Source organism: Stenotrophomonas sp. Steno-Z1, from assembly GCF_056393175.1.
On sequence record NZ_JBWJPB010000004.1, the window covers coordinates 227,381 to 342,723 of the forward strand.

Sequence of the window (115,343 nt, forward strand, 5' to 3'; positions counted from 1 at the left end):
GGGTGAAGCCGGCCGGTGCACCGACCAGCGACAGCGACACGCTGGCGGCGGCGGGCGGGGTGACGCCGTTGAGCACGTCGTTGCCGAGCACGCTGGGCGTGCTGGCCCCGGGTGCGATCGCACCGAAGCTGTCGTCGGCGGGCACCAGCAGGCCATTGTTGATGTTCAACGTCGCGGTCGCGGTGCCGCACACGGCGCTGTTCGGCGCCGGCAGGCAGGCCTGGTAGACGAAGCTGGCCGGACTGGTGGTGCCGGCCGGCGGCGCATAGGTGAAGCTGCCGTCGGCAGCGAAGGTCACGCCTGCCGGCGGCGTGCCCTGCAGCGTGTAGAGCGCACCGATCGGCATGTTGTCGTTGCCGGACACGTTGCCGCTGAGCGTCTGCCCGGCCTGCACGGTGAAGGCATCGTTGGCCGGCGCCGGGGCGACCACCAGCGCGATGCTGGCGGTGGCGCAGTTGGTCGACGCGGCCGCTTCGCAGATCTGGTAGGTGAGCGTGGTGGCACCGGCCGCCGTGCCAGCCGCGACGGTGACCGTGCCATCAGCGGCGATCGCGATGCCGGTCGGTGCGCCGACCAGCGACAGCTGCACCTCGGCGGGCAGTGGCGTGGCGCCGTTGAGGGTGTCGTTGGCCAGCACGGACGGCGACGCGGCACCCGGCGCGAGCGGCGTGGCGAAGCTGTCGTCGACCGCGACCAGGGTGCCGCTGTTGACGTTGATCGTCGCGGTCGCGGTGGCGCATGCCGCCGCATCCGGGGCGGGCAGGCAGACCCGATAATCGAAGGTGATGGCCCCGGTGAAGCCGGCCGGTGGCGTGTAGCTGAAGGTACCGTCGGCCGCCAGCGCGAGGTTGGCCGGCGGGAGATTGAGCACCGTGAACTGTGCCCCCGCCGGCGCGTTGTCGTTGCTGGCCACCGAGCCGCTCAGTGCCTGCCCGGCCGGCGTGGACAGCGCATCGTCCAGCGCGGACGGCGCGACCACCAGGCGGACCGTGGCGATGGCGCAGTTGCCCGGCGCCGCCGCTTCACACAGCTGGTAGGTCAGGTTCTTCACCCCCGCAGGGGTGCCCGGCGCAACCGTCACCGCGCCTTCGTCGGTGATCGCCAGCCCGGCCGGCGCCCCTACCAGCGTCAACTGCACATCGGCCACGGCCGGCGGCGTCGCCGCGTTGAGCGCATCGTTGGCCAGCACCGATGTGGTGCTGCCGCCGGTGACCGGGTTGATCGGGGTCGTGCTGAAATCATCGTTGTTGGCGGCCAGCGTGCCCACACTGATGGTGATGCTGGCGCTGGCGGTGGCACACAGGGCCGCGTTCGGCGCGGGCAGGCACACCTGGTAGGTGAAGGCCACCGGCGTGGCGACGCCGACCGGCGGCACGTAGCTGAAGCTGCCCGACGGGGTGAACGACAGCCCGGCCGGCACGCTGCCGGTGACGCTGAACACCGCGCCCGCCGGCACGTTGTCGTTGTCGCCCACGTTGCCGTTGAGCGCCTGCCCTGCCGCCGTTGAATAGGCGTCATTGCTGGCCGAGGGAGTCACCACCAGGCGGATGGTCGCGCTGGCGCAGTTGCTGGGCAGCACCGCTTCGCAGATCTGGTAGGTGAGCACCGTCGCGCCGCCGGCGGCACCGGCAGGCACCTGCAGCAGGCCGTTGGCATCGAGCGTGTAGCCGGCCGGCGCACCGACCAGGCTGAGCAGCACGCTGCCGGCGGCCGGCGGCGTGCTGCCGTTGAGACTGTCGTTGAGCAGCACGCTGGTGGCACTGCCGCCGCCGGGCGCAAGCGGCGTGGCACTGAAGTCGTCGTCCAGCGCCACCAGGGTGCCGGCGTTGACGTTGAGGGTGGCGGTGGCGGTGCTGCATTGGGCGCCGTCCGGTGCGGGCAGGCAGACCTGGTAGGTGAAGGCGACCGGGCCGGTGAACCCGACCGGCGGGGTGTAGAGGAAGCTGCCATCGGGCCCGAACTGCAGACCGGTCGGCGCCGCTGCGGTCAGCGTGAACACCGCGCCGGCCGGCGCGTTGTCGTTGCTGCCGACATTGCCGGCCAGCAACTGCCCGGCCGGCGTGGAGAACACATCGGCGGTCGCCAGCGGAGCGACCAGCAGTTGGACCTGGGCCGAATCGCAGTTGCCGGGCAGCGCCGCTTCGCACAACTGGTAGGTGAGCGTCACCGCACCGGCCGGCACGCCACTGCCGATGGTCAGGGTGCCATCGGCAAGCAGGGTGTAGCCCGCCGGTGCACCGACCAGGCTCAGCAGCACATCGGCCGAGGCCGGCGGCACCGTGCCGTTGAGGCTGTCGTTGCCCAGCACCGACGCGGTGCTGCCGCCGGTGGCGGGATTGATCGGGGTGCCGCGGAAGTCGTCATCGTTGCCGACCAGCGTGCCGGCGTTGACGTTGACGGTGACCGTGGCACCCGCGCAGACGGCGGTGTCCGGTGCCGGCAGGCACGCCTGGTACGCGAACGTCACCGGCCCCTGCGAACCTGCCGGCGGCGTGTAGGTGAAGCTGCCATCCGGAGTGAACACCAGCCCGGCCGGGGCGGCGCCACTCAGGCTGAAGCCCGCATTGGCCGGCACGTTGTCGTTGGCGGCCACGCTACCGCTCACGGCCACGCCAACGGCCGTGCTGACCGTGTCATTGACCGCCACCGGCGCCAGCAGCAGCTGCACCGCTGCGGTATCGCAGTTGCCGGGCAATGCCGCTTCGCACAGCTGGTAGGTGAAGCCCACCGCGCCCGCCGCTGCACCACCGGGGATCGACAGCGTGCCGTTGCCGTTGATCACGTAGCCGGCCGGCGCACCGATCAGGCTCAGGATCACCTGGGCCGGCGCCGGCGGGATCGCGCCATTGATGGTGTCGTTGCCGAGCACGCTGTTGGTGGTGCCGCCCGTGGCGGGATTGAGGATCGCGCTGCGGAAATCATCGTCGTTGGCGACCAGGGTGCCTGCATTGACGTTGAGCGTGACCGTGGCGGCATCGCACACGATGGCCAACGGCGCGGCCAGGCAGGCCTGGTAGGTGAACGTGGTGGTGCCGGTGTACTGCGCCGGCGGGGTGTAGGTGAAGCTGCCATCGGCGTTGAACAGCAGCCCGGCAGGCGTGGCGCCGGACACCGCATACGTGGTGCCGACGGCGACGTTGTCGTTCACTGCCACGTTGCCGCTGACCGGCGTGGCCACCTGCGTGGCGTAGGCATCGGCCACTGCATCCGGGGCGATCACCACGGCGATGCTGGCCGTGGCGCAGTTGCTGGTCCCGGCCTGGCACAGCTGGTAGGTCAGGCTGATGGGGCCGGCCGGGGCGCCGGCAGGCACCTGCAGCTGGCCGTTCGGCTCGAGCGTGTAGCCGGCCGGCGGCGCGTTGATCAGCGACAGCGTGGCCTGCGCCGGCTGGATCGCGACGCCATTGAGGGTGTCGTTGCCGAGCACGCTGGCGGTCAGGCCGCCCGCGCCGGTCAACGGCGTGCCACTGAAATCATCATTCCCCGCGACGATCGCACCCGGGCTGACGTTGATCGTGGCAGTGGCCGCATCGCAGACACCGGCATTCGGTGCGGGCAGGCACACCTGGTAGCGGAAGGTGTCCGGCCCGGTATAGGCAGACTGCGCGGTGTAGCTGAAGCTGCCATCGGCATTGAACGCCACCGTGCCGTGCGCGGCCACCGCCAGCAGGCTGAACTGTGCGCCCACCGGCACGTTGTCGTTGCCGGCGACACTGCCCGCCAGGGCGATGCCGGCCGTGGCGGCAAAGGTGTCGTCGACCGCATCGGGCGCGACCACCAGTTGCACGTTGGCGGTGGCGCAGTTGCTCGACGCGGCCAGTTCACAGATCTGATAACCGAAGCTCATCGCGCCGGCCGCCGCACCCGCCGGCACCGAGATCTGCCCGGCCGCGTTGACGGTGTAGTTGGCCGGGGCACCGGTAAGGGCCACGGTGACCGCGGCGGGCAGGACCGCCGCGCCGTTGAGCGTATCGTTGCCGAGCAGGCTGATCGTGGTGGTGGTGCCTGGCTGCAGCGGCGTGGCGAACACGTCGTTGACCGCGGCGATCTGGTTGGCCTGCACGTTCACGCTGACCGTGGCGGTATCGCAGACGGTCTCGTTCGGCGCGGGCAGGCACACCTGGTAGGTGAAGGAATCCGGCCCGGTGTTGGCGTTGGTCGGCGTGTAGGTGAAGGTGCCATCGGGATTGACCACCGCGGTGCCACGGGTGGGCGCGGTGCCCAGCGTGTAGGCCGATCCGCTGGCGATGTTGTCGTTGCCGGCCAGGCTGCCGGTGGCCGGTTGGCCGCCACCGGGCGTGGTCACCGTGTCGTTGACCGCGTCGGGACTCACCACCAGGTTCGCGGTGGCCGTTGCACAGTTGGCCGGCAGCGCGTTTTCGCAGAAGCGGTAGGTCAGCGCCAGCGGGCCGGCGGCCGCGGTGGCCGGCACCTGGATGGCGCCGTTGCCGGTGATGGCAAACCCGGTCGGCGCACCCACCAGGCTCATCGTCACCTGTGCCTGCGGCACCGCGCCACCGTTGAAGGTGTCATTGGCCAGCACGCTCGGGGTGAGCCCGCCCGCACCGGCGGGCAAGGGCGTGGTGAAGGTGTCGTCGGCGGCCACCAGGGCGTTGGCATTGACCACGATCGAGGCGGTCGCGGTGGCGCACACGCTGCCATCCGGTGCCGGCAGGCACACCTGGTACTGGAACGCGCTGGCGCTGACGATGCCACCGGCCGGCGCATAGACGAAGCTACCGTTGCTGCTCACGGTAAGGCCGGCCGGCGGCGTGCCGATGGCGCTGAACACGGCAGCGGCCGGGGCGTTGTCGTTGCTGGCCACGGTGCCGCTGAACGATGGCGCGCCACCGGTGGCGTTGAAGCTGTCGTTCACCGCCGTCGGGCCGATGATGAGGCTGGCCGTGGCCGTGGCGCAGTTGGTCGGCGAGGCGTTTTCGCAGATCTGGTAGGTCAGCGTGGTGGCGCCGGCGGTGGCACCGGCAGGCACCGTGATCACGCCGGCGCTGTTGATGGTGAACCCGGCCGGCGCGTTCTGCAGCGCGATGATCAGGGTGGCGCCGTTCACCGGCGCACCGTTGAGGGTGTCATTGGCCAGCACCGTGGGCGTGCTGCCGCCGGTGGCCGAGGAGATCGCGGTGGCGAAGGTATCGTTGTTGGCGATCAGTGCATTGGCCTGCACCGGTACCGCCGGCGTGGTGGCGCTGTTGTCGCCCGGGGTCGGGTCGGTGGTGCCGGTGGGCAGCACCAGCGACACGCTGTTGGCCGGCACCGTGGCCGGGGTGCTGGTGGGCGCGGTGCCATTGACCAGCAGCACCACGCTGTCGCCGACGGCGACATTGACCTGCACGTTGATCGCATTGCCGGTGCCGCTGGCCTGCGCGCACGCGGATGCGCCCGTGCCGGGCTGGCAGGTCCAGCTCACGTTGGCAAGCAGCGGCGACACGCTGTCGACCACCGCGACCGCCGAGGCCACCGACGGCCCCGCGTTGCTGACCTGGATGCGGTACTGCACCGCGCCGCCGGCGGCCACCGGCGTGGCACTGAGCAGGCTCTTGGTCACGCTCAACTGCGCCTGCAATGCCAGGGCATTGGTGTCGGTGGCGCTGTTGTTGCCCGGCGTGGGATCGGCCACGTCGGTTGGTGCGGTCACCGTGGCGGTGTTGTTGAGTGGATTGGGGTAGCTCTGCGCCAGCAGCGGCGGCGACAGCAGCAGGGACAGCAGGCTCACCGCATACGCGATGCTGGCCGACGCCATGCCTGCCCTGCGGTGCGTGCCCGTTGCTGCCATGCGCTCATCCTCGAATGCGGCCGACGCCCCCTGCACGGGTCCGTTCGGCTCTGGTGGTCCATCCCATCCCCACGCAGGGCATTGCCTGCGCTACCCACGCTGCTGCACCCGGCGCTAATACGCGCCGGGACTGTTGCTGAAGCTGACCGGTACGCTGATCGTTGCCTGTCCGCCGTTGATCAGAGTCACGCCGACGTTGACCGCGTTGCCACCGACCGCGCCGCCGCTGGCGGCCGCGCAGGCACTTCCACTGCTGGCGCTGCAGGTCCATGCGCCGCGCAGCGTGGTGCCGTTGGGCAGGCTGTCGGTGACCACCGCATTGGTGACCGGATCGGGGCCGTCGTTGCGCACCAGCAACGTGTACGTGGCGGTGCCGCCCGGCGTGTAGCTGCCGCTGCCGTCCGTCTTGGTGATCGACAGGTCGGCCTGGCGCGTGCGGTTGGTGATGCTGCACACCAGCGTTACCGCGGTGGCGGTCATCGCCGGTGCCTGCAGGGTGAAGGTGCCGCCACTGCCGGAGGACACCACCGTGTTGTTCTGGTCCACGCATTGCCAACTGCTGGCATAGCGGGTGAGCGTGGTGCCGGCCGCGGCCGCTTCGGCCAGCGCGTAGCTGCCACCGGGCACGGTGATCACCGCGGCCGTGGCGCCGTTGTTGCCGACGTTGCTGGCCGACCCCACGGTGTTGCCGTTGTAGGCGATGGACAGGTTGAAGCGGCCGGTGTCGCTGGTCGGCTGCAGCAGCTTGACCAGCTGCAGCGTGGCCGCGCATGCCTGGGTGATGCCCTCCACGGTGAACACCGCCTGGCCGATGCGGATGCCCAGCAGCGCCAGCAGGTTGTCGACCAGGCCGCCCAGCAACGCGGTCAGCACGGGCGTGACCAGCGCGTTGACCTGGGTGCGGATCGGGGTCAGCAGGGTGTTGACGATGCCATTGACCAGGTCGGCCACCGGCAACGGCAAGGCGATGCCGCCAAGCAGGGTCACGGTGGGGTTGCCACTGGTCACCTGGATGCTCAGCGAGTTGACCAGCGTGGACACCATCGTGGCCGCACTGACCGTGCCGGCGGTCAGCGTGCGGGTCTGCGGGTACGGCCCGGTGAAGCTCGCACTCTGCAGCCCCGGGGTCGCGGTGGCGTAGCTGCGCACGCTGACCGTCAGGGGAATGGTGATGTCGGCAATCGGCGTGAGCAGCCCCAGCACGTTGGCCGACACGCGCACGCGCACGCTCAGCGAGGTCAGGGTGGCCGCGGTGAGTGCGGTGTCGCTCAGCACCGTGCTGCGATTGAAGAACGTGGCGTCGCTGATCTGCCCGACGTACAGGTTCACCAGGCCCGGCCGCGCCTGCAGGGTGACGGCGTTGCCGACCAGGTTGATCGCCGAGATCGAGCCTTCGGCGCGGGCGACGTCGGCATACAGCTGCAGGTGCAGCACGTCGGCGCTGATACTGGTGTTGGACAGCGACACCCCCAGCAGGTTGAGGCCACTGAGCGCGGCACTGAGCGTGCCGGTGTTGAGCCCCTGCACCAGGTCCAGATCGAGCTTGATGCGGATGGCCGCACTGTGGAACGCCGCACCCACTGCACCGCAGTTGTAGACCGGCGGCTCGATCACCTGCGCCCACAGGCGCACGTTGGCCACGCCATTGAGGCCGAGCGCGGCGGTGTTGACGGTGATCGGCGTTGGCGTGGTCAGCACGTTGCGGAAGTTGTACAGCTGCACGCCGCCGGTGAGCAGGTCGAGCACGTTGAGCCGCACGGTCGCCAGCGAGCCGGTGGGGAGCGCGATCTGCAGGATGTCGGCCAGGCGGATGCTGCCGGTGACGCCGGCCACGCCGAGCGGCAGGGCGTTGAGCACGTTGGCGGCCGCGGACTGGTTGTCGGCCTGCAGCACCTGCACCATCGCCGCGCGCAACTGGCCGAGGGTGATGTTGGTGTTGAGCACCTGGCTGGGATCGCTCACCACCACCCCGCCGTTGAGCTGGGTCAGCAGTGCGTTGAGGTTGATGTTGGCACCGGCCAGGTTGTTCCAGTCGGCCACGCTCAGGTTGAGGGTGGTGCCCGGCAGCAGCGCGCCGAACAGCAGGTTCAGTACCGGGCTCTGGGTGGAGTCGACCGAGGCCAGGCGCGGCCCCGCACTGACGCAGGCGCCGGCGGTGCATGCAGATTGGGCCTGTGCCCGACCCAGGCATGAAAGCACCGCCAGCAGGGCCAGCAGGACCAACGCCTGCCACCGCAATGACGAATCTTTCACGCCTTTCACATTAACCATACATGCGTCTCCGCCGTTTCTGGGCAGAAACCGACCGTGACGGTGGATTTACTCCATCGCCGTTCTGGTCGTCCCCTGCCGGTGTCGTTTTCCGCTTGGGAAAGCGTTTATGTCCGGTTCGGGGCGATTAATGCGAGGCAACGAAAATTCCGTCAAACACGACGGCGTGAAAATGGAGGGCAGTAACGCTTGCTGGCGGGCCGGCGTCCACGCAATACCCTTGCAGCAGCAGTGTGAGAAAGCGCTTCTGTACAGGCGGCAAAAGAATCGCTTTCAGGGAAGCAACACTTACCGAACAGGGAAAGGGGGCAGTAAATGAAGGCGATGTGCGACAGAATCCGGCGAGCCCGACTAACGGCTGGCCTGTCTCAATCAGAGTTGGCGTTGGAGGCCGGCGTGCGCCGCAGCGCCGTGGCGCAGTGGGAACGGGAAGGCGGCACATTCCCGAGCGTGCAACACCTTGCCTGCATCGCAATTGTGACGCAAGTCCATTTTGAATGGCTGGCGACCGGGCGCGGACCGGGACGACCGGAGGATGGCGTCGACCTGCCCCTGCCGGAAAGCCTGCCGGTGGAGGCAGCGCGCACGGTCCAGGAAACCGAGATTCTCTCGCTGCTGCGGCGCATGCCCGCGCGCAAACGCCAGGTGGCGCGCGCAATCATGGAAATGCTCACCGACTGATGGCGGGCCGCCGCGCCTGGCCAGCGGCCCAGGTGGGTTACAGCGCCGCGCGCGGCGGCAATGCCCAGTCGATCGGCGCCTGGCCCCGGCGCTGCAGGTAGGTGTTGGCCATCGAGAAATGCTGGCAGCCGAGGAAACCGCGGTGTGCCGACAGCGGCGACGGATGCGGCGCCTTCAGCACGCGATGGCGGCTGGTGTCGATCACCTTGCCCTTCTGCTGCGCGTAGCTGCCCCAGAGCATGAACACCACTCCGTCGCGCTCGCGGTTGAGGGTCTCCACCACATGATCGGTGAAGCCTTCCCAGCCACGCTTCTGGTGCGCGCCGGCCTGGCCCTCTTCCACGGTCAGCACCGCGTTGAGCAGCAGCACGCCCTGGTGCGCCCACGGCAGCAGGCAGCCGTGGTCCGGCCGCGGGATCCCGAGGTCGGCCTCGATTTCCTTGTAGATGTTGAGCAGCGAGGGCGGCACCGGTACCCCCGGCATCACCGAGAAGCTCAGGCCATGCGCCTGCCCCGCGCCGTGATACGGGTCCTGGCCCAGGATCACCACCTTGACCTGCTCGAACGGGGTGGCATCGAAGGCCGCGAAGATCTGCGGCCCCGGCGGGAACACGTGCGCGCCGGCGGCCTTGCGCTGGCGCAGGAAGCTGGACAGCTCACGCATCTCCGGTCGCAACAGCCACTCGCCAATGCGCGCCTTCCAGCTCGGTTCGAGCTGGATGCTCGGGGTTGCTTCCTCGTTCATCGCACCACGGGTCGGTCGTTGAGCCGGGCCAGGCGCAGCTGGAACAGCACCTTGGTCACCAGCAGGCGTTCTTCGATCGGCTTCTGCACCAGGTCGTTGGCACCGGCCTGCAGCAGCCCCGACTGGTTGAGCGGGTTGCCGTCGCCGGTCATCACCAGCACCGGCAGGCGCCGCTTGCCATACCCGAAATCCACGCGCACGCGCTCCACCACGTCCAGGCCGCTGAGCTCGCCCTTCAGGGTGACATCGGTCAGCACCAGGTCGATGCGGTGGCTGCTGCGGCCCAGCGATTCGGCGGTGAGCAGCGCGAAGGCTTCCTCGGCGGTCATCACGTGCAGCACGCGCAGGCTCTGGCGTTCGAGCATGCGCTTGGTCGCCTCGGCCACCACGCGGCTGTCCTCGACATACAGGATGGTCGCGCCGGGAATGGTTTCCGGCTGCACGTAGCCACGGATGAAGGTGGCCAGCGCTTCATGCCCCAGCGCCTTGTCGAAATAGTCGGTGACGTATTCGGTGAAGCGGCGTTGTTCCAGGTGCTGCTGCGCATCGCCGGATACCACGATCACCGGCACGTAGGCCTGCCCCGCGGTCTCGCGCACCAGCCGCGCCAGCGCCAGGCCATCGCCGTCGCTGAGCGTGAGCGAGGTGGTCACCAGGTTCACCGGCCCGGCTTCCAGCGCGCGGCGTGCCTCTTCGATGCTGGCACAGCCCACCACGTCCACCGCCGGCAGTTCGCGTTGCAGCACATCGGCAATCAACTTGCGGACCAGCTTGGAGCCGTCGACCACCATCACGCGCGGTGCGTCGTCGACCAGGTGCTTCAAAGCTTGCGGGCGCATGCGGGCCTCAGGTTTCGGTCGGTCGGGTCTGGCGCAGGAAATGCCCCGTCACCAGCCACGCGCCCAGCCAGCCCAGCACCACGGTGCCGACCAGCACGAACGATGAATGCAGCAGGTCCAACCCATGCAGCACGAACGGGCTGGCATAACTTTCCGACAGCGCCGCCAACGGCGGGCGCAGGGCCAGCCCGGCCACGCCGATCAGGCCCAGCGCCACGGCACCGGCGCCCAGGCCATACCACGCGCCGAGGTACAGAAACGGGCGGCGGATGAAGCCATCGCTGGCGCCCAGCAGCTGCAGCACGCCGATCTCGTCGCGACGCGCCTGGATGTCCAGCCGCACCGTGTTGCCGACCACCAACGCGGCGCCCAGGCCGAGCAGCACCGACAACACCTGCACCAGCCGCGAGCCGAAGCCCAGCCAGGCATCCAGGCGCTTGCGCCACAGCGCGTCGTGCTGCACCAGGTCCGCCTGCGGCAGGCCCTCCAGCGACTGCGCCAGGCGGGCATCGTCGGCACCGGCCTTGGGCGTCACGATCAGCAGGGTGGGCAGCGGGTTGTCGTGCAGCGCATCGATCGCCTCGCCCAGCCCGGCGCCTTCGCGCAACTCCTGCAGGCCCTGTTCGGGCGTCTGCACGGTGACGTTGGCCACGTCGGCACGGCCGCGCAGCGAATCGGCCACCTCGCCGGCGGCGGCCGCGGCCACATCGGTCTTCAGGAACAGGTTGATGTCGCGCGACTGCTGCACGCTGCCGGCGAAATGCGTGAGGTTGTCCAGTGCGATCGACAGGCCCAGCGGCAACGCCAGGGCCAGCGCCATCACCATGATGGTGAGCAGCGTGGCCCACGGCTTGCGCCACGCGCGGCCCAGGCTGAACACCACGCTGTGGCCGTGGTGGTGCAGCCACACGCCCAGGCGCGACGGCGCCGCGGCTTCCTTGTTGGTCGGTGCGTTCATTCGGCCAGGTCCTGCGGCGAGATGTCGTCGATCAGCTTGCCGTGGTCCAGGATCAACACGCGCTTGCGCATGTGCCGCAGCAGCGCCAGGTCGTGGCTGACCACCAGCACGCTGGTGCCGCGGTCGGGCAATTCGGCGAACAGCGCCATGATTTCCGCCGCCAGGGTCGGATCCAGATTGCCGGTGGGTTCGTCGGCGACCAGCAGCTTGGGCTCGCTGACGATCGCACGGGCGATACCGACACGCTGCTGCTCACCGGCCGACAGCTGCGAGGGCAAGGCCTTTTCGCGGTGGCCCAGGCCCATGCGTTCCAGCACCGAGCGCACCCGCTTGCCGATGTCGGCGCGACGGGTGCCACGCAGGATCAGCGGCAACGCGACGTTCTCGGCGATGCTGCGGTCCATCAGCAGGCGATGGTCCTGGTAGACCGCGCCCACCTCGCGACGGTGCCGCGGGATATTGCCGCCGCGCACCTTGAGCAGGTTGCGCTCATTGAAGATCACCGCGCCGCGGCTGGGCCGCTCGTCGAGGTGGATCAACTTGAGCAGGGTGCTCTTGCCCGCACCGGAGTGGCCGGTGACGAACAGCATTTCGCCGGGGGCGACATCAAAGCTGACGTCGACCAGGGCCTGGTGGCCGCCGGCATACTGTTTACTGACATTGTCAAAACGCAGGACGCTCATCCCCTGATTATGCAGGACGAGGGTGACGACGTGCAGGTGGGGGGGGTGCATCGCTCGTGCCGGCCGTTGGCCGGGGGACGCAACATCGCCTTCGCGCTGTCGCCCCACGATTGGCTGCGCCAACCGTGGGTCCGCTTCATCAGCACCCGATCCCCCCGTCGCTTCGCGACCGCCCCCTTGCCGAGGGGGCGGGACATCGGACCGCGCGGGTCAGGCGTCAGGTCTTACGAACCGGACAGCATCCGGCGGATCTTGCGCCCGATGCGGGTCAGGAACGACGCGCCCGGATCGGCGGCCGGGGTGGCACGCATCGGCTTGGCGGCCACCTGCACCGGGGTCACCGGGCCGGTCGCTGCCGCGCCCTCGGCGCCTTCGACCGGACGGCCGTGGCGACGACGACGACGCTTGCGCGGGGCACGCTCGCCTTCCACGGCCGGGCTGCCGTCGGCAGTCGGGGCCACGGACGGGGCCACGGCCGGTGCAGCCTGCGGCGCCGCCTCGGCGGCAGCGGCGACGACCGGCGCCTCACCCTGCACGCGCGGCTTGCGCTCGCGGCGCGGCGCGCCATCGGCGCTTCGCTCGCCCGGCGCGCGGCGTTCGCCACGGCCACCGGACGGCGTGCCGCCGCGGCCACTGCTGCTGCCGCCGCCACGGCGCTGTTCTTCAGCGGCACGCGCTTCGCGCGCTTCGCGGAAGATCTGGCCCACGCTCTCGTTCTCGTCGCCTTCCTCACCCGGCGCAGCAGGTGCGCGCTCCGGGCGCGGCAGCGCGGTCAGGATCTCGCTGGTGACCGGCTCGACCGGGATCTTCTGCTCGATGTACGCCTCGATGTCCGGCAGGCCCATCGCATAGCGTTCGCAGGCGAAGCTGATCGCATCGCCCTCTTCGCCCAGGCGCGCGGTACGGCCGATACGGTGCACGTAATCTTCGGCGTCGAACGGCAGGTCGTAGTTGTAGACGTACTTGATGCCATCGATGTGCAGGCCGCGCGCAGCCACGTCGGTGGCCACCAGGATCTCGAGCTGGCCCTTCTGGAAGCGGTTGAGCAGGCTCTCGCGCTTCTTCTGCGGCACGTCACCGGACAGTACGCCCACGCGGTAACCGGCCTTCTCCAGCGAACGCGCCACGCGCTCGACGAACACCTTGGTGTTGACGAAGACCATGGTGCGCGCGCCTTCGCTGCGCGACAGCAGGCCCAGCAGCAGCGGAATCTTCTCTTCGTCGGCCGGGAAGTAGATGCGCTGGCGCACGCGTGCGGCGGTGATCGACTCGCTTTCCACCACCAGCTTCTGCGGCTCGTTCATGTGCTCGTAGGCCAGCTCCAGCACGCGGTGGCTGAGCGTGGCGCTGAACAGCAGCGTCTGGCGCGTGGTGCGCTCGGGCATGCGGCGCAGCAGGAAGCGGATGTCCTTGATGAAGCCCAGGTCGAACATGCGGTCGGCTTCGTCGAGCACGCAGATCTCGCAGGCATGCAGCGAGACCACCTTGTGCTGCTTGACGTAGTCGATCAGGCGGCCGGGGGTGGCGATGATCACGTCCACGCCCTGCTGCAGGATCTCGCGCTGCTTGTCGTAGTCCACGCCGCCGTAGACCAGCGCGAAGCGCAGGCCCAGGTCCGAGCCGAACTTGACCGCATCCTTGTGGATCTGGATGGCCAGTTCGCGGGTCGGGGCCAGGATGAGCGCGCGCGGGTCTTCCGGCTTGCGGTCGGCCAGCGCCGGGCGGGTCAGCAGGCGGTTCACCACCGCGACCAGGAAGGCCAGCGTCTTGCCGGTGCCGGTCTGGGCCTGGCCGGCGACATCGCCGCCGGGCAGTGCCACCGGCAGGGTCAGCGCCTGGATGGGCGTACAACGGGTGAATCCGGCTCCTTCCAGGCCGGCCTGCAGGGCCGGATGCAGCTCGAAGGAGGAGAAGGTCAAATCGGTCAGCGGTTTGTCGCTCATGTGTCCGTCTTGGTAAGGCCGGCCCGGCAGCGGTGCGCGGGAGGCTTGCAATCTTGGGGGCACCGTCGCCATTGCGGGCCCTGCGCCGGGGTCGGCGGGGCCGGACCATCAGGTCTGCGGGCGCCGCACAGTGACCCAGTTTAGCGCAATGTCGGCGCCAAACCGGGGCCGACCGTCGCAGACCCTGGCGAGACGCCCTGCCATTGGCCGTCTCCCGCCGCTGCGACACGGCTCCCTGATGGCTCTTATCGCAGGCTTCACGGGGCCTGCCGCCAGTTGAACAGGGCCCCTCGCGGGGCTGGTGGGCGCCGGACCACGGCCGCATATCCGATCCAGTGGCCCGATCAACGCGCGACGCCAATCACAGGATGCTGGATTTCAGCCTGCACCTGCCCGCCCGCGACGATAGGGGTACACTGCCCGCCGTGAGCGTCCAGGCATCCACCTGGCGCACCGCTGGCCGCCGTCGCGGCCACGAGGCAGCAGACGCGGACGGCACCGGTCGGTGGCGTCCAAATTCAACCTCCTCCGGCCCGGCCGGGTGCATTTCCAGACGAGAATCCAAGATGAGCGACAAGGTTGTACATGTCGGCGATGCCGACTTCGATAGCGCAGTGCTGAATTCCAAGGAACCGGTGCTGGTCGATTTCTGGGCCGAATGGTGTGGCCCGTGCAAGATGATCGCCCCCGCCCTGGACGAACTGGCCGACGCCTACAACGGCCGCGCCAAGATCGCCAAGGTCAACGTGGACCAGAACCGCGCCCTGGCCGCCAAGTACCACGTCCGCTCGATCCCGATGCTGCTGGTCTTCAAGGACGGCGAGGTGCAGGCGCAGCAGATCGGCGCCGTCGGCAAGGCCCAGCTGGCCGGCATGCTCGACAAGGCCCTGGCCTGATCCAGGCAGGCAGCCGGCACCCGCCGGCTGCCGCGGGCCCTGCGCCCGCATGAATGACCCTGCCCCACCCGGCTTGCGCGCCGCCGCGAGCCGGTGTTAGTGTCGGCAGCATCCGGCCGCATTCGCGCGCCGCATCTTCTGGACGACGTTCTTTCCAGAATCCTTTCCCAAACTTCGCCGCCCTGCCGGGCGCTCGCACCTTCCAGCGAGGAATCCAGCACTTGTCCGATATCACTACTTCCGAACCCGGGAGCGCCGACGCGCCCGCCGAGAAGCGCGTGCGCAAGCCGCGCGTCGCCAAGGCCGCCGCCAACACCGCGGCCGACACCGGTTCTTCCCCCACGCATCAATCCGCCCTGCCCCTGGCTGCCGCGCCTGACGCGCCGGCGCCGGTCGCCGCGCCGGCCGCGCCCCAGCAGGCACCGGCCGCGCCATCCGGCGAATCATCGTCCGGCCAGGGCGGCGCGCAGCAGGACACCGGCGACGGTGGCCAGCGCAACCAGAACGGCAACCACAACGCCAAGGGCGGGCAGAACCCGTACCAGCAGCAGGGCCAGGGCCAGAATCAGGGCCAGGGCCAGGGTCAAGGCCAGGGCAACCGCCGCGACCGCTTCCGCAATCGTCGCGACCGTGACCGCAACCGCGGTGGCGATCGCTACAACGACGACGGCATGCCGCAGGACAACAGCGAACAGCAGCCGTTCGTGCGCAGCCAGCAGCCCAACGTTCCCGAAGGCTTCCCGGTCTATTCGCTGAGCGACCTCAAGCGCATGCCGGCGCAGAAGCTGCTGGAAATCGCCGAGCAGCTGCAGATCTCCGAAGGCGTGGCGCGTGCCCGCAAGCAGGACGTGATCTTCGCCCTGCTCAAGGTGCTTACCCGCCACGGTGACGGCGTCGCCGCCGACGGCGTGCTGGAAATCCTGCCCGACGGCTTCGGTTTCCTGCGCGCGGCCGAAGCCAGCTACCTGGCCGGTCCGGACGATACCTACATCTCGCCCAGCCAGATCCGCCGCTTCAACCTGCGCACCGGCGACCACCTGTCCGGCCGCATCCGCTTCCCGAAGGACGGCGAGCGTTACTTCGCGCTGTCGATCGTGGACACCATCAACGGTGAGCCGCTGGAAGCGTCCAAGAACAAGGTGCTGTTCGAGAACCTGACCCCGCTGTTCCCGCGCAAGCGCTTCACCCTGGAACGCGGCAACGGGTCGTCCGAAGACATCACCGGCCGCATCCTCGATCTGATGGCACCGCAGGGCAAGGGTCAGCGTTCGCTGATCGTGTCCCAGCCCAAGGCCGGCAAGACGATGATGATGCAGCAGGTGGCCACGGCGATCACCACCAATCATCCGGACGTGCACCTGATCGTGCTGCTGATCGATGAGCGCCCGGAAGAAGTGACTGAAATGCAGCGCACCGTGCGCGGCGAAGTCATCAGCTCCACCTTCGACGAGCCGGCCGCTCGTCACGTGCAGGTTGCCGAAATGGTGATCGAGCGTGCCAAGCGCCTGGTCGAGCACAAGAAGGACGTGGTGATCCTGCTCGACTCGATCACCCGCCTGGCGCGTGCCTACAACAACGTGGTGCCCAGCTCCGGCAAGGTGCTCACCGGTGGTGTGGACGCCAACGCCCTGCACCGTCCGAAGCGCTTCTTCGGCGCCGCGCGCAACGTGGAGGAAGGCGGCAGCCTGACCATCATCGCCACCGCGCTGGTCGATACCGGCAGCAAGATGGACGAGGTGATCTACGAAGAGTTCAAGGGCACCGGCAACAGCGAAGTGCACCTGAGCCGCCGCATCTCTGAAAAGCGCGTGTTCCCGGCGATCGACATCAACCGCTCGGGTACCCGTCGCGAAGACCTGCTGATCGAACCGGAACTGCTGCAGAAGATCTGGATCCTGCGCAAGCTGCTGCATCCGATGGATGAAATGGCCGCAATGGAATTCCTGCTCGACAAGATGAAGAACACCAAGTCCAACGACGAGTTCTTCGGTTCGATGAAGCGCTGATCGGCGCTGCATCGAAATAGAAAAAGGCCCCGCACTGCGGGGCCTTTTTCGTTGCATCGGTGGGGGCCTCCTCCGTTGGGCCTCCTCCGTTGCATCAATGGGGGCCTCCTCCGTTGCATCGATGGGGGCCTCCTCCGTTGCATCGATGGGGGGCCTCCTCCGTTTCATCGATGGGGGCATCTTTGGTTGCATCGCTGCGGGGCCTCTTTCGTTGCACCTGTGCGGGGACTCTTGCGTCGCACAAGGTAGAGCCGAGCCATGCTCGGCTGCTCTCCGGTCCGTGCATCAAAAAACCTCGCCGGTGCAGAGACCATCCTGGGCCGCCAGCCGAGCATGGCTCGGCTCTACCATTGCCTAACGGGCGGGTGACTGCGCTTTCCGCCTTGTCCGCATCCAGCGACACCCGCACCGGTACGTGGCCTCTTCCGTTGCACCAATGCGGGCCTCCTTCGTTGCATCGGTGCAGGCCTTCTTTCATTGCCCCGGGTAGAGCCGAGCCATGCTCGGCTGCTCTCCGTCCGTGCATAAAACCCCGGTGGTGCAGAGACCTTCCTGGGCCGTCAGCCGAGCATGGCTCGGCTCTACCATTGCCTCACGGGACGCCGACCGCTGCTTCCGCCTCGTCCGCATCCAGCGACACCCGCACCGATACGTGGCCTCTTTCGCTGCACCAATGCGGGGACTCTTTCGTTGCATCGGTGCGGGGCCTTTTCTTTCCACCGGGTAGAGCCGAGCCATGCTCGGCTGCTCTCCGGTCCGTGCATCAAAAACCCCGCCGGTGCAGAGACCATCCGGGGCCGCCAGCCGAGCATGGCTCGGCTCTACCGTTGCCTCACGGGCATCCGACCGCGCCTTCCGCCTTGTCCGCATCCACCGACACCCGCACCTGGGTGAACGCTGCCGCAAACGGCTTGTCCGCGCTGACCACGAACGGGGCTTCCACCGCGCCCAGGTCCACGCCCTGTTTGGCGAAGCACGCCAGCGGCACCGTCACCGTCTGCTTCTGTCCCGGCGCGCGCCTGGCCAGCAGCGGCGCGATATCCACCCCGCCCTCGCAGCCGGTACCGCACTGCATGGTCACTTTCACCGGCGAGCCCGGGCGCTGCACCAGCTGCACGTCGAACTGCAGCGCCCCGTGGTTGCGCGCCAGCGCGGCGAGGTTGCGCCGCGAGGTGCTGCGTGCGATCAGCTGCGCCGGCGCCAGCCAGGTGACTTCCTTGGCGTCCTGCTGGGTGTTCACCTGCACGGTCCGCACCTGCACCACCGGCGTGGTGGCCGGCCAGCGCAGCGTGGCGTTGAGATCATTGCCCAGCGGCTGGGTAGCGCCGCCGGCAGCGACGTGCAGCGAGAACGGCGGCGTGTCGGCACGGTTGAAGATGGGCAGCGTGGTCACCTCACCACAGTTGTCCGGGTTGGCTTCGGGCAGGCGCGCGACGTTCCCCGCCGCGGCATAGCGCAAGCCGTAGCCCAGCTTGAACAGCGCCGGCCGCGTCGGGTCGGGCTGGTCGATCGGTGCCGGGCACGGCACGCCCGGCCACGGGAAGCTCAGCCGGCCGCGGAAATCGTGCGCCGGCGTGCCGTCCTTGCCGGCCACCAGCACGTCGCTGATGCCACGGCCTTCGGTACCGGGTAGCCAGGCGGCCACGAACGCCTGCGACAGGTTCAACAGGTCGTTGACGTACATCGGCCGGCCGGAGAAATACACCGTGACCACCGGTTTGCCGGTGGCCTGGGCGGCGCGCAACACGGCCAGGTCCTGCGGGTAGGCGCGGCTGTGGCTGACCGAATCGGAGGCGAGGATGTCGCCGTTGGTTTCGGCGTAGGGCGTCTCACCGACCACTGCCACGACCACGTCGAACTGCGCGGGGTCCAGCCCGGCAGCGTCGGCGCTGTAGGTCACCTGCCGCGTGCCCAGTTCGGCACGCAATGCGCCCAGTACCGAATCGGCATGGGGGAAATCGGCATTCGTGTTCTCCGTTCCCTGCCAGGTCAGCGACCAGCCACCGGCCTGGTCGGAAAGACTGTCGGCACTCTTGCCCACCACCATCACCCGCGCATCGCGACGCAACGGCAGTGCGCTGCCCTGGTTCTTCAACAGCACCAGCGACTCGCTGACCGCGCGCCGCGCCAGCGCGCGGTGCTGCACCGCGCTGGCGTCGCCGGCGTAACGGCTGTCCGATGGCGCGTGGTCGAACAGGCCGGCGCGCAGCTTGACCCGCAGGATGCGGGTGACCGCATCGTCGATGCGCGCCATCGGGATCTCGCCGCGCTCCACCTGGGCGGTGGTATTGGCGATGAATGCCTTCCAGTCGTCGGGCACCATCACCATGTCGATGCCGGCATTGATCGCCTGCGCACAACTATCGTTACGGCAACCGGGCACCTGCGCGATGCCGTTCCAGTCGGAGACGACGAAGCCATCGAAGCCCATCTTCTCCTTAAGCGCGTCGGTCAGCAGCGCCTTGTTGCCGTGCATCTTGCCGTAGTCCACGCGGCCGCTGCGATCGTTCCAGCTGTTGAAGGAGGCCATCACCGTCTGCACGCCCTCGCCGAGCGCGCCGTAGTAGCCCTGGCCGTGCACGTTGACCATCGTGGCCATGTCCACCCGCGCCTCGCCCTGATCGCGCCCCTGCTCGGTGGCACCGTCGCCGATGTAGTGCTTGGCCGTGGCGACCACGTTGCCGTCGTCGCCAAAGCGGCCCTGCGCGCCCTTGACGTAGGCACGGGCGTACTCGCGCACGCGGGCGGGGTCGGAGGAGAAACTTTCGTAGGTACGGCCCCAGCGCGGATCGTGCGCCACGGCCAGCGTGGGGGCGAAGACCCAGTCGATGCCGGTGGCCCGGGTCGCACGCGCGGTGGCTTCGCCGATCCGCTCGATCAGCGCGGCATCGCCGGCCGCGCCCAGCCCGATGTTGTGCGGGAACAGCGTGGCCCCGTAGACGTTGTTGTGCCCGTGCACCGCGTCGGTGCCCCAGATCACCGGGATCGGCGTGGCCGCGTCGGTGGCCAGCGACGCGGCGCGGTAGGCATCGGCCAGCGCCAGCCAGTCGGCCACGCTGGCATGTTTGTCCATGCCCGGCCACGAACCGCCGCCGTTGAGCACCGAGCCGATGTAGTACTGGCGCACCTGCGCGGGGGTGATGGTCTTGATCTCGGGCTGGGTCATCTGCCCGATCTTCTGCGCCAGGGTCATCTGCGCCAGGATCTGCTGCACGCGCGCTTCGATGGCGGCATCCGGCGTGATCGCGCTGGTCACCCGCGGCCAGTCCTTGAGCGTCTCGCCGGTGGCCGGCGCGGCAGCGACCGGCGCGGCCAGGGCCAACAGCAGGCAGGTACCAAGAAGGGTCTTGTTGGGGCTGTTCACTGACATCTACCTCCGGTGGGAATGACGCGCGATCGGGGCGGGCGTTGCCGCGGTCGGGCGCACTGCGCGGTGCGCAGCACGTCATGCCGACGCGATTTGGATCGGTTCAACGCCCCTGTCTGACAGCGCTGTCATACAAAGCGCGGCCAGTACTGTCAACTGCGCAACGTCGCGGTGGCCGCGTCGGTCCCGCAACGACGGGGGCTGGCGTTCAAACGCGTGCCTGGATCATGCTGCCGGTGTTGCGATGCCGCACGGAATGCGCGGGTACGCCAGAAGTCATCGCGGCATGGCAACATCCGCCTGCATCGGCAACACCGTTTCGACACCGCCGCACTACCATCGGCATCTGCCGACCTGCCCCCACATAGGATCCACCGCACCATGCGTAGTCGAATCGAGGATGTCGCCGCGGTTGCGGGCGTTTCGATCAAGACCGTGTCCCGCGTGCTCAACAACGAGCCCAACGTGCGCGCCGAAACGCGCGAGCGCGTGGCCGCGGCAGTGGCGCGGCTGGGCTACAAGCCCAACCTGTCCGCGCGCAGCCTTGCCGGGCAGCGCTCCTACGCATTGGCGCTGGTCTACAACAACCCCTCGCGCAACTACCTGATGGAAATCCAGAACGGGATGCTCGACGCCTGCCACGCCAGCCACTACAACCTGATCCTGGGGCCGGTCGGCGTCGGCCGCAGCACCCTGCCCGACCTGGCCGCGCTGTTCGAGAATTCGCGGCCCGACGGCGTGGTGCTGATCCCGCCGCTGACCGACGATGCCGTGGTGCTGGCCTACCTGGAGGAGCACGAGATCCCGTTCGCCAGCATCGCCCCGCGCCATCCCGATGGCTGCATCGGGGTGCGCATGGATGAGACCACCGCGGTGGTCGAGCTGATCGGCCACCTGGTCGCGCAGGGCCATCGCCGCATCGCCCACATCAAGGGGCCGCGCGCGCACGGTGCCTGCCAGTGGCGGCTGGCCGGCTATCGCCAGGCGCTGCGTGCGCACGGCATCGCCTACGACCCGGCACTGGTGGCCAGCGGGCAGTTTTCGTTCGAGTCCGGCATCGAGGCAGCCAACACGCTGCTCGACCTGCCACAACCGCCGACGGCGATCTTCGCCGCCAACGACGACATGGCGGCCGCGGTGTACCGCGTGGCCGGGCAGCGCGGCCTGCGCGTGCCCAGGGACCTGTCGGTGTGTGGCTTCGATGACACCCCCATCGCCGGGCACATCTACCCAGCGCTGACCACGGTGCGGCAGCCCACCGCGCGCATGGGCACGCTGGCCACCGAGCAGCTGATCGACCGGATCCGGTCGGCCGACGGCGGGCGCATGGTCACCGTCGAGCATGCGGTCCTGGTGCGTGAGTCCACCCACGCACCCCGTCGGCGCTGAGCGGCGCGTTTACGCGCTGCGGCGCGCGCCCCACCACGCGTAGAAGACGATGTACAGGTAGCACAGCATCGGCAGCAGGAAGGACAGCTGCAGGCCATGGCGATCGGCCAGCCCGCCCATCGCCAGCGGCACCACCGCGCCACCGACGATCGCCATCACCAGCAGGCTCGAACCCTGTCCGGTCAACGCGCCCAGGCGGCTGATGGCCAACGCGAAGATGGTCGGGAACATGATCGAGTTGAACAGGCCGATGCTGACCACCGCCCACTTGGCCAGCCCGCCGCTGCCGAGCATGGTCACCGCCAGCAGCGCCATCACCACCAGCGCGAAGATGCCCAGCAGGCGCCGCGGGTCCAGCCGCGCCAGCAGTACCGTGCCGATCAAGCGGCCGGCCAGTGCACCGCCCCAGTACAATGACACGTAGCGGGTGGCCTCCTGCTCGGTCAGGCCTTCGCCGATGCCCGGCATGGACAGGAAGTTGACCAGCACGCTGCCGATGGACACTTCCGCGCCCACATAGAAGAAGATCGCCAGCACCCCATAACGCAGGTGCCGATGGCGCAGGGCATCACGCAGTCGACCACCGACCGCGCCCTCTTCCACGCCGGGGATGGCCGGCAGGCGGAACATCCAGATCGCCGCGGCCAGCACGAACAGCGCCACGGCCAGGCCGAAGTACGGCAGCTGCACGGACTGCGCCTCGGCGGCGCGATAGGCCAAGGCCTCGGCCTGCGGCAACAGCGCCAGCGCCGCATCGGTGCGCGGCTCGGCGGACAGGATCAGCAACCCGCCAAACAGCGGTGCCAGCGTGGTGCCCAACGCATTCATCGACTGCGCCAGGGTCAACCTGCTGGAACTGGTCTGTTCGGGACCGAGCAGCGCCACGTAGGGGTTGGCCGCTACCTGCAGCACGGTGATGCCGGTGGCGAGCACGAACAACGCACCGAGGAACAGCCCGTACACGTGCGCGTGCGCGGCGGGCCAGAACAGCAACGCGCCGACCCCGGCGATGGCCAGGCCCGCAACGATGCCGCGCTTGTAGCCCACCGCGGCGACCAGTCGCCCGGCCGGCAGCGACATCAGGAAGTACGCGCCGAAGAAAGTGAACTGCACCAGCATCGCCTGCACCCAGGTCAAGGCGAACGCGGCCTTGAGGTGCGGGATGAGGATGTCGTTGAGGCAGGTGAGGAAGCCCCACATGAAGAAAATAGCGGTGACCACCGCCAGCGCCACGCCATTGCTTTGCACGTGTTGCCCGCGAACTGCAGCAGGGTTGTCCATTGCATGTCCTTCCGGAAGGGGGTGCCGGCCACGCGGCGGCCACACATGGAACCCGCTTCGTCCACGATTGTCCAGCGCTGTCAGCCGATCGGTCATGGCAGGACGAACGGTGCCCGGCGCGGCGCGCGGTGTGCTTCGCGCAGTTTCGTTCTGCACTGCACAACGCTGCTGTGCTGCTGAATCCGCACGACCCCGTGCGGTGAAAAACGCATGGCAAGGCCTGCGCCGCAGGCGTTTGCCCGCCTTCCCGTGCACGCCGACGACAGCGCTGGACATCGCCCGCACGGCGCATGGAAAGGGGACCCAAAGGGGTGTTTGTTGACAACGCTGTCAACCATGGCTCCCAATCCGGCCGACTGTGCAGTGGAACCGCGCCATCACGCCGTAGGACCGCCATTATCGATTTCCCTGGGGAGGGAGCTTTCATGAAGACGTACAAGGTCGTGCCTCGCAAAGCGATGCTTGCTTCGGCTCTGCTGGCCGTGCTGGCCAGCCCGGCCTGGGCCCAGGATGCCGCCACGCCGTCGGCGCAGAGCCCCGACCCGACCACGCTCGATGCGGTGCAGGTCACCGGCATCCGTGGCAGCCTCACCTCGTCGATGAACCTCAAGCGCGACAGCCAGGGCGTCGTCGATGGCATCGTCGCCGAGGACATCGGCAAGTTCCCCGATACCAACCTGGCCGAATCGCTGCAGCGCATCAGCGGCGTATCGATCGACCGCACGTCCAGCGGCGAAGGCTCCAAGGTGACCGTGCGCGGCATCGGCCCGGACTTCAACCTGGTGCTGCTCAACGGCCGCCAGATGCCGTCCTCCAACCTCGGCAACGGCGGCGGCGGACTGTCCGGCTCGCGCTCGTTCGACTTCGCCAACATCGCCTCCGAGTCGATCTCGGCGGTGGAGGTGTACAAGACCACCCGCGCCGACAATCCCACCGGCGGCATCGGCGCCACCATCGACATCAAGACGATGCGCCCGCTGGAATCCGAGCCGGTCATCAGCCTCGGCCTGAAGGCGGTCAACGACAGCTCCAACGACAACCTCCCGCGCACGCTGCAGGGCGCCAGCGTCACCGGCGAACTGTCGGGCATCTTCAGCCAGCGCTACGCCGACGACCGCTTCGGCGTGACCTTGAGCGGCAGCTACCAGGAGCGCGACTCCGGCTTCAACCAGGCCACCGTGGCCGAAGGCTGGGCCACGTTCTATGGCAATGAAAGCACCGACTGGCGCGCCCTGCCGCAGCCGGGCCAGGGGTATGCGGACCGCATCCAGAACCGGCCCGGCCCCACCGACGTGTACGCGCGCCCGCAGAACACCGCCTACAACGTCAACGGCGTGCAGCGCCAGCGCACCAATGGCCAGGCCACGTTGCAATGGAAGCCAGCCGACAACGTCACCACCACGCTGGATTACACCTACGTGGAAAACAAAGTGCAGCAGCAGCGCAGCGAGCTGTCGGTGTGGTTCAACTACGGGCCCGGCGACAGCACCTGGACCAATGGCCCGATATCGGCGCCGATCCTCTACAGCGAGGACATGACCAACTCGGACGTGTCCATGGGCGGCATGAAGCTGGCCACCAAGAACACGATGGATTCGCTCGGCTTCAACGTGGACTGGGCAGTGAACGACGCGCTGGACCTGTCCTTCGACGTCCACAACTCGACCGCCGAATCCCAGCCGGACGGCCCGTACGGCTCGGCCGGCGTGCTCGGCGTGGCCGCTTTCGTGCGCGGCAAGACCACCGTGGACTACAGCGGCGACCTGCCGATCATCAACATCGCGCTGCCGCCGGGCGGCGTGCAGGCCGCCGATGCGCTGGTCACCGGTTCGGTGTTCCAGAACAGCTACAACAAGTCCAAGGTGCAGCAGTACCAGGGCCGCGGCACGTTCAAGTTCGCCGACTATTCCGCACTGGATTTCGGCGTGGGCCACACCAAGGTGGAGAACCGCTCGGCCTCGGCGATCATGCAGCGCGACACCTGGGGCGGCCTCGGCACGCCGGCCGACTACGACGACAGCATCTGGTACGCCGATGACATGGCCAGGTACTTCGATGCGTTCTCCGGCCACGGCGACCCGCGCCTGACCGGGCAGTTCCTGGTGTTCGATTTCGACCGCCTGCGCGAACGCGCCGGCCAGGTCGCCGCCAACGGCGAGCCGCCCTGCCCCACCTGTTACCTGGCGCCCACCGAGTACACCGAAGACATCCGCACCACCGAAACCTCCAAGAGCGCCTACCTGCAGTACCGCACCACCTTCGACTGGACGATGCCGCTGCATGTGGCCGCCGGCGTGCGCTACGAGCAGACCGAGGTGGAATCGACCGCGCTGGTGCGCGTGCCGACCAGCATCAACTGGGGCTCGGCCAATGAGTTCAACCTGGGCTACGCCGCCGAGGGTACCTTCATCGGCGGCAAGGGCAAGTACGACTACGTGCTGCCCAACGTGGACCTGAAGCTGGACCTGTCCGAAACACTCGCCCTGCGCGGCAGCTACAGCCGCAGCATCGGCCGGCCCGGCTGGACCCAGATCGACAGCGGTCGGCGCTTCGACACCATCGTGCGCACCCAGGGCGGCACCGGCTCGCGCGGCAACCCGGGCCTGGAGCCGCTGCTGTCGGACAACATCGACCTGTCGCTGGAGTGGTACTACGGCGAATCCAGCTATGCCTCGGTCGGCTTCTTCCGCAAGAACATCAAGAACTTCATCAGCAACACCATCGTGCGCGACAACAGCGCCGGGCTGCATACGCCGGTGGGCGGCACCTACTGGAACGAGGCCTTGGCATCGGGCTGCGGGGTGACCGACATGCCGTGCATCCGCGATTACATCTTCGCCAACCACGACGGCGATCCGGGCGTGACCGCCACCGGCACCAACTCGGCCGGGCAGCGCACCGGCACCATCGTCGGCCAGCCTGGCGACCCGGTGGCCGGGTTCGACATCACCGTGCCGGCCAACCAGCGTTCGGACCACCTGGACGGCTGGGAACTGAGCGTGCAGCAGTTGTTCGGGCAGACCGGCTTCGGCCTGGCCGCCAACTACACCAAGGTGAAATCCGGGCTGACCTTCGACAACCTGAGCCTGGGCGACCAGTACCCGATGATCGGCCTGAGCGATTCGGCCAACCTGGTGCTGTTCTACGAGAAGTACAACTGGCAGGTGCGGGCGGCCTACAACTGGCGCGACACGTTCCTCAACGGCATCGGCGGCCAGGGCCCCAACCCGAACTACACCGATGCCTACGGCCAGCTCGACCTCAACATCAGCTACGCGGTCAGCGACCAGCTCACCCTGAGCCTGGAAGCGATCAACCTGACCGACGAAACCATGCGCACCTACTCGCGCCACACCAACATGCTGCGCTACGCCACCCAGACCGGCCCGCGCTACATGTTCGGGGTCCGCTACACGTTCTGATCCCACCCGGGCCGCCGGTGGCGCGGTCGCTCGACACGAGCGGCCGCTCCGCCGGCGCCCGGTCGCTTCACGCGCCGGCCGTGCGCTACGGTAGGCGCCACCCACTCCATCCCCCGAGGATGTCCATGTCCCCCCTGCCCGGCCCGATCGACGAGATCCCGGACCTGGATCCGGCGCAGCTGCCCGCGCTGCTGCGTTCGTGGACCACCCCGAAGGTGCTGCGCGGCCTGGTCGCGCACTGGCCGATGGTGACCGCCGCGCGTGACTCGGCGGCCGCGGCGGTAGCCCACCTCAAGCAGTTCGACCACGGCCGGATGCCGGTCACCGCCACCACCGCCGCACCGCAGGCGCAGGGCCGGATCTTCTACAACGAGGACATGACCGGCTTCAATTTCCGCCGCGAACAGATCGCCCTGAGGGTGGTGCTGGATACGCTGCTCAAGTACCAGGCCGAACCGGCACCGCCCACCATCTACGTGGCCTCGACCACGCTGGACAGCTTCCTGCCCGGCTTCGCCGCCGCCAACCCGTTGGTGCTGGGCGTGGACGAACCGCTGACCAGCATCTGGATCGGCAACCGCTCGCGCATCGCCGCCCACCAGGACGTGCCGGACAACCTGGCCTGCGTGGCCGCCGGCCGGCGCCGGGTTACCCTGTTCCCGCCCGACCAGATCGACAACCTGTACATCGGGCCGCTGGATTTCACCCCGGCCGGGCAGGCGGTCAGCCTGGTCGATTTCGCTTCGCCGGACCTGCAGCGCTTCCCGCGCTTCCCCGTGGCGCTTGCGCAGGCCCAGGTCGCCGAGCTGGGACCGGGGGATGCGGTGTTCATTCCCTCGTTGTGGTGGCACCACATGGAAGGCCTGGACGCCTTCAACGTGCTGGTCAACAGCTGGTGGCGGCCGGTGCCGGCGTGGATGGACGCGCCGATGAATGCCCTGATGCTGGCGATGCTGGCCCTGCGCGAGCTGCCACCCGCGCAGCGCGCGCACTGGCGGGCCCTGTTTGACCACTACGTGTTCGAGGCCGACGCGGGAACCCACGCGCATGTTCCCGCACACGCGCGCGGCGTGCTGGCACCGCTGGATGCCGCCACGGCCGGCAACGTGCGCAGCGTGCTGCGCAGGCGCCTGGAGCGCTGAGCGCTGCGGCACGCACCGCTTCACCCACGCGGCGGCGGAATCCGCAATAATCCGCGCCGTGACCGTAGTCCGCCCGGGAGCGGGGAAGTCGTGCGCTCCTGATTGCTCCATCGATGCCGTTCCATCCGTCCCTCGGCTGGCGCAGCACCCTGCCAGTCCGAATCGCCCGCATGCGCCCGTTGTCCACCCGTCTGAACCTCGGCAAGCTCATCCTTGCCCTGGCCCTGCTCAGTGCGCTGGTCGCCCTGGCCAATGCCCTGCACGCCAGTTACCGCGTGCAGCGCGAACAGCTGATCGGCAATACCCTGGAAGCCAACCGGGTGTATGCCAGCAAGCTGGCCGAGACCACCCAGAATTTCATCCAGTCCGCGCAGCAGCAGCTGGCCTACAGCGCCACCACGTTGGGCCAACGCGCGCACGACCGCGGCGAACTGGAGGCCGAAGCGGCGCGCCTGCAACTGCAGACCAACAGCTTCAACTCGGTGTTGATCGTGGACCCGGCCGGCACCGTGCTCGCCACCTCGCCGCTGAGCCTGGCCCTGCAGGGCGTGGTCCTCAACAGCCCGGGCAACAAGGAAGCGCTGGCCCGCCGCGAGCCGTTCATCAGCGACCCCTACCAGTCGGCCACCGGTCGCCTGATCGTGGCCATTTCGCACCCGATCTTCAGCGCGCAGGGCCAGTACAAGGGTTATGTCAGCGGCACCCTCTACCTGCGCGAACGCAGCATCCTGCAGACCCTGCTCGGCAAGCACTACTACCGCGACGGGTCCTACCTGTACGTGGTCGACCGCAACGGCCGCATCCTGTACCACGTCGAGCCGGACCGGGTCGGCCAGTTGGCGCAGGAGAACCCGGCGGTGCAGGCAGTCGGCAAGGGCCATTCCGGCGCGCAGCAGGTGCGCAACAGCCACGGCGTGGAAATGCTCGCCGGGTACGCACCCGTGCCGGCGGTGCGTTGGGGCGTGGTGGCGCAACGCCCCACCGAGGCAACCTTGGCACCGCTGGCGAGCCTGATGACCTCGGTGATCTGGAACGCCATCCCGTTGGGCGTGCTGTCGCTGCTGGTCACGTGGTGGTGCGCGCGGCGCATCTCGCTGCCGCTGTGGCAACTGGCCCGCAACGTGCAGAACCGCGACACCGGCATCGCCATCCGCCATGTCACCGGCATCCGCGCCTGGTACTACGAGGTGTCCCACCTCAAGCAGGCCCTGCTGTACAGCTTCAACCTGCTGCAGGACCGCATCGGCAAACTCAACCGGGCCAGCATGACCGACCCGCTCACCGGCCTGCAGAACCGCCGGGGGCTGCAGCAGGGGCTGGAGGACTGGCAGGCGCGTGGCCAGCCGTTCGGGATCATCGCGCTGGACATCGACCGCTTCAAGACCATCAACGACCGCTTCGGCCATGCCGTGGGCGATGCCGTGATCCTGCGCATCGCGCAGCTGATGCGCGACGACTCGCGTGATACCGACCTGCTGTGCCGCAATGGCGGCGAGGAATTCCTGATCCTGCTGCCGGGGATCGACACCGACGCCTCGGCGCGCATCGCCGAGCGCCTGCGCGTGCAGGTGGCCGCGGAGGTGTTCGACGAGGTCGGCTCGGTGACGGTGTCGCTCGGCGTGGCCCATTACCCCAGTTACCACGACGACCCGCAGCAGGCCCTGCGCCTGGCCGACAAGGCCCTGTACATGGCCAAGGAACAGGGCCGCAACCGCACCGTGGTGTACCCGCAGGCGTGAGCTTGCGGGCGGCGCCGGGGCCACGCCGGCGCCGCTGATCCACAGCGACGCCGACAGGGGTGGCTCAGCCCTGGCCGAGCACCGTCTTGAGGACCGGCCCGCGCGTGTCGCCGGCCACATACACGCCGTCACCCAGCGCGTCCGGCGCTACCGCCACGGGCTCGGGCTGCTGCCATGCCGCCCGCTGGCGAGGGCCAGGCAGATACGGCTCCCACGCAGGCACGTCGCGCGAAGGGGGCTGATCGGCATAGCGCACCGGCAAGCGCACCACCCAGGTCTCGCGATCGGCCAATGGGCCCTGCGTGGGGATGCGGAACTGCCAGTCACGGACCGCCTGGATGGCGCTGTCGGCAAATGCAGTGCGGACCCTGTCGAGCTGGCGCGGCGGCACCAGCACGCGCAGGTTGACCTGCTCGGCGGCGACATTGCGCACCTTTCCATCGCGCCCGACCTGGATCAGCAGGAACACATCGGCGGCGGCACCGCGACCGGCGGTGCGCACCGGGTAGGTCGGCACCGAACCGCTCAGCCGTGCCGGCCGGGTCAGGTCGTCTTCCCGATACTCCATGAAACTGGCGCTGCGGATCTCGATCCGGGCGCTGCCATCGCCCTGCACCTTGCCGACCACGCGCAACGAGACCGGCGTGGTGATGGGCACCGCCCTGCCCTCCTGCAGCGTCGGCTCGAACGCCCAGCCGGCCATCGATTCCTTGACGAAGCCGACCACGCCGGCGGGGATGGCCTGTTCGTCCTTCAGGCGCACCGCGACCACGTGGCCGTCGGCCCCGATATCCAGGCTGCCATGAATCCGCATGCTCGATTCCACCTGGTCCTGCAACGCCCGCATGCTGGGCGCCGCCTCGACGCTCGCGGGGCTTGCGCTCACGCCAGCCAGGCCCAGCCCGGCGACCAATATCCAACGCAACGATGACGCCATTGCCATGACTCCTTGTCCTGATCGGACCGACAGCCTAGCAAACCACGCCGATCGATTCGGCGACATCCGCGCCGCACCGGCGCCGGCGCGCCGGATCAGCCGCCGAGCGGGGTCAGCAGCCGCGGGCCCCGGCTGGCCGCATCGGCCATGAAGACGCCCCCCTCGGGCAGCAGGTCCGCGTTGGCATCGGCGCCCAGCGCGGTGTCGGCGCGCCAGGGCGCCTGCTGGCGCGGGCCCGGGATGTAGGCATCCCAGCGGCCGTAGCGTGCCTCGCGGTCGTCGTTGAGGGCGAAGTGCACCGGCACGCGGACGGTCCAGCTGGCATCGTCCTTGCGCTCGCCGGTGGTGGGGACCCTGAAGGTCCATTTGCGCGCCGCCGCCATCGACACCTGGGACAGCTTGTCGCGCATCCGGCGCATCACCGCTTCGTTGGTGGCCAGGCGCAGATTGACCTGCTCGGTGGCCACGTCGATCACCTTGCCATCGCGCCCCACCTGCACCAGCAGCAGCACGTCGCCGCGCCCTCCGATGCTGTAGACCTCCTTGGGATAGGCCGGCGGAGACGCCTTCAGCCGCGTCACGTCTTCGGTGGAGGCCGGGTCGTAGCGCTCGAAGTTGGCCGCCAGCAGCGTCACCTGTTGACGGCCATCGTCGGTGACCTTGCCGCCCAGGCGGATGCTGACCGGCGTGCGTGCCTTGACCGGGCGGCCGTCGACCTGCACCGGTTCGAACCGCCAGTGCTGCACCTGGCCTTCGACGAAGCCGGCGAGCGCGTCGTTGACCTTGTCGCGCTTGTCCAGGGTGAAGCCTTCGACCTGGCCCTGGGGACCGATATCGATGTGGCCGGTGAGCACCATGCTGGCTTCGGCCTGTTGCAGGACCTGGCTCCGGCTCTGCGCGCCTGCGCCCGGAAGCATGACCATGCTGGCAGCGCCGACGGCGAGCGCCAGCGCAAGAATATGGGATGAACGCATCGCACCTGCTCCTTGTGGATGCATCGAAGCGTAGCGCAGGCACGCCTCGCCCGCCAATCAGGCCAACCGATGGCTGGACGCGTACGGCGCGGTGTCGGGAAAGTCACCCGCAGCGAAGCGCGCCTGCAGGCCCTGCCACCAGCCCGGGTCGAACAGATGCGCGAAGTGCTCGCGTACCGCCGCCAGCTCGGCGGCCGGCAGGCCCATGAACATCCAGAAGCGCTCGGGAAAGACATCGCGCGGGCCGATCTGGAACCACGGCTCGTCAGCCAGCGCCTCCTCGTCGTTACGCGGCGTGGGCCACGCGCGGAAGTGGCAGTCGCTGACCAGGCACAGCTCGTCGTAGTCGTAGAACACCGCGCGCCCATGCCGGGACACACCGAAGTTCTTGGGCAGCATGTCGCCCGGGAAGATGTTGTTGCGGGCCATGTCGGTGATCGCCTGCGCATAGTCCAGCGCGGCCCGGCGCCGCGCCTCGCTGCCCTGCTCGCGCAGGTACAGGTTGAGCGGGCGGAACCGGCGCTGCACATAGCACAGCGCGATCACCAGCTCATCGCCCTCCGCGTGCACGCTGCCGCTGCACTGGCCCAGCAGTTCCGCCAGCAAGGCCGGGGAAAACCGCGCACGCGGAAAACGCAGGTGGCGGTATGGCTGCGCGTCGAGCAGGCGACCGACCCGGTCCAGGTTGAACACCAGCGCGTACTTTTCTTCCACCTGGTGCCGGGTCATGGACTTGGGCCAGGCGAAGCGGTCGCGGATCAGCTTGAACACCAGCGGGTAGCTGGGCAGGGTGAACACCGCCATGACCATGCCGGGGGTGCCATCGGCATGCACCAGCTGCTCGCTGGCCTGCTCCTGGAAATGCCGGAAGAACGTGCGGTAGCGCTCGGTCTTGCCCTGCTTGGCACGGCCGAGCACGGTGTAGATCTCGTCGATCGGCTTGGCCGGCAGCAGGCTGCGCAGGAACACCACCGCATCGCCGACCGTGGCCAGGTCGGCCTGGAAATAGCTGCGCGAGACGCCGAACAGATGCGCCACGTCGCGCCGGCCGGTGAGCACGGCCTCGGCACGCAGTCCTTGCCCGTCGTTGACCAGCGCGATCACGCACGGCGAAAAGCGATGCTCGCCAAACACGCGCCCCACCAGGTAGGCGCGTCGCTCGCGATAGAACACCGTATCGAGCAGTTCGATGCTGCGCACCGGGTAGTCGCCCCAATGGGCCAGGTCGTCCTGCAGGCGCACCGCGATGGCCGCCGCGCAGCGCAACTGGTGCGCATAGGGGATGTCGAAGCGGTAGTCGCCGAGCACCCGCACGATCGCCTCGGCCGGGCGCGTGGCCGACAGCGTGTAGCTGTGCCGCGCCACCGGGTGGGTGATGGCGTCGGAAGGCTCCACGTCCATCGCCATGAACTCGATCGCCGCATCCACGCCCTCGGTGGCGAACAGCCGCCGCGCCAGGGTGTTGTAGAAGGTCTTGTACAGCTCGGCATCGATCAGCCCGTCCAGCAGCGCCGCATAGGCCGGGCGGATCTGCAGCCACAGCGCGCGGGTGCCCACGCTGTCGCCGGCGGCGCGGCGCACCGCATCCACGGTCTGCGCGATGCACAGGTCGTACAGCCCGATCCGCTCCACCGCGTCGGCCCGCGCACCGGCCCAGTCACGGCGCTGGAAGCGTCCCCGCGCCCGCCGCGTCACTGCCGCGAAGCGCGCGTGGTAGGCCTCGAAGCCGTCGCGGATCAGGCCTGCCAGCAGTCGAGCATCACCATCGGCACCACGCATGCGGGCAGACCCATAAGACCTGCACCAACCATACGACAGCCGGCCCCGCCCCGGGTAGAGCCGACCGTGGGTCGGCTGCACCGGACGGACAGACGCGCCGCCGGACGCCACTGCGCCACGCCCGGCGGCGGCAGGCTACAGCGCCAGTTCGGCCTCCACGTCCTGCACCTTGCGCCGCGCCAGCGCCAGGTTGGACTTGTTGCGATCCAGCACCAGGTACAGGAACAGGCCCTTCTTGCGCGAGACGGGGCGCAGGATGTGGTACGCCTTGCCCAGCGAGATCAGGATGTCCTCGATGGTGTCGTTGAGGTTGAGCGAGGCCGCCGTCTTCATCTTGGCGCGGATCACTTCGGTATTGCCCGCTGCGGCCACTTCCATGTCCATCCCCGAGCCGGCCTCCCCCAGCAGCATGCCGCTCTCGTAATCGACCAGCGCCACTGCCTGGGCGCCATCGATGGTCATCAGCGCGTTCAAGGTATCGTCGAGTCCTGCCATGTTGCACCCCGTTGGTTGTCGAGCCCCGTCTTCCCCTGCGGATCGGCTCGTGATCCGCTGAGTTCGGCCATGATGTTCCGGCCACATTCCTTGGCATTCCACAGCACCTTGCCGATCACGCAGCGCGCATCGCAGGCGGTCATCAGCAGCAGGGGGGCCGGCTCGGCAGGCAACGCCAGCATCAGCACCTTGCCGCCGTCGGCCTCGAGCATCAGCACCTCCAGCTCGCCCAGCGCCAGCTCGCGCCCGACTGCCGCGGCCAGGGCCAACATCGCGCTGGTCATCGCCGCCAACCGTTCGCCGTTGCCATGGGTGCCGGCCGCCGGCACCAGGGCGAAGCCATCCACGCTGGCCAGCACCACGCTGCGCACGCCGTTGATGTCGTCGGCAAAGCGCTGCAGGTGACCGGCCAGGCGTGTCCGCAGTGCGGCATCCAGGCCGCGCACCTCGTGTCCGTCAGCCATGCGCCGCCACCAGTGCCCCGGCTTCCATCTCGCTCATCAGCACGTCCATCAGGCACAGCCCCTGTTCGCGGTCGCGCGCATCCAGCGGCACCACCGGCGACCAGCGCCCCTCGCGCCCGGCCCGGACCGCGCAGGCCTCCAGGTCGAACTGCGGGGCCAGGTCCAGCCGCGACACCCCGATCACCGCCGGCACCTGCGCGGCGTGCTGCAGCAGCACGCCCAGGTAGGCCTCCAGCTCGGCGATCGCCGTGCCGCGGGTGGCGTCGAGCAGCAGCACCACCCCGCTCGCGCCCTGCAGCAGGATCGGCCACAGGAAGTCGAACCGCTGCTGCCCGGGCGTGCCGTACAGGCGCAACCGGTCGCCGTTGGGCAGGTCGATGTCGGCATAGTCCATGGCCACGGTGGTCGAGGCCTTGTCGGCGCCCTGGCGGTCGCTGTTGTGCACATCGGTGTCGATCACCGCGCCGGCCGCGATCGCGCGCACCAGTGTCGACTTGCCGCTGCCCATGCTGCCGAGCACCACGATCTTGTGTTCGCGCATGCTCAGCCCCCGCCACGCTGGCGCACGCTGCGCCACATCCGGGCCAGCAGCCCGCCGCCTTCGCTGGCCACGCTGGCCAGCCGGCTGCCCTCTGCCGCCGGCTCCAGCGCGGCGTAGCCGCACAGGTAGGCCGGGTGCACGAACGCACGCACCGCGGCACCGGAAATGTCCAGAAACGAGGCGCATTCGTCCACGCTGCAGGCGCGCTTGAGCAGCAGCGAACACAGCCGGAAGCTGTCGTGCTGGTGGCCCAGTACGCGGAAATCCGGCCAGCGCAACAGGCGCACGCGCGCGTGCCGCTGCAGGCGTGCATCCAGGTCGTCCCAGTGCGCCGGGTGCTGGCCCCATTGCCACAACAGCGGGCGCAAGGACTGGCGCGGCAGGTCGCCGGCCAGCTGCTGGTAGCGCTTGGCCGCAATACCGTGCAGTGCCAGGCGCTCGAAATCATCGGACAGCAGTTGCGCCAGTTCGGCATTGCCGCTGCCATCGGGCACCACCATCTGGTCCTGCTCGAAGTCCAGCAGCAACAACGGCAACCCATCCAGGGCAAGCACGGCATGCCCATGCCGCGACTGCAGGCTCTCGCGCAGCGCGCGGGTGATGGCCTTGGCCGCGCGCGCCGCGATGGGCTCCTCGATCGGCGCCGATACCGCCGGCATCTGCCGCAGTGCATGCTCGATCGCGTGGTCGTCGAGCACGGCATGTTCATCGCCCTGCCCATGCCGCAGGTGGCCATGCTGGTCTTCGATCCAGAACTGGATCCTGGGCCGCTCGCGCACCATCCGCATCGCCGCATTGCGCAGCGCGGGCGTGTCCTTGATCACCAGCAGGTCGCAATCGTCCAGATCGCGGCAACTGCGCACGGTATCGGCCGGCAACGCCGCCGCCGCACGCAGGCGCTGCAGCAAGGCGTGCTCCCCCTGGATATCCGATCCAACCACCAGCACCCTGGCCATCGCCTTCCCCTGCGCTGTGAGAGTTCACACTTACTGCAGAAAAGATCGTCGATAGGCTATGCCATCGATATCGGCCTATAAGTGATGGATCGCACAGATTGAGTTGACGTTTGCGCACCGTGCGCGGCCGTCCGGACGCCGTCGCGACAAGGCAAGTTCCGTTCCATTCGCGTTGACACGACCTTCATGCCGGAGACCCGGGCACGACCACCGTCACACTCGCCGAGGTGGCGGGAGCTGGCCGCCCTCAACGGCGACGTCGCCTCGATCATCTGGCTGCAACGCGGCGAACCGGACCCGATCACGCACGCCGCCTACCTGGCCCTGGTCGAACAGGTGGTGGCGGCCGATGATCCCACCGCGATGCTCTACCTGGGCGACATGCGCCACGAGGCTGGTGGGGACGAGGCCGTGGACTTCACCCGCGGCGAGGTGGCGGGTCATGCGTGGCAGATCGCGGCGTGCAGGCGCGGGCTGGACTGCGCGGCAGGGAGCGCGTTGATGGACCAGTTCTGCATGGCGGGCATGTGCGCACCGTCGGACCTGGAGGCGTACATCCGCGCCGAGGTGGCCCGTCAGGGGGGCGACGTGGACCAGCTGGATGCCGCGGTGGACAGCATCCTGGCCCTGTTCCCGGCGCCACCGCGTCAGCACCGCCGCTAGTGCGCCGCGCACAAAAAACCCGCGCCGAGGCGCGGGTTCTTCGTCCATCACCGCGTGTGCGGCAGGCGGAGCTTACAGCGCGGCCAGCGCACTGTTGAGGGTCGCGCTCGGACGCATCGCCGCCGCCGCCTTGGCCACGTCCGGACGGTAGTAACCGCCGATGTCCACCGGCTTACCCTGCACCGCGGCCAGTTCTTCAACGATCTTCTGTTCGTTGTCGGCCAGTGCCTTGGCCAGCGGAGCGAAGCGGGCCTTCAGCGCGGCATCGTCATCCTGCGCGGCCAGGGCCTGGGCCCAGTACAGCGCGATGTAGAAGTGGCTGCCGCGGTTGTCGATGCCACCGAGCTTGCGCGAGGGCGACTTGTCGTTGTCCAGGAACTGGCCGTTGGCCTGGTCCAGGGTCTTGGCCAGCACGGTTGCGCCCGCATTGTCGTAGCGGTTGCCCAGGTGTTCCAGCGAGGCCGCCAGGGCCAGGAACTCGCCCAGCGAATCCCAGCGCAGGTAGTCCTCTTCCACGAACTGCTGCACGTGCTTGGGCGCCGAACCACCGGCACCGGTCTCGAACAGGCCGCCACCGGCCATCAGCGGCACGATCGACAGCATCTTGGCGCTGGTGCCCAGCTCCATGATCGGGAACAGGTCGGTCAGGTAGTCGCGCAGCACGTTGCCGGTCACCGAGATGGTGTCCTCGCCCTTGCGGATGCGGTCCAGCGAGAAGGCCGTCGCTTCCACCGGGGCCAGGATGCGGATATCCAGGCCGGTGGTGTCGTGGTCCTTCAGGTAGGTCTCGACCTTGGCGATCACCTGCGCATCGTGGGCGCGGCTGGCGTCCAGCCAGAACACCGCCGGGGTGCTGCTCAGGCGCGCGCGGTTCACGGCCAGCTTGACCCAGTCCTGGATCGGGGCGTCCTTGGTCTGGCACATGCGCCAGATGTCGCCGGTCTGCACGGCATGCTCGAAGACCACGTTGCCGGCCTCGTCGGTAACGCGCACGGTGCCATCGGCCGGGATCTGGAAGGTCTTGTCGTGCGAGCCGTATTCCTCGGCCTTCTGCGCCATCAGGCCCACGTTGGGCACCGAGCCCATGGTGGCCGGGTCGAACGCACCGTGGGTGCGGCAATCATCGATCACCGCCTGGTACACACCGGCGTAGCAACGGTCCGGGATGACCGCCTTGGTGTCCTGCAGCTTGCCTTCGGCGTTCCACATGCCGCCCGAGTCACGGATCATCGCCGGCATCGAGGCGTCGACGATCACATCGCTCGGCACGTGCAGGTTGGTGATGCCCTTGTCGGAATTGACCATGGCCAGGCCCGGGCGCTTGCCGTACTCGGCCGCCAGGTCGGCCTTGATCGCTTCCTGGGTGGCGTCGGGCAGCTGCGGCAGGCGCGCGAACAGGTCGCCGATGCCGTTGTTGGGATCGAAACCGGCCTGCTTGAGCACGTCGGCGTGCTTGGTCAGCACGTCCTTGTAGAACTCTTCGACGACCACGCCGAACATGATCGGGTCGGAGACCTTCATCATGGTGGCCTTGAGGTGCAGCGAGAACAGCACGCCCTTGGCCTTGGCATCGGCGATCTGCGCCTGCACGAACGAAGCCAGCGCGTTGCGGCTCATCACGGCGGCATCGACGATCTCGCCGGCCTTGACCGCGGTCTTTTCCTTCAGCACGACGGTCGTGCCATCGGCCTGCTGCAGCTCGATCTTCAGGCTGCCGGCGCTGGCCAGCGTGGCCGACTTTTCGCTGCCGTAGAAATCGCCGCCGTCCATGTGCGAGACGTGCGACTTGGATTCGGTGGACCACTTGCCCATACGGTGCGGGTGCTTGCGCGCGTAGTTCTTCACCGACAGCGGCGCACGGCGGTCCGAGTTGCCTTCGCGCAGCACCGGGTTGACCGCGCTGCCCTTGACTTTGTCGTAGCGCGCCTTGATGTCGCGCGAGACGTCGTCGGTCGGCACGTCCGGGTAGTTCGGCAGCGCGAAGCCCTGGTCCTGCAGTTCCTTGATCGCCGCCTTCAGCTGCGGCACCGAGGCGCTGATGTTGGGCAGCTTGATGATGTTGGCGTCCGGGGTGGTCGCCAGCTGGCCCAGCTCGGCCAGGTGGTCGGCTTCCTTCTGGTCGTCCTTCAGGTAATCCGGGAACAGCGCCAGGATGCGGCCGGACAGGGAGATATCGCGGGTTTCAACGGCGATGCCGGCGGTGGCGGTGTAGGCCTCGACGATCGGCAGCAGCGACTGGGTGGCCAGGAACGGTGCTTCGTCGGTCAGCGTGTAGAGGATCTTGGGCGTGTTCGACATGGGGGACTGATGCTCTCTTGCAGATCTGAGGAGTAATGGCCGACGGCGATGCCGGGCCGCGTGCAACCGTGTCACTTTCCCGTGGACCGCGCCGCTCGGCGCGCGCTGCGGGAAACCCCCGCATTGTCGCGTTTTCAGCCCCCCGGAGCAAAGCCGGGCCATACGCGGCGGTACTGCAACGCTGCGATCCATGCCCCGGCCGTTCGTGTCGCCTGAAACCGTTCCGGGCCCCGCCCCGGCACGGGAACCGTGTTTATGCGCGGGCTGATGCCGCCTTAACCTGGGGTCGGGGTATAGTCGGCGCGGTTGGACGAAACAGGATGGTCGTCATGTGGAAATTCGGTCTGCCGGCGACGGCGATGATGGTTCTTCTAGCATCAGGAGGGTGCGCGATGTCCAATTCCGCTCATGCGGTTCCCGAGGCTGCCGCCACCCTGCAGGTGCCGGTGGAGACGCCGACGCCCAAGGTGTTCGCCTGCGCCCGCCAGCGGCTGGCCGAGCTGGGCCGGGATGAGGCCCTGTGGGACCACGCGGTGACCCGAGAGGATGTGCAGCACGGCGTGCTGGAAACGGGCGATTTCCCCGAGGACAACATCAGCGGCTTCCGCCTGCACCTGCAGCATGACCCGGCCAAGGGCGCGGTCGCGCTGCGACTGCGCGGAGCGGGCGCCTATTTCGTTGACCAGGGCGTGGATGCCGGGCTGAAGGAATTCCAGGCCGGCTTCTCGGCCTGCCTGGCGTCCCCATAAGCAAGCCCGGGAACGGCGCAGGCGCGTGGTTGCGCGCGGCCTGCGCACATCACATCAAGGAGAGGACGCATGCCGGACGACCAGTACTCCATCGAAGCCCGATCCCTGCGCGTGGCCGGCGTGGCCAGCCACGACTATTGGGTGCTGCGTGGCCCGGACGGCAAGGACATGGCCGAACTGCACGGCCTGGCCACCGACCGCGAGACCAACCGTGCCATCCCGATCGGCACCGACGAAAAGAAGCATTCGCTGCGCATCTGGCATTACGTGCATGACAAGGAATTCGCTGCCGAGCATGGGGTCAAGCCCACGCGCGAAACCTACATCGAGGAAGGCCAGCAGCACCACACCGTGCTCAGCGGCAGCAAGGAGGACGTGCTGGGGCGCTGGAACGCCGCCGTGGCCGCCAAGGAGCCGTTGAACGCGCTCGACCTCAATTATCCCAAGTACGGCTTCAAGGTGTTCAGCGATACGGTCAACAGCAATTCGGCCTATCGCACCTTGGGCGAAGTAATGGGCGTGCCGGTGAAGGACTTCGGGGGCGTGATCGAACCGGGCCTCGACAACCGGATGACCACCCCGGAGGAGATCGAGAAGCTGCGCAACAAGGACTACCCGGTGCTGTCGTCGCGGGAGCCCGTGGCGCGCGAGCCCGAACAGGGCCAACTCGCGCAGACCGATGCGGCGAGTCCGGCGACCGGCGCCGGTGCCCTGCTGGCCGGCGCACGCGACGGCGAGGCGGCGCTTGGCACTGCGATGCGCGAGCTGCAGGCCTCCGCGCAAGGGCAGGAATTTGCCGCGCGCGCGCAGGCGCAGGCGCAAGCCCAGACCGTGGCCGACGCCGGGCGCGAACCCGACGCAGCACAGCAGGCGGCCGCGCGCAGCTGAGCGCGCTGCTGGCCTGCTTCGCGGTGGCCATACCCCTGTAAACAAAAAAGACGCAGCCTCGCGGCTGCGTCCATCGTGAGCCTGTTGCCGGAAGAGAGTCGGCGCGGGCTTACTTGACCTCGAACTCTTGCGGCGTTCCGGCCGCCTTACCATCTACCGTGACTTCCGCGCGGTACTTGCCCGCCGGCCAGCCCTTGGCATTCTTGAAGGTGATGTTGGTGGTCTCGGCCGCCGTGGTGTTCAGCGTCTGCGAGTTCTCACCGGCCACCTGGCCATCCTGGAAGGTCAGCTTGGCGCCGACATTGGCGTTGCTGGCGGCACCGTCGGTGCGGACCGACACGATGATGTCGTCCTTCGGGGCGAACAGCGCCGTGGTGGCCACGCTCTTGTCGGCGGCAGCGGTCTTGCCCACGGTGACGGTGGACACGGTCACCCCGGCGGCAGCGGCCATCGGCTGCGGCGCGGCCTGGGTCATCGGTTCCGGCGCAGCCGGCGTGGTCGCCGCGGCGGGCTGTGCATTGTTGTCGGCGGTGTCTTCTTTCTTCTTGCAACCGACCAGCGCAACGGTGGCCAGCAAGGCAGCGAGTACGGCGGTACTGATGGACGTCTTCTTCATGGAATTCCTCCCTGGGAATCTGTGGAATGCAAGTGGAACGACTCAGCCTTTGGGCGGCAACTTGAGGGTCTGGCCCGGGAAGATCTTGTCCGGGTCGTCCAGCACATCACGGTTGGCCTCGAAGATTTTCTGCCAGGCGTTGGCGTCGCCCAGCTCCTGTTTGGCGATCTTCGACAGCGAGTCGCCCTTCTGTACGGTGTAGGTGCCTCCCACCTTCTCGGCGGTGGTATCCACCGATGAGGTGACGCCGGAGAAATCAGCCTTGTCCACCTTCTGCGCGGTACTGTCCACGCTCGAGGTGACACCGGAGAAATCGGCTTTCTTATCGGTACTCATCCACACGCTCCCGTCTTCATTGACGACATGGGAGGCACGGTGTCACAGCCCGTGTTAATGAGACATGGCGTGGATGTGAAGACGTGCGGAACGAGGGGCGACGGCGGCGCCACGCCCTGTGTGACTGGACCCATCAGGTCAGGCCGCCCACGCAGCCACGCAGGGCGTGGCGCTCCCCCAGCCCCGGGCGGGCCGGGGCGGCGGCGGCCCGTTGCCGGCCACTGGCCGGCAACCGGTTACTGGCGCAGGTCGCGCACGGTGCGGGCCGGCAGATCGATGCCCGGGCTGGCCCGCCACGGGTTGATGTCCAGGCCGCCGCGGCGGGTGTAGCGCGCTTCCACTTCCAGCCACTGCGGTGCGCAGCGCTGGGTGATTTCGCTGAAGATCCGCTCCACGCACTGCTCGTGGAACTCGGCGTGTTCGCGGTAGCTGACCAGGTACTTCAACAGCCCCTCGCGGTCGATCTGCGGCCCGTGGTATCGGAGGCTCACACTGGCCCAGTCCGGCTGCCCGGTCACCGGACAATTGGACTTGAGCAGCGCCGAGCTCAGCGTCTCGGTGACGATCTGCGACGCATCCGCCGACAGGAACCCCGGCGCCGGCGGACCGTAGCACTCGATCGCCACGTCCAGGTCGTCCAGCGACTCGCCCTCGGCATCCTCCACCAGCACCGGCACCCCGAAGCGCACCGTCACCACCGCGCCTGCGCACGTCGACAGATCGGTCACCATGCGCAGCCGCGCCGCCTCGTCATCATCGAAACGCGTGCTGTTGAGCGAATTGAGGTACAGCTTGAACGACTTGGATTCGATCAGGTTCGGCGACGTGCACGGCACGCTGATCGTGGCCACCGCCACCCGCGGCTTGCCGCGCCGGTCCAGCCAGCTCAGCTCATAGGCCTGCCAACGGTCGTGCCCGACGAACGGCAGCGCCGCCTCGTCCAGCCCGATCTCTTCACGCGCGCCACGGCGCGGAATGGGAAACAGCAGCGCGGGATCGTACTGCGACGGGTAAGCAACCTCGCGACCGAGGCTGGAGTCCTGGGGGGTATTCATCCGCCCATTTTACGCTGGTGGCCGAGCCACGTCCGACACCTGCCGCCACCTGGTCAGTACCGAGCCTCGCCCCGGCCATTGGCCGGGACCTCCCCTGGCTGCCCTGCCTCCGCCTCCCCGCCCGTCACCAGCCAACGGTCCGGGGGGAGCCGGGGTGGGGTGGCGGGGCCCCTGTCCCCCAAACACGGGTTCAAGGCGTGCCCTGAGTGCTCCGGCTCCGGCTCCGGCTCCAGCTCCAGCTCCAGCTCCGGCTCCGGCTTCGCCGTCCCATCCGTCACCAGCCAACTGTCCGGGGGTGGGCCGGGGTGGGGTGGCGGGACCGTTGTGCGCCATGGATGGCGCACAAAGAGCCCCCATGGATGGGTTCACGGCGTGTCCCGCCACCCCACCCCGGCCCGCCCCACGCATGACAAACCCGCGCCGACAATCGCCCTTCCCATCGCCTTTGATCAAGATCCAGATCTTGATCTGTATCCAGAACCCACCCTCACCCCGCCGCAGGCGCAGCCCCCCCCGCCCCATTGAGATAATCCAGACTCACCTGCAGCAACGCCCGCAACCCCACGTCCAGCGCCTTCTCATCCAGCAGGAACTTCGGCGAATGGTTCGCCGGTGCCGTGGCAGGATCGATCCCCACGCTAGTGGACCCCACGAAGAAGAACAGCCCCGGCACCTCCTTCGCGTACAACGAAAAATCCTCCGCCCCCATCTGCAGCGGCGGCTCGTACACATTCTCCGCCCCCACCACCGCCTGCAGGCTCGGCAACATCCGCGCCGTCAGCGCCGGATCGTTCACCGTCGCCGGATTGCCCTCGGACTCATAGATCTCCGTCACCGCCTTCGCCCCATGCGCCGCCGCCGTATGCTCGGCCACGTTGCGCAGGTCCGCGAAAATCTGTTGCCGCATCCCCTCGTCGAACGTCCGGATCGTCCCCACCATCTCCACCTCGTCGGGAATGATGTTGTAGCGGATACCGCCCTTGATCGCCCCGAACGTCAGCACCGCCGGCTGCTTGGACAGATTCGCCCGGCGGCTCACGATCGTCTGCGCCGTCCCCACCAGATCGGCCGTCGCCACGATCGGGTCCACCCCGTTCCACGGCGCCGACCCATGCGTCTGCCGCCCGATCACCTTGATCCCGAACCGGTCCGACGCCGCCATCAGCGGCCCCCCGCGCACCGCGATCTGCCCCGCCGGCACGCTCGAGAACACATGCAGCCCGAACACCGCCTCCGGCTTGAAATCCGCAAACAGCCCCTCCTTCAGCATCAACGCCGCCCCGCCCTCTTCCGGCGGCGGCGCCCCCTCCTCGGAGGGCTGGAAAATCAGCATCACCTCACCCGGCAGACTCGCCTGCATCTTCACCAGCGCATCGGCCACCCCCAGCAACGTCGCCGTATGCGCGTCATGCCCGCAGGCATGCATCACCCCCACCGGCTCGCCGCGGTAGGTACTCGTCGCCTTGGACGCGAACGGCAGCCCGGTCTGCTCGGTCACCGGCAGCGCGTCCATGTCCGCGCGCAACGCGATCCGTGGCCCCGGCCTGCCGCCCTTGATGATCGCCACCACGCCGTGGTGGGCGATCCCTGTCTTTGGCTTCAGCCCCAACGCCCGCAACTGCTCGGCCACCTTCGCCGAGGTCCGCTCCTCGCGGTTGGACAGCTCCGGGTGCTGGTGGAAGTCGCGCCGCCAGTCGATCACCTTGGCCTTCAGGCGGGTCGCCGCCGCGGTCACTTCCGGGCGTTCGGCAGGGGCGGCCGCGGCGAGCGCGGGGCTCGCAAGCAGCAGGGCGGACAACAGCAACGACAGACGGGGCATCGACGATCTCCACGGGTGCTCAAGGCGGACCAAGCTGAATGTAGGCCATCAGCGCACTTGCTGCTGTAACTTTCTGCCCCTGCAGCCGTTCTCCGATGGAACCTGCCCCGTCACATCCGGTCTGATCGCCCGTCCCATCCGTCATGCATGAAAGCCCGCGCACCACGGGTATGCTTTGCACCAGCCAATCGGGCCCTGCCCTCCGCCAGCCTCAGGAGTTAGTTGAATGTCGCGTTTCTGGAAGATCGTGCTGCTGGTGGTTGCAGTGCTGGTGATTGGCTTCATCGGCCTCCACCTGCTCAATGGCGGCAAGCACAAGGGTGAGGCCAGCGGCGCGGCCGCCGGCGCCGGCAAGGACGGCGACCAGCGCGACACCGGGCCGGTCCCGGTCACCGTGGTCGACGCCATCCGCCAGGACGTGCCGGTCTATGCCAGCGCGCTGGGCACCGTCGCCGCCATGAACACCGTCACCGTCAGCCCGCAGGTCGGCGGCCAGCTGATCAGCATCAATTTCAAGGAAGGCCAGGAAGTGAAGCAGGGCGACCTGCTCGCGCAGATCGACCCGCGCACCCTCCAGGCCAGCTATGACGAAGCCGCCGCGGCCAAGCGCCAGAACCAGGCCCAGCTCGCCACCGCCCGCTCCAACTACCAGCGCTCCAACTCCCCGGAGTATCGCCAGTACGTGGCCAAGACCGACCTGGACACCCAGCGTAACCAGGTCGCCCAGTTCGAAAGCGCCGTGGCCGCCAACGAAGCCAGCATGCGCGCCGCCCAGGTGCAGCTGCAGTACACCCGCGTCACCGCCCCGATCTCCGGCATCGCCGGCATCCGCGCCGTGGACGCCGGCAACATCGTCAGCGCCGGCACCGCCCTGGTCACCCTGACCCAGATCCACCCCATCCACGTGGTCTTCAACCTGCCCGAGCGCCAGCTGCCGGACGTGCGCACCGCCCAGCAGGCCGGCCCGGTCACCATCGCCGCGCTCGACCGCAACGACTCGCACGTGCTCACCGACGGCGGCACCCTGGACGTGGTCGACAACCAGATCAGCAGCGACAGCGGCACCTTCCGCGCCCGCGCCCTGTTCAACAACACCGACAACACCCTGTGGCCGGGCCAGTTCGTCAACGTGCGCATGCAGCTGCGCACCATCGGCGGTGGCGTGGTGATCCCGACCCAGGCGGTGATGCGCGGGCCGGACGGTGAGTACGTCTACATCGTCAAGCCGGACAGCACCGTGGCCATGCAGACGGTCAAGAGCGGCGTGGAAGTGGGCGACAGCAACGTGCAGATCACCGAGGGGCTCAAGGGCGGCGAGCGCGTGGTCAGCGAAGGCCAGTTCCGGCTCAAGCCCGGCGCCAAGGTGACCGCGCTCAAGCCCGGCGAAACCCCGGCCGCGCCCACCGAAGCCGAACTCAAGGCTGCCGCGCAGCAGCAGGGCGGTGGCGGTGGTCGCCGTGGCGGCGGTCCGCGCTGAGCGCACCTGCCTGACGTTCCCGACGCCGGCCGCCTGGCCGGCGCCTGCCCGCTCCAACGCCGCATGACGTAACCGCAAGGATCCGCCCGTGGGCTTTTCGACGATCTTCATCCGCCGCCCGATCGCCACCTCGCTGTTGATGGCGGGCCTGCTGCTGCTCGGCATCCTCGGCTACCGCCAGCTGCCGGTGTCGGCGCTGCCGGAGATCGACGCGCCCAGCCTGGTGGTGACCACCCAGTACCCCGGCGCCAACGCGGTCACCATGGCCTCGCTGGTGACTACCCCGCTGGAACGCCAGTTCGGGCAGATCTCCGGGCTGGAGATCATGACCTCCGATTCCTCGGCCGGCCTGTCCACGATCATCCTGCAGTTCTCGATGGACCGGGACATCGACATCGCCGCCCAGGACGTCCAGGCCGCGATCCGCCAGGCCACCCTGCCCTCCTCGCTGCCCTACCAGCCGGTCTACAACCGGGTGAACCCGGCAGACGCGGCGATCGTCACCCTCAAGCTCACCTCCGACACGCGCCCGCTGCGCGATGTGAACAACTACGCCGACTCCATCCTGGCCCAGCGCCTGTCCCAGGTGCAGGGCGTGGGCCTGGTCTCCATCGCCGGCAACGTGCGCCCGGCCGTGCGCATCCAGGTCAACCCGGCGCAGCTGTCCAACATGGGCCTCACCCTGGAAGAACTGCGCAGCGCGCTGACCCAGGCCAACGTCAACGCGCCCAAGGGCTCGCTCAACGGCAAGACCCAGTCCTACTCGATCGGCACCAACGACCAGCTGACCAGCGCCGCCGACTACCGCGACACCATCATCAGCTACAAGAACAGCCGCCCGGTGCGCCTGTCCGACGTGGCCACCGTGGTGGACGGGGTGGAGAACGACCAGCTCGCCGCCTGGGCCGATGGCAAGCCGGCGGTGCTGCTGGAAGTGCGCCGCCAGCCCGGTGCCAACATCGTGCAGACCGTCGAGCGCATCCGCGCCCTGCTGCCGCAGCTGCAGAACGTGCTGCCGGCCGACGTGCACCTGGACATCTTCTCCGACCGTACCGAAACCATCCGCGCCTCGGTGCATGAAGTGCAGTTCACCCTGATCCTCACCATCGGCCTGGTGGTCGCGGTGATCTTCGTGTTCCTGCGCCGGCTGTGGGCGACCATCATTCCTTCGGTGGCCGTGCCGCTGTCGCTGGCCGGCACCTTCGGGGTGATGGCATTCGCCGGCATGTCGCTGGACAACCTGTCGCTGATGGCCCTGGTGGTGGCCACCGGCTTCGTGGTCGACGATGCGATCGTGATGATCGAGAACATCGTGCGCTACATCGAGCAGGGCAAGAGCGGCCCGGAAGCGGCCGAGATCGGCGCGCAGCAGATCGGCTTCACCGTGCTCTCGCTGACGATCTCGCTGGTGGCGGTGTTCCTGCCGCTGCTGCTGATGCCCGGCGTCACCGGCCGGCTGTTCCATGAGTTCGCCTGGGTGCTGAGCATCGCGGTGGTGCTGTCGATGCTGATCTCGCTGACGCTCACCCCGATGATGTGCGCCTACCTGCTCAAGCCCGACGCCCTGCCCGAGGGCGAAGACGCGCACGAACGCGCCGCCGCGGCCGGCAAGGAGAACCTGTGGACGCGCACCGTGGGCGCCTACGAGCGCAGCCTGGACTGGGTGCTCGACCACCAGCGCATGACCCTGGCGGTGGCCGCCGGCGCGCTGGTCCTCACCGTGGTGCTGTACATCGTGATCCCCAAGGGCCTGCTGCCCGAGCAGGACACCGGGTTGATCACCGGCGTGGTCCAGGCCGACCAGAACATCGCCTTCCCGCAGATGGAGCAGCGCACCAAGGCGGTGGCCGAAGCGCTGCGCAAGGACCCGGCGGTGACCGGCGTGTCGGCCTTCATCGGGGCCGGCAGCATGAACCCCACGCTCAACCAGGGCCAGCTCTCGATCGTGCTGAAGGAGCGCGGCGACCGCGACGGGCTGGAGGACATCCTGCCGCGCCTGCAACAGGCCGTGGCCGGCATCCCCGGCGTGGCGCTGTACCTCAAGCCGGTGCAGGACGTCACCCTGGACACCCGCGTGGCCGCCACCGAGTACCAGTACTCGCTGTCGGACGTGGACAGCGCGCAGGTCGCGCTGCAGGCCACGCGCCTGACCGAGGCGCTGCGCCAGCGCCCGGAGCTGGCCGACGTGGACAACAACCTGTCCAACCAGGGGCGCGCGCTGGAGCTGAACATCGACCGCGACAAGGCCAGCGTGCTGGGCGTGCCGATGCAGACCATCGACGACACCCTCTACGACGCCTTCGGCCAGCGCCAGATCTCCACCATCTTCACCGAGCTCAACCAGTACCGCGTGGTGCTGGAAGTGGCGCCCGAGTTCCGCACCAGTACCGCGCTGATGAACCAGCTCGCGGTGGCCTCCAACGGGGCCGGCGCGCTGACCGGCAGCAACGCGACCAACTTCGGCCAGGTCACCTCGTCCAACTCCTCCACCGCCACCGGCATCGGCGCGCAGAACACCGGCATCCCGGTCGGCGCCGGCAACATCATCCCGCTGGCCGCGCTGGCCGAGGGCAAGATCACCAGCACCCCGCTGGTGGTCAGCCACCAGCAGCAGCTGCCGGCGGTGACCGTGTCGTTCAACATCGCCCCGGGCTACTCGCTGTCCGATGCGGTCAAGGCGATCGAAGAGACCAAGGCCGCGCTGGACATGCCCTCGCAGGTGCATGCGCAGTTCATCGGCAAGGCCGCCGAGTTCACCGGCAGCCAGACCGACGTGGTGTGGCTGCTGCTGGCCTCGCTGGTGCTGATCTACATCGTGCTGGGCGTGCTGTATGAGAGCTACATCCACCCCTTCACCATCATTTCCACCCTGCCCCCGGCCGGCGTGGGCGCGCTGCTGGCGCTGATGGTGTGCGGGCTGCCGCTGTCGGTGGATGGCATCGTCGGCATCGTGCTGTTGATCGGCATCGTCAAGAAGAACGGCATCATGATGGTCGACTTCGCCATCGAGGCACGCCGCACCGGCGCCAACGCGCATGAGGCGATCCGCCGCGCCTGCCTGCTGCGCTTCCGCCCGATCATGATGACCACCGCCGCGGCCATGCTCGGCGCGCTGCCGCTGGCGCTGGGCACCGGCATCGGCTCGGAGCTGCGCCGCCCGCTGGGCATCGCCATCGTCGGCGGCCTGCTGCTGTCCCAGCTGGTCACCCTCTACACCACGCCGGTGATCTACCTGTACATGGAGCGCTTCTCCGAGTGGATGCGCGAGCGCCGCGAACAGCGCGCGCTGCGCCACGCCAGCGCCCAGGACCGCGCATGAGCGCAGCGTCCTTCCGTGCCATGGGGGCGCCGGCATGAACATCTCCGGCCCCTTCATCCGCCGCCCGATCGGCACCGCGCTGCTGGCCATCGGCCTGTTCGTGGTCGGCCTGTTCTGCTACCTGAAACTGGGCGTGTCGGCATTGCCGAACATCCAGATCCCGGTGATCTTCGTGCACGCCAGCCAGTCCGGCGCGGACGCCACCACGATGGCGTCCACGGTCACCGCGCCGCTGGAACGCCACCTCGGCCAGTTGCCCGGCGTGGACCAGATGCGCTCGTCCAGTTCGGAAGGCAGCTCGCTGGTCTTCATGATCTTCCAGAGCGGGGTGGACATCGATTCGGCCGCGCTCGACGTGCAGACCGCGATCAATTCCTCGCAGGCCGACCTGCCCTCCGGGCTCGGCTCGCCGATGTTCCAGAAGGCCAACCCGAACGACGACCCGGTGATCGCCATCGCGCTCACCTCGCAGACCCAGTCGGCCGACGAGCTCTACAACGTCGCCGACTCGCTGCTGGCCCAGCGCATCCGCCAGATCAGCGGGGTGTCCTCGGTCGACATCGCCGGTGCGTCCACCCCGGCGGTGCGCGTGGACGTGAACCTGCGCCTGCTCAACGCGCTCAACCTCACCCCGGATGACCTGCGCAACGCGGTGCGCGCGGCCAACGTGACCTCGCCCACCGGCTTCCTCACCGACGGCAACACCACGACCGCGATCATCGCCAACGACTCGGTGGCGCGCGCGGCCGACTTCGCCAACCTGGTCATCAAGACCCAGGCCGATGGCCGGGTGATCCGGCTCAAGGACGTGGCCAACGTCTACGACGGCCAGCAGGATGCCTACCAGGCCGCGTGGTTCGACCACAAGCCGGCGGTGGTGATGTACGTGTTCACCCGCGCCGGCGCCAACATCGTGGAGACCGTGGACCGGGTCAAGGCGCAGATCCCGATGCTGCGCGACTACCTGCAGCCGGGCACGGTGATGACCCCGTACTTCGACCGCACGCCGACCATCCGTTCGTCGCTGCACGAAGTACAGATCACCCTGCTGATCAGCCTGGCGATGGTGATCCTGACCATGGCGCTGTTCCTGCGCCGGCTGGCCACGACCCTGATCGCCGCGGTCACCGTGCCGCTGTCGCTGGCCGGCGCGGCGCTGGTGATGTACGTGTTCGGCTTCACCTTGAACAACCTCAGCCTGCTGGCGTTGGTGATCGCGATCGGCTTCGTGGTCGACGATGCGATCGTGGTGATCGAGAACGTCATGCGCCACCTCGACGAGGGCATGCCACGCATGCAGGCCGCGCTGACCGGGGCGCGCGAAATCGGCTTCACCATCGTCTCGATCACCGCCTCGCTGGTGGCGGTGTTCATTCCGCTGCTGTTCGCCAGCGGCATGGTCGGGGCGTTCTTCCGCGAATTCACCATCACCCTGGTGGCGGCGATCGTGGTCTCGATGATCGTCTCGCTCACCCTTACCCCGGCGCTGTGCAGCCGCTTCCTGAGCGCACATACCGAACCGGACAAGCCGTCGCGGATCGGTCGCTTCCTGGATGGCATGCATGACCGCATGCTGCGCATGTACACGGTGTGCCTGGACTTCTCGCTGCGCCACGCGCTGCTGCTCTCGCTCACCCCGATCCTGCTGATCGTGGCCACGGTCATGCTCGGCGGTGCGGTCAAGAAGGGCTCCTTCCCGGCCCAGGACACCGGCCTGATCTGGGGCCGCGCCAACTCCAGCGCCACCGTGTCCTTCGAAGACATGGTCAACCGCCAGCGCCGCATCACCGACATGCTGATGGCCGATCCGGCGGTGAAGACCGTCGGCGTGCGCCTGGGCAGCGGCCGCCAGGGCTCCAGCGCGCAGTTCAACATCCAGTTGAAGACGCGCAAGGAAGGCCGCAAGGAAACCACCGCACTGGCGCTGGCGCGGCTCAGCGCCAAGGCCGACCGTTACCCCGACCTGCAACTGCGCCTGCGCGCGATCCAGGACCTGCCCAGCGACGGTGGCGGCGGCAACAGCCAGGGCGCGCAGTACCGCGTGTCGCTGCAGGGCAACGACCTGGCCCAGCTGCAGGAATGGTTGCCCAAGGTGCAGGCCGCGTTGAAGAAGAACCCGATGCTGCGCGATGTCGGCACCGACGTGGACACCGCCGGCCTGCGCCAGAACGTGGTGATCGACCGGGCCCAGGCCGCGCGCCTGGGTGTGTCGGTGGGTGCCATCGACGGCGCGCTGTACGGCGCGTTCGGCCAGCGCCAGATCTCCACCATCTACTCGGACATCAACCAGTACAGCGTGGTGGTCAACGCGCTGCCCGAACAGACCGCCACCCCGCGCGCGCTGGATGAGATCCACGTGCGCGCCGGCAATGGGGACATGATCCCGCTCACGGCCGTGGCCCACCAGGTGCCGGGATTGGCGCCGCCGCAGATCACCCATGAGAACCAGTACACCACGATGGACCTCAGCTACAACCTGGCCCCGGGCGTGAGCACCGGCGAGGGTGAGGCGATCATCAAGGCCACCGTGGACGGGCTGCGCCTGCCCGGCGACATCCGCATCAGCGATGGCGGCGGCTTCAACGTGCAGCTCAACCCGAACTCGATGCTGATCCTGGTGCTGGCCGCGATCATCACCGTGTACCTGGTGCTGGGCATGCTGTACGAAAGCCTGGTGCACCCGGTCACCATCCTGTCCACGCTGCCGGCGGCGGGCGTGGGCGCGCTGCTGGCGCTGTTCGTGACCAATACCGAGCTGTCGGTGATTTCGATGATCGCGCTGGTACTGCTCATCGGTATCGTCAAGAAGAACGCGATCATGATGATCGACTTCGCCGTGGTGGCCCAGCGCGAGCACGGCAAGAGCCCGCGCGATGCGGTGCGCGAGGCCAGCATCGTGCGCTTCCGCCCGATCATGATGACCACCATGGTGGCGATCCTGGCGGCGGTGCCGCTGGCGATCGGCCTGGGCGAGGGCTCCGAGCTGCGTCGCCCGCTGGGCATCGCGATGATCGGCGGGCTGCTGTTCTCGCAGAGCCTGACCCTGCTCAGCACCCCGGCGCTGTACGTGATCTTCTCCTGCCTGCGCGAGCGCTGGGTCAACCGCCGCGCACGCCGCCGCGAGCGTCGGGCATTGAAGCGGAGCGCGGTCGCCCGGTAGGTACCGAGCGTGGCCCGGTACCTGCGCAGAGGCCCGGCCGCGTCACGGCGCGGCGAGGTGACGACCTGCGGTCGTCACCCACGGGGCAGGTTTGACGCCGCGTAGCAAAACGACAACAATTCGCATCCAGCCACGGTCCTGCACCGCCCTCTGCGATGCACCCGCTGCCGGTTCCCGGCCAGCCTGCGCGATCCAGCCATCGACCTCTCCCCCGCCTTCTGCAGATCGCGGACGGCGTTGCGCTGTCCGCCAAGGAACCCATCGATGCTGTCGTCTTCCCTGCCCCGCCTGGCCACGCTCGCCGTGGCCCTGTCCCTGGCCTGTGCCGCGCAGGCGCAAACCGCCCCGGATGGCGCGCCGCGCGCACGCTCGGCCACCGACCTGGATGCCATCAAGGTCATCGCCGAGCGCACCCACACCGACACCGGCGCGCTGGGTGACCGCGCGGTGCGCGATACCCCGTTCGCGATCGCCGTGGTCGGTCGCGAAGAGATCGAGAAGCGCCAGGTCGTCTCGCTGGGCGAGGCCTTCCTGACCGACCCGTCGGTGGTTACCCAGGTCAGCGCGTATGCCAGCGGCTGGAGCTCGCCGATCCGCAACCGCGGCATCGACCTCAGCTACGACAGCTACCGCGTCAATGGCCTGCAGGTCTCTTCGTGGGGCACCGAGTGGCCGCTGGAAGTGATGGAGCAGGTGGAACTGCTGAAGGGTCCCGGTGGGTTCATGTACGGTTTCGGCCAACCCGGCGGCATCGTCAACTACGTGACCAAGAAGCCGACCGAGGTCACCATGCTGTCGGCGCAGCTCGGCTGGCGCGAGGCGGGCATTGTCAGCGGCCAGGTCGATGTGGGCGGGCGCTTCGGCAACGAAGACATGTTCGGCTACCGCTTCAACGCGTACCAGGAGACGGGCGAGACCTTCAACGGCGGCGACGTGAACCGCAAGGTCGGCGCGCTGTCGCTGGACGCGCGCCTGAGCGACCGCCTCACCTGGACCTTCGATGGCGTGTTCCAGTCGCGCGACCTGGCCAACGAATCCCCGCAGTACTACTTCATCGGCCTGACCGAGCTGCCGCGCGCGCTGGCCGGCGACGTCGACAACAGCATCGACGGCAGCTACTACGATACCCGCTCCAGCCTGCTCTCCACCGCGTTGAACTGGCAGATCAACAGCGACTGGAAGGCCAGCCTGAGCTATGGCGTGACCACCTCCTGGAACGACGTCAACAAGATCTTTGCCTACATCGACGACGTCAACGGCGACTACAACGTCAACACCTACGAACTCGGCGGCAAGAGCGAGTGGACGCTGGCCCAGGCCATCCTCCAGGGCCGTTTCGACACCGGCCCGCTGTCGCACCAGGTCGTGGCCGGGGTCTCCCACCAGACCGGGCTGGGCTGGGACCGCCCGTACGAATGGAACACCATCGGCCGCGGGAACATCTACCAACGCCCGGTGCTGCGCCACGACGCAGTGGGCTCGCGCGTGCTCAGCCGCGGCAGCGAAACGGTGCAGCAGGCGGTCTTCGTCAGCGACACGGTCAGCATCGCCGACGGCTGGTCGGTGCTGGCCGGTGCGCGCTACAACGACTTCGAAAACAAGGGCGCCTACCACACCTACCCGGTCACCCCGACCTACGCCGTGATGTACAAGCCGGCCGACGCCGTCACCGTGTACGCCAGCTACGTCGAATCGCTGGAGGCCGGCAGCCGCGTCGGCAGCGACTACATCAACGCGGGCACCGTGCTCGACCCGACCCTCAGCAAGCAGTACGAGATCGGTGCCAAGATCGAAACCCCGCGCTGGAATGCCAATGCCGCCGCCTTCCGCCTGGAGCGCGGCGCCAACATCGACCTGCTCACCCCCGCCGGCAAGGTACTGGTGCAGGACGGCATCACCCTGTACGAGGGCGTCGAAGTCAGCGGCGACGTCCGCCTGACCGACGCGCTCACCATCGGCGGCGGTGTCACCTGGCTCGACCCGACCTACGACAAGCTGTCCCCCGACAGCGTCGCCCAGCAGGGCAACCGCACCGCCGGCGCCGCGCGCTGGCAGGGCGTGCTGCACGCCGACTACAGCATCCCGCAGGTGGAGGGCCTGAGCGTCTACGCGCTGGCCCGCTACTACGGCGACGTCTACTACGACGCCGACAACACCCTCAACCTTCCCGACTACACCCTGGTCAACGCCGGCCTGGGCTACCGCATGCAGCTGGACGGCCACCCGGTCACCTGGCGCGCCGGCGTGGAGAACCTGGCCAACAGAAAATACTGGTCCAACGCCGGCGTGGGCCTGCCGCGCACCTTCGCGGTGAGCGTGCGTTTCGACCTGTAACCGTTCCGGTCATGCCGAGACATGCTCGGCGACGTTCAGGGCGATGGCGTTGGCACCTGGCGGCCGCGCTTCGCGCGGTGCCGAGCATGGCTCGGCACTACCTGCTTCGCCGTTGGGCACCGACCCGCTGTACCGGATCGGACGGCGCGCTTCGCGCGGTGCCGGGCATGGCTCGGCACTACCGGCTTCTCTGTTGGGCACGGACCCGCTGTACCGGATCGGGTAGCGCGCTTCGCGCGGTGCCGAGCATGGCTCGGCACTACCGGCTTCTCCGTTGGGCACCGCCCCACACCGGTGGGGCCCAATCGCGACGCTGTTGAGGTGGGGACACCCGCGCTGTCCCCTTCACCACACACCGGCAATAATGGGCTGCCCCGCACCCCGAGCCCGCATGTCCGCCCGAGAATCCCGCCTGAGCCGCCTGTGGGCGCACGAAAAGGCCAGCTATGGCCTGCGGGTGTTCATTGCGCTGTCGGTGGCGATGGGCGTGTGCTGGCACCTGGACCAGCTGCCTGCCCTGCCTGGCGTGTTCCTCGGCATCATCGCCAGCGCCATCGCCGAAACCGACGACAACGCGTGGGGCCGCACCAAATCGGTCGCGCTCTCCCTGGTGTGCTTCATCATCGCCGCCACCGCCGTGGTCGAGTTGTTCGCCTGGCCGTGGGTGTTCATCGCCGCCCTGGCCCTGTCCACCTTCGGCCTCACCCTCCTCGGCGCCCTCGGCGAACGCTACGCCTCCATTGCCCAGGCCACCGTCACCCTGGCCATCTACACCATGATCGGCCTGGAACAACACGGCGCCAGCGACCGCGCCCAGGCCATCAACGCGGTCAGCCACCTGCTCGCCGGCGCGCTCTGGTACGGCCTGCTCTCCATCCTCTGGACCGCCCTGTTCGCCAACCGCCCGGTGCGCGAACGCGTCGCCCGCCTCTACCTGGAACTGGGCCGCTACCTGCAGCTCAAAGCCGACCTGTTCGAACCGGTCCGCGATGCCGACGTGCAGAAGCGCCAGCTCGCCCTGGCCGAACAGAACCGCCGCGTGGTCGACGCGCTCAACATCGCCAAGGTCGCCATCCTCGCCCGCTTCGGCCGCTCCGGCCGCCCCGGCGTGCAATCCGGCCTGTACCTGCGCCTGTACTACATGGCCCAGGACTTCCACGAACGCGCCAGCTCCTCGCACTATCCCTACGGTGCGCTCACCGAGGCGTTCTTCCACAGCGACGTGCTGTACCGCTGCCAGCGCCTGCTCGCGCTGCAGGGCGAGGCCTGCGCCAACCTCGGCCTGGCCATCCGCCTGCGCCGCCCCTTCCAGTACGGGGAACGCACCAAGCAGGCCACCGCCGACCTCACCGATTCGCTCACCTGGCTGCGCGCCCAGCACAACCCGCAGTGGCAGCGCCTGCTGTCCTCGCTGGAACTGCTCGGCCACAACCTGCAGAGCATCGAGCGGCGCCTGTCCGAGGCGGAAAAGTCGGACTCCACCCTGGACAACGTCGACACCCGCCTGCGCGACACCAACCCGCACACCCTGCGCGAAATGTTCGTTCGCATCCGCCAGCAGCTCACCCCGGGCTCGGTGCTGTTCCGCCATGGCCTGCGCATGGCGCTGGCGCTGATCGTCGGCTTCGCCGCCATCCGCCTGTTCAACGCACAGAACGGTTCCTGGGTACTGCTCACCATCGTGTTCGTGTGCCGCCCGCACTTCGGCGCCACCCGGCAGCGGCTGGCCCAGCGCATCGCCGGCACGCTGATCGGCCTGGTGTTCACCTGGGCCTTGATGCAGCTGTTCCAGGACCTGCGCATCGAACTGCTGATCGCGCTGCTGTCCGCGCTACTGTTCTTCTTCACCCGCAGCGACCGCTACCTGGTCGCCTCGGCCGCGATCACGGTGATGGCCCTGACCTGCTTCAACCTCATCGGCGATGGGTTCCTGCTGATCTGGCCGCGCCTGGTCGACACCCTGCTCGGCTGCGCGATCGCCGCCGCGGCCGCGTTCCTGATCCTGCCCGACTGGCAGGGCCGGCGGCTCAACCTGGTGATGGCGCGGGTGCTGGCCAACTGCGCGCGTTACCTGGACGCGGTGCTCGGCCAGTACGGCAGTGGCATGCAGGACGACCTGGCCTACCGCATCGCCCGGCGCGACATGCACAACGCCGATGCGGCGCTGTCCACCGCGCTGTCGAACATGCTGCGCGAACCGGGCCACGTGCGACGCAACCTGGATGCCGGCTTCCGCTTCCTGGCCCTGTCCAACACCCTGCTTGGCCACCTCTCCGCGCTCGGCGCACACCGCGCGCAGCTGGACAGCTACGTCCAGGATCCGCAGGCCCAGGCGGGGCGCGAGCGCGTCGAGCAGGCCATGCAGCGCATCGCCGCGGCACTGGAGCAGCGCGAACCGGTGGACGACACCGACAACGACGGCGACCGCGCACTGGCCGAGCAGCTGGAACAGATCACCGACGACATGCCGCCCAAGCTGCAGCTCATCCGCACCCAGATGGGACTCATGCTGCGCCTGCTTCCCAAGCTGCGCGGCGCTGCCAACGAAGCGGCACGCACCCTGCGCTGAGGCGGTGCAATGCAGCGCTGCGGCGCGTGCACGGGTGCCGCAGAGACGCGCCCCACCATGAAGGGAACGCGGGATGCACGACGCCCTTACCGGCGGCCGCGCACACTGACCGCGTTCTCCCCCTGCTCAAGGAACCGCCCATGCAACTGGATCTCACCGGCAAGACCGCCCTGGTCACCGCCTCCACCGCCGGCATCGGCCACGGCATCGCCCATGGGCTGGCCGCCGCGGGTGCCCGGGTCGTCGTCAATGGCCGCAGCCAGGCCTCGGTGGACGCTGCGCTGGCCACGCTGCGCCAGGCCCTGCCCAACGCGACCCTGCTCGGCGCCGCCGCCGACCTCTCCGACGCCGCCGGCGTGGACACCCTGCTGGCCGCGCTGCCGGCCATCGACATCCTGGTCAACAACGCCGGCATCTTCGGCCCGCAGGACTTCTTCGAGACCGATGACGGCACCTGGGACCACTACTGGCAGACCAACGTGATGTCGGGCGTGCGCCTGTCGCGCGCCCTGCTGCCGGGCATGGTCGAGCGCGGCTGGGGCCGGGTGCTGTTCCTGTCGTCCGAGTCGGCCCGCAACATCCCCGCCGACATGATCCATTACGGGGTCACCAAGACCGCCCTGCTCGGGCTGTCGCGCGGGCTGGCCAAGCGCGTGGCCGGCAGCGGCGTCACCGTCAATGCGGTGCTGCCCGGCCCGACCCTGTCCGATGGCTTCGCGGCAATGATGGAGGACGAGCGCGCACGCACCGGCAAGTCACTGGAGGTGCTCGGCCGCGAGTTCGTGATGGCCAACCGGCCCACCTCCGTGATCCAGCGCGCGGCCACGGTGGAGGAAGTGGCCAACATGGTGGTCTACCTGGCCTCGCCACAGGCCTCGGCCACCTCCGGCGCGGCGCTGCGGGTGGACGGCGGCGTGGTCGACGACATCGTCTGACCCCGCCCGGCAGCGCCGGGGGCCGCGGCGCTGCCATCCTGCGCGAACGACGACAGTGCTAGGCTGCGCCGGTTCGCAAGGAGATTCCATGTCCGGCCACAGCCAGTTCGCCCTGCTCAAGCAGCGTCGCTTCCTGCCGTTCTTCATCGTCCAGTCGCTGGGCGCGTTCAACGACAACGTGTACCGCCAGGCCATCATCGGCCTGCTGTTCTACCTCGGCGTGAGCCAGGAAGAACAATCGCTGTACACCACGCTGGCGCCGGCCATCTTCATCCTGCCGTACTTCCTGTTCTCCGCCCTGGCCGGGCAGATCGCCGAAAAACTGGAGAAATCGCGGCTGATCGTGATCACCACCACGATGGAGATCGCGATCATGTCGCTGGCCGCGGTCGGCTTCCTCACCCAGAGCATGCCGGTGCTGCTGGTGGCGTTGTTCTGCACCGGCCTGCAGTCCACCCTGTTCGGCCCGGTCAAGTACTCGGTGCTGCCCTCGGTGCTGCGCCCGGAAGAGCTCACCGGCGGCAATGGCCTGGTCGAGATGGGCACCTCGATGTCGATCCTGACCGGCATGATCAGCGGCGGCATCATCTTCACCCTGGCCGGCAGCTTCGGCCCGGTGGTGGCGGCCACGGCGGTGATCGCGCTGGCGATCGTCGGCAACATCACCGCGCGGATGATCCCCAAGGTCGACGCCGGCGCGCCGGACCTGAAGATCAACTGGAACCCCATCCCCGAGTCGTTGGCCGTGCTGCGCCTGGCCAAGAAGCAGAAGGCGGTGCGCAACGCCATCCTGGGCGTGTCCTGGTTCTGGTTCGTCGGCACGATGCTGACCTCGCAGCTGCCCACCTACGCGGTGGTCAACCTCGGCGGCGAGCCCACGCTGTACATCTTCGCGCTGGCGCTGTTCTCGGTCGGCACCGGGGTCGGCTCGCTGCTGTGCGAGAAGCTGTCCGGGCGCACCGTTGAAATCGGCCTGGTGCCACTGGGCGCATTCGGCATGACCGCCTTCATGCTGGACCTGTATTTCGCCCGGGCCGGCACCGCCACCGCCGCCGGGCTCGGGGTCGCCGCATTCGTCGCGCAACCGGGCAGCGTGCGCATCATCGTCGACCTGGTCGGCATCGGCCTCTTCACCGGCTTCTTCGTGGTGCCGCTGTTCGCGCTGATCCAGAGCCGCACCCCGAAGTCGGAGATGTCGCGCGTGTTCGCCGCGCTCAACATCCAGAACTCCGGCTTCATCGTGGGCGCCGCGCTGATCGCGCTGGTCACGCAGAAATTCCTGCACTGGACCATCCCGCAACTGTTCCTGGCACTGGCCATCGCCAATGCCGTGGTGGCGATCTACATCTTCACCATCGTCCCCGAATTCCTGATGCGCTTCCTCAGCTGGGTGATGGTGCGCGGCCTGTACCGGCTGCGCCTGCACGGCATCGAGGCCAACGTGCCCGACGAAGGCGCCGCGCTGATCGTGTGCAACCACGTCAGCTACATGGATGCGCTGATCCTGTCGGCCACCATCCCGCGCCCGGTCCGCTTCGTCATGTACTACAAGATCTTCAACATCCCGGTGATGCGCTGGATCTTCCGCACCGCCAAGGCGATCCCGATCGCCGGCGCGCGCGAGGACCCCGCGCTGATGCAGGCCGCCTTCGACGAGGTCGACGCGGCGTTGGCCGAGGGCGAGCTGGTCTGCATCTTCCCGGAAGGCGCGCTCACCCGCGATGGCGAGATGGCCGCGTTCAAGTCCGGCGTGGAAAAGATCCTGGAGCGCCGCCCGGTGCCGGTGGTGCCGATGGCGTTGCGCGGAATGTGGGCCAGCATGTGGAGCCGGCGCGATACCCGGATGGGCCGGATGCGCGTCCCGCGCCGCTTCCGCGCGCACGTGGAGGTGGCTGCGGGCCCGGCAGTGCCGGGCGCGACGGCCACCGCCGACGCACTCGAACAACGGGTCCGCGAACTCCGTGGCACCAACGGCTGAGGCCGTCGGCGCCCATGTAACCGTATACATACCGGCATTCACATCGGTTAGATTACCGCCCAGCACGGTCGAACGCGCTGTTCGACACCACCCACCCCAGAAAATGGAGCTTCGCCAATGAATGCCACCGCCCCGCTGCCGCCCGCCTCCGGTACCGTCCCGAACTACCTGATCTGGTCGATCATCGTTACCGTCCTGGCATTCTTCATGTGCTGCGTGTCGTGCCTGAGCTTCCCGGCGATCGCCACCGGTATCGTCGCCATCGTGTTTGGTACCAAGGTCAACACGCTGCTCAACCAGGGCGACCTGGTCGCCGCGCGCAATGCCTCCAAGAACGCCAAGATCTGGGCCTGGGTCACCTCCGGCATCCTGATCGCCGCCACCCTGTTCTCGCTGATCTGGCTGGCCACTGTCGGCACCGAGGGCTACATGGAACAGATCCAGCAGCTCCAGCAGCAGATCGAAAGCAGCAACTGATGCAGGCACTGCACGGCAAGCGCTGGTTGTTGATGGCGGCCCTTCCGCCGACGGCGCTGGTCGTCGGCGCGGGGTTCTGGGCGTTGCGTCATTTCGACCCCAACAGCGCCAACAGCCCGTTCCCGCCGTGCAGCTTCCACGCCGTCACCGGTTTCTACTGCATTGGCTGTGGGCTGACCCGTGCGCTGCACGCGTTGGCCCATGGCGATGTGCTGACCGCCATCTCGATGAACCCGCTGGCCATGCTGATGCTGGCCATTGCCCCGCTCGTACTGGGCTGGACGCTGGGCTGGCGCCCGCGCTGGATGCAACCGTTGATCACCCTGCTGACCACCCCGGCGTTCTGGCTGACCCTGCTGCCGGTGTACTGGATCGCGCGCAACCTGCCGTGGGTACCGTTCACCTGGCTCGCGCCGGGCTGATCGCCCCGCTCAGGTCACCCAGCCGGCGATCACCAGCAGCGCCAGCGCTGCCATCCACAGCAGCAGCATCCGCCATACCAGGCTCATCGCATCGCGCAGTTCCGGCAGGCGTCGCCACACCGGCACCATGCCCGCATCGCTGTAATCGTGCGCGTCCTCGCGCAGCTCCGCGCTGACGCTGGCGCGCGCCACCGCGCCCAGGAACACCGCCGAGGCCGCCCACTGGTTGCCGTGGGCCTGCCGCCAGGCCTTGTACGCGGTATCGAAATTGCCCACCAGCGCCATCGACAGCGACATCAGCTGCGCCACCGGCCACTCCAGCCAGCTCAACACCCGCCGCGCCCCGATCGCGCAGTCCACCGGGGCCAGCGCACGCATCGGCCCGACCGCCAGCAACGCCAGCAGGCGATACGCCAGCGCACCGACCGGGCCCAGCAGCAGGAACCAGAACAACACCGCGAACCAGCGCCGCAGCGCGTTCAGCACGGTCGCTTCGACCAGCGAGGACACGTCTTCGTGCAGGCTGCCGCCGGCGGCCTGCAACTGGGCGATTGCCAGGTGCCGGGTCGGCGCGTCGTCGGCATCGATCACCGCCTCGACATCGCGGTCCAGGTCACGCGGGCCCCAGCAGACCACCAGTGTCGCCACGCCCAGCAGCAGCGAGGGCAGCCCGAACAGGCGCCCGTGCAGCGCCCACTGCAGCAGCAGCAGGACCAGCAGCCAGGGCAGCAGCGCCAGCACCCACCCCTGGCGCGAGCGCCAGAAGCCGCCCTCGGCGGCATGCGCATCCAGCCATTGCAACCAGCGCCGGTACAGCCCGAACCGGCGCAGCGCCACCGCCGCGGCAGGGGCGACATGGCCAAGGGCCAGGGCGACCAGCACGGCGACGAGGGTGGTGAACATGTAAGCCTCCGGCGCGGTTTCTGGCCGCTACTATGCCCTGCGACCCGGCAATTCCCCGGGCCAGTGCCACTCTACGCTGCCGCGTGTTCAGCCAGCGGCAACGGCGCTCCCGGTCACCCCACCTGCTGGCGGTACCAGTGCTCGATCAGGCTGCGCGAGATCGAGATCGGCGGTGACAGGCGGATGCCCAGCCCGTCATCGTCCACATCCCGCGCCAGCGCCGCACCCACCTCGTCCACGGTGAACCAGCGCGCATCTTCCAGCTCACCGTTCACGGTGGGCACGTCGTCTTCGGCCGTGGCGGCAAAGCCCAGCATCAGCGCGCCCGGGAACGGCCACGGCTGGGTGCCCAGGTAACGGCACTCGCGTACCCGCACCCGGCTTTCCTCGAAGACCTCGCGTGCCACCGTCTGCTCCAGCGACTCGCCCGGCTCGACGAACCCGGCCAGTACCGAATAGCGGCGCGGCGCCCAGTTGGCCTGGCGCCCCAACAACAATCGCCCGTTGTTTTCCACGGCCACGATCACCGCCGGGTCCACCCGCGGGTAGTGCTCGGTGCCGCATTGCCCGCAGCGCCCGACGAAGCCGCCGCGCGAGAAGGTGATCCCACCCCCGCAGACCCCGCAGAAGCGCGTGCGCGAGTGCCAGTACGACATGCCGCGCGCATAGCAGAACGCGCTGGCGTCGGCGGCCGACCACGTGGTGGCCGACTCGCGCAGGTCCACGCGTTGCGGTGCGGTCACATCGACCGCGGCAGATTCCACCGAGAACCAGCCGCGCTCACCCCGCAGGCCGAGGAAGATCGCGGTGCCCGGGCCGCCGCCGAGCTGCGCGCCACGCAGCGCGAGGGGCTGGCCGTCGTCGCCGGCCAGCGCGCGGCCATCCGGGTCCATGACCAGGACGTGGGCCGTCGGCCACAGGCGTGCCAACGCGTCGGCGTCATCACGCAGCGTATCGGCACGTTCGAGGGGGTCGGTGGTGAAGGCGAAACCGGACAGCGGCGAAGAAAATCTGGACATGCACAAAGCCTGCCCATATTCGACGACAGTGGCAAGCGCCGGCGGACCCGATCGGGTCGCCGGCGCGCGCCATCACATGCTGAAACTGCTGCCGCAGCCGCAGGTGGTCTTGGCGTTCGGGTTGCGGATCACGAACTGCGCGCCGGTCAGACTTTCGGTGTAGTCCACTTCGGCGCCCATCAGGTACTGCAGGCTCAGCGGATCGACCAGCAGGGTGACACCATTGGTGTCCACGGCCAGGTCGTCCTCGGCACGGTTCTCGTCGAACTCGAAACCGTACTGGAAGCCCGAGCACCCACCGCCCTGGATGTACACGCGCAGGGCGAGCGAGGTACTGGCCTCGTCCTGGATCAGTTCCTTCACTTTGGCCGCAGCGGCCTCGGTGAAGTTCAGGGGACGGTCCAGCGATTGGTAGTTCGGCGCGGGCGCGGGGGCGCCGGGCAGGGAAACAAGCGTGCTCATGCCCCCAGCATGGGGGCGCATGAGCACGCTTTCAAGCGATCGGCCGTTCAGGCCATCGCGTTGGCGAGTTTCTTGCGGGCACTGCCGTCCTTGCCTTTGTCGGCGTTCTCGTCGGCCGGCGGCGGCAGCGCCATCTGCGCGGCGCCATGAATCAGGCGGCCGGTGAGCTGGGCCCCGGCGTTCATCTCCACCACCTGGTAGTGGATGTTGCCGGTGACCCGGGCAGTCGGGGTCAGTTCGACCTTTTCGCTGGCATGCACGTCGCCGTCGAGGCGGCCACTGATGACCACCACCTGGGCGCGGATCTCGCCCTCGATGCTGCCCTGTTCGGCCAGGGTCAGGGTGGCGTTGGACGCCCCCTCGGCTGCGATCACCTTGCCCAGGATGGTGCCTTCCACATACAGGCCCCCGCTGAACTCCACGTCACCCCGGATCACCACCTGTGCGCCGATCAGCGCGTCCACGACCAGATGACCGTCGCGGTTGGATTTATTGCTGCCAAACATGGGCTTACTCCCCTTCTTTTGCCGATGGTGCAGCCGGTGCGCCGGCCTGCTTCCAATCAAAAACCTGGGTGGCGCCCCCCGCGCCCGATCCCAGCGTGACCCGCACACGTTGCGGGGTGAAGTCTTTCGGCAGGATGATGCTGCCGGTGAGCTGCTGGAAGTACCGGAAGGAATACTCCTGGCCCGGCACCTTGGTGCGCTGGTGCAGCTCGTCCCAGCTGACCGAGGTCAGCTTGCCGTCCTTGACGCCTTCGACGGTGAAACGCATCTGCCCCTGGCTGATGGCGCCCCGGTTGAGGTTCTGGGTGAGCACCACGGCGTACTGCCAGGTGCCCCCGGTCTCCGGCGAAAACTCCACCGAATGGGTGTTCAGGCCCTTGCGCTGGCTGGTCGCCCCGACCAGCCGCTCGTAGAAGGCCACGTCGGCACGCAGGCCGGCGATTTCCTCGTCGCGCTCGCCCAGCGAGGTCTGCACTTCATTGTTGGCCGCGCGGCTGATCCGGTCGGAGGCCTGCAGCGTGGCCTGGCGCTGCTGCAGTTCGACCACCTGCTTGTTCAGGGTCTCGGCGCGGGCCTGGGCGGCCGCCAGCTGCTGGCCCACGTCACCGCCCGGGCCGGCGGTCCAACGACCGACCAGCACCGCCACGATGAGCGTGAGCAGCCACGCCCCGGCCAGGAGGGCCAGACGGCGGCGATCCTGCACGGGCGGCGTGCCGGGGCGGCGGATCTGGATACGTGAGGGTGACGGGTGGTTCATGGCGGTTGTCCGCGGCAGCGCAGGGCGCTACCGGCACGGCCCCTGTCGGAACGAGCGACTGGCTAGTGTAAATCAGGGGGGAGGGATTTCACGCGCCGGGCAGGGTGGCCGGCGGTGGCGTTCATTGACGTCATCCCCGATAGTGTGGGCCTGTGCACACTTTGCAGGCGGAGCCCGTCCCATGACCGAAGCCCATCTGTTCGTCATCGGCATCCTGCTGGCCTGGCTGGCCGGGATCCGCGTGTACCTGACCGTATTCGGCGTGGGCCTGGCCGGGCTGCTTGGCTGGGTCGACCTGCCGCCGGCGCTGCAGGCCACCGAGTCGTGGTGGGTGCTGGGCACCTCCGCGGCGCTGGCGATCGCCGAGTTCTTTGCCGACAAGATCCCCGGGGTCGACTCGGCCTGGGACCTGGTGCAGACCCTGGCGCGGGTCCCGGCCGGTGCGTTCCTGGCCGCCGCCACGCTGTCGCCCAGTGGCGAACTCAGCGGCACCGCCTTGGTCGCCGGCGCCGGCGTGGCGCTGGCCAGCCATGGATTGAAGTCCGGCACCCGCGCCCTGCTCAACACCTCGCCCGAACCGGCCAGCAACTGGATGGCCTCGGCGGCCGAGGACACCGTGGTGGTCGGCGGCCTTGCGCTGGCACTGGCGCACCCGTGGCTGGCGCTGGTGGTGGTGGTCGGCTGCAGCCTGGCCGGCGCGCTGGTGGTGTGGCTGGTCTGGCGCACGTTGTGGAAGGGCATGCGCTGGCTGCTGGGCCAGGCCACCGAACGATCCGCCGCGCTGTCGAACCGCGACGTGTTGCCACCGTAAGCAGCGACATGCACGGCATAATTGCGCCGCAGACTGGGAGTACTGATGGCCGTCACCGAAAACGTTGTTGCATCCACCCGCGTCATCCGCGCTGAAACGCCGCCGGCCGATCACTGGCAGCGTTGGGTCGGCGCGACCGCGCCTGCCGTGGCCCCCAGCAACGTGGTGCCGCTGACTGCTGCCCTGGCCGCCGCACCGGCCCCGCCGCCGATGCCGGTGCCGCCGCCGCTGGAATCGGGCCAACACGACGAGGCCGCACCGCCGCTGGCGCTGGACGCGCCCTACCGGGTGCTGATCGTCGAGGACGACCGCTCGCAGGCCCTGTTCGCGCAGAGCGTGCTGCATGGCGCCGGCATGGAAGCGATCGTGCACAGCGACGCCGAAGGCGTGCAGCAGGCGATCGCCGACAACCGCCCCGACCTGATCCTGATGGACCTGCACCTGCCCGGCCTGGATGGCATGCGCCTGACCGCGCTGATCCGCCAGCAGCCCGGCCAGCAGCTGCTGCCGATCGTCTTCCTCAGCGGCGACCCGGACCCGGAACGCCAGTTTGAAGTCCTCGACAGCGGTGCCGACGATTTCCTCAGCAAGCCGATCCGCCCGCGCCACCTGATCGCCGCGGTCTCCAACCGGATCCGCCGCGCGCGCGCCCAGGCCGCCTCGCAACCGGGCGCGCAGGGTGCCCCGGCGATGAACAATCCCGAGACCGGCCTGCCCACCCGCCACCATGTCATGCAGCAGCTCGCCGCCTCGCTCGCCCATCGCGACCAGGGCGGGCTGTTCTTCATCGAAGTGGCCAGCGCCCTGGGCCTGCGTGAGCGCTACGGCTATGCCGCCTTCGAGCGCCTGATGGTGCAGGCCGCGCAACGCCTCGCCGACAGCGCCCAGCCGCACCTGCTGGCCCGCCTCAACGACAACAGCTTCCTGGTCCTGGCCCGCGGCATCGACGAAGAGAGCCTGGACGTGCTCGCGCAGAACCTGCGCGAGCAGTTGTCCGCGCGCGCCTTCGTGATCCGCGACGACGAATCGGTGCACCTGCGCGGCGTGGTCGGCCATGCCCAGCTGTCGCTGGGCTTCAGCGATGCCGGCGCGGCACTGGAAGCGGTCGAACGCACCACCCTGCAGGCCCGCCTGCTCAGCGCCGGCGTGGCCGCGCACGTGCGCCGCGAAGACATCGCCGCGCAGGAACACCTGGCCTTGCTCGACGGCCAGCTGGAACTGGCCTACCAGCCCATCGTCGCCGTTGCCGGCGGCGACAGCGCGCAGTACCAGGTGCTGCTGCGGCTGCGCCAGGCCGATGGCAGCGTGCTCGCCGCCGGCCAGGTGATTCCCGCCGCCGAAGCGGCCGGGCGCATCGCCGACCTCGACCAGCAGGTGATGGACCATGCCCTGGGCCTGCTGGACCTGTACCGCCATGCCACCCAGCCGCTGAGCCTGTTCGTGTCGCAGTCGCTGCGCACGCTGGCCCGCGACGCCTTCGCCGACTGGCTGCTGGAATCACTGGCCCGTCGCCAGATCGCCGGCAGCGCGCTGGTGATCGATGTGCGCCTGCCCGACGCACTCATCCACACCGTCACCCTGCAACAGTTCTGCACGCGCATGAGCGCGGCCGGCGTGCGCTTCTGCCTGAGCCAGTTCGAGCCCGGCAGCGAAGCCAATGCGCTGCTCACCCAGTTGCCGCTCAGCCATGTGCGCATGGCCGCGCGCTTCTCCAGCAGCCATGCCAACCAGCGCACCCGCGACGAACTGCGCGCGGCGATCGAGCACGCGCACCGCGCCGGGTTGCTCATCATCGGCCAGCAGATCGAAGATCCGCAGGCCGCCGCGGCCATGTGGATGGGCGGCGTCGACTTCATCCAGGGCAACATGGTGCAGTCCGCGGGCAGTGAACTGAACTTCGACTTCCACAACGCGGTGTTGTGAGCATGACGGCCCACGGACGGGTTCCCCGCGCACTCTGGCTGGCGGCCACGGCCGCTGCCGTCGGCGCCACGGCGGCCAGCATGGCCGCGCTCGGCAGCCGTGGGCCATGGCCGGCCATCGCTGCCGGCGCGGCCGTGCTGGCGGTCATCGCCAGCCTGTCCTGCGTGCAGCACTGGCGCGACACCCAGCAACGGCTGCAGCAGTTGCAGCGGCGCGGCGACGCACTGGCACGCGAACGCGACCAGCTGCAGCACGCCGTGCAGCAGCAGGACGCGCTCGAGCAGGAACTGCTGCAGGCCAAACAGGCCGCCGAGGCCGCGGCACTGGCCAAGGGCGAGTTCCTGGCCACGATGAGCCACGAGATCCGCACCCCGCTCAACGGCATCCTGCCGATGCTGGACCTGATCGCCGGCGGCCAGCTCGGCAACGACCAGCGGCAGATGCTGCAGACCGCCACGGTCAGCTCGCAGCAGTTGCTGCGCATCGTCGATGACATCCTCGATTACTCCCGTCTGGAGGCCAAGGGCCTGGACCTGGAGATCACCACCTTCAACCTGCGCGAACTGCTCGAAGGCCTGGTCCAGCTCATGCAGCGCACCGCCGATCCCAAAGCGCTGAAGCTGTCGTTGGAACTGGACCCGGCGGTCCGCCTGTCGGTGCGCGGCGATCCGGTGCGGTTGCGCCAGGTGCTGGGCAACCTGCTGGTCAACGCGATCAAGTTCACCGAACGCGGCCAGATCCGCGTGCGCGTGCAGCGCCAGGGCGAGACCAATGCCCAGCACCAGCTTCGCTTCGAGGTGATCGACAGCGGCATCGGCATCGACGCGGCCCTGCAATCGCGCCTGTTCCAGTCCTTCAGCCAGGCCGACGCCTCCACCACCCGCATCTACGGCGGCACCGGGCTGGGGCTGGCCATCTGCAAGCGCATCATCGACCTGATGCACGGGCGCATCGGCGTCAGCTCGACCCCGGGCCAGGGCGCCACGTTCTGGTTCGAGATCCCCCTGCTGAAGGTGATCGGCGACCTGCCCGCGCCCGGCAACGGCGCCACCCGCGCCCTGCTGGTCAGCACCGATGCGGTGCTGGCCGCGCGCCTGGAGCGCGTACTGGACCACCACGACGTGCGCCTGCACGTGGTCGACAGCGCGTCGGCCGCGCTGGACATCCTGCGCGCGCCGCAGCGGCCCGGCATCGAGCCCGCCCTGGCCTGGGTGATCGCCGACACCGACGCGCTGCGCCACGGTGCCACCGCACTGCATCGGGCGGTCCTGCGCGATGGACGCGACCCCGCGCCCAAGCTGCTGTGGCTGCAGGGCAAGGAGCCGCTGGCCGCGCTGCTGCTGGACGATGCGCTGCAGTTGCCGCGCGACGCGGCCGATGGCGAGCTGCACGCCCTGCTGCGCCCCACCACCGCCACGGCCCGGCCAGCACCGCTGCTGGCCGAAGCCGATGCCACCCGGCCGGCGCCGTCGCCGCACCTGGGGTTGCGCGTGCTGCTGGTGGAAGACAACAGCGTCAACCTGGCCGTCGCCCAGCGCCTGCTGCAGGTCCTCGGCTGCAACGTGGTCACCGCCCATGACGGTGAACAGGCGCTGCAGTACCTGGACCGCCACCCGGTCGACCTGGTCTTGATGGATTGCCAGATGCCGGTGCTGGATGGCTACCAGGCCACGCGGCGCTGGCGTGCGCAGGAGGGCCAGGCCGGTGCCGAACGCCTGCCGGTGGTGGCGATGACCGCCAACGCCATGGCCGGCGATCGCGAGCGCTGTCTGCAGGCGGGCATGGACGACTACCTGTCCAAGCCGGTCAACCGCGCCTCGCTGCAGGCCTGCCTGCAACGCTGGCAGGGCCAGGCGCCGTCCGCGCGCGTCCCGCTGCAGGCGTTGCGCGAGCCGGAACCGGCCGAGATCGCCTCCAGCCTGGCCGCGCTGGGGCTGGCGGGCGTCCCCGACAACGGCGACGAGCCGCTGCCGGTACTCGACAGCAGCGTGCTGGATGAATTGCTCGAGGTGATCGGCGCGCAGACCGCGCACATCATCGGCGTGTTCCTGGACGACACCCCGGCGCTGATCCAGCAGTTGCAGGACGCCTCGGTGGCCGCCGACCTGGACCAGCTGCGCGCCATCGCGCACAGCCTCAAGTCGGCCAGCGCCAATGTCGGGGCCATCGCCCTGTCGGCGGCCGCCCGCCGGATCGAACATGACGCGCGCGCCGGCACCCTGGAGCGCCCCGCCGTGGCGGTGGCGCTGCTCATCGCCGAATTCGCGCGTGCGCGGATCGCGCTGGCCGGGTATCAGAACGGCCTGCGCGCCCCGCTGCAGGGCTGACTCAGTCGTCCAGCTTGGTCAGCAGGTAGTTCGGCTCGCTGATGCGTTCGATGAGCTCGAGCTGGGTTTCCAGCCAATCGATGTGCTCTTCTTCGGAATCCAGGATCTTCACGAACAGCTGGCGGCTCACGTAGTCGCCCACGGAGTCGGCATACGACACCGCGTCGCGCAGGGTGACCACACCGTCGCGCTCGAGTGCCAGATCGCACTGCAGGATCTCGGTGGGGTTTTCGCCGATGCGCAGCTTGCCCAGCGCCTGGAAGTTGGGCAGGCCTTCGAGGAAGAGGATGCGATCGGACAGCATGTCCGCATGCTTCATTTCTTCGATCGACTCTTTGTACTCGTGGTCGGCCAGTTCCTTCAGGCCCCAGTTCTTCAGCATCTTGGCGTGCAGGAAGTACTGGTTGATCGCGGTCAGCTCGTTGTAGAGGACCTTGTTGAGGAATTCGATGACTTTGGCGTCGCCCTTCATGAGCTGCTCCTGCTGCGTGTGAACGCGCGCACTGTAGCGCTTCGAGCCGGACGATGAGGGAACGCGAATCACGCGCAGCTGCGCGTGCGGTGCCTCAGGCGACCTGGGCCAGGCCCAGCACGGGCAGCGGCAGATCGTGGGTGGCGCTGAACTTGGCAAGCAGGTCGGCCGCCATGTCCAGGCAGGAGCCGCAGGTGGCGCCGCAGCCGGTGCGCATGGTCAGTTCGGACACGCTGGCGACACCACTCTGCGCGGCTTCGCGGATCTGGTGGTCGGTAACCCCGTTGCAGATGCAGACGTACACGTGCGGACTCGGCAGACAGGCCCGGATCGGCCTGCGGCTATTCCAATCGAAACGAGAATGGTTGTCAATTTCGTATCTGAATCATTCTCGATACGGTTCAGCGAGTCGGCCCTTGCGGTCCGCAGAACGCTGCAGGCCGTCGCCCGGACGGGCCCACGGAGCCACGACCTGGGTCGTGGCGCCGTCTCAGGGGGTACCCGGCTCGGCCTTGGCCTTCTTCGGCCAGTAGCCCCGCTTGGGCGGCGGCGTGCTGCGCTTGCGCGGCCGATCGTGCCCGGCCGTGTTGCCGGGCATCCAGGCCTCCTGGGCGGACTTGGGCATCGACTCCACCCCGGCCCCCGCCACGCCCCGCGCCAACGGCGCCAAGTGGCGCAGCGCGCGTGCATAGACGCCCCGCTTGAACATGACCACGTGTTCGACCGGGTACCAGAAATCCACCCAGCGCCACTGGTCGAACTCCGGGCTGTCGGTGTGGTCCAGCGTCACATGGGATTCGTCGCCCGCCAGGCGCAGCAGGAACCAGACCTGCTTCTGGCCGATGCAGACCTGCTTCTCATTGCGACGGATGGCCCGTGCCGGCAGCCGATAGCGAAGCCAACCCGGCGTGGCCCCGAGCACTTCAACGTGCTCAGGCAACAACCCGGTTTCTTCGTGCAACTCGCGATACATGGCTTCGACAGGCGTCTCATCGGTATTCATGCCGCCCTGCGGGAACTGCCAGCCATCCCGGCGCACACGACGTGCCCAGAACACCTGCCCATCCTCCCGCATCAGCACAATGCCGACGTTCGGTCGATAGCCGTCCGGATCGATCACGATGCGGACTCCTAGAAAAATCTACTGGTTGGGACTGTGACACGCCGGCAGGCCACTCACAAGCGCGATGAAAAAGTGTTGACAGATCCCGGATACATCTCCAGAATTACCGGCTCCCTAGGCTATGTAGCTCAGCCGGTTAGAGCACAGCACTCATAATGCTGGGGTCGGTGGTTCGAGTCCACCCATAGCCACCAAGTTCTGCTTGGTTTTGTAGGGAAAAAGTGCAATACTTGCACGCATATATTGCCCCGTCGCCAAGCGGTAAGGCACCTGACTCTGACTCAGGCATTCGGTGGTTCGAATCCATCCGGGGCAGCCAAATAAAACAAAAGGCCTGATCGAAAGATCAGGCCTTTTGTTTTATTTGGCGCAATGAACTGGGGACATAGCGCCCAGCACCCCGACCTTGCCCAGCCAGGCTGGGATCCGCGTCATCCACCTCCTCATATCCCCGCGCCCGTCGGAACGCGCCCTTGGACTGCAAGGGGTGTTTCGCGTGATGGGGCGCGAGGGCGCCGAGTGCCGTTGGTGCCGGCGGGCGGGTCGATGGCGTTCGCCATCGCCGGCGGGGACGCGCCGCGATTGACAGGCGATGACGCCTATGTGGTCGGGGATCCGGTGATCAACGAACGCGATCGCGGTCACGACCACCGCAGGCGACGCCATCGGCTCGCGGATGGTGACGTGGTTGCCGGCCAGCGGCCGGCACTGATTCACAGCTCCCAGGTGCTGGACCCGTCCTGCCTCGCACGCCCCCTGCGCACCCGCCAGCGGCTGGGGGTCGGCGTGGGCGGGTTGGCGGGACCCCCGAGCCGCATAGGTGCGGCGACGGAGCTTGCAGGGGTGACGGCGCCTTGCCTGCGAGGCGCGACCTCGCAAGCGCCCGAACGCCCAGCTGCCAGCGGCTGGCCGGGCTGCGGAGCGGGACTTGTCGGGTGTACCGGCTATTGACCCGCGTCGATCCGGCAGGACTGATGCGGGGAGCAGACGCTTTGGCCATGGCTGCTGCGCTGTGTCTTGCGGCGCAGCCGAGCATGGCTCGGCTCTACCTTTCTGCGCGTGCCGTGTAGCCGAGCATGGCTCGGCTCTACCTTTCTGCCCGTGCCGTGCAGCCGGGCGTGGCTCGGCTCTACCTTTCTGCGCGTGCCGTGTAGCCGAGCATGGCTCGGCTCTACCTTTCTGCGCGTGCCGTGTAGCCGAGCATGGCTCGGCTCTACCTTTCTGCGCGTGCCGTGCAGCCGAGCATGGCTCGGCTCTACCTTTCTGCCCGTGCCGTGTAGCCGAGCGTGGCTCGGCTCTACCTTTCTACGCGTGCCGTGTAGCCGAGCGTGGCTCGGCTCTACCTTTCTGCGCGTGCCGTGCAGCCGGGCATGGCTCGGCTCTACCTGTCTGCGCGTGCCGTGTAACCGGGCATGGCTCGGCTCTAGCTGTCTGCGCGTGCTGTGCAGCCGAGCGTGGCTCGGCTCTACCTTTCTGCGCGTGCCGTGCAGCCGAGCATGGCTCGGCTCTACCCATGTGCTCTGCCTTGGGCACCGGTCCACAAACGACAAAAGCCCGGCCGAGGCCGGGCTTTTGCTGTCCTCCCAGCGGGACCCCGAGGGATCCCACGCCAGGCGCGATGGATCAGCGCTTGGAGAACTGGGTGGCGCGACGCGCCTTGTGCAGGCCGACCTTCTTACGCTCGACTTCACGGGCGTCACGGGTCATGAAGCCAGCCTTGCGCAGCTCGGACTTCAGGGTTTCGTCGTACTCGACCAGCGCGCGGGCGATGCCCAGGCGGATCGCACCGGCCTGACCGGTGGTACCACCGCCAGCGGCGGTGACCATGATGTCGAAGCTTTCGGTGTTCTTGGTCAGTTCCAGCGGCTGACGCACGATCATGCGTGCAGTCTCACGGCCAAAGAACTCGTCCAGCGGACGGCCATTGACGGTGATGTTGCCGGCGCCCTTGCGCAGGAACACGCGGGCGGTGGAGGACTTGCGGCGGCCGGTGCCGTAGTTTTGCGTGATAGCCATGATTAGATATCCAGAACCTGAGGCTGCTGAGCGGCGTGCGGGTGCTCGGAACCCGAGTACACCTTGAGCTTGCGGTACATGGCGCGGCCCAGCGGGCCCTTCGGCAGCATGCCCTTGACGGCGGTCTCGATGACGCGCTCCGGGTGGCGCTCAAGCGCCTGGGCCAGAGTTTCGGTCTTCAGGTTGCCGATGTAGCCAGTGAAGCGGTGGTACAGCTTGTCCTGCAGCTTGTTGCCGGTGACGGCAATCTTTTCTGCATTGATGACAACCAGGTAATCACCGGTATCAACGTGAGGGGTGTAGACCGGCTTGTGCTTGCCGCGCAGACGGCGGGCCAGCTCGGTGGACAGACGGCCCAGCGTCTTGCCGGAAGCGTCGACGAGATACCAGTCGCGCTGGACGGTCTCGGACTTTGCAGTGAAAGTGCTCATGAAAGAACTCAAGTAGGTCGGGCTCATTGCGGCGCTGAACGGCCGGAACTCTGCCACGCGTTGTGAAGAGGCGGGATTGTACTGGCCATGCCACCCACATGCAAGTCGCCCGCTGCCATGGCTTGGCACACCGGCGCCAGGGGGCGAGAATCGACGATCCCCCGCCGTAACCGCCGCCCCCATGACCGCGACCCGCCAGATCACCCCGCTCGATCACCTGCTGACCGAAGCCCAGCGCGCCCTGGACACGGTGTTCGGCAACCCGCCGGCCAGCCGCCCCTACCCCGCCGAGGCCACCCCGGACGTGCAGATGGGCCGTGCGGAGCGCCGCCACGCGGCCGGGCTGATGCGGATCAACCACGTCGGCGAGGTCTGCGCCCAGGGCCTGTATTTCGGCCAGGCCGCGGTCGCCCGGGAAGCGGCGACCCGTGCCCACCTGCTGGAGGCGGCCCAGGAAGAGACCGACCACCTGGCGTGGTGCGCCCGGCGCCTGGGCGAGCTGGACAGCCGACCGAGCCTGTTCAACCCCCTCTGGTATGCCGGCAGCTACACCATCGGCACCCTGGCTGGCCTGCGCGGCGACGGCTGGAACCTCGGGTTCGTGGTCGAAACCGAGCGCCAGGTCGAAGCCCACCTGGACGAACACCTGGGCACCCTGCCCCCGGCCGACCTGCGCAGCCGCGAGATCCTCAAGGTGATGAAGATCGACGAAGCCCGCCATGCCGACCACGCCGAGCATGCCGGCGCACGCAAGCTGCCGTTCCCGATCCCATCGGTGATGGCACTGGCCTCGGCGGTGATGAAGGGCATCGCCTACCGCGTGTAAGCGCGGCTGGCTGGCCCGGCGGGCCGCCTCCGGACCCGGAACGTGAACACGACAACGGCCCGGTGTCTTCACACCGAGCCGTTGTTGATCTGCGTCCGTGGAACCGTCAATTGCGCAAACCGCAGGTTCCACAGGCAGGACGCTTCCGTCCTGCGCGGCACCGCCACCGGTTGCCCGGGGCGGCTGTCGTCACCGCATTACTCGGCCAGGTTGCGCCCGTGGAACAGCTCTTCGATCTCACGACGCAGCAGCGCCTCGATCTTCATGCGTTCCTTGAACGACAGGTTCTTGGCCTTCTCTTCGAACAGGTACTGGTCCAGGTCGAAGTCCTTCAGGTGCATCTTCGTGTGGAAGATATTTTCCTGATAGACGTTGACGTCGAACATCTCGTAACGCGACTTGATGTTCTTGGCCAAGAAGTTCTGGATCGAGTTGATCTTGTGATCGATGTAGTGCTTCTTGCCCTTCACGTCACGGGTGAAACCACGCACGCGGTAGTCCATGATCACGATGTCCGATTCCAGACTCTCGATCAGGTAGTTCAGCGCTTTCAGCGGCGAAATGACGCCACAGGTGGCCACGTCGATGTCGGCGCGGAAGGTGGCGATGCCTTCCTGCGGGTGCGTTTCCGGATAGGTGTGCACGGTGATGTGCGACTTGTCCATGTGCGCGACCACGGCGTCGGAGATGAGCTCCTTGCCGGCCTGCTTCTTGTCGATCACCGGTTCTTCAGAGATCAGGATCGTCACCGAGGCACCCTGCGGATCGTAATCCTGGCGCGCCACGTTGAGGATGTTGGCGCCGATGATCTCGGCGACATCGGTCAAGATCTGAGTAAGCCTATCGGCGTTGTACTCTTCATCAATGTATTCGATGTAGCGCTGACGCTCCTCTTCGGTGCGCGCGTAACACACGTCATAGATGTTGAAGCTCAGCGCCTTGGTGAGGTTGTTGAAACCCTGCAACCTCAGGCGAGGCAACGGCTTGACCACGGCGGTCGATCCTGTGTGTGGTGGGAAAGGCGCAATTATGGGGCAAAGTGATCGGGGGCGAAACTTGCATCGAAAGGAATAGGTGTGCTGTGTTTGCCCTTCACAAACCGGATCGTTAAGCTCGCGGGACATAGCCGTGAATTGTTCATGAGCAAAGGGAGCGCCTCAAACGTGTCAACTGTGCGCCTTGCCACAAGTCCACTGGCCCTGGATATCGCCACCATCGACCGTTTCCTGGCCCACAGCCATCGCCGCCGCTACCCCGCGCGCACCGATGTGTTCCGCCCCGGGGATCCCGCCGGCACCCTTTATTACGTGATCAGTGGCTCGGTCTCTATAATTGCTGAGGAAGAGGACGACCGCGAGCTGGTCCTCGGCTACTTCGGTTCAGGTGAATTCGTCGGCGAAATGGGGCTGTTCGTCGAATCCGACCGCCGTGAGGTGATCCTGCGCACCCGCACCCCGTGCGAGCTGGCCGAGATCAGCTACGAGCGCCTCCACCAGCTGTTCCTCGGCCCGCTGTCGGCCGATGCCCCTCGCCTGCTGTACGCGCTGGGTCAGCAGATCTCCAAGCGGTTGCTGGACACCAGCAGGAAAGCCAGCCGCCTGGCCTTCCTGGACGTCACCGATCGTATCGTGCGCACCCTTCACGACCTGTCCCGCGAGCCGGAGGCCATGAGCCACCCGCAGGGCACCCAGCTGCGCGTCTCGCGCCAGGAACTGGCCCGGCTGGTCGGCTGCTCGCGGGAAATGGCCGGCCGCGTGCTGAAGAAGCTGCAGACCGACGGGCTCCTTCACGCCCGCGGCAAGACCGTGGTCCTGTACGGCACCCGCTGATCCGCAGGGCCGGCCATTGGTCGGCTTCCAGGGTCCCGCCCGGCATGCCACCGGGCCAATGCCGCCAGCCGCCAGCCAGCCGCCAGCACCCCCCAGGCCGCCATTTCACCCATTTGCCGCTAGGCTGTTGCCATGGAACTGGGCAGCGAATTCTATTGGTTCATCCTGATCGGCCTGGGCGCGCAGCTGGTTGATGGCGCGCTGGGCATGGCCTTCGGGCTGGTGTCGTCCTCGGTCCTGCTCAGCATGGGCCTGCCGCCGGCAGCGGTGAGCGCCAGCATCCACACCGCCGAGGTGTTCACCACCGGCGCCTCGGGCGTCTCCCACCTGGTGGCCGGCAATGTCGACCGCCGCCTGTTCCTGCGCCTGGCCCTGCCCGGTGCGGTGGGCGGCGTGGTGGGCGCCTACGTGCTGACCCAGCTGCCCGGGGACGTCATTCGCCCCTTCATCTATTGCTACCTGCTGGTGCTGGCGATCTTCATCCTGCTGCGCGCGGCCGGGCGGCTGATGCCGGCCCAGGAAGTGAAGCGGGTGCCGGTGCTGGGGTTCGTGGCCGGGCTGCTGGATGCCAGCGGTGGCGGCGGCTGGGGCCCGGTGGCCACCTCCACCCTGCTCGCCCGCGGCGGCCAGGCCCGCACCACCATCGGCACGGTCAACGCGGCCGAGTTCGTGGTCACCCTGGCCGTGTCGATCACCTTCCTGCTGTCGATGGGCCTGCAGTACCTGAACATCGTGGCCGGGCTGATGATCGGCGGCATGATGGCCGCGCCGGTCGCCGCGCTGCTGGTCAAGCGGGTCAAGGAGCGTTGGGTGCTGGTGGCCGTGGGCGTCCTGGTGCTGGCGATCAGCCTGTTCCAGATCGGCCATGCGCTGGTGCAGTGGCGCGCGGCCTGAGCCGGTTGCGTCATCCCGGCGGGACGACGCGAGACGCATCATCGATCGCGTCGCTCAGACCGGATCGCCGGCCCGGTCGAGGCAACCCCAATTGAGCACCGGCGTGCCCGGTGGCAGCACCTGGCGGAAGTGGGCCACCCGCGAGGCCTTCGGATTGACCACCACCGGCGCCTTGGCGGCCAGCAGCAGCGGCAGGTCGGCGCTGCTGTCGGAATAGGCGATGGCGATCTCGCCGTAACCGCGCTCGCGCAGCATGCGCATCTTCTCTTCGTTGTGGCAGTGCCGGGTGGCGATCACCGCGCCCAGGAACGGGCCGACCTCGGTACCGATCACCGGCACGCCCTGGTGGGCCACGAAGGTGAGGATCGCCCGGGCCAGCTCCGGCGGCGCCCCGGTGGCGACCACCACGCGGTCGCCCTGCGCCCGGTGCTGGGCGAACACGTCCAGCGCCACCGGCAGCAGCCGGCGGCGGATGTCGGCCTCGTGGGTGAGCACGTAGCGGTCGATGGCCTTGTTGAGGTCACGCGCGCGGTGCAGGCCGAAGGTGGCGATCCACACATAGCCGGAGATACCGCGGCGGCGGGTGGGCAGCAACGCCACCAGCGGGCCGAGGACCGGGGTGGCCAGCAGCGCGGCGAGCAGGCGCAGCGGGTTGCGCTTGATCAGCCAAGCGAACAGATGGCTGCCCGAGTCGCCGTCATAGAGCGTGTGATCGAAATCGAAGACCACCAGCGGGGCGTCGTCGCGCGGCGTTGGGTAGATCGCAGTCATGCGCTGAAGAATAGCTGACGCAGGCCCTCGCCGGGCTCCTCCACGCGCATGAAGGCCTCCCCGACCAGGAAGGCGTGCACGCCGGCGCTGCGCATCCGGGCCACGTCGTCCGCATCGACGATGCCGCTTTCGGTCACCAGCAGGCGGTCGCGGGGCACGGCCTGGCGCATGTCCAGGGTGGTCTGCAGCGACACCTCGAAGGTGCGCAGGTTGCGGTTGTTGATGCCGATCAGCGGCACCGGCACCTGGATGGCGCGCTCGAGCTCGTCGATGTCGTGCACTTCCACCAGCACGTCCATGCCCAGCTGCATGGCCAGGTCGGACAGCTCGGCCAGCTGGCGGTCGCTGAGTGCGGCCACGATCAGCAGGATGCAGTCGGCGCCGAGCACGCGCGCTTCATACACCTGGTAGGGATCGATCACGAAGTCCTTGCGCAGCACCGGCAGCGTGCACGCGTCGCGGGCCTGCTGCAGGTAGGCGTCGCTGCCCTGGAAGAAATCGATGTCGGTCAGCACCGACAGGCAGCTGGCGCCGCCGAATTCGTAACTCACCGCGATGTCGGCCGGGTGGAAGTCGGCACGGATCACGCCCTTGGACGGGCTGGCCTTCTTCACCTCGGCGATCACCGCCGGGTTGCCGGCCGCGATCGAGGCGCGCAGCGCATCGGCAAAGCCCCGCACCGGAGGCGCCTGCACGAGGCGGTCGATCAGGACCTGCAGCGGCACGTCGGCGCGCCGGGCGGCGACTTCTTCGGCCTTGCGGGCCAGGATGGTGTCGAGGATGTCGCTCATGTCGGTCGGGTCCTTCAGGCCGGCCATTATCGGCCAGCCGCGGGTGAAGCGTGAAATCGCCGGCTCAGCTGCCGGCGGCGATGCGCTGGGTGGCGGCCACGTACTGCGCCATGCGCGCGCGCGCGCCGCCGTCGGCAATGGCCGCGCGGGCGCGGGCCAGGCCATCGGCGATGCTGTCGGCCACGCCGGCCACGTACAGCGCCGCGCCGGCGTTGAGGGCCACGATGTCCAGCGCCGGGCCGGGCTGGTTGTCGAGCACCCCACGCAGCATCGCGATGGATTCCTCGGGGTTGGCCACCTTGAGGTTGCGACTGGCCGACATGGCGATCCCGAAGTCCTCCGGGTGGATTTCGTACTCGCGCACCTTGCCGTCGCGCAGCTCGCCCACCAGGGTGCCGGCGCCGAGCGAGATCTCGTCCATGTTGTCGCGCCCCCACACCACCAGCGCGCGCTCGGCGCCCAGTTCGCGCAGCACGCGCGCCTGGATGCCGACCAGGTCCGGGTGGAACACGCCCATCAGCACGTTGGTGGCGCCCACCGGGTTGGTCAGCGGGCCGAGGATGTTGAAGATGGTGCGCACGCCCATCTCGCGGCGGACCGGAGCGACCACCTTCATCGCCGGGTGATGCATCGGCGCGAACATGAAGCCGATCCCGGTCTCGGTGATCGCCCGCGCCACCTGTTCCGGGCGCAGGTCGATGACCGCCCCCAATGCCTCCACCGCATCGGCGCTGCCGGACTTGGAGGACACGCTGCGGTTGCCATGCTTGGCTACCTTGGCCCCCGCCGCGGCCACCACGAACATCGCGCAGGTGGAAATATTGAAGGTATGCGAGCCGTCGCCACCGGTGCCGACGATGTCGACCAGATGGGCCTTGTCCTCGACCGGCACCGCCAGCGCCAGCTCACGCATCACCGTGGCCGCACCGGCGATCTCGCCCACGGTTTCCTTCTTGACCCGCAGGCCGGTGAGGATCGCGGCGGTCATTACCGGCGACACCTCGCCGCGCATCACCTGGCGCATCAGGTCGACCATTTCGTCGAAGAAGATCTCGCGGTGCTCGATGGTGCGCTGCAGGGCTTCCTGGGGGGAGAAGGTCATGCGGGGGGTCCTTTGCGATGCGGGTGCGGCGCCGATCAGCGCTGCAGGAAGTTCTTCAGCAGGGCGTGGCCGTGCTCGGTGAGGATCGATTCGGGATGGAACTGCACGCCTTCGACCGGGTACTCGCGATGGCGAAGGCCCATGATTTCTTCGATGGTGCCGTCCGCGTTCTCGGTCCAGGCGGTCACTTCCAGGCACGCCGGCAGCGTGGTCTTGTCCACCACCAGCGAGTGGTAACGCGTGGCCTGGTAGCGGTCCGGCAGGCCGGCGAAGACGCCCTTGCCTTCATGCCGTATCGCCGAGGTCTTGCCGTGCATGATGGTGCCCGCGCGGATCACATCGCCGCCGTAGACCTGGCCGATGCCCTGGTGGCCCAGGCACACGCCGAGGATGGGCGTGCTCGGGCCGAGCCGGCGGATCAGCTCCAGCGACACGCCCGCTTCGTTGGGCGTGCACGGGCCGGGCGAGATCACGATGCGCTCGGGGGCGAGCGCGGCGATCTCGTCGACGCTCAGGGCGTCGTTGCGCACCACTTTTACCTCGGCGCCGAGCGTCTGCACGTACTGCACGAGGTTGTAGGTGAAGCTGTCGTAGTTGTCGAGCATCAACAACATGGTCAGGGTCCGTCTTGGATGAGGAAAATGGCGTACACGTTTTCGGTGTACGTGATGGGTGCAGCCGTCAGCAGCTCGCCAGCCGACGGCGCGCGGCGCGTCCCGGTCACGACCATCTTGTCCAGCGTTGCGCTTTCTCCGCCGTCGCCGAAGCGATCCCGACCGGGCGTGCCCCAGGTACCGGCCTGCACGCCATAAGCGAAGTTCGGTGCGACGTCGGAAATGCTGTACAGGCCGGTGATCTTCGTGCCGTATGCGCCCGCCAGGCCCTTGGCCGATTCGCGCGTCTGCGCGGCGGCCTCGGCCTTGAGTTCGCCACGCAGGCGGCTTTCACCCGAATACGTGGGCTCAGCGGTACTGACCTGCACTTCGCGGCTGGCCTTCAGATCGCCGAGGAAGGCTTTCAGCGCCTGCGCGTCGGGGAATTCGGCCTTCAGGTCGCGCCGGGCGGCGGTGCCGTTGAACACTTCCTCATCGTTGCGATAGCGCGTGGACGGGGCAATGCTCAGGTTGTCAGCGCGCACGGTGCCGTCGATGGCGCCGTGCTGGGCGAACAACTGCAGCACGCGTTCGGCGTTGGCCTGCACGCGGGCGCGGGCGGTCTCGGTCTGCATGTCGACCGATTCCAGCGCCACCTTTACCGTGAAGCGGTCCGGCATCACCGTGCGCGTGGCGCTGCCCTTGACCAGCAGGTGCGGCTGCGAGGGGATGGTATTGGCCTGGCCCCACGCGGGTGCGACAGCGGCCAACGTGGTCGACAACAGCAATGCGCTCAGCAGCTTCATGCGGTATTCCTTGTCTGGGTGGTGCAGCGAACGCCGTGGCACGCGCCACGGCAGGAAAACTCACAGGCCCTTGGCCGCCTGGGCGACGGCACGGAACAACGCGCGGCCCTTGTTCATCGTCTCGTCCCATTCCTTGCCCGGATCGGAGTCGTAGACGATGCCGGCACCGGCCTGCACGTGCAGACGGCCGTCCTTGATGACGGCGGTGCGGATGGCGATCGCGGTATCGGCATCGCCATGCCAGCCGATGTAGCCGATGCTGCCGGCGTAGACGTTGCGCTTGATCGGCTCCAGCTCGCGGATCACTTCCAGCGCGCGGATCTTCGGCGCGCCGCTGACGGTGCCGGCCGGGAACGTCGCGCGCAGCACGTCGGCATAACTCAGGCCGGGCTGCAGTTGCCCGGTCACTTCGCTGACGATGTGCATGACGTGGCTGTAGCGTTCGATCACGAACTGTTCGCCCACTTCCACCGTGCCCGCCTTGGACACGCGACCGGCGTCATTGCGCCCGAGGTCGATCAGCATCAGGTGCTCGGCGCGCTCCTTGGGATCGGCCAGCAGTTCGGCTTCCAGCGCGTTGTCCTCTTCCACCGTCGCCCCGCGCGGGCGGGTGCCGGCGATCGGGCGCACGGTGACTTCCCCGTCCTGCAGGCGCACCAGGATTTCCGGCGAGGAGCCGACCACCTGCACATCGCCGGTATCCAGGAAATACATGTATGGCGAGGGGTTCAGGGCGCGCAGGGCGCGGTACACATCCACCGGGCGCGCCTTGAACGGCACGCTCAGGCGCTGGCTCAGCACCACCTGGAAGATGTCGCCGGCGCGGATGTATTCCTTGGACTTGTCGACCGCGGCGATGAAGCCCTCGCGGGTGAAGCCGGAGACGAAGTCGTTCTCGTCCAGCACGTCGCGGGTGATCGGCGCGGGGTAGCCGGCACCCGGTGCCCGCAGCTTGGCCACCAGTGCGTCCAGCTTGGCCTGGGCTTGGTCCCACGCCCCGTATTCACCAGGGTCGGCGTGCACGATCAGGTACAGGCGGCCCTTGAGGTTGTCGAACACCGCCAGTTCTTCGGAGTGCAGCAGCAGGATGTCCGGCGTGCCCAGCTCGTCGCGGCCACGCGGCGGCGCCAGGCGCGGCTCGATGTAGCCGATGCACTCGAACCCGAACCAGCCCACCAGGCCGCCGGTAAAGCCGGGCAGACCGGCCAGCTTGGGCACCGAGTGGGCGCTGCGCAGCGCCTCGACCTCGGCGAACGGGTCGGCCACGTCACGGGTCTCCACCACCTGGCCGGACTCGCTGACGGTCAGCGTATGGCCGTGGAAGGCATACACCCGGCGCGCCGGCAGGCCGATGATGGAATAGCGCCCGAAGCGTTCACCGCCCTCGACCGATTCAAACAGATAGGTATGTGGGCCGTCGGCGAGCTTCAGATAGACCGAAAGCGGCGTGTCCAGGTCGGACAGCACTTCGCGGACGACGGGGATGCGGGTGTGGCCTTCAGCGGCCTGCTGCTGGAACTGCTCGAACGTGATCAAGACGACTTTCCTTCCGGGAAACGGCGGTGGCGGGACGGACGACGGCAACAGGCCACCATCGCCACCAGCGGCGAGCGGAAGAAAGGGTATGCGGGGTCGTCAGAATGGACACCCGCTGACTGTACCGCACTGACCCGCGTGGGGAAACCCCGCCAGGCCCGGCGCGGCGGGCCCGCGCTCAGCCCATGGCGCGGCCGTCGGGCCGCTGCTCGGCCCCCATCTGCGGTCCATTGGCTGCCTGCGCGCGTTGCCGATCCACCTCGGCAGCCTGCTCGGTGCTCACGGCCAGAGGCTGCTGGCGGCCGCCAACCACATCGACATAGGCCGCATGCCGGTCCGGCGCGGCCAGGTCCAGGGTGTCCACCGCCGCGGCGAGGCGCTGGTCCTTGCTCAGCACCACCTGTGCGATCGACTGCAGCCCCTCCTGCTTGGCCTTGGCCGCCAGCGCGCCGGCCAACTGGTCGCTGTAGATATCCGGCGTATGCCCGACGCTGGCGTCGATCCCATGCACACCGGCCTGCGCCGCCTTGAACAGGTGGAAGTCGGCATTGGCCGGGTGGTTGATGCCGACCGCCGGCGCGTTGAGCGGCGGCGGCTCGGGCGTATCGCCTTCCTGCAGCCTGTCCTGGTCAGCGCGGAGCAGCGTGCGTGCAGCGGCCTCCTGCCGGGCGATTTCGGCGTCGAGGCTGGGGATGACGGTTTCGTCCATGCCGTGGCGCGCCATGGATTCGCCGAAGGACTTGCCGATCTTTCGCGCGAACTGCGCGGTGTCTTCCAGGTTCTTTACGTTCTCCGGCGCGACATAGGTCGGCGAGTGGCGCGCCGCCACGCTGGCCGTCGCTGCCACCAGCCCGGCAGTGCCTGCCATGACCGCAGGTGCATCCTCCGTAATGCCCCTGACCTTCTGACCTCCCCAGTGGTAGCCCTGTTCAACGAACGCCGCTGATCTGGCCGACGCGTCGCTCATTGCCTCTGACGCCGCCTCGCCCGTCCGCCTGATCGCCTCGGCACCACGACTGCCCGCCGCGCGGGTTTCTTCCGCCTGTGCCGCTCCGCGCTGCATCACCTGGTCAGCCTTCGCATCCTGGGACGCAGCGAACTGATCGGCCCCGTGCCGCAGGTGCTTCGCCGCCGCGTCCAGCCCGACCAGTTCAGCCCCTCTGGAGAGTGCTCCGGCGTACTTCCCGGCCAGGTAGCCGTCGACGCGATGGGCCGTGCTTTCCACCAGTGCCTTCAGCTCCTGCCCCTTCGCAATCACGGTGGCCGCGCCCTGCACGCCCACCCGCATGCTCTGGGACCCCATGTCCACCGCGTTGCCCGCCAGCACGCTCTGCACGCGCCCGGCCTGCACTGCCATGGCGCCGCTGCGCTCCATCGACGCGGCCACACCGGCACCCACGCGCTCAACGTGCTCGCCCAGCTGTCGCCCGCTACGCATCGCACGCGCGGCATCCACAAGGACATGGGACAACGGACCGGCAAGCTCGGCCACCTGGCTCGGCGACTCCACCCGTCTGCGGTCGACAACATTTCCCTCCGCATCCAGGGCCTTGGGATCCAGCAGAATCTCCATCTTGCCAGCCGCCACGGGCACGCTACGCAGGGCCTTCGCCCCCTCAGGGGTGGCCAACCGATCGATGAACTGCGCGGCGGCCGTCTGGGCACCGGCGGGGAGTGAAGCCTCCAGCTTTTCCTTGACGATCTCCTTCATCAAGGGCTCTCGCAACAGCATGCTGGTCTCGTTGACCACCACGCCAAAGTCGCGGCGCTGCTGATCGTTCAACCGCTGCCATCCGTTCTGCACGTCGTTGAGCACCTCGCCTGTGACTTGGTAAGTGCTCACCGTGCTCTGTGTATTGAACAGCGGTAGTCTCTTCTCACTTGCGTAGCGTGCAGCGGTGTCCGGGTGAAGACCGGCGGCGTTGAAGGTGGTGGCACGTACACCGGTGACCGCCGAACCAGCGGAGCCCAAGCCGCCACCGAGGGAGTGCCCGGCTATCTCGAACTTGCCTTTGGTAAATTCGTTGAGCAGCGAGGAGAGATCCATTGCTCGATCGTAGTATTCACTACGCTCACCAGAACCTTGCTGCCCGTTGTTGAGGAAGTCCTCACCACCGGATTCGCGCCGCCCGAGCGGTGCATTAGGATCAAGGATCATGCCCGTCGATCCCTTGAAGACTAAAACCGGCTTGGCATCTTCGCCAAAGATCTTAGGATCGGGCAGGTAGACCTCTGCTCGGAATCCAGATCGAGTTGGGCGCAAGGCGAGGAGAATTTTTTCATCACTAAGCTCAACACCCACCCTCCGAAGGCTTGCCGGATCCTCACTGGCACGTGTCCAACCGGGTGGACAGCCACCTTCACCCGCGGCAGCGCGGTAGACATCCGCACTAAGCCCAGCGACTTCTCGAGAGTAGTAAGTTTCCTGCAGCTTGAGTGCTTCAACGTGGTGCCCGCCCCTACGAAGTTGCTCAAGCAACTTGCTCTGCTCCTGCAGGGCCTGGATCTTTGTTTCTATCTGCGCTTCACTCATGGCAACTCCTTTGCGCTTCAATGACCCAACATCAGCATCAGGGCATTTATGGGCTTGTGGAAGACTCTGCTAATGTCCTCCCATGGCCCTACAGTAAAGAAAATCATGCGCGGACAACGTCAGATAATCCCTAATTACACTGCCATATTTGCGATCTGCGTCGCACTTTTGCTTGCAGTGGGATGTGCGCGTTCGTCCTCCCATGGAGCTGATCGCTACTTCAAGGGGAAGGCGCTCGAGCTGGCCATCGCCAGCGAGACTGGCGACGCCAGAGAGGTTCGCAGGCTCATCAATGAAGAGGGTGTCAATCCGGACATAGAATTCTCAGCGCGCGGCGGTATCCCCCTCGTTGCTTGGCCGCTGCGCGCGCAGAGCCTGGAGGGACTGCGCGCGATGCTCGAGAATGGTGCCAATCCAAATGCGCGTCGGGTAAGGCAACTGCAAGGAAAGCCATACCGTGACGACAACGCCCTGGTATATGCGGCCCAGATGGAAGATTCGCGTTACTTGGGTCTTCTTCTGGACCACGGCGGAGACCCCAATACCCGCAATGCAGACAACGAAACCCTGCTCTTCCAGGCCTTCATCAGCGGAAACCAATGGCAGAACGTCCAACGCCTGGTCGAGGGCGGCGCCGATGTGAACCTGGCGAACAGGTACCGGGATGACACCGTACTCAGCTGGTACACCAAGCGTGGCGGATTCAAACACGCCTACTGGCTGCTGGAACACGGGGCGGACCCCACCATCAAGGCAGGGCTGTTCAGCGATCCCGTCGAGTCACAGAGACAACTGATGGTCGAAGCGATCTACTGGGAAATCACTTCGCCGGACCTGCTGCCCTGGCAGAAAAAATGCCAAGAGTGGCTGATTGCACGCAACATCCCGCGGCCACCCATGCCCGAGCACATCCGCAGGAAGCGCGAGGCGTTCAAGTTCCCCAGCAAGGAAGAAGACATCCCACTGCTGTGACCCAGCCGCACCCTCCAAGGAAGGATCCCAGAACAATGCGCAGCATGCTCATTTACCTGTTGACGTTCACCCTTCTTGGCCCGCTGGCTGGGTGTACGTCATCCTCCTCGCATGGAGCTGATCGTTGCTTCGAGGGAAAGGCACTCGAGCTTGCCATCGCCAGCGAAACCGGCGACGCGAATGGGATTCGGCGGTTGATCAAGGAGGAGCGGGTCAATCCGGACGTCGAATTCTCAGCGCGCGATGGGATTCCCCTGGTGGCGTGGCCACTGCGCGCGGAACGTCTGGATGGTTTGCGCGCCCTTCTGGACAACGGTGCCGATCCCAATGCCCGCCAAGTGAGACGGATGAACGGCAGGGAGATCCATTTCAACAATGCGATGGTATATGCAGCGAAGATGAATGATCCGCGATTCCTGGACATGCTCCTGAAGCATGGCGGGGATCCGAACACACGAAATTCTGCAAATGAAACGCTGATGCTGCAGGCATTTTTGAGTGGAAATCAGTGGAAGAACATCCAGACGCTGGTGCAGCATGGCGCAAAAATCAACGCGTCCAGTCTAAGCAGGGGTGATGACACCGTGCTGAGCTGGTATACGGGCCGAGGCGGTTTCGATGCTGCCTATTGGCTGCTTCAGCATGGGGCTGACCCGACGATTTCGTCGCGCCCTCCGCCCGGGTCTGGCGCCGCGGCACGCCAGATGATGGTTGAAGACATCTACTGGGAAATCACCTCGCCCGACCTGCTGCCCTGGCAAAAAAAATGCCAGCAATGGCTGATCGCACGCAATATCCCGAGGCCGCCCATGCCCGAGCACATCCGCAGGAAGCGCGAAGCCTTCAAGCTCCCCAGCAAGGAAGAAGACATCCCGCTGCTGTGACCCAGCCGCACGCTTTCAAGGAAGGATCCCAAGCCAATGCGTAGCATGCTCATCCACCTGTTGACCTTCGCCCTTCTTGGACCGCTGGCGGGGTGCTCGTCAGCCTCCTCGCATGGCGCTGATCGCTACTTCGAGGGAAAAGCCCTCGATCTGGCCATCGCCAGCGAAACGGGAGACGCCGGGGAGATACGGCAACTCATGAAAGACGAGGGCGTGGATCCCGACGTAGCGTTTTCAAAGCGCGAAGGTATTCCGTTGCTCGCCTGGCCGCTACGCGCACAGAGTCTTGAAGGCTTGCGCGCGATGCTGGAAAGCGGCGCAGACCCGAACGCGCGTCGGGTAAGGCAACTGCAAGGAAAGCCATACCGCGATGACAATGCCATGGTGTATGCGGCCCAGCTGAAAGACCCGCGCTACCTCCGCCTCCTTCTGGAGCACGGCGGGGACCCCAATACCCGGAATGCGGACAACGAGACGTTGCTACTCCAAGCGTTCCTCAGCGGCAACCAATGGGAGAACGTCCAGCTCCTTGTCGAGAGCGGGGCCGATGTGAATTTGGGCAATAGTTACCGGGATGACACCGTACTCAGCTGGTACACCAAGCGTGGCGGATTCAAACATGCCTACTGGCTGCTGGAACATGGGGCGGACCCCACCATCAAAGCAGGGCTGTTCACCGATCCCGTCGAGTCACAGCGCCAACTGATGGTCGAAGCCATCTACTGGGAAATCACCTCGCCCGACCTGCTGCCCTGGCAGAAAAAATGCCAGCAATAGCTGATCGCACGCAACATCCCCAGGCCGCCCTTGCCCGAGCACATCCGCAGGAAGCGCGAAGCCTTCAACTTCCCCAGCAAGGAAGAAGACATCCCGCTGCTCTGACCCGCCTGCCTTGAACAGGCACGCCTTGCAGTCAGCCGCCCAGCAGGTGGCTGCCCGGATGCACATGCATCCGCACCCGCGAGGCCACGCACTCGATCCGGAACTGCCGGGCCTGTACCGGCTCGCCGTCGAGGTTCAGCGTGATCGGAGCCTCGGCATGGATCTCCACCCACGGCGCACGGGTACGCTCGGCAACCTGCTCCAGTGCCCCCTGCTTGCCGCCCTTGAGCAGCGCGCCAATGGTGGAGGCGACTTCGCCGGTGAGTTCGGGGATCACGGTGACATCCAGCAACCCGTCATCGATCACGGCATCCGGGCACAGCACCTGGCCACCCCCGGCCTGTCGGCCGTTGCCGATGCCCAGCGCAATGAAGCCGCCTTCCCAGTCGAAGTCCGGGGTGTGCAAGCGCGCGCGGATCGGGTCGATCCGGCCCAGTCGCGAGATGCCGGTGACCAGGTAGGCCAGCCCGCCGAGCACCTTCTTCAGGCCCTCGTCGGTCTCTACGGTGACTTCGGTGCCGAAGCCGCCGCTGGCCACGTTGGCACACCACCAACGCTTGCCGTCGGCATCGATGTTGAGCAGGTCGATCGGGCGGGCGGGATGCTGCTCGATGAGGTCCAGCGCCTCCAACGGATCGACCGGGATGCCAGCCGCAGTGGCGAAGTCGTTGGCGGTGCCCAGCGGTACCAGCCCCAGCGACGGCAGCGCGTCGGCGGGCTCGGGACGGTGCGCGAGGGTCTCGGCCACTTCGCTCAGGGTGCCGTCGCCGCCGGCGGCGATGATGGTGTCCACGCCGTGTTCGATCGCCTCGGCCACGTAGCGCTCGGCATCCCCGTCCTCCCAGGTCACCCGGACCTCCAGCTGCACCCCACGCTCGCGCAGGGCGTGCACGGCTTCGCGCAGGTCGACGTTGCCGGTGGACTTGCCGTTGAGGATCAAACGCCAGTGGGGACTACGCATGCAGCTCGGCCAGGGCAGGGGGAAGCGCAGGCTATCAGCGCGCACCGTGGTGCCCGGTGAACGTCATCAAACGGTCATCGGGCCGCCGGAGAATGGAAGGCCATAGCAGGGACGATGGATGGAGGCAGGATCAGCCTCCGAGTATTCCCAGGGCCGCATCCGTGAGGGTGCGGCCTTTCTTTTGAGCGGCGATGCGCGCAGCCGGGCAACGGTCGGCTCTACGGGTGCTCAGCCTTCGGCGAAGGCCCGCAAGGCCTCACCGTCCATCCGGTAAACCGTCCACTCGCTCTGCGGCTTCGCCCCGGCCGCCTCATAGAACCGGATCGCCGGTTCGTTCCAGTCCAGCACCGACCACTCGAAGCGGCCGCAGCCTTCGGCCACGGCGATGCGCGCGATGTGCTGCAGCAGCGCCTTGCCTGCCCCGCTGCCGCGGCTGGCCGGGCTGACGTAGAGGTCTTCGAGGTAGATGCCGTTGCGGCCCAGCCAAGTGGAGTAATTGTAGAAATACACCGCGTAGCCGATGGCTACGCCGTCGGCTTCGCAGATCAGGGCCTGGGCCTTGGCCTCCGGCCCGAACAGGCTGGCACGGATGCCGGCCTCGTCGGTCTGCACCGAGGACTCGGCCTTTTCATAGATCGCCAGTTCACGGATGAAGCGCAGGATCAGCGCCGCATCGGCGGCGGTGGCCACGCGGATGTTCACAGTGGCCACCGACATGGCTCAGGCCCTCGCCTGGGCGACGTTGTGGCGCATCTGCGCGATCACGTCCTGGTAGCTGGTCTTGGCGTTGAAGATCGCCGAGCCGGCCACGAAGGCGTCGGCACCGGCGGCGGCGATCGCGCCGATGTTGTCGGCCTTCACGCCGCCGTCGATCTCCAGGCGGATGTCCTTGCCGCTGGCATCGATCTTCTTGCGGACCGCACGCAGCTTGTCCAGCGCCGAGGGGATGAAGGCCTGGCCGCCGAAGCCCGGATTGACCGACATGATCAGCACCAGGTCCAGGTCGTCCAGCACCCAGTCCAGGATGTCCACCGGGGTGGCCGGGTTGAGCACCACGCCCGGCTTGCAGCCCAGCGAGCGGATCAGCTGGATGGTGCGGTGCACGTGGCGGGAGGCCTCGGGGTGGAAGCTGATGTAGGTGGCCCCGGCCTCGGCGAAGTCCGGGATGATGCGGTCCACCGGCTCGACCATCAGGTGCACGTCGATCGGCGCGGTCACGCCGTGCTTGCGCAGCGCCTGGCAGACCATCGGGCCGATGGTCAGGTTGGGCACGTAATGGTTGTCCATCACATCGAAGTGCACCCAGTCCGCACCGGCGGCGAGCACGTTGTCCACTTCCTCGCCCAGGCGGGCGAAATCGGCGGACAGGATGGAGGGGGCGATGATGCAGTTGGACATGGCCGGGGCCTTCAGTACTTGGAAAGGGGGGCCGCGCGCGCTCAGCGCTTGCGCAGGGTCTTGATGCGGTCGTAGGCGGCGTTGAGCTGGCGCGACTTGCGCTCGGCCTGCTGGCGCAGCTCCGGGGCGGCGCCGACCACCTTGTCGGGGTGGTACTGGGAGATCAGCCGGCGGTAGGCCAGGTCGACCTCGGCATCGGTGGCCTCGGAGGTGAGCCCCAGCTCCCGGTAAGGGTTTTCCTTGTTCAGGCGGAACCAGTCGGCGTCGAAGGCATGCCCGATCAGCAGGCCGACCACGGCACCGAACAGCGGATTGGGCCTGAACAGCAGGGCCCCGGCGATGAATCCGAGCAGTTTTCCGTACCAGCGCATGGTCGTCTGGGCGGCCGTGGCAACAAAGGAGCCCCATTTTACGTCACAGCGGCCCCAACCCGCTTTACACTAGGCCGCCCGCTGTCTGTGCGGGCCCTCAGGGTCCCCTGGACAGCTGTCATGACGAAGCCCCAGGAGTGCCCGTGCCGACCACGTTGTTGCAATCCGATCTCCCCGGCCTGCCCTTGCGCCATCGCGGCAAGGTGCGTGATGTTTTTGACATTCCGCGCGACCGGCTGCCCGCCGGCACTCCGCCGGGGGACTACCTGCTGATGGTCGCGACCGACCGTCTGTCGGCCTTCGACGTGGTGCTGCCCGATCCGATCCCGGGCAAGGGCGAAATGCTCTGCCAGGTCTCGAACTTCTGGTTCGCCAAGACCGCGCACCTGATGCCCAACCACCTGACCGGCATCGACGTGGCCAGCGTGCTGCCCGACGGCGTCGACCCGGCGCTGTACGCCAAGCGCGCGGTGGTCACCCGCAAGCTCAAGCCGGTGCCGGTGGAGGCGATCGCCCGCGGTTACCTGATCGGCAGCGGCTGGAAGGACTACCAGCGCACCGGCAAGGTCAGCGGCATCGACCTGCCCGATGGCCTGCGCCAGGCCGAGCAGCTGCCCGAGCCGATCTTCACCCCGTCGACCAAGGCCGCCGTGGGCGACCATGACGAGAACATCGATTTCGATGCGATGGTCAAGGCGGTGGGCGCGGACCTGGCCGAGCGCGTGCGCGATGCCACCCTGCGCATCTACAAGTTCGCCGCCGACTACGCCCGCGAACGCGGCATCCTGCTGGCCGACACCAAGTTCGAGTTCGGCACCGATGCCGACGGCCGCCTGTACATCATGGACGAGATGCTGACCCCGGACTCCTCGCGCTACTGGCCGGCCGACGAATACGAGGTGGGCACCAGCCCGCCGAGTTACGACAAGCAGTTCGTGCGCGACTACCTGGAGACGCTGGACTGGGGCAAGACCGCCCCGGGCCCGTCCATCCCGGCGGAGATCATCGAGCGCACCCGCGCCAAGTACGCCGAGGCGCTGCAGCGTCTGGCCGGGATCTCGGTCGACTGATTCGCCTGCACCCCCGGCGGTGATGGCAGGGGGTCCTGGCGTAGAGTCGCCCGTTGGTCGACTGCCGGGGCCGTGAGTCGCCTATCGCGTGCAGCGCGATGGGTAGCGTCTGAGCGAGGAGCAGCCGACCAACGGTCGGCTCTACCCGCTGGGGCGGAGCACGAGGGGGGTCTCGTCTGGGCGAGGAGCAGCCGACCAACGGTCGGCTCTGCCCGTTGGGGCGGTATGCTGTGCCGATTCCTGGGAGGGAACATGACCACCACCACCGTTGCGCGCCCGATCGACCGCTACTTCGCCAGTTATTCCGACGATCACCGCAATGCGCTCAACCAGCGCATCCACGTGGTGGCGGTGCCGGCGATCCTGTGGTCGGTGGTGGCGCTGCTGTGGTGCCTGCCGCCGCTGATCACCTGGTTCCAGAACGGGATCTGGGCGGGGTTTGCCATGTTTGCCGCATGGTGTTTCTACAACAAGCTCTCACGCCCACTGGGCATCGGCATGCTGGTGCTGTTGTTCGTGTTCGGCTGCCTGTGCCGCCTGCTGGAGGCCGAAATCGGCCTGCAGAAGTTGTTCTGGCTGGCCATCGGCGTGTTCGTGGTGGCCTGGATCGCCCAGTTCATCGGCCATAAGCATGAAGGGCGCAAGCCGAGTTTCCTCACCGACCTGACCTACCTGCTGATCGGGCCGGCCTGGGTCGTGGCCAAGCTGTATCGCCGGATGGGCGTGCCCTACTGAGGGTGCCGTGCCGCCCACCGGGCGGCACACGCGTCATTTTTCCTGAACGAGATGGATGCTCACCGGCACGCGACGCCGGAGCGTCCAGCATGGCCGTGGCCGGGCCTCCGCATGCATCCGGCGTTCATCTTCGTGCTGGCGTTCAGCCCCCGTGGTTGCTGGCTTCGGGGTACACCGAGGGGCCAGATCCGGCAAAGTCCCACAACCGGTTCCATACGCCCCCATGCGGTCTCGAATGGGGGCGATACGAGGGCTGAAAAAATGAATCACGCACGTTACATGCAATTGGTGGCGTATTCGGGTGTATCGGCAGCAATTGACTGCCTGTTAGACTGAACGACCTGCTCGCGAATCCCGTATTCCCTGCATGAATCCCAGCCTGCTCCTGCTACTTGCCCTGCCCTTCCTGATGGCGGTGGCCGTGGCGTCATTCCGCCGCACCTCCCGCTCCACGGCCGCCTGGTTGGCCGCGGCCGCCCCGTTGGGCGGGCTGGCGTTGTTGGCCACGATGACCCCCGAGATCCTTGCCGGCAGGGTCGTAAGCAGTTTCGGCCAATGGCTGCCGCAGATCGGGCTGGCCTTCTCGCTGCGCCTGGACGGCCTGGCCTGGATGTTCGCGGGCATGGTGCTGGCGATCGGCGCGCTGGTGGTGATGTACGCGCACTACTACCTCAGCCCGCGCGACAGCGCCCATCGCTTCTACTGCTACCTGCTGCTGTTCATGGGCGCCATGCTGGGCATGGTGCTGTCGGGCAACCTGTTGCTGCTGATGGTGTTCTGGGAAATGACCAGCATCAGCTCGTTCCTGCTGATCGGCTTCTGGTCGCACCGCCAGGACGCCCGCGAAGGCGCGCGGATGGCGCTGGTGGTGACCGGTGGCGGTGGCCTGGCCCTGCTCGGCGGCGTGCTGCTGATCGGCCGCATCGTCGGCAGTTTCGAACTGGACGCGGTGCTGGCCGCGGGTGACACGATCCGGGCCAGTGCGCTCTACCCCTACGCGCTGTTCCTGGTGCTGGCGGGCATCTTCACCAAGAGCGCGCAGTTCCCGTTCCACTTCTGGTTGCCGCAGGCGATGGCCGCGCCGACCCCGGTCTCGGCCTACCTGCACTCGGCCACGATGGTCAAAGCCGGCGTGTTCCTGCTGGCGCGCCTGCATCCGGCCCTGGCCGGTACCGACCTGTTTTTCTACACGGTCAGCGGCATCGGCGCGATCACCCTGCTGATCGGCGCCTGGAACGCGATCTTCCAGCACGACCTCAAGGGCCTGCTGGCGTATTCGACGATCTCCCACCTGGGCCTGATCACGATGCTGTTCGGGCTGTCCACGCCGATGGCGGTAGTGGCCGGCGTGTTCCACATCCTCAACCACGCCACCTTCAAGGCCTCGCTGTTCATGGCAGCGGGCATCATCGACCACGAAACGGGCACCCGCGACATGCGCAAGCTGGGCGGGCTGCGCCGGTTGATGCCGTTCACCAGCACGCTGGCGATCATCGCCTCGCTGGCGATGGCCGGCATCCCGCTGCTCAACGGCTTCCTGTCCAAGGAGATGCTGTTCGCCGAGGCGCTGGACGCCGGCGGCCCGGAAACCATGCGCCTGGCCATGTCCATCGCCGCGCTGCTGGCCGGCGTGTTCGGCGTGGCCTACAGCCTGCGCTTCGTGCACGACACCTTCTTCGGCAAGGGGCCGCACGACCTGGACCGGGTACCGCATGAGCCGCCGCGCTGGATGAAGGTGCCGGTGGAAGTGCTGGTGGTGGTGTGCGTGGCGGTCGGCGTGGCGCCGGCGATCACCATTGCCCCGGTGCTGCACGCCGCCGCATCCTCGATCCTGGGCACGGCGATGCCGGCCTACAGCCTGTCGGTGTGGCATGGCTTCAACATGCCGCTGATGATGAGCCTCGCCGGCGTCGTGGGCGGCGTCGCGCTGTACTTCGGGCTGCGCCGCCTGATCGACCTGCATGCGGTGGTGACCCGTGCGATCGGCCGCAACATCTTCCACAGGCAGCTGGACCTGGTGTTCGGCTTCGCCCACCGGCTGACCCAGGCGCTGGCCAACGGCAGCCTGCAGCGCATGCTGATGGCCTTGGTGGTGGTGGCGATCATCGTCGCGCTGGCCCCGTTCGTGGCCAACCCGGGGTCGCCGAACTGGCCGTCGCCGCAACCGCTGCCACTGCTGGGCTGGACCCTGTGGCTGGTGATGATGGCCTGCGCGGTCAGTGCCCTGTTCGTGTACCGGCAGCGCCTGCTGGCGGTGCTGGTGATGGGGGGCGTGGGGCTGATGGTGTCGCTTACCTTCGTCTTCCTGTCCGCCCCGGACCTGGCCCTGACCCAGCTGCTGGTGGAGATGGTCACGCTGGTGTTGATGCTGCTGGGCATGAACTACCTGCCCACCCAGTCGCCGCCGGAGCATTCGCGCTGGCGCAAGCGCCGCGACGCGCTGATCGCGGTGATCGGCGGCGGCGGCCTGGCCGCCCTGGCGTATACGGCGATGACGCTGCCGCCCAATACGATGGCCGGCGAGCTGGTCGCCCGTGCGTTGCCCGAGGCCTATGGCCAGAACGTGGTCAACGTGATCCTGGTCGACTTCCGCGGCTTCGATACCTTCGGCGAGATCACCGTGTTCGGCATCGCCGCGCTGGTGGTGCACGCGATGCTGCGGCGTTCGCGGATGGCGCCGGAGCAGATCATGCCGGGCCCGCCGATCAAGCTGCCGGTGCCGGCCGATCTGGCCCAGATCATGTTCCCGCTCACCCTCACCGTGTCGATCTTCCTGTTCCTGCGCGGCCACAACGCGCCCGGTGGCGGCTTCATCGCCGGCCTGGTGCTGGCCGTGCCGCTGCTGATCCAGTACGTCATCCAGGGCACCACCTCGGTGGAGTCGCGGTTCGGCTTCGACTACATCCGCTGCATCGGTGCAGGCCTGCTGATCGCGATCGTCAGCGGCAGCGCGTCGATGCTGTTCGGGGTGCCGTTCCTGACCAGCGGCCACCTGGACCTGCATATCCCGCTGATCGGCGAGGTGCCGCTGGCCAGCGCGATCGGCTTCGACACCGGCGTGTACCTGGTGGTGTTCGGCGGGGCGATGCTGATCCTGTCGATGATGGGCACGATCAAGCCCTCGCGCACCCGCAACGCCCGCAAGGGCGAGATCGATCCCAACCGTCGTTCGGCAGAAACCGGGGAGATGCACTGATGGAACTGGCCCTGGCAAGCGCGATCGGCATATTGAGCGCGATCGGCATCTACCTGCTGCTGCGTGCGCGCACCTTCGACGTCATCCTTGGCATGACCTTCCTGTCCTATGCCACCAACCTGCTGATCTTCGCCGGTGGGCGCCTGGTAACCGGCAAGGCACCGGTGCTGCGCGAGGGCATCGACAGCGACCTGGGCAACTACACCGACCCGCTGCCGCAGGCGCTGGTGCTGACGGCGATCGTGATCGCCTTTGCGATGACCGCGGTGAGCATCGTGCTGGCCATGCGCAGCCGCAGCGACAACCATAGCGACCACGTCGACGCGCACGAAGAAGAGGCCGACGACGCCCCCGCCGATACCGCGCCGGGCCGGGAGGGTGGCGCATGAACCATGCGGTGATCCTGCCGATCCTGATTCCGTTGTTCGGCGCGGCCTGTTCGCTGTTCGTCGAGCATCGCCGCTATGGCCCCAGGGTGCAGCGCAGCGTGGCCTGGACCACGCTGACCGCGCTGGCGGCGGCGGTGGCCCTGCTGTTCGCCCAGACTGCCGATGGCAGCATCGCGGTGTACCTGCTGGGCGACTGGCCGGCACGGCTGGGCATCGCGCTGGTGGCCGACCGGCTGTCGGCATGGATGCTGGTCACCACCCTGCTGCTGGCCATCCCGTGCCTGCTGCATGCGTGCTCGGGCTGGGACCGGCGCGCGCCGCACTTCCATGCGCTGTTCCAGTTCCAGCTGGTCGGCCTCAACGGTGCCTTCCTGACCGGCGACATCTTCAACCTGTTCGTGTTCTTCGAGGTGATGCTGATCGCCTCCTACGGCCTGCTGCTCAGTGGCGGGCGCGGCCTGCGCATGCGCATCGGCCTGCATTACGTGGTGTTCAACGTCACCGCCTCGACCCTGTTCCTGATCGCCCTCGGCCTGCTGTATGCCTCGCTGGGGTCGCTCAACATGGCCGAGCTGTCCCAGCGCATCGCCGAGGTGCCGGCGTCGCACCTGGTGCTGGTCAAGGCGACCATGGGCCTGTTGCTGCTGGTGTTCTGCAGCAAGGCGGCGCTGATGCCGTTGTACCTGTGGCTGCCCGAGGCCTATGCGCGCGCGCCGGCCGCGGTGGCCGCGTTGTTCGCGATCATGACCAAGGTCGGCCTGTATGCGGTGCTGCGGGTGAGCACGCTGTGGTTCGGCGAGGGCGCCGGCCCGATGGCCGGCTACGGCAGCGACTGGCTGCTGTGGGCCGGCGTGGTCACCCTGGTGCTGGGCGGGCTGGGCGTGCTGGCCGCCGCGCGCCTGCGGGTGATGATTTCCTACCTGGTGGTGGTGTCGGCGGCGACGCTGTTCATCGCCTTCGCCGTGCGTACCCCGCAGGTGCTGTCGGCGGGGCTGTATTACCTGCCCCACAGCACCTTCGTGGCCGCCGCGCTGTTTCTGATCGCCGACCTGATCCGCCGCCGCCGCGGCGGGGCCAGCGACAGGAAGGAAATCATCGCGCCGATGCCTGGCAAGCAGACGCCCGCCGTGCTGTTCCTGATCGGGGCGGTGGCCGTGGCCGGCCTGCCCCCGCTGTCCGGCTTCCTGGCCAAGGCCGCGCTGCTGGCCGGGATGCCGGCGCAGTACACCGCCGTGGTCTGGACGGTGGTGCTGGGCAGCAGCCTGATGGTGATCGTGGGCCTCACCCGCGGCGGCATCCGCCTGTTCTGGCGCGTGCCGGTGCAGGAAGAAGGCGTACCGCCGCCACGCAAGGCACCGACCCGCACCGTCGAACTGTTCGCCGCCGCGCTGCTGCTCTGCTACGGCATCGCCATGAGCCTGTTCGCCGGCCCGCTGATGCAGCACACCGATGCGATGGCCAACCAGTTGCTGCATCCCGGCGATTATGTCGGCGAGCTGCGCGCCACCCCGCCGGAGATCCGCCAGCCATGACGCGTACGCCTTCGCTGTACAAGCGCCTGATCCCGTCGCCCTCGTTGAGCGTGATGGTGGTGGCGTTCTGGCTGCTGATGTCCGACAGCTTCACCGTCGGCCAGTTCGTGCTGGGCATGCTGCTCGGCCTGGTGGTGCCGCTGTTCGCCGCGCGCCTGGACCGCGAGTTCGCCCGCATCGGCTCCCTGCGCCCGGTGCCCAAGCTGCTGTTCGTGACGCTGTGGGACATCCTGGCATCCAACATCCGCGTGGCCATCCAGGTGCTCGGGCCGGAGCGTCGCATCCACCCCGGCTTCATCTGGCTGCCGCTGGACATCGCCAACATCCACGGCATCGCCGCGCTCACCAGCATGATCACGCTGACCCCGGGCACGGTATCGGCGGCCCTGTCCGACGACCGCCGCTACCTGCTGGTGCACGTGCTGCACCTGGACGACCCGGACGAGCTGATCGCGCAGATCAAACGCCGTTACGAAGCCCCGCTGATGGAGATCTTCCCATGACCGGTTACACCTTCATCCAGACCACCATGGTGGTGTGCATGCACGTGGTCGGGCTGGCCATGCTGCTGGCCACCTGGCGCCTGCTGCGCGGCCCGACCGTGCCCGACCGCATCCTGGCGCTGGACACCCTGTCGGTCACCGCCATTGCCGAGCTGATGCTGTTCGGCATGTACCTCAACTCGGCGGTGTATTTCGAGGCGGCGCTGATCATCGCCATGCTCGGCTTCGGCAGTACCGTGGTGCTGAGCAAGTTCGTGCTGCGCCGGGACATCGTCGAATGATCACCGTCATCCAGATCGTGCTGTCTATCCTGCTGCTGTTCGGCTGCTTCTTCATCCTGGTCGGCGCGCTCGGCCTGGTGAAGCTGTCCACCTTCTTCAAGCGCCTGCACGCACCGACCAAGGCCAGCACGCTCGGCGTGGGCTGTGTGCTGGTCGGCTCGGTCTGCTACCACATCTTCCTGGGCCAGGACCCGCAGCCGCGCGAGCTGTTGATCACCGTGTTCCTGTTCATCACCGCGCCGATCAGCGCGCACATGATGGCCAAGGCAGCGCTGTCGCTGATGATGGAAAAGCGGCCGAGCCTGCCGGGGCATGAGACCGCCAAGGAAGAACAGTTGCCGCCGCCGCAACCGGACGTCGACCAGACGCCGTAATGAGGGAGCCGGGTGGATCCCGGACCGGCATCGGATACCGGCCAGGACCCACGTAGAGCCGACCGTTGGTCGGCTGCACTCACATCGCACCTGGAGCAGCCGACCAACGGTCGGCTCTACGCGCGGCTTCGCTCAGCCGCCCCGGACCAGCGCCAGCTCCAACCCGATCCAGGCCAGGAACGCCACCACCAGCACCCCGCCCTCGCGACGGCTGATGGTGAGGTCACCCCGCAGCATCGGGTACAGCACCAGCACGAACGCGATCGCCGCCGGCAGTTCCAGGCGCACGAACGAGGCCGGCACCGCCAGCGGTCGCAGCGCGGCCATGCCGCCGACCACCACCAGCAGGTTGAACAGGCTCGAGCCGATCACGTGGCCGAGCACCATGTCGCCCTGCCCACGCCGTGCCGCCGCGATCGCCGCGGCCACTTCCGGCAGCGCGGTGCCGATGGCCACCGGCAGCAGGCCGACCAGCAGCGGCGACCAGCCCAGGCCGGCGCCGAACACCGGCGCGGCCTGCACGATCCAGCGCGCGCCGTAATACAGGCACAGCGCGGCGAACACCAGCCGCAGGACGTTGAGGAACAGCCCGGTGCGGGTCATCGCATAGCCGGCGATGGCCTCGCGCACCGGCTCGGATTCGCGCCGCGCCTGCCGCAGCAGGAACACCAGCACGGCCACGAAAGCGAGCAGCAGCAGCCCGCCCTCCCAGCGCGTCACCACGCCATCCAGGCCGAACACGATCAGGGCCAGGCTGGCCACGGCCAGCAGCACCAGCAGCGGTGACAGCAAGCGGGCGCGGACCAGCAACGGGGCCGCCAGCGCGGCCAGGCCCAGGGTGAGCCCGACGTTGACGATGTTGCTGCCGACCGCGTTGCCGAGCGCCAGTTCTTCGGCCCCGACCACGAACGCGCGGGCGTTGACCACCAGCTCGGGCAGCGAGGTGCCGAAGGCCACCAGCAGCAGCCCGGCCACGAATGGCGAGGCGCCGAAGCGCTGGGCCAGGCCCGAGGCCGCCTTGACGATCGAGTCGCCGCCCAGCGCGAGCAGCAGCAATCCCAGCAGGAACCACGCGGTAGCAGCAATCATCGGCACATCCCCAGGCAGCAATGGCCCGATTCTAGAGCCAGCGCGCGGGCAGGGGGGTGAGGACACCGCCGACGCAGGGTGCAGCGGCGCGGCCCGCTCCGGGCACGCGCCGCCGCTGGCTTACGAGCAGCCTTCGACGTAGTCGACCTGCGGGGTCTGGCCGACCCGCCAGGCGGTGACATTGCCGTCGCCGCCGATCTCGAAGTTGATCAGCGCGCCCCCCTCGGTGGCCGGGCGCACCCGCAGGTTGTGACCCTTCTCGTCGTACTTGTGCGCGGTGACGTCGCCCCGATCGGGGTACAGCGTCTGCAACTGGCCCAGCGACATGCCGACCTTGCCGCCGCCGGGTGCGACGATGCGGTCGTTGCGCACGTCGTAGCGGACCAGTCGCTTGCCTTCGATCATGAAGACCACGTCATCGGCCTGCGCGCCCTGTGGCCGCAGCGCGTGGCAGTAGTCGTCCGGAACCTCGCCCTGCAGCGGTTCCTTCCAGGCGGCCTGCACCTGCTCCAGGGCGCTGCCCAGGGCGACAGGGCCGTAGCCATCGAGCCGGGCCGGACCGGTCGCGGCGGCGGCGGCATCGGAGCCGGCAGCCGCCCCCTGTTCTGGCGCAGCGCCGGCAGCAGGCGCGGTCGGGGTCGGTGCCGGCGTGGCCGCATCGGCGTCCTTCGACGGGGTTTCCGGGCTGCGCGCGCAGCCACCCAATGCGAGCACGATAGCCAGTGCCAAAACGCTTCCCAGCTGCTTCATATGCGTGTCCTCCAGTCAGTGCCCGGCAGCCTAGCGCGATCGCCGTGCAGCGGCTGCATGCAGGAACGTGATTGTCATCGCGGTTTCACCTGCCGGGTTCAGGCTCGGCCTGCACCGCATCGACCCCACGCCCATGCAACCGCGCAAGACCGACCTCGCCCGCACCGCCCTGCAGGCCCACCGCGCGCCGCTGGACATGCGCCAGCGCCGCCTGCTGATCCTGTGCGACGGCCAGCGCGACCTGGCCCAGCTCACCGGCATGATCGGGCCGGAAGCCTCCGCCATGGTGATCCAGCTGATCCAGGCCGGGTACCTGGTGTCCAGCGCAGCGCTGGAACCGGCCACGCTGCCGGCGCCGCCCGGCGCGGCACCCGTAGCCGCGCCCGCCCCTGCCGAACGCCGTCGCTCGCTGGTGGCCGCGCGCATCTACCTGTTGGGCATCCTCGAACTGCAGCGCCACCCGCAGGCCGCCGCGCTGTTCCACGCCTTGCAGCGCGCGCGCAGCGACGAAGACGTCATCGCCTCGCTGCACACCGCCCTGAGGGCGCTGCCCGGCCTGACCTCGCCCGGGTATGCCGAGCGGGTGCGGCAGCGCGTGGTGGAGGCCATGCCGGACGCGCACGCCGCGCAGTTGGCCCATGCCGCGATCGCCACGGCCTGAGCAGGGTTCGCGTCCCGTCGCCGGAACCCTGGATCACGCCACCGCGAGCGCGGCAATCAACGCCGCGGCCACGGCGGGGTCTTCCACGCAACGCAGGTTGTCCAGGTTGAGAATGGTGCCCTGCATCTGCGCATAACGGCGAAGACGGCGCATGAGGACCTTGGTGGTCGTGTCGTCCGGCGCGGCCGGCAACGCATCCAATGCGCGCCGCGCGCGCACCGCGACGTCCGGCAGGTAGGCATGGCGGGGGTCACGCGGTGGGACGACGTGGTCCAGCCGGCAGTTTTCGAAGGACACGTCGTCCAGGATGCAGCGGCTGAAATCGGCGTCCAGCTGGGCCGGTGCACCGGCGGCAACGAATCTCACGTCCTTCAACGTGCCTTCGAAGCGACACCCGGTGGTGGCCTGCGCGGGCATGTCGGTGTCCACGATCCGGCAGTTGATGAACGTGCAGCGGTCGAGCACGCACTCATTGAACCGGCTCTGGCGGAAGTCGCACCGGTCGAAGACGCACTCGCGAAACACGGTGTCATTGAGCCCGCTGTTGCGGAAGTCCGCGCGGGTGAAGCGGCAGCCGGCCAGCTGGTTGCGGTGGAAAAAGCGGACACCGGAGAAATCGCAGTGCGTGAACGTTCCCCGCTGCACCCGGCACCCCTCGAAGATCGGCGCTGCAAGGTTCACGCCCTGCAGCGCCAGGTCGTCGATCTGCTCGTCCACGAAACGCGCACGGGGCGGCAGCGGCAGCGATGCCCCCGCCGCGTACAACATCGCCAACGCGGCCTTCGGCAACGCCGACGTCACGGGACGAAGTTCGCCTTCAGCCCCTTCCAGCACTGCTGGTAGCCACGCTGCCGGTGCGCGGCGTCCATCGCCTGCGCGGTGGGGCGGATCACGCCACGCGTTTCAAACATGAAGGCCATGGTGTCCTTGATCACGTCCGGCTTGCTCAGGTCGGCCGCCGACGCCTTGTCGAAGGTCGCCGCATCCGGGCCGTGGCCACTCATGCAGTTGTGCAGTGAGGCGCCGCCGGGGACGAACCCCTCGGCCTTGGCATCGTAGGCACCGTGGATGAGGCCCATGAACTCGCTGGCGATGTTGCGGTGGAACCACGGCGGGCGGAACGTGTCCTGCGCCACCAGCCAGCGCGGCGGGAAGATGGCGAAGTCCATGTTGCTGGTGCCGGCGGTATCGCTGGGCGAATGCAGCACCAGGAAGATCGACGGGTCCGGATGGTCGTGGCTGATCGAGCCGATGGTGTTGAAGCGACGCAGGTCGTAGCGGTACGGCGCGTAGTTGCCATGCCAGGCGACCACGTCCAGCGGCGAATGGTCGATGTCGGCACGCCACAGCTGCCCGCCAAATTTGGCGATCAGCTCGAAACTACCCTCGATGTTCTCGAAGGCGGCCTGCGGTGTTTCGAAATCGCGCGGATTGGCCAGGCCGTTGGAGCCGATCGGCCCCAGGTCCGGCAGCTTCAGCAGCGCGCCGAAGTTTTCGCAGACGTAGCCACGTGCCTCACCGTCCGGCAGTTCGACCCGGAAGCGCACACCACGCGGGATCACCGCCACCTGCTGCGGCTCGATTTCGATCACGCCCAGCTCGGTGAGCAGGCGCAGGCGGCCCAGCTGCGGCACGATCAGCAGCTCGCCGTCGGCGTTGTAGAAGTAACGGCCCTGCATGTCGGCGTTGGCTGCGTACAGGTGGATGCCGACGCCATGGTGCGCATCGGGCGCGCCGTTGCCGCCCATGGTGTACAGGCCATCGATGAAATCGGTGGGGGTGCCGGGCAGCGGCAGCGGGTCCCAGCGCAGCTGGTTGGGCGACACCGGCCCGGCGGCGAAATCGCCGTGCAGGTGCGGCTGGGCGTAGGCGCTGAATTCGCCGTGCGCCACTGCCGGGCGGATGCGGTACAGCCAGCTGCGCCGGTTGCTGCCGCGCGGTGCGGTGAACGCGGTGCCCGACAACTGTTCGGCGTACAGGCCATGCGCAACCCGCTGCGGCGAATTGCGCCCAACCGGCAGCGCGCCGGGGACGGCCTCGGTGGCGAACTCGTTGCCAAAGCCGGTCTGGTAGCCGCGGGCGGTGATGGAGGTGCTCATCTGTGCGTGTCCTGGCGGAGCCTGGGAGGTGTGCAATGGGGGGCATTGAAGCAGCCGGGCAGCGCCCGGCGCTACGAGGTGGTCCGGCGCTGCGGACGCCGCGCCGGACCGATGCCGGGTGACGTTACAGCACGCCGCGCTTGATCTGGTCGCGCTCGATGCTTTCGAACAGCGCGGTGAAGTTGCCTTCGCCGAACCCTTCGTTGCCCTTGCGCTGGATGATCTCGAAGAAGATCGGGCCGATGCAGTTGGTGGTGAAGATCTGCAGCAGCTTGCGCTGCTTGGTTTCCGGATCGGCGTCGATCAGGATCTTGTTCTTCGCCAGGCGCGCCACGTCTTCGCCATGCCCCGGCACGCGCATGTCGATCACGTCGAAGTAGGTGTCCGGCGTGTCGAGGAACTCCACGCCCTGGGCGCGCATCGCTTCCACGGTGTCGTAGATGTTGTCGGTGAAGCAGGCGATGTGCTGGATGCCCTCGCCCTTGTAGGCGTCGAGGTACTCGTTGATCTGGCTCTTCGGATCGGAGGATTCGTTGAGCGGGATGCGCACGATGCCGTCCGGGGCGGTCATCGCCTTGGACACCAGGCCGGTCTTGAGGCCCTTGATGTCGAAGTAGCGGATCTCGCGGAAGTTGAACAGGCGCTCGTAGTAGTCCGACCACTGCTGCATGTTGCCGAAATACAGGTTGTGGGTGAGGTGGTCGATGAAGGTCAGGCCGAACCCGGTCGGGCGCTGGTTGACGCCTTCGATCGGCGCGTAGTCGGCATCGAACATGCTGCCGGCCGCGCCGTAGCGATCCACCAGGTACAGCATGCAGTCGCCGATGCCCTTGATCACCGGGGCCGGCACGGCCTTGGATTCGGGCTTGAAGTCGATCGGCTCGGCACCGTTGCCCAGCGCCATCTGGTACACCTCGTCACCCGGCTTCTTGAAGCGGATGGCAAAGCCGCAGGCGCAGGGACCGTGTTTGTCGGCGAAATCGGCAGCGAACGAGTCCGGCTCTTCGTTGACCAGGAAGTTGACGTCGCCCTGGCGGTAGACGGTGATCGCGCGGCGCTTGTGGCGCAGCACCGCGGTGAAGCCCATCTTGCGGAAGTAGTCGTGCAGTTCGGTGCCGCGACCGGCCGGTGCGGCGAACTCGACGAACTCGAAACCGTCGATGCCCATCGGGTTTTCGAAGGTGGTGACCTGCATGCCCGGATCGGGTGCGTAGGACGCGGTGCTCAGTTGGCTGGTCATGATGTGGCTCCAAAGCAGGTCCGCAGCGGAAAAAACCAGGTGCGGGCGGAAGGCAGACCCGCGAGAATGCGGTGTCCGGAACTAAGGTTTATAGTTTCACATGAAACCACCATCAAGGTGCACCGCAGCATGAGCCCACCCGATCCCAGCAGCCACAGCATCCGCGCCTCGCACGCCCTGCTCGACCTGGAGCAGTTCCTGCCGTACCGGCTCAGCGTGCTGTCCAACCGGGTCAGCGGCAATATCGCCAAGCTGTACGGGGACCGCTACGGTCTGGCGATCCCGGAATGGCGGGTCATCACCATCCTGGCCCTGTACCCCGGCTCCTCGGCCAGCGAGGTATCCGACCGCACCGCGATGGACAAGGTGGCCGTCAGCCGCGCCGTGGCCAGACTGCTCGAGCGGGGCTTCATCAAGCGTGAAACCCACGGCGATGACCGCCGCCGCTCGGTGCTGGCGCTGTCGGCGGCCGGCTTCGAGGTGTACGAGACCATCGCCCCGCTGGTGATCGAGATCACCCGCAAGCTGATGTCCGTGCTGAGCGAGGAGGAGGAGCAGATGCTGGAAACGCTGATCCTGCGCCTGGCCGGGGAAGGCCTGCAGAAAATGGACCAGGGCTGAGCCCGGCGACGCCCCCGCAGGGGCGTTGCGGGTCAGCTCAGGTGCTTGCGCCGGGCATGTACCCAGGGCGCGGCCAGCGCGCCGATGGCGCCACCGGCGAACGCCAGCGAGGCGGCCACCACCGCCGCTTCGATGGCGTTGGGCAGGGCCAGCGCGGCCAGCACCAGCAGCGCCGTCGGCAGGCCGATGAAGGTGGCCATGAAGTAGCCCCAGCGCGGCGCCCAGGTGCCGACCTGGAGCAGGCTCACCGGCATCCAGGTTTCGGCCGAGGCGTCCTGCTGGACCTTGGCGGCGACCTTGGTCAGGTCCACTTCCACCGGCCCCTTGCCGGTGCGCGCGGTGGCCAGCATCTGCGCCACCTCCTCCACCGGCGGGAATGAGGTCGGCCATGTCCCCGGCGCCGCGACCCCGTAGGCGGTCAGCAAGGGCACGCTGATCCACGGCGCCAGCAGCGGGCGCAGCTTGCGCCGGTCGAGCACGCACCACAGCTGGCTCACCCCGTTGGCGACCACGCCATACAGCGCCAGTTGGCCCGGCTCCGGATAGGGCAGCAGGTGCACGCGCGCGGCCATGCTGTCGTAGCCCATCTGGCGCAGGAAGCCGGGGCGGGTGCGCCCTTCGTGCGCCCAGGCCAGGCCCAGCGCGGCCACCAGGTAGGCCTCGGCCGGGTCCTTGGCACCCGCGCTGGCGCGATCGTCGCTGGCCAGGAAGAACGCCAGCGACTTGGGCTCGTCCACGTCGCCACTGTCCCAGCGCCCGGTATCGCCCAGCACGTGCTTGAGCGGCAGCCGCGCCGGTGAGGTCTCGGCCTTGGCCGCGTTGTGCAGGAACGGCAGCACCGACAGCACGAAGCCCTGCAGGTCCACCGCCCGCACCCCGCTGCCCTGCCACTCGGCCGGCAGCACGCCGGCCAGCGCCGGGGTGCGCGCCAACATGTCCAGCTGGGTTTTCTGCTCGACCAGTTTCTGCACCGCGGCCTTGAGCAGCACGTTGTCCGGCACGGCCACCAACGGCAGGCGGTAGCGGATCGCGCCGGGGGCGGGCGTGTCGGCGGCGACGGTCTCGCCAGCGCCGTGGTCGTCGAGCAGGACGTCCACCGGCGGCAGGCTCACGCCAGCCGGTGCCTCGAGGGTGGTATCGGAAGTGCTGTCGCTGGTGCCCGGCTGCATGCGTATCGATCCGTCGGTTGTGCGCCACGAACTGCGCGGCATGAGGTCCTTGGGGATAGCGGCAGGCAGGCGCGGAAGTTGAGGGCGGGTTCCGGCAGCGCGGCCAATGATGCGACCATGGCCGCTTGATCAGGGACGAGGCAGGGCACGCCAATGCATGCCGGAACGAGGCGATGGGCCGGTTGCACCCTGCTGCTTGCAGGCATTCTCACGCCAGGAGGGGCGATGGCATTTTTTTCAAAGACGCTGTATCTGTTCTCCGAAGTGCACGGCACCGTGCTGCTGAACGGGCAGCCGGTGCAGGGCGTCGAAGTGGAGCAGGACTACCACTGGCACTGGGGCAAACAGAAGCGCACCACGACCGTGACCACCGATGCGCAGGGCCGCTTCCACTTCGCGGAAGTGACCGGAACGTCGTGGACGGCCGGACTGCTGCCGCATGAGCCGGTCATCGTCCAACGCCTCACGCTGCGTTACCAGGGCAAGGAGCACACGGGCTGGTTCATGGCCAAGCACAACTACGACCGGCGGGGCGAAGTGAGGGGCCGGCCGTTGGCGTTGGTGTGCGACCTCGCGCACGAGGCGGTCGCGCATCCCGACACCGAAACCTTCGGCATCTGCGTGCTGAAGTAGCTCGACTCCCTGCAGCACGCGACAAAAAAAAGCCGCGGAATCCGCGGCTTTTCTGCTTACGGCGCCTTGGGCGCCCAGTCCTTCATGAAGGCGAAGAACCGCGTGCGGTTGTAGCCCTTGGGCTGCCCCTTGTCGGCCTCCAGCTCGCCGGTGAACTGCGAATGCAACAACGTGCCGTCGGCGTCGAGCACGAACAGGTGCGGGTAGCCCTTGATCGCCGGGAACTGCGACAGGAACGCCGCATTCTCGTTGTCTTCGCTGTAATTGACCTTCATCCACACGAAGTGGGCGTCGCGGAAGCTGCGGATCTCCGCATCGCCTTCGATGAAGGCATCCATCAGGTGGCACCACGAGCACCACTCGCCGCCCACGTCCAGCACGATCCGCTTGCCACCGCGCTGGGCCTCGACCTTGGCCGTGGCCAGGTCGGCGACCGGATCACGGCCCGGGTCGAACTGCGCGTTGAGCGCGGCGATGGCCGCGACATCCGCCGCGGCCGGGGTGTTGCCCGAGGCGACCGGTTCGCCGGGATCGGCGACCGCTGCCTTCTGCGGCGTGGTGTCCACCGGCTGCGCAGGCGCAGCGGTGGGCGCCGACGATGGCGAGCAGGCGGCCAGCAGGCCGGCCACGATCATCGAATAGCCCCAGGCTTGCATGCGCATCGCGGACCTCACTTGACGCCGTGCATCAGCTTGTTGATCTGCGGGGCGAGCAGGAACAGCAGCACGCCGGAGATGATCAACGCCCAGAAGCCGAAGGTGTAGCCCTTCAGCGCCGATTCGACGGTCATGCCGCCTTCGCCGCTGACCACGCCGGCGAAGATGCCCGACAGGTTGTTGCCGATGCCGGTGGACAGGAACCAGCCGCCCATGCCGAAGCCGACCAGGCGCACCGGTGCCAGCTTGGTCACCATCGACAGGCCGATCGGCGACAGGCACAGCTCACCCACCGACTGGATGACGTAGACCATGAACAGCGTCCAGAACGGGATCTTGCCATCCACCACCATGCTCGACAGCGCCAGCATCAGCAGTGCGAACGCCGCGCCGTTGAACAGCAGGCCCAGGCCGAACTTGCGCGGGATCGACGGGTTGGCGCGGCCCAGCTTGATCCAGATCCAGGCGATGATCGGGGCCAGGGTGATGATGGCCACCGAGTTGACCGACTGGAACCAGGCGGTCGGGAAGGTCCAGCCGCCGAGATTGCGGTTGACGATCTCATCGGCCAGGAAGGTGAACGAGCTGCCGGCCTGCTCGAAGAACATCCAGAACATCACGTTGAAGACGAAGATGATCAGCATGGCGATCACGCGGTCGCGCTGGACCTTGCCTTCCCGGATGCCTTCGACCAGCAGCAGCACGCCGAGGGCGATGAACATCACGCCCAGGATCCAGGCCAGCGCGGTGGCGCCGGTGGACAGCAGGAAGTAGGCGACCGGGATGGCGACGAGGGCACCGACGAACACCATGACGATGCGGCCGAAGCCTTCGGCACCGACCGGCGGTGCGCCGATGCCCTTCAGGCCGGCACGACCGATGTAGAACCACACCAGGCTGATCAGCATGCCGATGCCCGAGGCGATGAAGACCATCTTGTAGGACGGCATCGCCTGGGTACCGAAGACCTGCTCGGCCAGGTACTGGGTGAGCACCGGGGCGATCATCGCGCCGATGTTGATGCCCATGTAGAAGATGGTGAAGCCCGAGTCGCGGCGCTCATCCTTCAGGCCGTAAAGCTTGCCGACCATGGTGGAGATGTTGGGCTTGAACAGGCCGTTGCCGATGATGATCGTGGCCAGGCCCAGCTCGAACACTTCCTTGTTCGGCATGGCCACCATGAACAGGCCGGCGGCCATGATCACCGCCCCGGTAAGGATCGAGCGCTGGTACCCCAGCACCCGGTCGGCGACGTAGCCACCGAAGATGGCCGCGGCATAGACCAGCGCCAGGTAGGCACCGTAGGTCCGGCTGGCGGCGGCCTGGCCGGCCGCGTCGCCTTCGAAGAACTGCGACACGATGTACAGCACCAGCGCCCAGCGGATGCCGTAGAACGCGAAGCGCTCCCAGAATTCGGTCATGAACAGCATCCACAGCGGGCGCGGGTGGCCCATCGTGGTCTTGAACTCCGGCAGCGCCGGATCGGGGACGGATTTCGCGGCGGCGTCTACGCTCATGCGGGATTCCTGGGTTCGGTGGAAGACATGCACGTCCGATGTGCGAAACAGCGCGGGAGAATCCCAGACCAACGGCGTTCACGTCAAATACACGCCGATTCCTGCAACTGCCGGCACGGTCGCTGAACTTGCATCTGCAACCACCGGCCGGCCCCGCCAGCGCAGCAACGGCGGGGCCTCTCGCACCGTACGGCGGATGCGCTCGACAAATATGAATAGGCTTATTCGTGCACCGGCCGGATCAGGCGTCCGGCGGCATCGGGTCGTCGTTGCGGATCGTGGTGCGCACCTGGAACAGCTCCGGGAAGAAGGTCAGCTCCAGCGCCTGGCGCAGGAACCCCACCCCGCTGGAGCCGCCGGTACCGCGCTTGAAGCCGATCACCCGCATCACCGTGCGCATGTGGCGGAAGCGCCACAGCTGGAAGGCGGTCTCCAGGTCCACCAGGTCCTCGCACAGGGCGTACTCGCGCCAGAAGCGGTCGGTGTTCTGGTAGATCCGCTCGAAGACCGGATGCAGGGCATCGTCGGCCACGTGCGGCTGGCGCCAGTCGCGGCCGGTGTACGCGGCCGGGACCGGGTGGCCGAAGCGCGCCAGGTAGCGCAGGAATTCCTCGTACAGGCTCGGCGCGTCCAGCACCTCCTGCAGCTGCGCCTGGCCAGCCGGGTCGTGCGAGAACACCTGCAGCATCTGCGCGTTCTTGTTGCCCAGCAGGAACTCGATGTAGCGGTACTGCAGCGACTGGAAGCCCGAGGACGGGCCCAGCACGTCGCGGAAGCCCATGTACTCCGAGGGAGTCAGGGTTTCCAGCACCGACCACTGCTCGGTCAACTGGCGCAGCACCTGCTTGCTGCGCGCCAGTACCTTGCGGCACTGCCAGACCTCATCGCGCTGCAGGAAGCCGATCGCCGCGCGCAGTTCGTGGGCCAGCAGCTTCAACCACAGCTCGGAGGTCTGGTGCTGGATGATGAAGAGCATCTCATCGTGGTGCGGCGGGGTGGACAGCGGCTGCTGGGCGCCGAGCAGCTGGTCCAGCCGCAGGTAGCCGCCGTAGGTCAGGCGCCCCTCCAGATCGGTGTGGATACCGGCTTCGAGGTCGCGTTGGTTCTTCTCGACGGACATGGCGTGGGCCAAATGAGGGGGTCAAAGGGTAGCGCAGAGCATGCGCTCCCGGGCGGCGGGCACCCTACGCCGCCGTGTGGTGCCAGGCCTGGCCGCGATTTCTGCGCGGGCAGGCCGCCCACGGCTGCCGCCTGACCGGCCCCGCCAGCACCCGCTCATGCCCGGTTGCAGCAACTGAATACGTTGCAGTCATTGGCATTTCGCACCCCCGATGGGGTATATCGGCGTAATGTCCACCGGGACACTTGCTGCGCCGCAGGACGGCTTTTTCGTACGCCTTCCTTAACATGGCAATTCATATCATTTGTAACTTCCTGTCGAAGGTGCAGTACGCAATGACGGTTGCCGCTGAGTTCAAGATCGAATACCTCCAGTACCTGGACACGGACGGCATGCTCGTCCGCGATGACCTGCCCGAGGCGCTGCGCGACCCGCGCGCGCTGCTGCCCATGTTCAAGCAGATGCTGTTCGTGCGCGTGTTTGACGGCAAGTCGATCGCGTTGCAGCGCACCGGCAAGCTGGGCACCTACGCCGCCTGCCTGGGCCACGAAGCCGCGCACGTGGGCATTGGCGCCTCGATGCAGAAGGACGACGTGTTCGCGCCGTCCTACCGCGAGTACGGCGCGATGTTCATGCGTGGCGTGCGCCCCCGCGACGTGCTGATGTACTGGGGCGGCGACGAGCGTGGCAACGACTACGGCGGCAACGCGGCCAAGGACTTCCCGTTCTGCGTGCCGATTTCCACCCAGTGCCTGCACGCCGCCGGCGCCGCCCTGAAGTTCAAGCTCAACAACGAGAAGCAGATCGCGGTCGCGGTGTGCGGCGATGGCGGCAGCTCCAAGACCGACTTCTACGCTGCGCTCAACTCCGCCGGTGCCTACAAGCTCCCGCTGATCCTGTGCATCGTCAACAACGGCTGGGCCATCTCGGTCCCGCGTTCGGCCCAGACCGGTGCCGAAACGCTGGCGCAGAAGGGCCTGGCCGGTGGCCTGTTCTGCCTGCAGGTGGACGGCAACGACCTGATCGCGGTGATGGCCGCCATGCTGCAGGCGCGCGAGCGCGCGCTGGCCGGCGACGGTGGCACCGTGCTGGAACTGATGACCTACCGCCTGTCCGACCACACCACCGCCGATGACGCGCGCCGCTACCGCGATGACGCCGAGGTGAAGGATGCTTGGCAGCGCGAGCCGATGCTGCGCCTGCGCAAGTACCTCATCCATGCCGGTGTGTGGAGCGAGGCAGAGGAAGCGGCGTGGACCGCCGAGTGCGGCAAGCGCGTGGACGAGGAAGTGAACCTCTACCTCAACACCCCGGTGCAGCCGGTCGAGGCGATGTTCGACTTCCTCTACGCCGATCCGCCGCAGGACCTGCTGGCCCAGCGTGCGCAGGCGATCGCCCTGGAGCAGCGCCATGGATGAGATCAAGAACGGCGCCTCCGGCGCGCAGACCAACGCCGCCGACAGCGCCGCCGTCGCGCGCGGAGAACAGAGCATGACCACCACACCGATCACCCTCATCGAAGCCATCACCCAGGCCCTGGCCTGGGAGCTGGAGCACGACAAGTCGGTGCTGGTGCTGGGCGAGGACGTGGGCGTCAACGGCGGCGTGTTCCGCGCCACCGCCGGCCTGCAGCAGCGCTTCGGCGCCGACCGCATCCTGGACACCCCGCTGGATGAAACCACCATCGCCGGCCTGACCATCGGACTGGCCGCGCAGGGCATGAAGCCGGTCGCCGAAGCCCAGTTCGACGGCTTCATGTACCCGATGGTGGACCACATCATCTGCCACGCCGCGCGCCTGCGTTACCGCACCCGTGGCCGCCTGCACTGCCCGATGGTGCTGCGCGTGCCGTGGGGCGGTGGCATCCGCGCCCCGGAACACCACAGCGAAGCCAACGAATCGATCTTCACCAACGTGCCGGGCCTGCGCGTGGTGCTGCCGTCGTCCCCGCAGCGTGCCTACGGCCTGCTGCTGGCCGCGATCCGCGAGCCGGATCCGGTGATCTACATGGAGCCCAAGCGCATCTACCGGCAGTACAAGGAAGTGGTCGTCAACGACGGCGAAGCCTTGCCGCTGGACGTGTGCTTCGTGCTGCGCGATGGCACCGACGTGACCCTGGTGACCTGGGGTGCGCAGGTGAAGGAAGCGCTGGAAGCGGCCGACAAGCTGGCCGGCGAAGGCATCAGCGCCGAAGTGATCGACGTGGCCACGCTGCGCCCGCTGGACTTTGCCACCATCGCCGAATCGGTGGCCAAGACCGGCCGCTGCGTGATCGTGCAGGAAGCGCCGAAGACCGCGGGCTTCGGTGCGGAAATCGCCGCGCGCCTGGCCGAGGAATCGCTGTACGACCTGTTGGCACCGGTCGAGCGCGTCACCGGCTATGACACCCACATTCCGCTGTTCCGCCTGGAAATGAAGTACCTGCCCAGCGTGGACCGGATCGTGAGCGCGGCCAAACGCGCCATTGCGGCAGGCTGACGTGCGGGCCCGCCTCCTAGGCCCGTACCGCAGCCAGTACCCCAACCCGCTCCGGTTCCGCACCGGCCAGATCGTCGAACTCGGTGTTCGTGACGAGGAATGGCCGGCGTTTGCCTGGGTACGCACCGATGACGGGCGTGCCGGCTGGGCACCGGTGGCGTGGTTGCAGTTGCTGGACGATGGTCGCGCAGAAGCCCTGCGCGACTATGACGCCCGCGAACTGGACGTGGACAGCGGTGAACTGGTCAAACTGCATCATGAACACGGTGGCTGGTGGTGGTCCGAGCGCGCGAACGGCGCGACGGGTTGGCTGCCGGCCCGCGATCTCGAACTGCTGGAAGAGAACTGCACATGAGTGAGAACAAGAATTTCCACCTGCCCGACCTCGGCGAAGGCCTCCCCGATGCAACCATCGTGGAATGGTTCGTCAAGGTCGGCGACGTGATCGAGCTTGATGCGCCGCTGGTCTCCATGGAGACCGCCAAGGCCGTGGTTGAAGTGCCTTCCCCGTTCTCGGGCAAGGTGCTGAAGCTGGCCGGTGGCGAGGGCGACATCATCCCGACCGGCAGCGTGCTGGCCCAGTTCGAACTGGACCCGAACCTGCCGCAGCGCGCCGATGGCCAGGATACCGGCCACAGCCACGGCCACGCCGCCCCGGCCCCCACCCCGAGCACCGGCCAACCTGCGGCCGCGCACCCGGACAAGGTGGTCGCCTCCGATGACGGTGGCGAGATCGCCAAGCCCGCCGCCGAGCGCGATGACGCCGGCACCGTGGTCGGCGCGATGCAGAGCTCCAACGCCGTGCACGCCGAGCAGGCGGTTGCGGTCGGCGGGGTCAAGGCCGTGCCGGCCGTGCGTGCCACCGCGCGCAAGCTCGGCGTGGACCTCAGCCGCGTGCGTGCCACCGGCGCCGACGGCGCGGTGACCATGGCCGACGTCAAGCAGGCCGCCGCCGATGGCAGCGCGAAGATCGGTGCCGCCCCCGCGCAGGCCGCCGTTGCCGCACCCGTGGCCGCAGCGGCAGCGGCTACCCGCCCGTCCGAATCGCGTACGCCGCTGTCGGCGGCCGGCCGCCCGATGCGCACGCAGCCGCCGGGCGTGGTCGCCAAGGGCCAGCCGGAACCGCTCAAGGGCGTGCGCCGCAACATGGCCCGAGTCATGGCCGACGCGCACAGCAAGGTCGTACCGACCACGCTGAACGACGACGCCGACATCCACGCCTGGGTGCCCGGCAACGACGTCACCGCGCGCCTGGTGCGCTCGATCGTGGTGGCCTGCCAGAAAGTGCCCGCCTTGAATGCCTGGTTCGACGGCGACGCGCTCACCCGCACGCTGCACAACCAGGTGGACATCGGCATCGCGGTGGACACCGACGATGGCCTGTTCGTGCCCGCCCTGCGCAATGCCGACATGCTCGACGCGCGCGGCATCCGCGAAGGCGTGAACCGCCTGCGCGAACAGGTGGAATCGCGCTCGATCGCCGCTTCCGAGCTGAGCGGCTACACCATTTCGCTGTCCAACTTCGGCATGTTCGCCGGCCGCTACGCGACCCCGGTGGTGGTGCCGCCGTGCGTGGCCATCGTCGGTGCCGGTCGCGCCCGCCACCAGATGACCCCGGTGATGGGCGGCGTGGAAGCGCACAAGGTCATCCCGCTGTCGGTCACCTTCGACCATCGCGCCGCCACCGGCGGCGAAGCGGCGCGCTTCCTGCGCGCGATGATGGATGACCTGGCGCTGGCCAGCTGATGTGGTAACTGCCGACCACGGGTCGGCAGGCAATGAGGAAGACGACAACGGCCACCGCACGGTGGCCGTTGTCGTTTGCGGACCATGGGCCGCGCTCTCGCGATGCGGCCGCAGCGATCACCGGCAACGGCGGTCGATGGGATCCAACCACCCGGCGGGGTGCTTCGACGGCAGGGTCGGATCCCCATCCACCGCCCGTGACCCTCCGTCGCCCGGTAATGCGCGGAACTAAAACGGCGAGGGCGGATCAGGCCAACTGCGACGAATCGATCACCTGCACGCCCGGACGCGGCTCCAACGCCGCCTCCAGCATCGCCGCGACGATGTTTCCGGCCGGATTGATCCGCCACGCGCGCGGCAGCACGGGGCCGAGCGCGCCCAGTACCACGCCGGCCAGGTGTTCGCCCGTGCGCCGCTCGGCGCGCTCGCCGCCGATCAGGCCCGGCCGCACCAGGGTCAATGACGGGTAGCCCAGGCCGCGGAGGTCCTGCTCCAGCCGGCCCTTGACCTGGTTGTAGAAGATCCGCGACTGCGCATTGGCGCCCATTGCCGAGTTCAGCACGAACGCCTGCGCGCCGTGCGCCTGGGCCAGGGTGGCCACCTGCAAGGGATAGTCGTGGTCGATCCGGGCAAACATCTCGCGGCTGCCGGCCTGCTTGATCGTACTGCCCAGCGCGCAGACCACCGCATCCACCGCCCACCAGTCGGCGTCCACCGGCAGCGCGGCAAAGTCCACCACCGGGTTGAGCAGGACCGGATCGGCCACGGCCAGCGGCCGTCGGGTCGGGGCCACCACCGCGTCGCAGCGGGCATCGTCGAGCAGCTGCTGCAGCACCTGCCCGCCTACCAGGCCGGTCGCGCCTACCAGCATCACCTTCATCGCACGCTCCTGCCGTCAGATTGCCTACCATCGTGGCATACCGGCCGTGGCGGGAGGGCGCGTTCAAGCCTGCCTGCGCCGCGCCGATACTGTTCCAACCTCCCTACCGCCCCGGCGACCGACGCCGGTCATCCGCCAAGGACCTGCCGCATGACCGACCCGCACGACGCTCCTCCCAGCCCCGGCACCGCCGTGGGCCGGCTGCTGTCGCGGCGCCAGGCCGATACCCGCGTAATCGATGCGGCGAGCGCGCAGGCGCCCGGCCCCAAGGGCGGCACCAGCGCCATGCTGCAGCGCCTGTTCGCCGGCAT

General features: G+C 68.0%; 96 protein-coding genes, 2 tRNA genes and 1 pseudogene (2 of these 99 running past the window's edge). 46 read left to right on the top strand and 53 right to left on the bottom strand.

Translation table 11 applies throughout. From position 1 onward, the window contains the following. Together AC06FD_RS13420 and AC06FD_RS13425 are read right to left on the bottom strand one after the other, a co-directional pair. Positions 1–5,758, bottom strand: the start of a protein-coding gene (locus tag AC06FD_RS13420) for an Ig-like domain-containing protein (RefSeq protein ID WP_478078085.1). Its footprint begins 6,524 nt before the window's first position; the window shows 5,758 of its 12,282 coding nt (coding positions 1–5,758); its start codon is at positions 5,756–5,758; its stop codon lies beyond the left edge, outside the window. Between the two features lie 147 nt (positions 5,759–5,905). Beyond that, a complete protein-coding gene (locus AC06FD_RS13425) occupies positions 5,906–8,044 on the bottom strand; it encodes a hypothetical protein (RefSeq protein ID WP_478078086.1) in 2,139 nt (712 codons plus the stop codon). Between the two features lie 342 nt (positions 8,045–8,386). Here AC06FD_RS13425 and AC06FD_RS13430 point away from each other — a divergent pair, with 342 nt between their 5' ends. Next, complete coding sequence (locus AC06FD_RS13430) at positions 8,387–8,743, top strand: helix-turn-helix domain-containing protein (RefSeq protein ID WP_478078136.1); 357 nt, start codon at positions 8,387–8,389, stop codon at positions 8,741–8,743. Between the two features lie 37 nt (positions 8,744–8,780). On the opposite strand, the gene ung is transcribed toward AC06FD_RS13430, so the two are convergent. From ung to rhlB, 5 genes are all read right to left on the bottom strand, one after another. Next, positions 8,781–9,488 (bottom strand): uracil-DNA glycosylase, encoded by a 708-nt coding sequence (gene ung / locus AC06FD_RS13435; RefSeq protein ID WP_478078087.1) that lies wholly within the window; start codon positions 9,486–9,488, stop codon positions 8,781–8,783. After that, positions 9,485–10,327 (bottom strand): response regulator, encoded by an 843-nt coding sequence (locus AC06FD_RS13440; protein WP_259210195.1) that lies wholly within the window; start codon positions 10,325–10,327, stop codon positions 9,485–9,487. Before AC06FD_RS13440 ends, ung begins: the two co-directional genes overlap by 4 nt. 7 nt (positions 10,328–10,334) lie before the next feature. Further along, a complete protein-coding gene (ftsX, locus tag AC06FD_RS13445) occupies positions 10,335–11,285 on the bottom strand; it encodes a permease-like cell division protein FtsX (RefSeq protein WP_259210194.1) in 951 nt (316 codons plus the stop codon). After that, entirely contained in the window at positions 11,282–11,968 is a 687-nt protein-coding gene (ftsE, locus tag AC06FD_RS13450; RefSeq protein ID WP_259210193.1) for a cell division ATP-binding protein FtsE, read from the bottom strand. Before ftsE ends, ftsX begins: the two co-directional genes overlap by 4 nt. A 224-nt stretch (positions 11,969–12,192) precedes the next feature. After that, a complete protein-coding gene (gene rhlB / locus AC06FD_RS13455) occupies positions 12,193–13,911 on the bottom strand; it encodes an ATP-dependent RNA helicase RhlB (protein ID WP_478078088.1) in 1,719 nt (572 codons plus the stop codon). A 566-nt stretch (positions 13,912–14,477) separates the two neighbouring features. On the opposite strand from rhlB, the gene trxA reads away from it, so the two are divergent. Both trxA and rho read left to right on the top strand, forming a co-directional pair. Further along, positions 14,478–14,807, top strand: a complete 330-nt coding sequence (gene trxA / locus AC06FD_RS13460; RefSeq protein ID WP_019183509.1) for a thioredoxin TrxA — start codon at positions 14,478–14,480, stop codon at positions 14,805–14,807. 221 nt (positions 14,808–15,028) lie between these two features. Continuing rightward, positions 15,029–16,813 carry a transcription termination factor Rho gene (gene rho, locus AC06FD_RS13465; RefSeq protein ID WP_259210188.1) on the top strand — a complete coding sequence of 595 codons (1,785 nt, stop codon included), beginning with the start codon at positions 15,029–15,031 and terminating at the stop codon, positions 16,811–16,813. Positions 16,814–17,645: 832 nt separating this feature from the next. Here rho and AC06FD_RS13470 read toward each other — a convergent pair. Then, positions 17,646–20,183, bottom strand: coding sequence for a glycoside hydrolase family 3 protein (locus AC06FD_RS13470; RefSeq protein ID WP_478078089.1), 2,538 nt, complete (start codon positions 20,181–20,183; stop codon positions 17,646–17,648). Positions 20,184–20,561: 378 nt separating this feature from the next. On the opposite strand from AC06FD_RS13470, the gene AC06FD_RS13475 reads away from it, so the two are divergent. Then, a complete protein-coding gene (locus tag AC06FD_RS13475) occupies positions 20,562–21,569 on the top strand; it encodes a LacI family DNA-binding transcriptional regulator (protein ID WP_478078090.1) in 1,008 nt (335 codons plus the stop codon). Between the two features lie 9 nt (positions 21,570–21,578). Here the strand turns inward: AC06FD_RS13475 and AC06FD_RS13480 are convergent, their stop codons facing one another. Continuing rightward, a complete protein-coding gene (locus AC06FD_RS13480; RefSeq protein ID WP_478078091.1) occupies positions 21,579–22,850 on the bottom strand; it encodes a sugar MFS transporter in 1,272 nt (423 codons plus the stop codon). A gap of 425 nt (positions 22,851–23,275) precedes the next feature. On the opposite strand from AC06FD_RS13480, the gene AC06FD_RS13485 reads away from it, so the two are divergent. From AC06FD_RS13485 to AC06FD_RS13495, 3 genes are all read left to right on the top strand, one after another. Further along, positions 23,276–26,272 carry a TonB-dependent receptor gene (locus tag AC06FD_RS13485; RefSeq protein WP_478048394.1) on the top strand — a complete coding sequence of 999 codons (2,997 nt, stop codon included), beginning with the start codon at positions 23,276–23,278 and terminating at the stop codon, positions 26,270–26,272. 125 nt (positions 26,273–26,397) lie between these two features. Continuing rightward, a complete protein-coding gene (locus tag AC06FD_RS13490) occupies positions 26,398–27,414 on the top strand; it encodes a cupin-like domain-containing protein (protein WP_478078092.1) in 1,017 nt (338 codons plus the stop codon). A 170-nt stretch (positions 27,415–27,584) separates the two neighbouring features. Next, a complete protein-coding gene (locus AC06FD_RS13495; RefSeq protein ID WP_478078093.1) occupies positions 27,585–29,153 on the top strand; it encodes a sensor domain-containing diguanylate cyclase in 1,569 nt (522 codons plus the stop codon). Between the two features lie 64 nt (positions 29,154–29,217). On the opposite strand, the gene AC06FD_RS13500 is transcribed toward AC06FD_RS13495, so the two are convergent. The 7 genes and pseudogenes from AC06FD_RS13500 to AC06FD_RS13530 all read right to left on the bottom strand — a co-directional run bounded on the left by AC06FD_RS13500 (position 29,218) and on the right by AC06FD_RS13530 (position 35,299). Then, positions 29,218–30,090: an energy transducer TonB gene (locus AC06FD_RS13500; protein WP_478078094.1), complete on the bottom strand. Its 873-nt coding sequence runs from the start codon at positions 30,088–30,090 to the stop codon at positions 29,218–29,220. A 95-nt stretch (positions 30,091–30,185) separates the two neighbouring features. After that, a complete protein-coding gene (locus AC06FD_RS13505) occupies positions 30,186–31,064 on the bottom strand; it encodes an energy transducer TonB family protein (RefSeq protein WP_449336284.1) in 879 nt (292 codons plus the stop codon). A gap of 57 nt (positions 31,065–31,121) precedes the next feature. Then, the gene (aceK, locus tag AC06FD_RS13510) at positions 31,122–32,843 is read right to left on the bottom strand and encodes a bifunctional isocitrate dehydrogenase kinase/phosphatase (RefSeq protein ID WP_394164020.1); all 1,722 of its coding nucleotides are present in this window, start codon (positions 32,841–32,843) and stop codon (positions 31,122–31,124) included. A gap of 135 nt (positions 32,844–32,978) precedes the next feature. Then, complete coding sequence (locus AC06FD_RS13515) at positions 32,979–33,338, bottom strand: hypothetical protein (RefSeq protein ID WP_038685821.1); 360 nt, start codon at positions 33,336–33,338, stop codon at positions 32,979–32,981. A 50-nt stretch (positions 33,339–33,388) separates the two neighbouring features. Then, positions 33,389–33,802: pseudogene (locus AC06FD_RS13520) on the bottom strand (roadblock/LC7 domain-containing protein); the annotation flags it as partial. Then, on the bottom strand, positions 33,795–34,343 hold the full coding sequence (locus AC06FD_RS13525) for a GTP-binding protein (RefSeq protein ID WP_478078095.1): 549 nt from the start codon (positions 34,341–34,343) through the stop codon (positions 33,795–33,797). The gene AC06FD_RS13525 and the pseudogene AC06FD_RS13520, both read right to left, overlap by 8 nt. 2 nt (positions 34,344–34,345) lie before the next feature. Continuing rightward, positions 34,346–35,299 carry a hypothetical protein gene (locus tag AC06FD_RS13530; protein ID WP_478078096.1) on the bottom strand — a complete coding sequence of 318 codons (954 nt, stop codon included), beginning with the start codon at positions 35,297–35,299 and terminating at the stop codon, positions 34,346–34,348. 186 nt (positions 35,300–35,485) lie between these two features. Between AC06FD_RS13530 and AC06FD_RS13535 the strand changes: the two genes are divergently transcribed. Further along, complete coding sequence (locus AC06FD_RS13535) at positions 35,486–35,962, top strand: hypothetical protein (RefSeq protein WP_478078097.1); 477 nt, start codon at positions 35,486–35,488, stop codon at positions 35,960–35,962. A gap of 72 nt (positions 35,963–36,034) precedes the next feature. Here AC06FD_RS13535 and AC06FD_RS13540 read toward each other — a convergent pair whose 3' ends face one another. Continuing rightward, entirely contained in the window at positions 36,035–38,260 is a 2,226-nt protein-coding gene (locus AC06FD_RS13540; RefSeq protein ID WP_394164017.1) for an NADP-dependent isocitrate dehydrogenase, read from the bottom strand. A 392-nt stretch (positions 38,261–38,652) separates the two neighbouring features. On the opposite strand from AC06FD_RS13540, the gene AC06FD_RS13545 reads away from it, so the two are divergent. Both AC06FD_RS13545 and AC06FD_RS13550 read left to right on the top strand, forming a co-directional pair. Then, entirely contained in the window at positions 38,653–39,009 is a 357-nt protein-coding gene (locus AC06FD_RS13545) for a hypothetical protein (protein ID WP_394164016.1), read from the top strand. A gap of 69 nt (positions 39,010–39,078) precedes the next feature. Then, positions 39,079–39,897 carry a hypothetical protein gene (locus AC06FD_RS13550; protein ID WP_478078098.1) on the top strand — a complete coding sequence of 273 codons (819 nt, stop codon included), beginning with the start codon at positions 39,079–39,081 and terminating at the stop codon, positions 39,895–39,897. A 109-nt stretch (positions 39,898–40,006) separates the two neighbouring features. Here AC06FD_RS13550 and AC06FD_RS13555 read toward each other — a convergent pair whose 3' ends face one another. The 4 genes from AC06FD_RS13555 to AC06FD_RS13570 form a co-directional block, all read right to left on the bottom strand. Then, complete coding sequence (locus AC06FD_RS13555; protein WP_259210167.1) at positions 40,007–40,513, bottom strand: hypothetical protein; 507 nt, start codon at positions 40,511–40,513, stop codon at positions 40,007–40,009. Between the two features lie 42 nt (positions 40,514–40,555). Further along, entirely contained in the window at positions 40,556–40,849 is a 294-nt protein-coding gene (locus AC06FD_RS13560; protein ID WP_478078099.1) for a LysM peptidoglycan-binding domain-containing protein, read from the bottom strand. Positions 40,850–41,085: 236 nt separating this feature from the next. Continuing rightward, complete coding sequence (gene queF / locus AC06FD_RS13565; RefSeq protein WP_259210165.1) at positions 41,086–41,904, bottom strand: NADPH-dependent 7-cyano-7-deazaguanine reductase QueF; 819 nt, start codon at positions 41,902–41,904, stop codon at positions 41,086–41,088. A gap of 487 nt (positions 41,905–42,391) precedes the next feature. After that, positions 42,392–43,723, bottom strand: a complete 1,332-nt coding sequence (locus AC06FD_RS13570; RefSeq protein WP_259208971.1) for a M20 family metallopeptidase — start codon at positions 43,721–43,723, stop codon at positions 42,392–42,394. 226 nt (positions 43,724–43,949) lie between these two features. Between AC06FD_RS13570 and AC06FD_RS13575 the strand changes: the two genes are divergently transcribed. The 9 genes from AC06FD_RS13575 to AC06FD_RS13615 all read left to right on the top strand — a co-directional run bounded on the left by AC06FD_RS13575 (position 43,950) and on the right by AC06FD_RS13615 (position 60,394). Next, positions 43,950–45,200: an efflux RND transporter periplasmic adaptor subunit gene (locus AC06FD_RS13575; RefSeq protein ID WP_478078100.1), complete on the top strand. Its 1,251-nt coding sequence runs from the start codon at positions 43,950–43,952 to the stop codon at positions 45,198–45,200. Positions 45,201–45,288: 88 nt separating this feature from the next. Next, positions 45,289–48,519 carry an efflux RND transporter permease subunit gene (locus tag AC06FD_RS13580; protein ID WP_259208969.1) on the top strand — a complete coding sequence of 1,077 codons (3,231 nt, stop codon included), beginning with the start codon at positions 45,289–45,291 and terminating at the stop codon, positions 48,517–48,519. A gap of 34 nt (positions 48,520–48,553) precedes the next feature. Continuing rightward, entirely contained in the window at positions 48,554–51,679 is a 3,126-nt protein-coding gene (locus AC06FD_RS13585) for an efflux RND transporter permease subunit (protein WP_478078101.1), read from the top strand. A 264-nt stretch (positions 51,680–51,943) separates the two neighbouring features. Beyond that, entirely contained in the window at positions 51,944–54,013 is a 2,070-nt protein-coding gene (locus AC06FD_RS13590; RefSeq protein WP_478078102.1) for a TonB-dependent siderophore receptor, read from the top strand. A gap of 391 nt (positions 54,014–54,404) precedes the next feature. Next, entirely contained in the window at positions 54,405–56,582 is a 2,178-nt protein-coding gene (gene yccS / locus AC06FD_RS13595; RefSeq protein ID WP_478078103.1) for a YccS family putative transporter, read from the top strand. A 140-nt stretch (positions 56,583–56,722) separates the two neighbouring features. Continuing rightward, positions 56,723–57,517 carry an SDR family NAD(P)-dependent oxidoreductase gene (locus AC06FD_RS13600; protein WP_259208965.1) on the top strand — a complete coding sequence of 265 codons (795 nt, stop codon included), beginning with the start codon at positions 56,723–56,725 and terminating at the stop codon, positions 57,515–57,517. An 88-nt stretch (positions 57,518–57,605) separates the two neighbouring features. Beyond that, entirely contained in the window at positions 57,606–59,495 is a 1,890-nt protein-coding gene (locus tag AC06FD_RS13605) for an MFS transporter (RefSeq protein WP_478078104.1), read from the top strand. Positions 59,496–59,612: 117 nt separating this feature from the next. Then, positions 59,613–59,972 (top strand): CD225/dispanin family protein, encoded by a 360-nt coding sequence (locus AC06FD_RS13610; protein ID WP_394164008.1) that lies wholly within the window; start codon positions 59,613–59,615, stop codon positions 59,970–59,972. Then, complete coding sequence (locus AC06FD_RS13615; protein ID WP_394164007.1) at positions 59,972–60,394, top strand: DUF2752 domain-containing protein; 423 nt, start codon at positions 59,972–59,974, stop codon at positions 60,392–60,394. The genes AC06FD_RS13610 and AC06FD_RS13615 overlap by 1 nt, the downstream gene beginning before the upstream one ends. 9 nt (positions 60,395–60,403) lie before the next feature. Here the strand turns inward: AC06FD_RS13615 and ampE are convergent, their stop codons facing one another. From ampE to AC06FD_RS13640, 5 genes are all read right to left on the bottom strand, one after another. Continuing rightward, a complete protein-coding gene (gene ampE / locus AC06FD_RS13620; RefSeq protein WP_259208962.1) occupies positions 60,404–61,297 on the bottom strand; it encodes a regulatory signaling modulator protein AmpE in 894 nt (297 codons plus the stop codon). A 113-nt stretch (positions 61,298–61,410) separates the two neighbouring features. Continuing rightward, a complete protein-coding gene (gene nudC, locus AC06FD_RS13625; protein ID WP_259208961.1) occupies positions 61,411–62,322 on the bottom strand; it encodes an NAD(+) diphosphatase in 912 nt (303 codons plus the stop codon). Between the two features lie 66 nt (positions 62,323–62,388). Continuing rightward, entirely contained in the window at positions 62,389–62,778 is a 390-nt protein-coding gene (gene erpA, locus AC06FD_RS13630) for an iron-sulfur cluster insertion protein ErpA (RefSeq protein ID WP_256776573.1), read from the bottom strand. Positions 62,779–62,825: 47 nt separating this feature from the next. Continuing rightward, on the bottom strand, positions 62,826–63,284 hold the full coding sequence (locus tag AC06FD_RS13635; protein WP_394164005.1) for a bactofilin family protein: 459 nt from the start codon (positions 63,282–63,284) through the stop codon (positions 62,826–62,828). 4 nt (positions 63,285–63,288) lie between these two features. Further along, positions 63,289–64,041: a DUF6776 family protein gene (locus AC06FD_RS13640; RefSeq protein WP_259208959.1), complete on the bottom strand. Its 753-nt coding sequence runs from the start codon at positions 64,039–64,041 to the stop codon at positions 63,289–63,291. 181 nt (positions 64,042–64,222) lie between these two features. Between AC06FD_RS13640 and AC06FD_RS13645 the strand changes: the two genes are divergently transcribed. The 3 genes from AC06FD_RS13645 to AC06FD_RS13655 are packed head-to-tail and all read left to right on the top strand — an operon-like array spanning position 64,223 to position 69,102. Further along, entirely contained in the window at positions 64,223–64,852 is a 630-nt protein-coding gene (locus AC06FD_RS13645; RefSeq protein ID WP_259208957.1) for a DUF4126 domain-containing protein, read from the top strand. A gap of 45 nt (positions 64,853–64,897) precedes the next feature. Then, on the top strand, positions 64,898–66,775 hold the full coding sequence (locus tag AC06FD_RS13650; protein WP_478078105.1) for an EAL domain-containing protein: 1,878 nt from the start codon (positions 64,898–64,900) through the stop codon (positions 66,773–66,775). A gap of 38 nt (positions 66,776–66,813) precedes the next feature. After that, entirely contained in the window at positions 66,814–69,102 is a 2,289-nt protein-coding gene (locus tag AC06FD_RS13655) for an ATP-binding protein (protein ID WP_478078137.1), read from the top strand. Position 69,103: 1 nt separating this feature from the next. Here the strand turns inward: AC06FD_RS13655 and bfr are convergent, their stop codons facing one another. The 3 genes from bfr to AC06FD_RS13670 all read right to left on the bottom strand — a co-directional run bounded on the left by bfr (position 69,104) and on the right by AC06FD_RS13670 (position 70,694). Then, complete coding sequence (bfr, locus tag AC06FD_RS13660) at positions 69,104–69,574, bottom strand: bacterioferritin (RefSeq protein ID WP_259208955.1); 471 nt, start codon at positions 69,572–69,574, stop codon at positions 69,104–69,106. A gap of 94 nt (positions 69,575–69,668) precedes the next feature. Beyond that, a complete protein-coding gene (locus AC06FD_RS13665) occupies positions 69,669–69,878 on the bottom strand; it encodes a (2Fe-2S)-binding protein (protein WP_038685797.1) in 210 nt (69 codons plus the stop codon). Positions 69,879–70,064: 186 nt separating this feature from the next. Then, complete coding sequence (locus tag AC06FD_RS13670) at positions 70,065–70,694, bottom strand: RNA pyrophosphohydrolase (RefSeq protein WP_259208952.1); 630 nt, start codon at positions 70,692–70,694, stop codon at positions 70,065–70,067. A gap of 120 nt (positions 70,695–70,814) precedes the next feature. Between AC06FD_RS13670 and AC06FD_RS13675 the strand changes: the two genes are divergently transcribed. Then, positions 70,815–70,891, top strand: a tRNA-Met gene (locus tag AC06FD_RS13675). A gap of 50 nt (positions 70,892–70,941) precedes the next feature. Next, positions 70,942–71,016: transfer RNA gene (locus tag AC06FD_RS13680), tRNA-Gln, on the top strand. A 1,304-nt stretch (positions 71,017–72,320) separates the two neighbouring features. Here AC06FD_RS13680 and rpsI read toward each other — a convergent pair. After that, a complete protein-coding gene (gene rpsI, locus AC06FD_RS13685) occupies positions 72,321–72,713 on the bottom strand; it encodes a 30S ribosomal protein S9 (protein WP_017354549.1) in 393 nt (130 codons plus the stop codon). Between the two features lie 2 nt (positions 72,714–72,715). Beyond that, the gene (gene rplM, locus AC06FD_RS13690) at positions 72,716–73,144 is read right to left on the bottom strand and encodes a 50S ribosomal protein L13 (RefSeq protein ID WP_017354548.1); all 429 of its coding nucleotides are present in this window, start codon (positions 73,142–73,144) and stop codon (positions 72,716–72,718) included. A 181-nt stretch (positions 73,145–73,325) separates the two neighbouring features. On the opposite strand from rplM, the gene coq7 reads away from it, so the two are divergent. Then, entirely contained in the window at positions 73,326–73,970 is a 645-nt protein-coding gene (gene coq7, locus AC06FD_RS13695) for a 2-polyprenyl-3-methyl-6-methoxy-1,4-benzoquinone monooxygenase (protein WP_478078106.1), read from the top strand. A 197-nt stretch (positions 73,971–74,167) separates the two neighbouring features. On the opposite strand, the gene speD is transcribed toward coq7, so the two are convergent. Continuing rightward, on the bottom strand, positions 74,168–74,962 hold the full coding sequence (speD, locus tag AC06FD_RS13700; RefSeq protein WP_019185315.1) for an adenosylmethionine decarboxylase: 795 nt from the start codon (positions 74,960–74,962) through the stop codon (positions 74,168–74,170). Positions 74,963–75,109: 147 nt separating this feature from the next. On the opposite strand from speD, the gene crp reads away from it, so the two are divergent. Further along, positions 75,110–75,799 (top strand): cAMP-activated global transcriptional regulator CRP, encoded by a 690-nt coding sequence (gene crp / locus AC06FD_RS13705; RefSeq protein WP_256776562.1) that lies wholly within the window; start codon positions 75,110–75,112, stop codon positions 75,797–75,799. A gap of 132 nt (positions 75,800–75,931) precedes the next feature. Next, the gene (locus AC06FD_RS13710; protein ID WP_394164004.1) at positions 75,932–76,693 is read left to right on the top strand and encodes a sulfite exporter TauE/SafE family protein; all 762 of its coding nucleotides are present in this window, start codon (positions 75,932–75,934) and stop codon (positions 76,691–76,693) included. Between the two features lie 54 nt (positions 76,694–76,747). Here AC06FD_RS13710 and AC06FD_RS13715 read toward each other — a convergent pair whose 3' ends face one another. The 7 genes from AC06FD_RS13715 to AC06FD_RS13745 form a co-directional block, all read right to left on the bottom strand. Beyond that, positions 76,748–77,464 carry a haloacid dehalogenase-like hydrolase gene (locus AC06FD_RS13715; protein ID WP_259208942.1) on the bottom strand — a complete coding sequence of 239 codons (717 nt, stop codon included), beginning with the start codon at positions 77,462–77,464 and terminating at the stop codon, positions 76,748–76,750. Then, a complete protein-coding gene (trpC, locus tag AC06FD_RS13720) occupies positions 77,461–78,255 on the bottom strand; it encodes an indole-3-glycerol phosphate synthase TrpC (protein ID WP_259208940.1) in 795 nt (264 codons plus the stop codon). The genes AC06FD_RS13715 and trpC overlap by 4 nt, the downstream gene beginning before the upstream one ends. A 64-nt stretch (positions 78,256–78,319) precedes the next feature. Continuing rightward, on the bottom strand, positions 78,320–79,357 hold the full coding sequence (gene trpD, locus AC06FD_RS13725; RefSeq protein ID WP_259208938.1) for an anthranilate phosphoribosyltransferase: 1,038 nt from the start codon (positions 79,355–79,357) through the stop codon (positions 78,320–78,322). Positions 79,358–79,392: 35 nt separating this feature from the next. Next, on the bottom strand, positions 79,393–79,971 hold the full coding sequence (locus AC06FD_RS13730; RefSeq protein ID WP_478078107.1) for an anthranilate synthase component II: 579 nt from the start codon (positions 79,969–79,971) through the stop codon (positions 79,393–79,395). 2 nt (positions 79,972–79,973) lie between these two features. Further along, complete coding sequence (locus AC06FD_RS13735) at positions 79,974–80,756, bottom strand: SIMPL domain-containing protein (protein WP_394164002.1); 783 nt, start codon at positions 80,754–80,756, stop codon at positions 79,974–79,976. Positions 80,757–80,816: 60 nt separating this feature from the next. Then, the gene (gene trpE, locus AC06FD_RS13740; RefSeq protein WP_478078108.1) at positions 80,817–82,292 is read right to left on the bottom strand and encodes an anthranilate synthase component I; all 1,476 of its coding nucleotides are present in this window, start codon (positions 82,290–82,292) and stop codon (positions 80,817–80,819) included. Between the two features lie 178 nt (positions 82,293–82,470). After that, positions 82,471–84,825 carry a Tle-like phospholipase domain-containing protein gene (locus tag AC06FD_RS13745; protein ID WP_478078109.1) on the bottom strand — a complete coding sequence of 785 codons (2,355 nt, stop codon included), beginning with the start codon at positions 84,823–84,825 and terminating at the stop codon, positions 82,471–82,473. Positions 84,826–84,930: 105 nt separating this feature from the next. Between AC06FD_RS13745 and AC06FD_RS13750 the strand changes: the two genes are divergently transcribed. From AC06FD_RS13750 to AC06FD_RS13760, 3 genes are read left to right on the top strand one after another with little or no spacing between them, the layout of a single operon-like run. Continuing rightward, positions 84,931–85,797 carry an ankyrin repeat domain-containing protein gene (locus AC06FD_RS13750; protein WP_478078110.1) on the top strand — a complete coding sequence of 289 codons (867 nt, stop codon included), beginning with the start codon at positions 84,931–84,933 and terminating at the stop codon, positions 85,795–85,797. 35 nt (positions 85,798–85,832) lie between these two features. Beyond that, complete coding sequence (locus AC06FD_RS13755) at positions 85,833–86,681, top strand: ankyrin repeat domain-containing protein (protein WP_478078111.1); 849 nt, start codon at positions 85,833–85,835, stop codon at positions 86,679–86,681. 36 nt (positions 86,682–86,717) lie between these two features. Next, positions 86,718–87,458, top strand: a complete 741-nt coding sequence (locus AC06FD_RS13760) for an ankyrin repeat domain-containing protein (protein ID WP_478078112.1) — start codon at positions 86,718–86,720, stop codon at positions 87,456–87,458. A gap of 136 nt (positions 87,459–87,594) precedes the next feature. Here the strand turns inward: AC06FD_RS13760 and yegS are convergent, their stop codons facing one another. From yegS to AC06FD_RS13780, 4 genes are all read right to left on the bottom strand, one after another. Continuing rightward, on the bottom strand, positions 87,595–88,524 hold the full coding sequence (gene yegS, locus AC06FD_RS13765; RefSeq protein ID WP_259208917.1) for a lipid kinase YegS: 930 nt from the start codon (positions 88,522–88,524) through the stop codon (positions 87,595–87,597). A 228-nt stretch (positions 88,525–88,752) separates the two neighbouring features. Then, entirely contained in the window at positions 88,753–89,235 is a 483-nt protein-coding gene (locus tag AC06FD_RS13770) for an N-acetyltransferase family protein (RefSeq protein WP_478078138.1), read from the bottom strand. A 9-nt stretch (positions 89,236–89,244) separates the two neighbouring features. Then, a complete protein-coding gene (gene rpe, locus AC06FD_RS13775; protein ID WP_449335425.1) occupies positions 89,245–89,922 on the bottom strand; it encodes a ribulose-phosphate 3-epimerase in 678 nt (225 codons plus the stop codon). 41 nt (positions 89,923–89,963) lie between these two features. Continuing rightward, positions 89,964–90,293, bottom strand: a complete 330-nt coding sequence (locus tag AC06FD_RS13780) for a J domain-containing protein (RefSeq protein WP_259208912.1) — start codon at positions 90,291–90,293, stop codon at positions 89,964–89,966. A 143-nt stretch (positions 90,294–90,436) separates the two neighbouring features. Between AC06FD_RS13780 and AC06FD_RS13785 the strand changes: the two genes are divergently transcribed. The 8 genes from AC06FD_RS13785 to AC06FD_RS13820 all read left to right on the top strand — a co-directional run bounded on the left by AC06FD_RS13785 (position 90,437) and on the right by AC06FD_RS13820 (position 98,373). Then, positions 90,437–91,363, top strand: coding sequence for a phosphoribosylaminoimidazolesuccinocarboxamide synthase (locus AC06FD_RS13785; RefSeq protein WP_394163994.1), 927 nt, complete (start codon positions 90,437–90,439; stop codon positions 91,361–91,363). 252 nt (positions 91,364–91,615) lie between these two features. Further along, positions 91,616–92,098 carry an Mpo1 family 2-hydroxy fatty acid dioxygenase gene (locus AC06FD_RS13790; RefSeq protein WP_259208907.1) on the top strand — a complete coding sequence of 161 codons (483 nt, stop codon included), beginning with the start codon at positions 91,616–91,618 and terminating at the stop codon, positions 92,096–92,098. 367 nt (positions 92,099–92,465) lie between these two features. Continuing rightward, entirely contained in the window at positions 92,466–95,294 is a 2,829-nt protein-coding gene (locus tag AC06FD_RS13795; protein WP_449335426.1) for a monovalent cation/H+ antiporter subunit A, read from the top strand. Continuing rightward, the gene (locus AC06FD_RS13800; RefSeq protein ID WP_259208902.1) at positions 95,294–95,683 is read left to right on the top strand and encodes a Na+/H+ antiporter subunit C; all 390 of its coding nucleotides are present in this window, start codon (positions 95,294–95,296) and stop codon (positions 95,681–95,683) included. Before AC06FD_RS13795 ends, AC06FD_RS13800 begins: the two co-directional genes overlap by 1 nt. Continuing rightward, positions 95,680–97,215: a monovalent cation/H+ antiporter subunit D gene (locus AC06FD_RS13805; RefSeq protein WP_478078113.1), complete on the top strand. Its 1,536-nt coding sequence runs from the start codon at positions 95,680–95,682 to the stop codon at positions 97,213–97,215. The genes AC06FD_RS13800 and AC06FD_RS13805 overlap by 4 nt, the downstream gene beginning before the upstream one ends. Further along, complete coding sequence (locus AC06FD_RS13810; RefSeq protein WP_259208897.1) at positions 97,212–97,718, top strand: Na+/H+ antiporter subunit E; 507 nt, start codon at positions 97,212–97,214, stop codon at positions 97,716–97,718. The genes AC06FD_RS13805 and AC06FD_RS13810 overlap by 4 nt, the downstream gene beginning before the upstream one ends. Next, positions 97,715–97,999, top strand: coding sequence for a K+/H+ antiporter subunit F (locus tag AC06FD_RS13815; protein ID WP_038685776.1), 285 nt, complete (start codon positions 97,715–97,717; stop codon positions 97,997–97,999). The genes AC06FD_RS13810 and AC06FD_RS13815 overlap by 4 nt, the downstream gene beginning before the upstream one ends. Beyond that, the gene (locus AC06FD_RS13820; protein ID WP_478078114.1) at positions 97,996–98,373 is read left to right on the top strand and encodes a Na+/H+ antiporter subunit G; all 378 of its coding nucleotides are present in this window, start codon (positions 97,996–97,998) and stop codon (positions 98,371–98,373) included. The genes AC06FD_RS13815 and AC06FD_RS13820 overlap by 4 nt, the downstream gene beginning before the upstream one ends. Positions 98,374–98,505: 132 nt before the next feature. Here AC06FD_RS13820 and AC06FD_RS13825 read toward each other — a convergent pair whose 3' ends face one another. Together AC06FD_RS13825 and AC06FD_RS13830 are read right to left on the bottom strand one after the other, a co-directional pair. Then, positions 98,506–99,462: a sodium:calcium antiporter gene (locus AC06FD_RS13825; RefSeq protein ID WP_478048307.1), complete on the bottom strand. Its 957-nt coding sequence runs from the start codon at positions 99,460–99,462 to the stop codon at positions 98,506–98,508. 120 nt (positions 99,463–99,582) lie between these two features. Next, positions 99,583–100,212, bottom strand: a complete 630-nt coding sequence (locus tag AC06FD_RS13830) for a hypothetical protein (RefSeq protein WP_478078115.1) — start codon at positions 100,210–100,212, stop codon at positions 99,583–99,585. 133 nt (positions 100,213–100,345) lie between these two features. Between AC06FD_RS13830 and AC06FD_RS13835 the strand changes: the two genes are divergently transcribed. Continuing rightward, a complete protein-coding gene (locus AC06FD_RS13835; RefSeq protein WP_478078116.1) occupies positions 100,346–100,873 on the top strand; it encodes a hypothetical protein in 528 nt (175 codons plus the stop codon). A 33-nt stretch (positions 100,874–100,906) separates the two neighbouring features. On the opposite strand, the gene AC06FD_RS13840 is transcribed toward AC06FD_RS13835, so the two are convergent. From AC06FD_RS13840 to hppD, 3 genes are all read right to left on the bottom strand, one after another. Then, positions 100,907–101,674 carry a pentapeptide repeat-containing protein gene (locus tag AC06FD_RS13840; RefSeq protein WP_478078117.1) on the bottom strand — a complete coding sequence of 256 codons (768 nt, stop codon included), beginning with the start codon at positions 101,672–101,674 and terminating at the stop codon, positions 100,907–100,909. Continuing rightward, positions 101,671–102,972 (bottom strand): homogentisate 1,2-dioxygenase, encoded by a 1,302-nt coding sequence (hmgA, locus tag AC06FD_RS13845; RefSeq protein ID WP_478078118.1) that lies wholly within the window; start codon positions 102,970–102,972, stop codon positions 101,671–101,673. Before hmgA ends, AC06FD_RS13840 begins: the two co-directional genes overlap by 4 nt. A 124-nt stretch (positions 102,973–103,096) precedes the next feature. Beyond that, positions 103,097–104,167 (bottom strand): 4-hydroxyphenylpyruvate dioxygenase, encoded by a 1,071-nt coding sequence (gene hppD, locus AC06FD_RS13850; protein ID WP_449335450.1) that lies wholly within the window; start codon positions 104,165–104,167, stop codon positions 103,097–103,099. Between the two features lie 174 nt (positions 104,168–104,341). Here hppD and AC06FD_RS13855 point away from each other — a divergent pair, with 174 nt between their 5' ends. Beyond that, complete coding sequence (locus AC06FD_RS13855) at positions 104,342–104,833, top strand: MarR family winged helix-turn-helix transcriptional regulator (protein ID WP_259208875.1); 492 nt, start codon at positions 104,342–104,344, stop codon at positions 104,831–104,833. Between the two features lie 32 nt (positions 104,834–104,865). Here the strand turns inward: AC06FD_RS13855 and AC06FD_RS13860 are convergent, their stop codons facing one another. After that, positions 104,866–106,002: a hypothetical protein gene (locus tag AC06FD_RS13860; protein ID WP_478078119.1), complete on the bottom strand. Its 1,137-nt coding sequence runs from the start codon at positions 106,000–106,002 to the stop codon at positions 104,866–104,868. 225 nt (positions 106,003–106,227) lie between these two features. Here AC06FD_RS13860 and AC06FD_RS13865 point away from each other — a divergent pair, with 225 nt between their 5' ends. Further along, complete coding sequence (locus tag AC06FD_RS13865) at positions 106,228–106,635, top strand: DUF6795 domain-containing protein (protein WP_478078120.1); 408 nt, start codon at positions 106,228–106,230, stop codon at positions 106,633–106,635. A gap of 56 nt (positions 106,636–106,691) precedes the next feature. Here AC06FD_RS13865 and AC06FD_RS13870 read toward each other — a convergent pair whose 3' ends face one another. The 3 genes from AC06FD_RS13870 to AC06FD_RS13880 all read right to left on the bottom strand — a co-directional run bounded on the left by AC06FD_RS13870 (position 106,692) and on the right by AC06FD_RS13880 (position 109,928). Continuing rightward, a complete protein-coding gene (locus tag AC06FD_RS13870; RefSeq protein WP_478078121.1) occupies positions 106,692–107,297 on the bottom strand; it encodes a thioredoxin family protein in 606 nt (201 codons plus the stop codon). 8 nt (positions 107,298–107,305) lie between these two features. Next, on the bottom strand, positions 107,306–108,808 hold the full coding sequence (locus tag AC06FD_RS13875; RefSeq protein ID WP_259208865.1) for a peptide MFS transporter: 1,503 nt from the start codon (positions 108,806–108,808) through the stop codon (positions 107,306–107,308). Positions 108,809–109,049: 241 nt separating this feature from the next. Next, the gene (locus AC06FD_RS13880; protein ID WP_478078122.1) at positions 109,050–109,928 is read right to left on the bottom strand and encodes a tryptophan 2,3-dioxygenase; all 879 of its coding nucleotides are present in this window, start codon (positions 109,926–109,928) and stop codon (positions 109,050–109,052) included. Positions 109,929–110,263: 335 nt separating this feature from the next. On the opposite strand from AC06FD_RS13880, the gene pdhA reads away from it, so the two are divergent. From pdhA to AC06FD_RS13900, 4 genes are read left to right on the top strand one after another with little or no spacing between them, the layout of a single operon-like run. Next, entirely contained in the window at positions 110,264–111,346 is a 1,083-nt protein-coding gene (gene pdhA / locus AC06FD_RS13885) for a pyruvate dehydrogenase (acetyl-transferring) E1 component subunit alpha (RefSeq protein ID WP_478078123.1), read from the top strand. Next, on the top strand, positions 111,339–112,406 hold the full coding sequence (locus tag AC06FD_RS13890; RefSeq protein WP_259208859.1) for an alpha-ketoacid dehydrogenase subunit beta: 1,068 nt from the start codon (positions 111,339–111,341) through the stop codon (positions 112,404–112,406). Before pdhA ends, AC06FD_RS13890 begins: the two co-directional genes overlap by 8 nt. Position 112,407: 1 nt before the next feature. Further along, on the top strand, positions 112,408–112,761 hold the full coding sequence (locus AC06FD_RS13895; protein ID WP_259208857.1) for an SH3 domain-containing protein: 354 nt from the start codon (positions 112,408–112,410) through the stop codon (positions 112,759–112,761). Further along, positions 112,758–114,152, top strand: a complete 1,395-nt coding sequence (locus AC06FD_RS13900; RefSeq protein WP_478078124.1) for a dihydrolipoamide acetyltransferase family protein — start codon at positions 112,758–112,760, stop codon at positions 114,150–114,152. The genes AC06FD_RS13895 and AC06FD_RS13900 overlap by 4 nt, the downstream gene beginning before the upstream one ends. Before the next feature lie 247 nt (positions 114,153–114,399). On the opposite strand, the gene AC06FD_RS13905 is transcribed toward AC06FD_RS13900, so the two are convergent. Further along, a complete protein-coding gene (locus AC06FD_RS13905; RefSeq protein ID WP_478078125.1) occupies positions 114,400–115,032 on the bottom strand; it encodes an NAD(P)H-binding protein in 633 nt (210 codons plus the stop codon). A gap of 150 nt (positions 115,033–115,182) precedes the next feature. Between AC06FD_RS13905 and AC06FD_RS13910 the strand changes: the two genes are divergently transcribed. After that, positions 115,183–115,343: the beginning of a GGDEF domain-containing protein gene (locus AC06FD_RS13910; protein ID WP_259208848.1), read on the top strand. 1,402 nt of this gene lie beyond the right edge of the window; only the first 161 of its 1,563 coding nucleotides appear in the window; its start codon is at positions 115,183–115,185; its stop codon lies beyond the right edge, outside the window.

Excerpts from the sequence above, each read along its gene's own strand:
- AC06FD_RS13430 (WP_478078136.1), top strand. The coding sequence starts at position 8,387 with ATGTGCGACAGAATCCGGCGAGCCCGACTAACGGCTGGCCTGTCTCAA.
- ung (WP_478078087.1), bottom strand. The coding sequence starts at position 9,488 with ATGAACGAGGAAGCAACCCCGAGCATCCAGCTCGAACCGAGCTGGAAG.
- AC06FD_RS13440 (WP_259210195.1), bottom strand. The coding sequence starts at position 10,327 with ATGCGCCCGCAAGCTTTGAAGCACCTGGTCGACGACGCACCGCGCGTG.
- ftsX (WP_259210194.1), bottom strand. The coding sequence starts at position 11,285 with ATGAACGCACCGACCAACAAGGAAGCCGCGGCGCCGTCGCGCCTGGGC.
- ftsE (WP_259210193.1), bottom strand. The coding sequence starts at position 11,968 with ATGAGCGTCCTGCGTTTTGACAATGTCAGTAAACAGTATGCCGGCGGC.
- rhlB (WP_478078088.1), bottom strand. The coding sequence starts at position 13,911 with ATGAGCGACAAACCGCTGACCGATTTGACCTTCTCCTCCTTCGAGCTG.
- trxA (WP_019183509.1), top strand. The coding sequence starts at position 14,478 with ATGAGCGACAAGGTTGTACATGTCGGCGATGCCGACTTCGATAGCGCA.
- AC06FD_RS13470 (WP_478078089.1), bottom strand. The coding sequence starts at position 20,183 with ATGTCAGTGAACAGCCCCAACAAGACCCTTCTTGGTACCTGCCTGCTG.
- AC06FD_RS13475 (WP_478078090.1), top strand. The coding sequence starts at position 20,562 with ATGCGTAGTCGAATCGAGGATGTCGCCGCGGTTGCGGGCGTTTCGATC.
- AC06FD_RS13480 (WP_478078091.1), bottom strand. The coding sequence starts at position 22,850 with ATGGACAACCCTGCTGCAGTTCGCGGGCAACACGTGCAAAGCAATGGC.
- AC06FD_RS13485 (WP_478048394.1), top strand. The coding sequence starts at position 23,276 with ATGAAGACGTACAAGGTCGTGCCTCGCAAAGCGATGCTTGCTTCGGCT.
- AC06FD_RS13490 (WP_478078092.1), top strand. The coding sequence starts at position 26,398 with ATGTCCCCCCTGCCCGGCCCGATCGACGAGATCCCGGACCTGGATCCG.
- AC06FD_RS13495 (WP_478078093.1), top strand. The coding sequence starts at position 27,585 with ATGCGCCCGTTGTCCACCCGTCTGAACCTCGGCAAGCTCATCCTTGCC.
- AC06FD_RS13500 (WP_478078094.1), bottom strand. The coding sequence starts at position 30,090 with ATGGCGTCATCGTTGCGTTGGATATTGGTCGCCGGGCTGGGCCTGGCT.
- AC06FD_RS13505 (WP_449336284.1), bottom strand. The coding sequence starts at position 31,064 with ATGCGTTCATCCCATATTCTTGCGCTGGCGCTCGCCGTCGGCGCTGCC.
- aceK (WP_394164020.1), bottom strand. The coding sequence starts at position 32,843 with ATGCGTGGTGCCGATGGTGATGCTCGACTGCTGGCAGGCCTGATCCGC.
- AC06FD_RS13515 (WP_038685821.1), bottom strand. The coding sequence starts at position 33,338 with ATGGCAGGACTCGACGATACCTTGAACGCGCTGATGACCATCGATGGC.
- AC06FD_RS13525 (WP_478078095.1), bottom strand. The coding sequence starts at position 34,343 with ATGCGCGAACACAAGATCGTGGTGCTCGGCAGCATGGGCAGCGGCAAG.
- AC06FD_RS13530 (WP_478078096.1), bottom strand. The coding sequence starts at position 35,299 with ATGGCCAGGGTGCTGGTGGTTGGATCGGATATCCAGGGGGAGCACGCC.
- AC06FD_RS13535 (WP_478078097.1), top strand. The coding sequence starts at position 35,486 with ATGCCGGAGACCCGGGCACGACCACCGTCACACTCGCCGAGGTGGCGG.
- AC06FD_RS13540 (WP_394164017.1), bottom strand. The coding sequence starts at position 38,260 with ATGTCGAACACGCCCAAGATCCTCTACACGCTGACCGACGAAGCACCG.
- AC06FD_RS13545 (WP_394164016.1), top strand. The coding sequence starts at position 38,653 with ATGTCCAATTCCGCTCATGCGGTTCCCGAGGCTGCCGCCACCCTGCAG.
- AC06FD_RS13550 (WP_478078098.1), top strand. The coding sequence starts at position 39,079 with ATGCCGGACGACCAGTACTCCATCGAAGCCCGATCCCTGCGCGTGGCC.
- AC06FD_RS13555 (WP_259210167.1), bottom strand. The coding sequence starts at position 40,513 with ATGAAGAAGACGTCCATCAGTACCGCCGTACTCGCTGCCTTGCTGGCC.
- AC06FD_RS13560 (WP_478078099.1), bottom strand. The coding sequence starts at position 40,849 with ATGAGTACCGATAAGAAAGCCGATTTCTCCGGTGTCACCTCGAGCGTG.
- queF (WP_259210165.1), bottom strand. The coding sequence starts at position 41,904 with ATGAATACCCCCCAGGACTCCAGCCTCGGTCGCGAGGTTGCTTACCCG.
- AC06FD_RS13570 (WP_259208971.1), bottom strand. The coding sequence starts at position 43,723 with ATGCCCCGTCTGTCGTTGCTGTTGTCCGCCCTGCTGCTTGCGAGCCCC.
- AC06FD_RS13575 (WP_478078100.1), top strand. The coding sequence starts at position 43,950 with ATGTCGCGTTTCTGGAAGATCGTGCTGCTGGTGGTTGCAGTGCTGGTG.
- AC06FD_RS13585 (WP_478078101.1), top strand. The coding sequence starts at position 48,554 with ATGAACATCTCCGGCCCCTTCATCCGCCGCCCGATCGGCACCGCGCTG.
- AC06FD_RS13590 (WP_478078102.1), top strand. The coding sequence starts at position 51,944 with ATGCTGTCGTCTTCCCTGCCCCGCCTGGCCACGCTCGCCGTGGCCCTG.
- yccS (WP_478078103.1), top strand. The coding sequence starts at position 54,405 with ATGTCCGCCCGAGAATCCCGCCTGAGCCGCCTGTGGGCGCACGAAAAG.
- AC06FD_RS13600 (WP_259208965.1), top strand. The coding sequence starts at position 56,723 with ATGCAACTGGATCTCACCGGCAAGACCGCCCTGGTCACCGCCTCCACC.
- AC06FD_RS13605 (WP_478078104.1), top strand. The coding sequence starts at position 57,606 with ATGTCCGGCCACAGCCAGTTCGCCCTGCTCAAGCAGCGTCGCTTCCTG.
- AC06FD_RS13610 (WP_394164008.1), top strand. The coding sequence starts at position 59,613 with ATGAATGCCACCGCCCCGCTGCCGCCCGCCTCCGGTACCGTCCCGAAC.
- AC06FD_RS13615 (WP_394164007.1), top strand. The coding sequence starts at position 59,972 with ATGCAGGCACTGCACGGCAAGCGCTGGTTGTTGATGGCGGCCCTTCCG.
- ampE (WP_259208962.1), bottom strand. The coding sequence starts at position 61,297 with ATGTTCACCACCCTCGTCGCCGTGCTGGTCGCCCTGGCCCTTGGCCAT.
- erpA (WP_256776573.1), bottom strand. The coding sequence starts at position 62,778 with ATGAGCACGCTTGTTTCCCTGCCCGGCGCCCCCGCGCCCGCGCCGAAC.
- AC06FD_RS13635 (WP_394164005.1), bottom strand. The coding sequence starts at position 63,284 with ATGTTTGGCAGCAATAAATCCAACCGCGACGGTCATCTGGTCGTGGAC.
- AC06FD_RS13640 (WP_259208959.1), bottom strand. The coding sequence starts at position 64,041 with ATGAACCACCCGTCACCCTCACGTATCCAGATCCGCCGCCCCGGCACG.
- AC06FD_RS13645 (WP_259208957.1), top strand. The coding sequence starts at position 64,223 with ATGACCGAAGCCCATCTGTTCGTCATCGGCATCCTGCTGGCCTGGCTG.
- AC06FD_RS13650 (WP_478078105.1), top strand. The coding sequence starts at position 64,898 with ATGGCCGTCACCGAAAACGTTGTTGCATCCACCCGCGTCATCCGCGCT.
- bfr (WP_259208955.1), bottom strand. The coding sequence starts at position 69,574 with ATGAAGGGCGACGCCAAAGTCATCGAATTCCTCAACAAGGTCCTCTAC.
- rpsI (WP_017354549.1), bottom strand. The coding sequence starts at position 72,713 with ATGGCTATCACGCAAAACTACGGCACCGGCCGCCGCAAGTCCTCCACC.
- rplM (WP_017354548.1), bottom strand. The coding sequence starts at position 73,144 with ATGAGCACTTTCACTGCAAAGTCCGAGACCGTCCAGCGCGACTGGTAT.
- coq7 (WP_478078106.1), top strand. The coding sequence starts at position 73,326 with ATGACCGCGACCCGCCAGATCACCCCGCTCGATCACCTGCTGACCGAA.
- crp (WP_256776562.1), top strand. The coding sequence starts at position 75,110 with ATGAGCAAAGGGAGCGCCTCAAACGTGTCAACTGTGCGCCTTGCCACA.
- AC06FD_RS13710 (WP_394164004.1), top strand. The coding sequence starts at position 75,932 with ATGGAACTGGGCAGCGAATTCTATTGGTTCATCCTGATCGGCCTGGGC.
- AC06FD_RS13715 (WP_259208942.1), bottom strand. The coding sequence starts at position 77,464 with ATGACTGCGATCTACCCAACGCCGCGCGACGACGCCCCGCTGGTGGTC.
- trpC (WP_259208940.1), bottom strand. The coding sequence starts at position 78,255 with ATGAGCGACATCCTCGACACCATCCTGGCCCGCAAGGCCGAAGAAGTC.
- trpD (WP_259208938.1), bottom strand. The coding sequence starts at position 79,357 with ATGACCTTCTCCCCCCAGGAAGCCCTGCAGCGCACCATCGAGCACCGC.
- AC06FD_RS13730 (WP_478078107.1), bottom strand. The coding sequence starts at position 79,971 with ATGTTGTTGATGCTCGACAACTACGACAGCTTCACCTACAACCTCGTG.
- AC06FD_RS13735 (WP_394164002.1), bottom strand. The coding sequence starts at position 80,756 with ATGAAGCTGCTGAGCGCATTGCTGTTGTCGACCACGTTGGCCGCTGTC.
- AC06FD_RS13745 (WP_478078109.1), bottom strand. The coding sequence starts at position 84,825 with ATGAGTGAAGCGCAGATAGAAACAAAGATCCAGGCCCTGCAGGAGCAG.
- AC06FD_RS13750 (WP_478078110.1), top strand. The coding sequence starts at position 84,931 with ATGCGCGGACAACGTCAGATAATCCCTAATTACACTGCCATATTTGCG.
- AC06FD_RS13755 (WP_478078111.1), top strand. The coding sequence starts at position 85,833 with ATGCGCAGCATGCTCATTTACCTGTTGACGTTCACCCTTCTTGGCCCG.
- AC06FD_RS13760 (WP_478078112.1), top strand. The coding sequence starts at position 86,718 with ATGCGTAGCATGCTCATCCACCTGTTGACCTTCGCCCTTCTTGGACCG.
- yegS (WP_259208917.1), bottom strand. The coding sequence starts at position 88,524 with ATGCGTAGTCCCCACTGGCGTTTGATCCTCAACGGCAAGTCCACCGGC.
- rpe (WP_449335425.1), bottom strand. The coding sequence starts at position 89,922 with ATGTCCAACTGCATCATCGCCCCCTCCATCCTGTCCGCCGATTTCGCC.
- AC06FD_RS13780 (WP_259208912.1), bottom strand. The coding sequence starts at position 90,293 with ATGCGCTGGTACGGAAAACTGCTCGGATTCATCGCCGGGGCCCTGCTG.
- AC06FD_RS13790 (WP_259208907.1), top strand. The coding sequence starts at position 91,616 with ATGACCACCACCACCGTTGCGCGCCCGATCGACCGCTACTTCGCCAGT.
- AC06FD_RS13795 (WP_449335426.1), top strand. The coding sequence starts at position 92,466 with ATGAATCCCAGCCTGCTCCTGCTACTTGCCCTGCCCTTCCTGATGGCG.
- AC06FD_RS13800 (WP_259208902.1), top strand. The coding sequence starts at position 95,294 with ATGGAACTGGCCCTGGCAAGCGCGATCGGCATATTGAGCGCGATCGGC.
- AC06FD_RS13805 (WP_478078113.1), top strand. The coding sequence starts at position 95,680 with ATGAACCATGCGGTGATCCTGCCGATCCTGATTCCGTTGTTCGGCGCG.
- AC06FD_RS13810 (WP_259208897.1), top strand. The coding sequence starts at position 97,212 with ATGACGCGTACGCCTTCGCTGTACAAGCGCCTGATCCCGTCGCCCTCG.
- AC06FD_RS13815 (WP_038685776.1), top strand. The coding sequence starts at position 97,715 with ATGACCGGTTACACCTTCATCCAGACCACCATGGTGGTGTGCATGCAC.
- AC06FD_RS13820 (WP_478078114.1), top strand. The coding sequence starts at position 97,996 with ATGATCACCGTCATCCAGATCGTGCTGTCTATCCTGCTGCTGTTCGGC.
- AC06FD_RS13825 (WP_478048307.1), bottom strand. The coding sequence starts at position 99,462 with ATGATTGCTGCTACCGCGTGGTTCCTGCTGGGATTGCTGCTGCTCGCG.
- AC06FD_RS13830 (WP_478078115.1), bottom strand. The coding sequence starts at position 100,212 with ATGAAGCAGCTGGGAAGCGTTTTGGCACTGGCTATCGTGCTCGCATTG.
- AC06FD_RS13835 (WP_478078116.1), top strand. The coding sequence starts at position 100,346 with ATGCAACCGCGCAAGACCGACCTCGCCCGCACCGCCCTGCAGGCCCAC.
- hmgA (WP_478078118.1), bottom strand. The coding sequence starts at position 102,972 with ATGAGCACCTCCATCACCGCCCGCGGCTACCAGACCGGCTTTGGCAAC.
- hppD (WP_449335450.1), bottom strand. The coding sequence starts at position 104,167 with ATGCAGGTCACCACCTTCGAAAACCCGATGGGCATCGACGGTTTCGAG.
- AC06FD_RS13855 (WP_259208875.1), top strand. The coding sequence starts at position 104,342 with ATGAGCCCACCCGATCCCAGCAGCCACAGCATCCGCGCCTCGCACGCC.
- AC06FD_RS13860 (WP_478078119.1), bottom strand. The coding sequence starts at position 106,002 with ATGCAGCCGGGCACCAGCGACAGCACTTCCGATACCACCCTCGAGGCA.
- AC06FD_RS13865 (WP_478078120.1), top strand. The coding sequence starts at position 106,228 with ATGGCATTTTTTTCAAAGACGCTGTATCTGTTCTCCGAAGTGCACGGC.
- AC06FD_RS13870 (WP_478078121.1), bottom strand. The coding sequence starts at position 107,297 with ATGCGCATGCAAGCCTGGGGCTATTCGATGATCGTGGCCGGCCTGCTG.
- AC06FD_RS13875 (WP_259208865.1), bottom strand. The coding sequence starts at position 108,808 with ATGAGCGTAGACGCCGCCGCGAAATCCGTCCCCGATCCGGCGCTGCCG.
- AC06FD_RS13880 (WP_478078122.1), bottom strand. The coding sequence starts at position 109,928 with ATGTCCGTCGAGAAGAACCAACGCGACCTCGAAGCCGGTATCCACACC.
- pdhA (WP_478078123.1), top strand. The coding sequence starts at position 110,264 with ATGACGGTTGCCGCTGAGTTCAAGATCGAATACCTCCAGTACCTGGAC.
- AC06FD_RS13890 (WP_259208859.1), top strand. The coding sequence starts at position 111,339 with ATGGATGAGATCAAGAACGGCGCCTCCGGCGCGCAGACCAACGCCGCC.
- AC06FD_RS13900 (WP_478078124.1), top strand. The coding sequence starts at position 112,758 with ATGAGTGAGAACAAGAATTTCCACCTGCCCGACCTCGGCGAAGGCCTC.
- AC06FD_RS13905 (WP_478078125.1), bottom strand. The coding sequence starts at position 115,032 with ATGAAGGTGATGCTGGTAGGCGCGACCGGCCTGGTAGGCGGGCAGGTG.